The sequence below is a fragment of the Streptomyces albiflavescens genome (genome assembly GCF_014645835.1).
In the GTDB taxonomy this organism is placed as follows: domain Bacteria; phylum Actinomycetota; class Actinomycetes; order Streptomycetales; family Streptomycetaceae; genus Streptomyces; species Streptomyces albiflavescens.
Genome location: NZ_BMMM01000011.1, coordinates 229,279 through 344,621, shown reverse-complemented (window position 1 = coordinate 344,621; position 115,343 = coordinate 229,279). Strand labels below are relative to the sequence as shown.

The window sequence follows — 115,343 nt, the reverse complement described above, 5'->3', positions numbered from 1 at the left end:
CGCCCGCGGCGCCCAGCTTCTGTGACACGTCGAGCGCCAGCTCGGTCTGCAGGGCCTTGCCGGCGGCGACCACATGGACGTCGGCGGGGGCGATCTCCTTGGGCCAGCACAGGCCCTGCTCGTCCGCCGACTGCTCGGCCAGCGCCGCCACCGCGCGGGAGACGCCGATGCCGTACGAGCCCATGGTCACGCGGACCGGCTTGCCCTGCTGGCCGAGGACGTCGAGCTGGAAGGTGTCGGCGTACTTGCGGCCGAGCTGGAAGATGTGGCCGATCTCGATGGCGCGGTCCAGCTTGAGGCCGGTGCCGCACTGGGGGCAGGGGTCGCCCTCCTCCACCACGACGACGTCCAGGTAGTCGTCGACCTCGAAGTCGCGGCCGGCGACGACGTTCTTCGCGTGCGTGTTGATCTTGTTGGCGCCGGTGATCCAGGACGTGCCGGGGGCCACCCGCGGGTCGGCGATGTAGCGGACCTTCTCCAGGCCCTGCGGCCCCACATAGCCGCGTACGAGGTCGCCGCGGCCCTCGAAGTCCTCGGCGGTGACGAGTTCGACGACGGCCGGGGCGAGGTGCTCGCCCAGCTTGCCGAGGTCGACCTCGCGGTCACCCGGGACGCCGACGGCGACGATCTCGCCGTCGACCTTGACCAGGAGGTTCTTGAGGGTGGCGGAGGCCGGGACGCCGAGGTGCTCGGCGAGGGTCTCGATGGTCGGGGTGTCGGGGGTGTCGAGCTCCTCGACGGGGCCGTGCTCCGCTTCCACGGGCGTCAGCTTGAAGGTGACGGCCTCCGTGTTGGCCGCGTAGTCGCAGGCCGGGCAGTCCACGAAGGTGTCCTCACCGGCGGCGGCGGGGGCGAGGAACTCCTCGGACGCCGAGCCGCCCATCGCGCCGGAGACCGCCGACACGATGCGGTAGTCCAGCCCCAGGCGCGCGAAGATCTTCTGGTAGGCCTCGCGGTGCAGGCGGTAGGACTCGGCGAGCCCCTCGTCCGTGGTGTCGAAGGAGTACGAGTCCTTCATCTGGAACTCGCGGCCGCGCAGCACGCCGGAGCGCGGACGGGCCTCGTCGCGGTACTTGGTCTGGATCTGGTAGAGCATGACCGGCAGGTCCTTGTAGGACGCGACCTGGTCCTTCACGACGAGGGTGAAGATCTCCTCGTGGGTCGGGCCGAGCAGGTACTCGCCGCCCTTGCGGTCCTTGAGACGGAAGAGGAGGTCGCCGTACTCCTCCCAGCGGGCCGACGCCTCGTACGGCTCCTTGGGCAGCAGGGCCGGGAGCAGGACTTCCTGCGCCCCGATGGCGTCCATCTCCTCGCGCACGACCCGGGAGATGTTGTCGAGGACCTTCTTGCCCAGCGGCAGCCACGTCCAGATGCCCGCGGAGTTCCGGCGCACGTAGCCGGCACGGACGAGCAGCTTGTGGCTGAGCGTCTCGGCGTCTGCCGGGTCGTCACGCAGTGTCTTGACCATCAAACGGGACATGCGCTGGACCTGGGCCATGATTCTTGACTCCTGCTGCGTAAGGGTGATGGAAGCGAGGTTAGCCGGGCGGTCCATCCCGGTGGAAATCGGTTAACGCCTGCGGAGCGGCAGAGGGGCGCCCATCACGGCGTACGGCTTGGGTGCGCTGGGGAAGAGGACCTGCCGCGCGAGGTCCTCGTAGCCCAGGGAGTGATACAGGCCGCGGGCCGGGCTGTCGGTGTCGATCGCGGAGAGGATCGAGCGGGGCTCGGCGGCGCTGTCCGTGATGCCGGTGATCAGGCGGCGGCCGATGCCGCGGTTCTGATAGCGCGGGTGGACGTGCAGCTCGGTGATCACGAAGGCGTTGTCGAGCCAGTCGTCGTAGCCCTGGCCGCGCAGATACGGCTCGACGACGGTGGACCACCAGTGCGTACGGTCGTTGGGCATGCCGTAGACGAACCCGACGAGCCGTCCGTCGGGCGTCGTCGCGCCGAGCGCGCGCGCTCCCGGGTACGTGAGGTGACGCAGCACGATCTGACGTCGTACGGCGATCTCCTCGGCGCCCAGCCCGAAGGCCAGGGCCTGTACGGCGAGCGCCTCGTCGACGCGCGCGGCGAGATCCAGCGGGCCGATGACCACGTCGTCGGGGTTGCGGTGGCCCTGACCGGGAAAGCGCAGCATGCCCGGAGACTACAGGTCGGGTACAAGCGTCAGAACGGCACTTCGGAGGGGGCTAGGGGGCTTCTGATGGATCTCCGCGGCGTCGCGACGCCCGGCACGCACTCTCGCCGCACCGGGCGAAAGCCCCTAGTAGCTCCGCTACGAGGACTTCCGCCCGGCACGCCGCGAGCACGCACCGAACGCCGCTCCTTCTTCCACGGAGATCCATCAGAAACCCCCTAGAACAGCACGCTCATGAACGCGCCGACCTCCTGGAAGCCCACGCGGCGGTACGTGGCGCGGGCGGCCGTGTTGAAGTCGTTGACGTACAGGCTGACGACCGGGGCGACATCGGTGAGGGCGTACCGCATGACGGCGGCCATGCCGGGGGCGGCCAGGCCCTGCCCGCGGTATTCGGGCGCGATCCAGACCCCCTGGATCTGGCAGGCCTGCGCGGTCGCGGCGCCGATCTCCGCCTTGAAGACGACCTTGCCGTTCTGGTCTATGCGGGCGAACGACCGTCCGGAGCCGACGAGTTCGGCGACGCGTGCCTGGTAGAGCAGCCCGCCGTCACCGGCGAGCGGCGAGACGCCGACCTCCTCGGTGAACATCGCCACGCACGCCGGCATGATCGTCTCCATCTCGTCCTTGCGGATGCGGCGGACGTACGGATCCGGGGCGATGTCGGTGGGGAGCCGGTCGGTGACCATCAGGGGCTGGTGGGCGCGGACCTCGCGGGCGGGGCCCCAGCTCGGTTCGAGCAGCCGCCACAACTGGGCGGTGGGCTCGGCGGGGCCGACGATCGAGGAGCAGCGGCGGCCGGCCCTTCTCGCGCGGTCGGCGAAGCCGCGCACGGCTCGTGAGGTGGCGCCGATCGGTACCAGGTTGGCGCCCGCGTAGCACAGGGACTGCAGCATGCCGTCCTCGTACCAGCCCCACATCTCTCCGCCGAGTCGCCATGGGTCGAGCCCTGCGACCTGCACGCGGGAGGCGACGAACGCGTTCGCGACCGGCTCGCGGTCGAGGACGGCGAGCGCGGCGTCCAGGTCACTCGGTTCGAGGATCCTGGTGGTCGTCTGGGTCAACAACGGGGCGGCTCCATCACTCCTTGCGGGCAACGACAGCCCATCGAACACCCTGCTAGCGTCGGCGTGTGCTCGTTCGCGAGCACCGGTCGGGGCTTGACCGTCGCGTCACTGCGAGAAGCCCCTCGGGGTGGAGTCACACGGTCTGCTGATCTCCGTACTCTAACCGGAGATACCGAGCGGCACCGCACGCAGAGGACTCGGGCGCCACCTCCGGAGGGGCACCCGGGTCCCCCGCGCCACAAGGCAGGTCAGTCGGCCACCGACACCGAAGGCTCGCCGGAGGCGATACCGGCGGCCTCCATCTCCTCCGCGATCTTCATCGCTTCCTCGATGAGGGTCTCCACGATCTTCGACTCGGGCACGGTCTTGATGACCTCGCCCTTGACGAAGATCTGCCCCTTCCCGTTGCCGGAGGCGACACCGAGGTCAGCCTCGCGGGCCTCGCCGGGCCCGTTCACCACGCACCCCATGACGGCCACGCGCAGCGGCACCTCCATGCCGGTCAGACCGGCGGTGACTTCCTCGGCCAGCTTGTAGACGTCGACCTGGGCGCGCCCGCAGGACGGGCAGGACACGATCTCCAGACCACGCTGCTTGAGGTTGAGGGACTCCAGGATCTGGAGGCCGACCTTGACCTCCTCGACGGGGGGCGCGGACAGGGAGACCCGGATCGTGTCGCCGATGCCCTCGGAGAGCAGCGCGCCGAAGGCGACGGCCGACTTGATGGTGCCCTGGAACGCGGGACCGGCCTCGGTCACACCGAGGTGCAGGGGGTAGTCGCACGCGGCGGCGAGCTGCCGGTAGGCGTTGACCATGACCACCGGGTCGTTGTGCTTCACGGAGATCTTGATGTCGCGGAAGTCGTGCTCCTCGAAGAGGGACGCCTCCCACAGCGCGGATTCGACGAGAGCCTCGGGCGTCGCCTTGCCGTACTTCTGGAGCAGCCGCTTGTCGAGGGAGCCCGCGTTGACGCCGATCCGGATCGGGGTGCCCGTGTCCTTCGCGGCCCGCGCGATCTCCTTGACCTGGTCGTCGAACTGCTTGATGTTGCCGGGGTTGACGCGGACGGCCGCGCAGCCGGCGTTGATCGCCGCGAAGACGTACTTCGGCTGGAAGTGGATGTCCGCGATGACGGGGATCTGGGACTTGCGGGCGATGGTCGCGAGGGCATCGGCGTCGTCCTGCGTGGGGCACGCGACCCGCACGATCTGGCAGCCGGACGCGGTCAACTCGGCGATCTGCTGGAGCGTGGCGCCGATGTCCGACGTACGCGTCGTCGTCATCGACTGCACCGACACCGGTGCGTCTCCACCCACGGCGACGGTTCCGACCTGGATCTGGCGGCTCTTGCGGCGCTCGGCCAGCTTGGTCGGAACGGACGGCATGCCGAGAGAAATCGCAGTCATCTGCTGTGCAACCCCAAGTTGTGGATCAAGGTCCCGGAATCGTGGGCTCCAGGCTTCGAGATTACGGCACGGGCACACGCCCGAGCACATCACGCCCCTAAACCCACCCATTGGAGGGCGGCCGGACACCTATGGTGTCCGGCCGCCACAAACAGCGTCTTACTAGGAGATTTTCACCGGGTTAACCACGTCCGCGATGAGCACCAGAATCGTGAAGCAGACGAAGATTCCGGCCACCACGTACGCGACGGGCATCAGCTTCGCCACGTCGAACGGGCCCGGGTCGGGCCGCTTCAGGACCTTCGCCGTGTTGCGCCGCAGCGACTCCCACACCGCACCCGCGATGTGCCCGCCGTCGAGCGGGAGCAGCGGGAGCATGTTGAAGAGGAAGAGGGAGAGGTTGAAGCCGGCGACGAGCAGCAGCATCATCGCGACCTGCTGGGACGGCGGGATGTCGAGGGTGAAGACCTCGCCGCCGACCCGGGCCGCGCCGACCACGCCCATCGGGGAGTCGGCCTTGCGCGGGCCGTCACCGAAGGCCGCGTTCCACAGGTCGGGGATCTTGCCGGGCAGCGCGACCAGCGACTCGACGCCGTTCTGCATCATGTCGCCCATGCGGTCCACGGACTGTCCGAAGGACTGCTGGACGATGCCGGAGGCGGGCGTGAAGCCGAGGAAGCCGGCGTACACGTACTTGCCCTCGACATAGCCGCCGTTGCCATCGGTCTTGCTGACCTGGTTCTTGATCAGGTGGGCGGACAGGTCGACCTGCTGACCCTTGCGCACCACCGTGATCGTGACGTCCTTGCCGGGGTTGGCGCGGATGTCGGACTGGAGAGTGGACCAGTCGTCGACCGCCTTGCCGTTGAAGGAGACGATCTTGTCGCCGCCCTTGAGCCCGGCGGCCTTGGCGGGTGCGTCCTGGTCGCCGCTCTCGCACTTGGTCCGGTTCTCGCTCTGCTGGATGACGCAGTCCGAGACCTTGCCGACCGTGGTGGTCTGGGTCTGCACGCCGAACGTCATCATCACGCCGAGGAAGATCACCACGGCCAGGATGAGGTTCATGAAGGGGCCCGCGAACATCACGATCACGCGCTTCCACGGCTTGCGCGTGTAGAAGAGACGGGTCTCGTCACCGGGCTTGAGCTCCTCGAAGGCGGCCGACCTGGCGTCCTCGATCATGCCGCGGAAGGGCGAGGTGGAGCGGGCCTCGATCTTGCCGTCGGGGCCGGGCGGGAACATCCCGATCATGCGGATGTAGCCGCCGAGCGGGACCGCCTTCACCCCGTACTCGGTCTCGCCCTTCTTCCGCGACCAGATCGTCGGGCCGAAGCCGACCATGTACTGCGGCACGCGGATGCCGAAGAGCTTGGCCGTCGACAGATGTCCCAGCTCGTGCCAGGCGATCGAGATGAGCAGGCCGACCGCGAAGACGACTATGCCGAGGATCATCATCAGGGTCGTCATGCACGAGCCTCCGCGGTTGTCGTCTGTGCTGTCAGTTCACGGGCCCGGGCGCGCGCCCAGGTCTCCGCTTCGAGGACGTCCGCGACGGTCAGGGAAGTTCCCGTATCCGGTGTGCCGTGTTCCTCGACCACCCGTGTGACAGTCTCCATGATCCCGTTGAACGGCAGTGTGCCCTTCAGGAACGCGTCCACGCACTCTTCGTTGGCCGCATTGAACACCGCCGGGGCCGTACCCGCGAGCTGCCCGACATGCCGGGCGAGTCCGACCGACGGGAACGCGTCGGTGTCGAGCGGGAAGAACTCCCAGCTCGACGCCTTGGTCCAGTCGAAAGCGGGCGCGGCGTCCGGCACCCGCTCGGGCCAGCCGAGCCCGATGGCGATCGGCCCGCGCATGTCGGGGGGCGTCGCCTGGGCGATCGTCGATCCGTCCGTGAATTCCACCATCGAGTGGACATACGACTGAGGGTGCACCACCACCTCAATGCGATCGAAGGGAATGTCGTAGAGGAGGTGCGCCTCGATGACTTCGAGTCCCTTGTTGACCAGGGTCGCGGAGTTGATGGTGATGACCGGGCCCATGGCCCAGGTGGGGTGGGCCAGGGCGTCCTCGGGGGTGACGTCCGCCAGTTCGGCCTTCGTGCGACCCCGGAAGGGGCCTCCGGAAGCGGTCACGACGAGTTTGCGGACGTCGGCGCGGGTGCCCGAGGCGAGGGCCTGGAAAAGCGCCGCGTGCTCGGAGTCGACCGGGATGATCTGGCCCGGCTTGGCCAGTGCCTTCACCAGCGGGCCGCCGACGATGAGCGACTCCTTGTTGGCGAGCGCGAGCGTGCGGCCCGCCTCCAGGGCGGCGAGGGTCGGGGCGAGGCCGATGGAGCCGGTGATGCCGTTGAGCACGGTGTGGCAGTCGGATGCGGCGAGTTGGGTGGCGGCGTCCGCGCCCGCGAGGATCTCGGGGAGCGGCTCCCCCGCTCCGTACTGCGCCGTCAGCGCCTCGCGCAGCGCCGGTACGACGTCCTCGCGTGCCACGGCGACCGTCCGCACGCGCAGCCGGTGGGCCTGCTCGGCGAGCAGTCCGACCCTCCCGCCGGCGGCGGAGAGCCCGGTGACCCGGAACCGGTCGGGGTTGCGCAGCACGAGGTCGATGGCCTGGGTGCCGATCGAGCCGGTGGAGCCGAGGATCACGACATCCCGGACTCCGTCCACGGGGTCGAAGACAAGATGCGGATCAGCGAGGGGGGCTGGACTGTCGCTCATCCCTCCATTGTGGCCGCAACGCGTCCCCGGCAGGACAGGGTGCCCCTTTTTTCGCCCCCTCCGCCCCTACCCTCCCCCATCGTCCCTGGGGGCTCCGCCCCCCGGACCGCCGGTAACGCGCTGACGCGCTCGTCCTCAAACGCCGGACGGGCTGACATCAGCCCCTCCGGCCGCCTGTCACCGCTTGCGGCGGCGGCGTGCCTTGGTCCTGGCGGGGCGCGTGCCGCCAGGCCGTTCGGTTTCGGGCACGGTGTCGGTGGGGCGGTCCTGCGGTGGTTCCGCCGAAGGGAAGTGGCCCTCGACCACGCCCTCCGCGGTGTCCAGCGTGGGCGCGGTGAAGTGCAGGCCGTCGGTGGGCCCGCGCCCCGTCCCGGCGCCCGGAGCCGCGGCGTCGAGATTGAAGACGTAGCCGACGGACTCCTCCTTGATGGCGTCGGTCATCGCGCCGTACATGTCGAAGCCCTCGCGCTCGTACTCGACGATCGGCTCCCGGCCGAGGGTCCAGCGCAGGCCTATGCCGTCGCGGAGGTAGTCCATCTCGTAGAGGTGCTCGCGCCATTTGCGGTCGAGGACGGAGAGGACGACGAGGCGTTCCAGGTCGCGCAGCGCCTCGGCGCCGAGCTCGGCCTCGCGCTCCTCGTACCGGGCGTGGATGTCGCCCGTCACCGCGTCGATCAGGTCGCCCGCGGTGAGGTTCGCGCGGTCACCGGCCTCCTCCTCCAACTCCTCGATCGTGATCCCCATGGGGTACAGCTGCTTGAGCGCGCCCCACAGCCGCTCCAGGTCCCACTCCTCGGCGAAACCCTCACTGGTCTCCTGCTCGATGTACGCGCGGACGGTGTCGTCCATGAAGTGCAGGATCTGTTCGCGCAGATCCTCGCCCGCGAGGACCCGGCGGCGCTCGGCGTAGATGAGGGTGCGCTGCCTGTTGAGGACCTCGTCGAACTTCAGGACGTCCTTGCGGGACTCGAAGTGCTGCTGCTCCAGCTGGGCCTGGGCGGAGGCGATGGCGCGGGTGACCATCTTGTTCTCGATGGGTACGTCGTCGGGGACGTTCGCCATGGACATCACCCGGTCCACGACGTTGGCGCGGAACAGTCGCATCAGGTCGTCCTGGAGCGAGAGGTAGAAGCGGGAGGCGCCGGGGTCGCCCTGACGGCCCGAGCGGCCGCGCAGCTGGTTGTCGATGCGGCGTGACTCGTGGCGCTCGGTGCCGAGGACGTAGAGGCCGCCGAGCTCCTTGACCTCGTCGTGCTCGGCCGCGACTCCGGCGGTGATCCGGTCGAGCACCTTCTGGCGCTCCTGCGGATCCGCGTCCTCCGCGGTTTCGGCGAGCGCCATCGCCTCCGGGTTTCCGCCGAGCATGATGTCGGTGCCGCGGCCCGCCATGTTCGTGGCCACGGTGACCGCGCCCCTGCGTCCGGCCTGGGCGACGATCTGAGCCTCGCGCTGGTGGTTCTTGGCGTTGAGGACCTCGTGCCGGATGCCCTGCTTCCTGAGCCGCGCGGACAGCACCTCGGACTTCTCGACGGAGGTGGTTCCCACCAGGATCGGCTGGCCCTGCTCGTGCTTCTCGGCGATGTCGGCGAGGATCGCCGCGTACTTCGCCTCCTCGGTGCGGTAGATCTGATCGGGGTCGTCGCGGCGGACCATCGGCCGGTTCGTGGGGATCGGGACGACGTGCAGCTTGTAGATCTGGTGGAACTCGGCGGCCTCGGTCATGGCGGTGCCGGTCATGCCGGCGAGCTTCTCGTAGAGACGGAAGAAGTTCTGCAGGGTGATCGTGGCGAGCGTCTGGTTCTCGTCCTTGATCGTCACGCCTTCCTTCGCCTCGATGGCCTGGTGCAGCCCTTCGTTGTAGCGGCGCCCCGCGAGGATGCGGCCGGTGTGCTCGTCGACGATGAGCACCTCACCGTCCACGACGACGTAGTCCTTGTCCCGCTTGAAGTGCTCCTTGGCCTTGAGCGCGTTGTTCAGGTGTCCGATGAGCGGGGTGTGGTCGGACTCGTAGAGGCTGTCGATGCCCAGCTGGTCCTGGAGGAAATCCACTCCGGAGTCCAGGATCGCCACCGTGCGCTTCTTCGGGTCGTACTCGTAGTCGTACTGGGTCCGCAGCTCGGCGAGACGGTCCTTGTCCACCTGGGTGGTGAACTGCTCCTCCTGCACGAGAACGCCCTTCATCCGCAGCGCGAACGCGGCGAAGGACTCGTACCAGTGCGTGGGCTGATCGGCCGGACCGGAGATGATCAGCGGGGTGCGCGCCTCGTCGATGAGGATCGAGTCGGCCTCGTCGACGATCGCGAAGTGGTGGCCTCGCTGCACCAGTTCGTCCTGGGACCACGCCATGTTGTCGCGCAGATAGTCGAAGCCGAACTCTGTGTTGGTGCCGTAGGTGATGTCACAGGCGTACTGAGCGCGCCGCTCGGCCGGGGTCGACTGCGTCTTGATCACACCGACGGTCAGCCCCATGAACCGGTAGGCGCGCCCCATCCACTCGGCGTCCCGCTCGGCCAGGTAGTCGTTGACCGTGACGAGGTGAACTCCCTTGCCGGTCAGGGCGTTCAGATACACCGGAAGCGTGCCGACCAGGGTCTTTCCCTCGCCGGTCTGCATCTCGGCGATGTTGCCGGAGTGCAGCGCCGCGCCGCCCATGATCTGTACGTCGAAGTGGCGCATGCCGAGAGTGCGCCGGGCCGCCTCGCGCATCGCGGCGAAGGCCTCCGGCAGCAGGTCGTCCAGGCTCTCGCCGCCCGCGTACCGCTCCTTGAACTCCGGGGTGAGCGCCTGGAGCTCTTCGTCGGTCAGTGAGGTGAACTCCTCCTCGAGGGAGCCCACCTGTTCGGCGATGCGCTCGAGGCGGCGGAGCAGCCTGCCCTCGCCGGCGCGCATGATCCTGCCGGTGATGGCGTCCAGACCTTTACCTGCCATGGGAAATTCCCCCAGAACTGAGCACAACTAAACGGCGTCCACGAGCATCCGTATCCAGCGATTGGCCCGCTGGAGAATGAGGACGCCCTGTTGATTCGCTTTGATCACTTCGCGCAGTACGGGGTCCTCGACCAGGTCGAGCGCGGCGCGGAAGAGCTGCTGAATGACGGGCCGTTCGCCGGGCCGTCCGGAATCCAGCAGGCCGTCGATGTCGCGGAGGTCGATTCTCCGGATACGCAGGGCGTCGAAGGAGGCCACGGGCGGCCGCGGCACCTCGTCGACCACGGACAACGCGCAGTCGTTGAGGAGGACCGCGAGCGCGTCACGGTGCCCGTCGAAGGTCTCCGGCGCAGCTTCGCGCAGCTTCTGCGCGAGCGGCTGCACCTCATTGCGCACGGTGCGCAGCGCCCGTACGAGATCCATCTCGTTCAGCTGCCGCCACGCCTCCCCGCGAGCACGCGTCAGCTGTACGGAAATACCGTGACTGTATTCTTCCCCGATTCCTTGGCGCATCTGCCGTCCCCGTTCGCCATTCCTTTCATTGTTGACGCACAACTTCGGTGCGGCAAGCAGCGGAATGGCGAACGGGGCTGGTGTGCATTCCTGTGGAAAAGGTTGCCGAATGGGGTGGCGAGCTCAGCGAATGGGGCGGTGGACGTTCTCCTTCTTCGACGGCCCCGGTGTCGCGTCCGCGATCCAGGGACCTTCACCGGAGGGGTCGACGATGCCCTGCTCCAGCCATTCGTACGTGCCCGACAGGACACCCTTGACCACCTTGCGGTCGAGGTCGTCGGTGTTGGTCCACAGGCGGGCGAAGAGTTCCTCGACGCGGATGCGGGACTGGCGGCAGAAGGCGTCCGCGAGCTGGTAGGCCTCGCGGCCGTGCTCCCCGGTGGTGCGCAGGAGCTCGGCACGGACGCAGGCCGCGCTCATCGCGAAGAGCTCGGCGCCGATGTCGACGATCCGGCTCAGGAAGCCCTGCTTGGTCTCCATGCGGCCCTGCCAGCGGGACATGGCGTAGAAGGTGGAGCGGGCGAGCTTGCGCGCGCTGCGTTCCACGTACCGCAGGTGCGGAGACAGATCCACCTGCTGGTTGAACTCGTGGTACGAGCGTGGGAGCTGCCCGGGCCCCGCCACCAGCTTCGGCAGCCACTTGGCGTAGAAGACACCCGCGTTGGCGCCCGCCTTCGCCTTGTCCGAGAGGGACTTGTCGGGGTCGATGAGGTCGCCCGCGACGGACAGGTGGGCGTCGACGGCCTCGCGGGCGATCAGCAGATGCATGATCTCCGTGGAGCCCTCGAAGATGCGGTTGATGCGCAGGTCGCGCAGGATCTGCTCGGCGGGAACCGCCCGCTCCCCGCGCGCGGCGAGCGACTCCGCGGTCTCGAAGCCGCGGCCACCGCGGATCTGAACCAGCTCGTCGGCCATCAGGCAGGCCATCTCGGAGCCGTAGAGCTTGGCGAGGGCGGCCTCTATGCGGATGTCGTTGCGGTCCTCGTCGGCCATCTGCGAGGACAGGTCGAGGACGGCCTCCAGCGCGAACGTCGTCGCCGCGATGAACGAGATCTTCGCGCCGACCGCCTCGTGGAAGGCCACCGGTTTGCCCCACTGCTCGCGCGCCGCCGACCACTCGCGGGCGATCTTCAGACACCACTTGCCCGCGCCCACGCACATGGCGGGCAGGGAGAGACGGCCGGTGTTGAGGGTGGTCAGGGCGATCTTGAGGCCCGCACCCTCCGGGCCGATCCGGTTCGCGGCCGGGACGCGGACCTGGTGGAAGCGCGTGACGCCGTTCTCCAGGCCGCGCAGGCCCATGAAGGCGTTGCGGTTCTCGACGGTGACGCCCTCGGAGCCGGCCTCCACCACGAACGCCGTGATGCCGCCCTTGTGGCCCTCGGACTTCGGTACGCGTGCCATGACGACCAGGAGATCCGCGACGACGCCGTTGGTCGTCCAGAGTTTCACTCCATCGAGGATGTAGTCCTCGCCGTCCGGTACGGCGGCCGTCGCGAGCCGGGCCGGGTCGGAGCCGACGTCCGGCTCGGTCAGCAGGAAGGCCGTGATGTCGGTGCGGGCGCAGCGCGGCAGGAAGGTTTCCTTCTGCTCCTGGGTGCCGAAAAGTTTCAGCGGCTGCGGTACTCCGATCGACTGATGCGCGGAGAGCAGGGCGCCGATCGCGGGGCTCGAGGAGCCGACCAGGGCGAGCGCCTTGTTGTAGTACACCTGGGTGAGGCCGAGGCCGCCGTACTTGGTGTCGATCTTCATGCCGAGGGCGCCGAGCTCCTTGAGGCCGTCGATGACGGCGTCGGGGATCTGCGCCTCGCGCTCGATGCGGGCCGAGTCGATCTTCGTCTCGCAGAAGTCGCGCAGCTTGGCCAGGAACTCCTCTCCGCGCTGCGCGTCCTCGTCGGCGGGCATGGGGTGCGGGTGGATCAGGTCGAGCCGGAAGCGGCCGAGGAACAGCTCCTTGGCGAAGCTGGGTTTGCGCCAGTCCTGTTCGCGCGCGGCCTCGGCGACTTGCCGGGCCTCACGTTCGGTGACTGTGGGCTTGTGGGGTGTAGCGGACATGAGGCTCACCTCGCCGCGAATAGGGATCTTGGGCTCGTACACCGTTCTTCATAGCGATCGTTACTGACCGGTGCTACTCGATCGTATGTACCCGATTCGGGGTGCCCCCACCAGTCCTGGCGCAGCGTTCGACCCGATGTGCGCCCCCGGGTGTCAGCCGATGTCCACCGAGTACGACCTCGTATCAAGCCGCCCGGAACCGCGAAAGACCTCGCTGCCCGACTCGATGCCGGAGAGGTATTTGTCCTTGCTCATCAGTTTGCGCCGAACGAGTGACTGAGTGAAGGTGCCGTCGCCCTGTCCCCAGAGGTTGTTGTTGACGTAGTACTTGCCCATCGTGACGGTGTCGAAGGCGCCGCACTTCTTGCCGTCCTCGCCCGCCTGGGCGACAGTGATGCCGGCGGCCGCAGCGAGCGCCACCGAGCTCGCGAGGAGCGTCTTCGCCTTCTTGGACAGGTGCGGTCGACGGTGTTGCATCGGGGGGTCCTTCCGGGGGACGGTCTGTGTACGCCCCTCAGTGGCCACCGCACGGTCAAAGGGTTGCCATGGCGTAAGCGATGGCCATGACGCACTCAAGAATTTAGTTGTCGAAGCGCTTCGACAACCTATGGACACGTCTTCTTCACCGGGCTACTGTCAAGCCACCCTCACTCGCCCTATCCGCAATACGCGCACTGTCGAAGCGCTTCACAAAGCTTGGAGAGCTGGATGGTCACCCTCGCCGAGGTCGCCCAGCACGCCGGAGTCTCGGCGAGCACGGTGAGCTATGTCCTCAGCGGCAAGCGGTCCATCTCCGCGGGCACCCGGCAGCGGGTCGAGCGGAGCATCCAGGAGCTCGGCTACCACCCGAACGCGGGCGCCCGGGCCCTGGCGAGCAGCCGGTCCAACATCATCGCGCTGATGATTCCGCTCCGCACCGACATGTACGTACCCGTGATGATGGAGATCGCCATCGCGGTGGCGACCAACGCCCGCATCCATGGGTACGACGTGCTGCTGCTCACCGGCGAGGAGGGGCCCGACGCGGTACGCCGGGTCACCGGCAGCGGGCTCGCCGACGCGATGATCCTGATGGACGTCGAACTGGACGACGAACGGCTGCCGTTGCTGCGCGAGACGGATCAGCCGTCCGTGCTCATCGGGCTGCCCGCCGACACCTCCGGACTGACCTGCGTGGACCTCGACTTCGGCGCGACGGGCGCACTGTGTGCCGAGCATCTGGCGATCCTCGGCCATCGTGACATCGCTGTCATCGGCGAGGCGCCCGCGGTCTACGAACGGCACACCGGCTTCGCCGAGCGCACGCTCGACGGACTCCGGTCCCGTTCGCGGGAGTTGGGCCTGCGCGTGCTGCACCGCCCCTGCGAGGGCGGGTACGACGCGATGGCCGTGACCCTCGCCCGGATTCTCGACGAGCGCCCGGGCACCACGGGCTTCGTCGTGCAGAACGAGTCCGCGGTCGAGCCGCTGCTCGCGCTGCTGCGCCAGCAGGGCCGCGCCGTGCCCGAGGACGTGTCGGTGATCGCGATCTGCCCGGACCAGGTCGCCACGCAGGCCTCGGTGCGGCTGACCTCGGTCGCCATCCCCGCGCAGGAGATGGGCCGGTACGCCGTGGAGCATCTGATCGCCAAGCTCGAAGGGCGCGGCAAGGACGAAGTCGTGCTGATCGCACCCGAGTTGACGGTACGGGCGAGCACGGGCCCGGCGCCGACCGCCTGACCCTGGGCCTCCTGCCGGGGCCCTGCCGCGGTGCCGGCCGTGGGGCACCGCACGCCACACCGCGCACCGAGCCGTACGCCCCGCCGTGAGGCGCCGTACACCGAGCCGTACGCCCTCCCGGGGGTCCGGCGCGGACGAGTCATGCCCTCGCGTGAGGGCACCACCCCGTCCCGGCCCGCCAGAGCCGCGCCGGGTCACCTCGCCACTCCTTCTCCCAGGAGCACCCCACGTGAATCAGCCTGCCGAAAACCAGCCCGCTCAGGGCACAGTCAGCCTCGCGCAGTCCTCCCCGACCGTCGGCACGTTCCGCGAGCGGGACGGCGCGCTGGAGTGGAGCGGCCGCACGGAGACCGTACGGATCGAGCCGTGGGGTCCGGACGCGGTCCGTGTCCGGGCGCGGCTCGGCGGTCCGGTTCTGGAGAACCTCCCGGGCGCGCTCCTTGACGAGCCGCCGGCCACCGAGAGCACCGTCAAGATCGAGGGCGGAGAAGGCCGGCTGACGGTCGGCGCGCTGACCGTTGTGGTGACCGCCGAGGGCCTCGTCCGCTTCGTCCGCACCGCCGACGGCGGCGAACTCCTCGCCGAGGAGCGCGCCCACTTCTGGTGGCCGGGCCCGCGCCTGTACACCCCGACCGGCAACGGGCACCACCGCCTGGAGCAGCGGTTCGCCGCGTACGAGGGCGAGAAGCTGTACGGCCTCGGGCAGCACCAGCACGGGCTGCTCGACCAGAAGGGCGCGGTCCTGGACCTGATCCAGCGCAACGCCGAGGTGACCGTCCCGGTGCTCGTCTCCAGCCGGGGCTACACCCTCCTGTGGAACAACCCGGCCATCGGCCGCGTGGAGCTCGCGGGCAACGGCACCCGCTGGGTCGCCGACTCGGCCCGCCAGATCGACTACTGGATCACGGCGGGCGCCCCCGCCGACGCCCAGCGCCGGTACAGCGCCGCCACCGGCCGTACGCCGATGCTGCCCGAGTGGGCGGCCGGCTTCTGGCAGTGCAAGCTGCGCTACCGCACCCAGGACGAACTCCTCGAGGTGGCGAGGGAGTACAAGCGACGGGGCCTGCCCCTGTCCGCCATCGTCTGCGACTTCTTCCACTGGACGCATCTGGGCGACTGGAAGTTCGACCCGGCGGAGTGGCCGGACCCGGCGGCGATGCAGCGGGAGCTCACGGAACTCGGCGTCAAGCTGGTCGTGTCCGTCTGGCCGTCGGTCTCACCCCTCTCCGAGAACCACCAGCTCATGGAGCAGCGCGGCTACTTCATCGGCACGGAGTACGGGCCGATGGCGCACGCCGACTGGCCCGACAAGGAGGTCGCGTCCACGGTCCAGGTAGCGTTCTACGACGCGACGAACCCCGAGGCACGCGACTTCCTCTGGTCACGTGTGAAGGACAACTACCTGGACCCGTACGGCATCTCGACCTTCTGGCTGGACGCGTGCGAGCCGGAGCTGAAGCCGGGCTTCTCGGAGAACCTGCGCTACTACGCGGGCCCGGGCCTGGAGGTCGGCAATCTCTACCCCCGCGAGAACGCCCGCACCTTCTACGAGGGCATGCTCGCGGCCGGTGAGACCGAGGTCGTCACCCTCAACCGCTCGGCGTGGGCGGGCAGTCAGCGTTACGGCGCCGCCCTGTGGTCCGGCGACATCGGCACGGACTTCGCGACCCTGCGTCGTCAGATCGCCGCCGGACTCAACACCGCGCTCTCCGGCATCCCTTGGTGGAACACCGACATCGGCGGCTTCCACGGCGGCGACCCGGACGACCCGGCGTACCGCGAGGTCATGGTCCGTTGGTTCCAGTTCGGGGCGCTCTCTCCGCTGATGCGCCTGCACGGCTTCCGCGACCCTGGCATGCCGCTCGGCCCCGACATGACCGGCGGCCCGAACGAGGTCTGGTCGTACGGCGAGGAGGCCGGCGCCGTCCTGGAGAAGTATCTGCGGCTGCGCGAGCGCCTGAAGCCGTACGTGCTCGGGGTGATGCGGGAGGCCCACGAGGAGGGTCTGCCGGTGATGCGCCCGCTCTTCCTGGAGTTCCCGGACGACCAGGCGACCTGGTCCGTGGACGACTCGTATCTCTTCGGCCCCGACCTGCTGGTCGCACCGGTGCTCACGGCGGGCGCGACGGCCCGTACGGCGTACCTCCCGGCGGGCGCGTACTGGACGGACGCGTGGACGGGTGAGACCTACGAAGGGGGCGTGGCCGTGACCGTCGACGCCCCGCTGGACCGCATCCCGCTGTTCCTGCGGGACGGGGCGCGACTGCCCGTGGCCGAATAACGGAGTGCGGCCGGTCCCCCGAGGGGAACCGGCCGCACGGGCTCATCTCTCGGTCAGCTGCTGATGACTGTCGGGCTGCTGCCGAGGAGCCGGATCAACTGCTGCTGACGGTCAGATTGTTGGTGACGAATTCGAGGCCGCCCGAGGACGAGGTGATCTCGAAGCCGAACTGCACATCACCGATGGTCTCGTTGCCGAACCAGCCCTTGGTGTCCTTGATCCACTTCAGGATCGGCAGCACGTTCACCGTGCCGGAGCTGGAATTCGAGGTGCGCACGAACGAGAAGACGTCGTTGGCGCCGTTGTTGCCCTTGTAGACGGTCCAGGTGTGACCGCCCAGCGTCACGTTGCCCTGCGAGGTGCCGAGGGGTCCGACGGCCCCGGTCTTGTTGACCCAGAGCATGATCTCGTAGTCGTAGTCGGTGTCCCAGATGTCGTACGACGTGTTGTACGCGCCGGACGACGGGACCGTGACGTTGTAGCTGCTGGAGAGCGAGCCGAGCGAGGTGATCGACTTGTTGATCACCTTCTTGGAGTTGGGGTAGGACTTGATGCCGCCGGTGTTGGGGTGGTCCGCCCACACTCCCCAGTTGGTACCGGAGTTGGCCCAGATGCACTGGCTGCCGGCGCCGGAGCCCCAGATGTTGTTGTAGAGCGTGTAGCCGTTCAGGGTGGTGTTGCCCCACTGGTCGCAGGAGTTCCAGACGGCGGCCTGGGCGGGGGCGGAGGCGAGGCCGATGGTGGCGCCCAGCGCGAGGGCGGGGGCCAGCATCGCCTTGGTGATCCTGCTCAGCGTGCGTGTTGCCATGGTGTCCCTTCCATGGGTGGGGGGAGTTGCGGGGGTTACCACGCCCCCAGGCTGAGGACGTGGTCTTCTCCGGCGACGAGGTCGAGCGGTTCGGCGCCGAGGGAAGTCCGGACTTCGACGCGGTGGGTACGGGTCGGGCGTATGACCGCGGTGGTCTCTCGCGGGCTCCAGGTGAGGTCGAGCTCCGCCCCGAACCGCGTGCGGATGCCCCGTAGTCGCCCCGTCGGGTACGCCGCCGGAAGCGCGGGCAGCAGGACCAGCCGGTCGGGAGTCGACTGGACGAGCATCTCGATCAGCACGGCGGGCAGGGTGTGGGCGGCGTCCGCGTTGTAGACGTGCCGGTTCGGGTAGTGCCCGCTCATCAGGGAGACGTGGAAGAAGTTCCCGGCCAGGACGTTGTCCAGGGCCGCCGCCACCCGTTCCCCGTCCCTCAGCCGGGCCGCCACCAGGGCGTGGTGGAGGTGGCCGTGCGCGGAGTCGTTCTCGGCGCCGCGCAGTTCGAGCGCGCGACGGGCCGCCGCGGCGAGATCCGGGGTGTCGTAGGGGTTGATCTCGTCGAGCGGCCAGACGCCGTAGAGGTGGCTGAGATGGCGGTGGTCGTAGGTGTCGTCGAGACCGGGCCAGGCCCACTCGGCCAGCGCCCCCTCGGCGTTGACCCGGTGCGGCGGCAGCCGGTCGGCGAGCGCGCGCCAGCGTTCGGCGTCGGGTCCTGGGTGGTAGTCGGCCGCCGTGCGCAGGGCGTGGCGGGCCGCGGAGAGGTCCATCGCGGCGTTCAGGGTGACCCAGCTCGCGTTCGCGGGCCGGTTCTCCGGGGAGTAGGACGGCACGATCACTAGGTGGCCGTCGTCATCGGTTCGGGTGAGGAAGTCCTCGTAGAAGCAGGCCACTTCGGCGAGGGCTTCACCGAGGCGCGCGTCGTGCTCGCCACGCGTCTCGTCGTGGTCCACGAGCGGCTTCAGGAGCCAGTCGGCGCCCGCGGTCCACACGTGCAGGGGGTACTCGCGACTGAGGTGGTAGATGTGCCCGGACTCGCCGTCGGTGTGCGCCGGGGCCACGACACCCCGTGTGCCGAAGATCGCCCGGGCGTTGTCGCGCCAGTGGGGCAACTGGCCGTGGACCAGGGCGGCATGGGCCTGAGTGACCTCCGGAAGCGAGGCCGCGGCGGCCGACGCCGTCTGGAGGTTGAGGTTGGCGTCCGTCGTGAACGCCCCGGACCAGGCAGTGTCCCAGTCGCCCGTCCACAGTCCGGTGAGCCGTGGTGGCAGCGTCCCCGCGGACGACAGCAGGTGGTAGCGCCCTGCCGCGAAGAGCCGCTCCAGGAGGGCGGGGCTCTTGGGGCGGTGGACCAAGTCCGAGCCCGGCAGCGCACGTTCGGCGGCGTCGGCGTCCAGGTCGAGAGCGGTGCGGAGGTAGGCGGGGCGGTGGAGTGCGGTGTGGCGGGCCAGCAGGTGGGTGTACGCGGCATCGTCGGAGGCGGAGGCGGAGGCGAAGTCGGAGCCGAAGTCGCTGTCGGAGCCGAAGTCGGCGGCGGTGCCGGCTTCGGCGTCGACTCGACCGGTGGCCTGGCCGGCGCCCCGGCCGACGGCCTGGCGCAGCAGGGCGCGCAGCTCGCGGGCCTCGGTCAAGGCGTCCAGTTCGCCCGTGTGCCGCCGCACCCGGGTGAGCAGAAGCAGCGAGCGCGCGCCCTCCACCCGTACGCCGGGAAGCGCGGTCCGAGTCCGGCCGCCCGTGACCACGACGAGCGTCACCCCCGTGTACGCCAGGTCGCTGCCCGGATAGCGGGCGCGCAGCGTGAGGAGGGCGCCCTCGGGAGTGAGGACGGCACTGTGCCCCACCGTCAAGTCGGCTGGGGCGCCCGGCAGTCGGTGGTCGAGGGTCACGTCGACGGTGAGATCGGACTCGGTCACGTACTGGACGACGACGTCGTCGGCCCGGGAGACGAAGACCTCGCTGCGCCAGCTGCCGCACTCGGCGCCGACGACACCGGTGGTGAAGTCGACCTCGCGCCGGTACGAGCGCCATTCCGCCGCCGGTCGGCGCAGCCGCACCTGGAACGCGGGGTGGAAGGGCTGTACCCAGAGCAGCGGCCGCCCGTCGGTGAAGGCCTCCCCCGCCGTGACGTCCCCGGCCAGCAACCGGTCCTGTACGTCGGCGAGCTGGTCGGCGAGAGCGGGCGGACGCGCACGCTCGCTGCCGTTCGGCCGGACCAGGCTGTGGTGGTTGACGATGACCCGGTCGCCGTTCGGATCTCCGAACACCATGGCGCCATGCGTACCGTTCCCGCTCAGGAAGGCGTCCTCCCAGCGGGCTGCGGGCAGCGGTTCCCAGGTGCTGTGGACGGGCGCGCTCATGGGGCCGGCTCCAGCACGACGACGCCGTACCGGCCCAGCTCCACGGCCTCCGTCACATCGGCACCGGTGAGCAGGTCACGATGGCGTCCGGGCACCGAGACGGCGACCCGGTCCGGCCCGTGATGGAGGAGGAACAGCAGCCCGCCACGACGTACGGCCTCCACCCCGGCGGGAAGGCCGTCGAGCGGCGGCCGCGCACCAGCGTCCTCCGCGATCCCGGCCAGCAGGACCCGCAGCACCTCGGGCTCGGGCAGTGTGGAGAGGTACCAGGCGCCGCCCTTACGGAGCACGGCCGGCAGCCCGTCCAACTCGCCGCCCCGGTACACGGCCTCCGCGACGGCGTCCTCGGCCGCCTCGATCTCCTCGGACCACAGGGTGCCCCGGAAGCCGTCGCACTCGGCGGTCTCCCCCGCATCCAGCGGCCACCACTCGTGCAGCGTGCGGATGCCGAACAGTTCGCGCAGACGAGCGTCCATGCCGCCGGGGCGTACCCGGTCGTCCTCGTCGGCGACGCCACTGAGGAAGCCGCAGACGAGGGTCCCCCCTCCTCGTACGTACGCGAGGAGGTTGTCGATCGCCGCGTCCGTGAGCAGGTAGAGCTGCGGTACGACGACGAGCCGGTACGCGGACAGGTCGTGCTCGGGGTGCGCGAAGGCGGTGGTGAGGTGGGCCTCCCACAGGGCACGGTGCCAGGCACGCATGACCTCGGGGTAGTCGACCTCGCGGGAGAGGCGGCCGTCCTGCGCGCCGGCCCACCAGGAGTTCCAGTCGTGCAGGATCGCGATGTCGGAGGTGAGCCGAGTGCCCGCGACTTCGCCGCCGACGAGGGCGAGTTCGGCACCGAGTTGCTTGATCTCCTGGAAGGTGCGACCCCGCTCCCCCGCGTGGCTGACCATCCCCGAGTGGAACTTCTCCGCGCCCTGCCGGGACTGCCGCCACTGGAAGTAGCAGACGGCATCGGCGCCGCGCGCCACGGCCTGGAGGGACCAGAGGCGGTTGAGGCCGCGCGGCTTGGGGTGGTTCACCCCGCGCCAGTTGACGGGTCCGGCCGCCTGCTCCATGAGCATCCAGGGGCCGCCGGCCGCCTGGGAGCGGGTCATGTCCTGGATGAGCGCGCCGTTCTGGGCGCCGAAGGGGTCACGCGGATCCGGGTAGATGTCGACGGAGACGACGTCCTCCTCGGCGGCCCACTTCCAGGCGTCCTGCCCCACCCACATCGGCATGAAGTTGCTGGTGACAGGGATGTCCGGGGTGTGCCGGCGGACGATGTCCCGCTCGGCGCGGTAGCACTCCAGGAGCATGTCGCAGGTGAAGCGCCTGAAGTCGAGCACCTGCGTCGGGTTCTTCATGTAGTGCGCGTGGCGTGGCGGGAGCACCTCGTGCCAGCCGTCGTAACCCTGACTCCAGAAGGCCGTGCCCCAGGCCTCGTTGAGAGTCTCGATCGTGCGGTACTTGTCCTGGAGCCAGCGGCGGAAGGTGGCGGCCGCCTCGTCTCCGTGGTCGAAGGTGCAGTACTCGTTGTTGATGTGCCACAGGGTGAGGGCCGGGTGGCTGCCGTAGCGGGCCGCCAGATCCTCGGTGATGGCGGCGGCGTAGCGACGGTAGACGGCACTGGAGTGCGAGAAGTGCTGGCGGGAGCCCCACCATTCGGTGCGCCCTTCCTCGTCCCGGGGCAGTGTCTCGGGGTGCAGGCGGCCCATCCAGGGCGGGGGCGAGGAGGTGGGCGTGGCGAGGACGACACCGATGCCGTTCGCGTGCATCAGATCCATCAGTCGGTCGAGCCAGCCGAACTCCCGTGCACCCGGGCGCGGTTCGAGCCTCGCCCAGGAGAAGACACCGACGGTGACGGAGTTGACGTCGGCCTCCTTCATGAGGCGTACGTCCTCGTGCCAGGTCTCCTCGGGCCACTGCTCGGGGTTGTAGTCGCCGCCGAAGAGGATGCGGCCACGGGTGGCGTCACTGAGCCCCGGCATCAGACGGGCTCCCCGTACTGGATGCCTCGCCCGTTCGTGCCGAGGTAGACCCGGCCGTACACGCGCGGGTCGCCCGTGAAGACCTCGCCGATCCAGCCCCACTGGTGGGCGTCGTCGTTGATACGGACCCATGTGCCGGCCGCGTCGTCGGAGCGGTAGACGGCGGTCATGGTCTCCGTCGAACCGACCTGGTAGATCGCCGGGTAGTCCGCGCCGTCGGCGGCCCTGCCGAAGCCGAGCGTGTACGAGGCCCAGCAGCTGGTGACCTTGTCGAAGCCTGCGCCACCGTCGGTGGACCGGTAGAGGCCATTCCACTTCGTGCTCAGCCACAGGTCGGCGGAGCGCCCCGGCGCCGCGACGAGTGGGAACTGGCTGTCGCCCGAGGGCAGTCCGGTCGCACGGGCCGTGAAGGAGCGGCCACTGTCAGTGCTGGCGAACAGTGTTCCTGTGTCGGTGTCGTACGCGTAGAAGAGCGTCGGGTCGGCCGGGTCGGCGACCGGCGTGGCGCCCTTCGGGAAGGAGGAGACCTCGGACCAGGTCGCACCGTTGTCCGTCGAGCGGTGCGCTGCGTACGTCGTGCCGTCCCAGTGCACGAAGGACCACAGCAGGGTGCTGCCGTCGGCGTTGGTGGCGATCGGCCCCGGTGCGCTCTTGGCGATGTCGGGCTGGGCCGCGAAGGGCGCCCAGGTCTGCCCGCCGTCGTGCGAGTAAGCACCGTTGCCGTTGTCGCCCCAGCCCGCGCGGACGACATACGACGGCTTGGCCGCGGCCTGCGCGAGTCCCGTCGCCGACCCGAACACGGGGTTCGCCGCCATGCCGCGCGACGGAGACGCCGTGAGCCGCTCGTGGTACATCACGCCGATGTCCCCGAGTCCGCTGATCAGATGCGCCTCCCCGGTCGGGGGCGAGATCAGCCGGCGCACGGCCGTCTCCTCCAGACCGCGGATCTGCGGCGCCCAGCGCCTGAGGTCGCGGGTGCCGTAGAGGGTCGCCCCGGTCCCGTACACGATGTGCTTCGAGTCGTACGGGTCCACGGCGACGGCCTGGATCCACCAGCCGAACTTGGGCTGGTCGCCACCCCAGTTGAGGAAGGGAGTCTCGGACACGTCGAACACGGCGACGTCCTTGAGGGACCTCCAGGTACGGCCACCGTCGGTGGTCCGGAACACCGTGTCGCCCTCCGCCCAGCGGTTGTTGGTGGACACCACGAGGGCGCCCGCGCGGCAGGCGTCGACGGCGACACCGCCGTAGGCGAAGGTGTCCGCGGAGCCACCCCCACCACTCGACGTGTGGGCGGGGTCCTCGGACGTGGTCCCGCCCGGCTTCACCGGGGTCACGTCGGTCCACGTCCCCGTGGCGGTGCGCAGCTTGTGCACACTGCCGTCGGACTGACCGTTGGGCCCGGGCGCGTTGCCGTACGTCACGTACAGCTCGCGGGTGTGCGTGTCGTACGCGGCGCGGAGCGGGACCTTGGCGGAGGTGCCGGACGGCTGCCCGGGTACGGCCTCCCAGGTCGTGCCGTCGGCTGTGCGGTACAGGTTCGCCGTGCCCGCGGTGCCGTCGCCGTCGCCCCAGCCGGCGTAGACGGCGCGTCCGGCCGCGACGAGGAAGGTGATGCCCTGCCCGGAGGAGCTCGCGGTCGCCGGAAAAGCGCTGACGGCCGCCCAAGTGGCTCCCCGGTCCGTGGACTTCAGCACCCCGTCGTGCCGGGTGCCCAGCCACAGCGTGTCGCTGTCGCGCGGATCGACGAGGAGCCGCTCCCCGGCTCCCCGCCCGTCCTCGTTGGCACCGAGCTTCACGGACAGATCGGTACGGGTCCAGGTGGCACCGCGGTCCTCGGAGCGCAGGACCGCGCCGTTGCCCGCCCACGACTGGGCGTAGGTGCCGAGGGCGATGTACAGCCGGTCGGGGTGCGCGGGGTCGACGGCGAGCGCCTCGACGCCGAGAAGGTTCCAGTCGTCCCAGCCGAGGTGATCGGTGAGCGGCGTCCAGTGGGCGACCCGGTCGTCCCAGCGGTAGGCACCGCCGATGTCCGTGCGGGCGTAGGCGAGACCGCGTACGGCGGGGTGGAAGAGAACGCCGGTGACGAAGCCGGTGCCGCCGATGACGGCGTTGCGCCAGCGGTACGGCGGAGTGGCGGTGGTCTCGGCGGCGTGCGCCTGGGACCCCAGAGCGGGGACGGTGGTGAGCGCGGCCGTGGCGGCGGTCCCGGCGAGAACGGCTCGTCTGCTCAGACGGGGTGTGCGCATGACATGCCTCGTTCTGGGAGAGGGGGTGGGGAGAAGCGAGGGGGCGCCCTGTGACAGGGGTGGACGGCAGGACCCGTCAGGCGCGCGGGGAACTGCGCGACCAGCCACGACGGATCCGTGGCTCACGGACGGCGGGCAGTTCACGGACCCGGTTTTCCGGTCGACCCCATGGAGTGGAACGTCGGGCCCACGGGGCGGATCGCTGGGCCCGCCACGGCCGACCGCCGATCAGGAGCGGGTCGGCCGCGGCGGAGTAGAGGGGCCGGGGAGAGAGGGCCGACGCACGTCAGCCCTTGACCGCGCCCGTGAGCATGCCCTTCTTGAAGTGCCGCTGGACGAACGGCGAGAGGATCGCGACCGGCAGCAGGGCCATGACCATCACGGCCATCTGGATGGCGAGCGGCGACAGCTGACCGGTGTTGATCTGGGTCGCGAGGCCAACGGGACGTTCCTGCTTCTGCACCAGCTGGATCATGACGTTCTGCAGCGGCATCATGTCCTGGTCGGTGAGATAGATGGAGGCGTTGAACCAGGCGCTCCAGTACCCGACCGCGTAGAAGAGCGAGATCACCGCGAGCACGGCCCGGGAGAGCGGCATCACGATCGTCCACAGGATCCGCCAGTCGCCCGCACCGTCGATGCGGGCGCTGTCGATGAGTTCGGGCGAGATCCCCATGAAGAACGAGCGCAGCACCAGGATGTTGAAGACGCTCACCGCACTGGGCAGGATCAGCGCGAGGTAGGTGTCGGTGAGGCCGAGGGCCTGCACCAGCAGATAGGTCGGGATCAGGCCCGCGCCGAAGAACATCGTGGCGAGCAGCAGCATCAGCAGCCAGCGGTGCCCGAGCGATCCGATGCGCGAGAGGCCGTACGCGCACAGGACCGAGACGGCCATGCTGAACAGGGTGCCGACGAGCGTCACGCCCAGGCTGACCATGGGGGCGCGCTGGACCTGGCCGCCGGTGAGCAGTTCCTTGTAGGCGACGAAGGTGATGCCCCTGGGGATCACCACCAGGCCGCCGGCCGCGTCGATGGTCTTCCTCGACTGGAGGCTGGTGACGATGACGATCCAGAGCGGGAAGAGGATCGCGAGAGCGGCCAGGGTGAGGGCGAGGCCCTTGCCCGCGAGGCCCGCCCTGCTCGGCTCCTCCTCCCAGGCCGGCCGGGGCGGCGCGGCCCACCGGCTCGGCTTGCCGGAGAAGTCGGCGGCGGGCTTGTCGATGACGGCGGTCATTTCTTGTACACCCCCTGCTCACCCATGAGGTGGGCGACCTTGTTGGCGGTCAGGACGAGGCCCAGGCCGACGATGCCCTTGATGAGTCCGGCAGCGGCGGCGTAACCGAAGTCCTGGTTGCGGATGCCGTTCCACCAGACGTAGGTGTCGAGGACCTCGGAGGCTCCCGGCCCCACGGAGTCGCGCTGGAGCAGCAGTTGCTCGAAGCCGACGGTGAGGGCGTCGCCGACGCGGAGCACCAGGAGCAGGGCGATCACCGGACGCAGCGCGGGCAGCGTGACGTGCCACATCCGCCGCCAGCGCCCGGCGCCGTCCATCGCGGCGGCCTCGTACAGGTCGTTCGAGACGGAGGACAGGGCCGCGAGGAAGACGATGATGCCCCAGCCCGCGTCCTTCCAGACGCCCTCGGCCGTCACCAGGAACTTGAAGATCCCCGGGTCGGTCATCAGGTCGATGCCCTTGTGCCCGTGTTGCCGCAGGGTCTGCGCGATGATGCCCGCGCCGCCGAAGATCTGCTGGAAGACGGTGACGACGAGGACCCACGAGAAGAAGTGCGGGAGGTACATGATCGCCTGGGCGACCGCCCTGACCCGGGGCCTGACCACGCTGTTGATCAGCAGCGCGAGCAGGATCGGGATCGGGAAGTACAGCACCAGCTGGAGGAAGAACAGCACGAAGGTGTTCTGCACCGCGTGCCAGAAGGCCGAGTCCTCGAAGATCCGCTGGAAGTTCTCGAAGCCGACCCAGGGACTCTCGAACATGGCGACGAAGCCGTTGTCGCTCAGGTACGGGTCGTAGTCCTGGAAGGCGACCACGTTGCCGAGGACCGGTATGTAGGTGAAGACGAGGATCAGCGCGATCGCCGGCAGCGTCATCAGGATCAGGGTGCGGTCGCGTCTGAACCGGAGCCGGAAGCTGATCTTCCCCGTACGCCTTCCCGAGGCCGCGCGCTTCTTGGCGGGCCCCGGGGCCGTCTGCTGATCGGTCGTCTTCGCCTCGGCCCTGCTCCGAGGCACCGTGCTGTGGGACACGGCCTTCTCCTTGCCTCAGCCCTGGGTCACTTGGCCGTGGAGCCGTTGTCGTCAAGCAGCTTCTTGTACCAGGCGCGCAGGTCGTCGCCGCCCTTCTTCTTCCAGTCGGAGACGGCCTGCTGCATGTCGCTGATCTTCTTGCGACCGCGCACGATGTCGTCTTCGAGCTGCTCGAAGTCGTTGGCGAGGTTGGTCCAGCGGTTGGGTTCGGTGATGGTGAGCCCGTAGAAGGAGGACTTCTTGGTGAAGGCCCCCATGCGCTGCTGCCACTCGACCTGGAGCTTGGCGATCTCGGGCAGGTCGGGGTGGGCGAGGTACGCGGCCGGGTCCCCGGTGTAGTCGTAGGCGCCGTTGACCTCGTTGGTGCCCTTGGTGGTCTTGGTGGGCAGGCCGTTCTTCAGCGTGTAGTCGGTGCCCTCGACGCCGTAGACCGTGAGCATGTACTCCTTGGTGCCGTACGGCGCGGCGCAGTAGTCGGCGAGCGCGAGGAAGTCCTTGATCTGCTGCTTGGACGCCTTCTTGCTGACGAAGGTGAAGATGCCGGCGGGCTGGGTCGCCCAGAGCGTGGGGTCACCGCCGTCGGGGCCGAAGATGTCGAACGCGCCCATCTCGAAGTCGGCCTTCTGAGTGCGCTGTTCGGCCGTCGAGCCGTACCAGTAGGACAAGTCGCCGTTGAAGACGAGGGACTGGCCGGCGGTGAAGCGGTTGGACGCGTCGCCCTTGACGGCCTTGGCGTCGGGGTGGACGACGCCGGCCGCGTACAGCTTGCGCGTCCACTCCAGGGCTTCGAGGTACTCGTCGGTCTCGATCCGGTTGACCAGTTTGCCGTCCCGCAGGTCCCACCACAGCGCCTTGTCACTGCCGTTGAGGACACCGCAGATATTGAAGGCCGTCCACTTGAGGTCGTCACAGGCCCACACCTTCGCCTTGGCGTCGGTGGCCTCCTTCGCCCACGCCAGGAACTCGTCGGGCGTCTTGGGCAGGGTGTAGCCCTTCTTGGCGAAGATGTCCTTGCGGTAGAAGGGGGCGATGTTCGTGACGTACGAGGCCGGCATCGGGATCGCGCGCAGTTGGCCGCCGAAGATGGAGCGCTGCCAGGCGTCGGTCGGTACGGCCGCCAGGTTCGGGTAGTCCTTGACCTTGTCGCCGGACAGGTACGGGCCGAGGTCCGCGAACTTGGCGTTGATGGCGCTGGGTATCTTTCCGTTCAGATTCCAGCCCGGGACGACCACCACGTCCGGGATGTCACTGGAGGCGAGGATCGCGCCCAGCTTCTCGTCATAGGTGTTGCCGTCCTGGTTCTGCCAGGTCACCTTGACGCCGATGGCCTCGTTCATGGCGGTGTAGTACGCGTTGTCGTTGGCCGGCGGGCTGCCCCAGAACGGCGACATGATCTTGAGGTCGCTGCCGCTGCCCAGCTTCTTCGGCACGGACGTCTTCAGCGCGTCGAGGTCGATCGCCTGGGTGAACCCCGCCGCCGATCCGTTCTTCGACGCAATGTCGGGCGTGACGACGCTCGACGCCACGAAGGTCGGAAGGATCTTCTGCGCGTCCTTCCCGGAGGTGGTGCCGTCCTTGCTGCCGTCGTTCCCGCCGCCGCAGGCGGCGAGCAGCGGCATCCCTCCGGCGACCGCGGCGGCGACCGCCGTGGAGGCGAGGAAGCTTCTCCGGCTGGGAGCGGAGGTGGCGGAGTTCGGCGTCATTGCGTCAACCCTTCATGGCGCACAGCAGGACACCCGGCGGGGGGAGCCGTCGGCTGCGGTGTCTTGAGTGGAACTGGCTGAGCTGAAGCGGTCCTCGGGGGATTGCGCCCTCGGAGAGGGCAGTCCGTCAGTCGAAGCGCTTCGATGTTGCTGCGAGGTTAAGTGAACACATGGGGGTGCACAAGAGTCGATTCCAAGATTCCTCGGAGGTGTCGCGTAACAGAGCTGCTCCGTCTGGCACTTGAAATTACGGTGAGGAAGCCGACTTGTTGCTCCGGGATGTCTTGACACCCACCCCTCGGTCGAATGAGCATCGAAGCGCTTCGAAGGCGCCCCGTCGCTCCATCGCAAAGGGATCACCACGTGACCGCACAAACGCTGCCTACGCCGCCTTTCCGCGATCCGCGACTGCCGTTCGCGAAGCGCATCGACGACCTGCTGGCACGGCTCACACTCGACGAACGGATCGCGTTCCTGCACCAGTTCGCGCCCGCCGTCGAGCGGCTCGGCGTCGGGGCCTTCCGCACCGGGCAGGAGGCGTTGCACGGTGTGGCCTGGATGGGCCCGGCGACTGTGTTCCCGCAGGCCGTGGGCCTGGGCGCGACCTGGAACGACGACCTGGTACGCCGGATCGGCGAAGCGGTGTCGGCCGAGACCCGCGCCATGCGCTCCCGCGACGACCGCGTCGGCCTCAACGTCTGGTCGCCCACGGTCAATCTCCTCCGCCACCCCCTCTGGGGGCGCAACGAGGAGGGCTACTCGGAGGACCCGAAGCTCACCTCCGCCATCGCCACCGCGTACACGCGGGGTCTGCGCGGCGACCACCCGGACTACTGGCGCACCGCGCCCGTCCTCAAGCACTGGCTCGCGCACAACAACGAGACGGACCGCGACACCACGTCCTCCTCGGTCCGGCCGCGCGTCCTGCACGAGTACGACCTGCGCGCCTTCCGCGAGACGGTCGAGGCGGGCGCGGTGGCCGGTGTGATGCCGGCGTACAACCTGGTCAACGGCCGGCCCAACCACGTCTCGCCGTATCTGCGCGAGCACCTGCGCGCCTGGACGGACCAGGACCTCCTCGTCTGCTCGGACGCCGGCGCGCCCTCCAACCTGGTCGACTCCGAGCACTACTTCGACACCCACGAGAAGGCGACCGCGGCCGCGGTCCTCGCCGGGGTCGACAGCTTCACCGACCACGGCACGGACAGTTCGAAGATCGTCGAACGGGTCCAGGGGGCGCTGGTCCAGGGCCTGTTGAGCGAGGCCGACATCGAGGCGGCGGTCCGCCGCCAGCTGGCGATCCGCTTCCGACTGGGCGAGTTCGACCCGCAGTCCGACCCGCACGCCGACACCCTGGACTTCGACACCCCGGCCCACCGCGCCCTCGCCCAGGAGGCGGCCGAGCAGGCGATCGTGCTCCTCAAGAACGACGGGCTGCTGCCGCTGGGCCCCGACGTCCGCGTCGCCGTCGTCGGCCTCCTCGCCGACGAGTGCAAGCTCGACTGGTACAGCGGCACGCTCATCCACCGCTCGACGCCCCTGGAGGGCCTGTACGAGCGCTTCGGCGCCGAGCGCGTGGACTTCGCCGAGGGCGTGGACCGGGTCCGCCTCAGGACCTCCCGCGGTACGTATCTGTCGGTGCCCGCCGTCGACGACGCGGCCGACGAGGTGCGCGGCGCCGAGGGCGCGCTGGACCCGGCGCTCCTCGCGGGCCGCACCGACCTGCCCCCGCTGACCGCCGACGCCACCGGCACCGAGCTCGCCCTGATCGACTGGGGCCAGGGCGTGCTGACGCTGCGCGCCCCCGACGGCCGCTACCTCTCGGTCGCCGAGGACGGCTGTCTTCGCGCCTCCGCCGATCAGCCCGGCGGCTGGGTCGTCCAGGAGACATTCCGCATCGAGGAGGTCTCCGGCACCCACGAGAACGGTCACCTCCTGAAGCATCTGGGGACGGGTGGTTACGTCTCCGTCGCCGCCGACGGCGTGAAGGTTGCCGCCGAGAACCCCGAAATCTTCGAGCTGGAGTTCACCGAGCGCGGCGAGGACGCGGTGGCCCGCGTGGCGGCGGCCGCCGACGTCGTCCTCGTCGTCGCGGGCAACGACCCGCACATCAACGGCCGCGAGACGGAGGACCGTACGACGCTGCGCCTGCCCGGGCACCAGGAGCGCCTGCTGCGCGCCGCCCGCGCCGCGAACCCGAACACGGCGCTCGCCCTTGTTTCCGCGTACCCCTACGCGGTGGACCCGGCCGGCCTCCGGGCCGTCCTCTGGACGGCTCACGGCGGCCAGGCGGCGGGCACCGCCCTGGCCCGCGTGCTCGCCGGCGACGTCTCCCCCGCGGGCCGGCTCCCGCAGACCTGGTACGCCTCGGACGACGACCTGCCCGGTCTTCTCGACTACGACGTCATCGGTGGCCGCCAGACGTATCTGTACTTCGAGGGCACGCCCCTGTTCCCGTTCGGACACGGGCTGTCGTACGCGCCGTTCGTCTACACGGATCTTCAAGTCCGGCAGCGCGTGGGAGGGTTGGCCGTCTCCTTCACCGTCACCAACACCGGCGACGTGGCCGCCGACGAAGTCGCCCAGCTCTACACGCGCGCCGTCGCCCCGTCCGTGCCGCGCCCCCGGCGCGAACTGGCGGCGCACCGCCGCGTCCATCTCGCCCCCGGCGCGTCGACGGACCTCAGCTTCGAAGTCCCGCTCTCCGCCTTCGAGTTCTGGGATGTGGCGCTCGGCCGCCCGCGCCTGGAGCCGGGCGCGTACGAGATGCTCGTCGGGGCATCCAGCGAGGACGTCCGGCTGCGTACGACGGTCGAACTCGACGGCGAGCCCGGCGCACCTCGCCCCGTCCGCGAACGCGACCTGGGGGCCGCCGACTTCGACGAGCACCGGAACATCGCCATCGTCGACCGTACGAAGGTGACGGGCGACGCGGTGACACCGGTGGACGGCGGGGCGGGCGAACTCGTCTTCCGGCACTGCGACTTCGGCGACGGCGGCGTCACGTCGGTCACCGTCGACGCGGCGGGCGAGGGCAGCGTGGAACTCTCCCTGGACGGGGGCCCGTCGAACGCCGTACTGACCCTGGGCGCGACCAAGGGACCGTACGACTACACCACCCTCGGCGCCGAGATCGCCGCCGCCGGTGTGCACGACGTACACATCAGGCTGCGCGGCCCGTTGCGGCTCGCGCGCGTCGGCTTCTCCGGTTGAGGGTCCGGAGGGGCTGACACAGGGGCCCGGCACCGGAAGGCATCGGTGCCGGGCCCCTTCATCCGGAGAGTTCATGAAAATGATTGTCGTTAGCTAGGTCTGTCGTCGATTCCTCACAAGCCGACGGCCGGAGCCCCCGCACAGCGGGCTCCGGCCGTCGGCTCGTCGTGGGGTCCGGTCAGAGGGCGAGGCCCGTCAGCACCAGCACCCGCTCGTAGGTGTAGTCGTCCATCGCGAACTTCACGCCCTCGCGGCCGACGCCGGACTGCTTCACACCGCCGTAGGGCATCTGGTCGGCGCGGTAGGACGGCACGTCACCGACCACGACGCCGCCGACCTCCAGCGCACGGTGGGCGCGGAAGGCGGTCTGCAGGTCGTGCGTGAACACACCGGCCTGGAGCCCGTACTTGGAGTCGTTGGCGGCGGCGAAGGCGGCGGCCTCCCCCTCCACCTTCTGCACGGTGAGCACGGGTCCGAAGACCTCCTCGCAGGAGATGGTCACGTCGGCGGGCACGTCGGCGAGGACGGTCGGCGCGTAGGAGGCGCCGTCGCGCTTGCCACCGGCGAGGAGCGTGGCACCGGCCCCGACGGCCTCGTCGACCCAGGTCTCCACGCGCTTGGCGGCGTCCTCGCTGACCAGCGGGCCGACGTCCGTCCTGTCGTCGGACGGGTCACCGGTGACCTGGGCCTCGACGGCGGCGACGATACGGGGCAGCAGCCGCTCGTACACGGACGCGTCGGCGATCACGCGCTGCACGGAGATGCAGGACTGGCCGCCCTGGTAGTTGGAGAAGGTCGCGATGCGGGTGGCGGCCCAGTCCAGGTCCTCGTCGCTCGCCCAGTCGGCGAGCACGACGGCCGCGCCGTTGCCGCCCAGCTCCAGGGTGCAGTGCTTGCGCGGCACCGAGTCCATGATCGCGTAACCGACCTTCTCGGACCCGGTGAAGGAGATGACGGGCAGCCGCTCGTCCTGGACCAGGGCGGGCATCTGCTCGTTGGAGACGGGCAGGATGCTCCACGAACCGGCGGGCAGCTCCGTCTCGGCGAGCAGGTCGCCGATGATGAGGCCGGACAGCGGGGTCGCGGGCGCGGGCTTCAGGATGATCGGCGCGCCGGCGGCGATGGCCGGGGCGATCTTGTGGGCGCACAGGTTCAGCGGGAAGTTGAACGGCGCGATGCCCAGCACGACACCCTTGGGGAACCGGCGGGTCAGCGCGAGCCGCCCCTGACCACCCAGGTCGGTGTCCAGGCGCTGCGCCTCGCCCCCGTTGAAGCGGCGGGCTTCCTCGGCGGCGAACCGGAACACGGACACCGCACGGCCGACCTCGCCGCGGGCCCACTTGATCGGCTTGCCGTTCTCGGCGGAGATGAGCTGCGCGATCTCCTCGGTGCGCTCGACGAGGCGGCGCGACACGTGGTCGAGGGCGGCGGCCCGTACGTGGGCCGGGGTGGCGGCAAACTCGTCCTGCACCGCGTACGCGGCGGCCACGGCCTCCTCGACCTGCGCCTCGGTCGGCACACTGACCTTGCCGACGACCCGGCCGTCCCACGGGGAGGTGACGTCGAAGGTGGTCTCACCGGTGGCCTGGCGGCCGGCGAGCCAGAAAGCGTGGGTGGAAGTCATGTGCGAGTCCCGGCCCTTCCGCGTTGGGGGTGTTGTTCTGGGTTTTCGTGTTCCACGGTAGGGCCGGGGCGGCGAAGGGTCGTTTGTCCGAGTCGTAGCAGTCGGGGCGGGGGGTACGCCGCTTTGGCACGGTACCCCGACGCCCCCTCGTGGCTCCCGGCCCCGTCAGGGGCGCGGGGAACTGCGCGACAAGCCCCCACGCACCCGCACTCAAGAGACAACCCTGGGGGGTCTGGGGCGCAGCCCCAGGTACGGGACGGGCAGGGGCGGAGGGGGCGAAAAACCCGCCTACTCCCCCGTCCCCGCCGTGGCCTTCAACGCCAGCCAAAGCTCCATCCGCACATCCGGATCATCCAGCGACCGTCCAAGGATCTCCTCGACCCGCCGCATGCGGTACCGCAACGTGTGCCGGTGGACACCCAGATCCGCAGCCGCCGCATCCCACTGCCCATGCCGCGACAACCACGCCCGCAGCGAGGCCACCAGATCCCCCCGCCCGGTCGCGTCGTGCTCGTGCAACGCCCGCAGCAACCCGTCCGCGAACGCCCGGACCGCGTCATCCGCCAGCAACGGCAGCACAGACCCGGCGGCCAGCTCCTCGTGCTCCACGAGGAACCGCCCGCGCCGCCGCGCCACGGACAACGCCTGCTCGGCCTGCTTGTAGGCGGCGCCCGCCGCGATCGGCCCGGCGGGCGCCGACAGCCCGACGACCAGTTCGGCCTCGTCCCCGGCGGGCTGTTCCCGCACGGCGGCCCGTGCGGCCTCCAGCGCGGCCGCGTACTCCCCGCACGCGGCGACCGCCGCACCCCCGTCCACCGCGAGCACGACGAGCCGCTCCCCGTCGGGCACGACGAGCACGGACTCACCGGAGCGGGCGGCCGCGGACTCCACGACCTCGGCCAGCCCGCCGAGCGGGTCGCCGTTGGTCTCGGGCACGGCGACGGTGGCGGCCGAGGGCGCCGTCGCGGTCACGCGCGCGTGACCGTCCGCATGGGCCCGCGCGGCCGACGCGGACGCCGACTCGGCGAGGATCAGCCGGAAGGGCGCGTCGAGCAGCGCGCCGTACAGGTCCCCGGCGACGGCCCGGGCGTGGTCGGGCTGGCCCGCGAGCAGCATGCGCAGCACGGCCGCTCCGATCCGCTGCTCGGCCGCGTGCAGCGACCGCGACCGTTCCGTGGTGAGCGTCAGCAGGGCGATCGCCGAGTGCACGGCGTACCGCTCGGCGGTCCCGAGCGCGGCCGCCGTCCCCACGGCGAGCGCGGCCCGCGGCCGCCGCCCGGCGCCGAGGGAGTGCAGTTCCACTCGGTCCTCCCGGCCTTCGCCACCGACGACGGAGCTGGCCGGCGCGGGCCGCTCCCGCAGCCGCTCCACGTCGGGCGTGAGCCGCGCGGCCCGGCGCCCCGCCCACTCGGGCGCGGAGGCGACGACCTCACCGGACGCGTCGTACAGCGCCGCCCATCCGTCGACCTGCCCGGCGAGCGCGGCGAGCAGCCCCTCGGGTCCGTCGTTCAGCGCCCGCTTGGTCAGCTCGCGCTGCGCGGCGAACCCGGCGGTGACCGCCCGGTACTGATCCGCCGCGATGGCGGCGGACACCGCCTTGCTGATGGCGAGGAAGGGCGTACGCCGGGGGACTTCGAGGAGCGGCAGCCCCTCCTCCTCCGCCGCGTCGACGAGCGCCTTGGGGATCTCCTCGTAGTTGACTCCGACCGCGAAGCCGAGCCCGACCACCCCGGCTCCCACCAGGCGCTTCACATAACGCCGCATGACCTCGGGGTCCTCGGCGTCCAGCTGGAGCGCGGTGATCAGCAGCAGCTCCCCGCCCTCCATGTACGGCACGGGGTCGGCGAGCTCACTGGCGTGCGCCCAGCGGACGGGCACGTCCAGGCGGTCCTCGCCCGCGCGCACCGTGAGCTTGAGCGCGGAGTGGTGGACGAGCGAGGCGAGCGTGGGGGGCATGAGGCCTTCAGGTCTGTGTGATCTTTGTGATCTTTTGGCCGCTTCGTATGAACGACCTGTGTCGATTCTGCCTCACCGTACGGTCACCATGTGCCCTGATGTCCATATGTCCAGCTCAGCCGGTCAGATCCACACCTCACCCTCAGCTCCGCAGATCCACCAGCAACGGCGGTGCGTGCTCCCCCTTCACATTGGTCAGCGACAGCACCGCGTGCCCCGGGGGCACCCCGTGTGCCAGTTCGGACGCGGACCAGCGCTCCCGCTCGACCTGTCGGACGGTGACGGCCCGCGCGGTCGGCGCGTGGCCGGTGATCACCCGCCGCAGCATGTGCACCGCCTTGCCGGCCGGGGTCTCGGCGATGATCTGCCGGTCGGTGACGTCCCGCGCCTCGGTCCACTCCTTGCCCCAGACCTCGGCGAAGTCCTGTCCGTCCCAGGGAGTGAGCCCGGACAGCGCCATCCGGCACCCGATCGCGCCCAGCAGCGGGCTGCGCAGCGGCCGTGGCACGTCGTCGAGCGTGCGCAGCGTCAGCACGGCCCCCGCGTTGCCGGACCGCAGTCGCTGAATCCCCCGTACGGCGTCGGGTGTGACGACCCCCGTCGCGTCGTCGAGCACCAGAGAGGCGAACAGCGACCGGTCCTCGCGCACCGCGACACTCGCCGTGAACTGCGCGAGCACCAGCCGCGCCAGGATCCGCGAGGCGTCGGCGTGCCCCCGAGCGGGCAGATCGATCCGTACGCGCACGGGGTGGTCGAGCGCGCGCAGCGAGAAGGGCCGCGACTGCCCGGACGTGTCGAAGAACCCCGCGAACGCGGGCCGGTCGAGCAGGGCGACCCGGTCGGCGAGCACACCCCCGACATCACCGGGGTGACCCAACTGCCGCTCGCGCGCGTCCAGTTCTCGCAGCAACGACGCCTGCCCGGTGTCCTCCAGGGCCTTGCGCAGCGCGCCGAGCGGTCCGGGGGCGCCGTCGAGGAGCCGGCGCAGCTCGGGCACGGACGGGAACCGTCCGTGGACGGCCTGGAAGGGCCCCAGCAGTTGGGCGAGCACGGTGGTCGAGCGGCGGCTGTCGCCCCCGGGATGCGGATCGGCGAGATCCCCGACGAGCGCCTCGGCGAGCACGGCCGCGGCCTCGTCGGGGTCGGTGGTCCCGCCGTACAGGTCGAGGTCGTACACGGACTCGGGATTCCCGATCCGTACGACGACGTCGTACGCGTCGGCGGGCCCGAGCCCGGCGCCCGCGGCACCCACCACGACGACCGCGGCCCGCCCGGCGAGCGCGTGCAGGCACAGCGACTCGGCGAGCGGCCAGACGACACCGCCGGTCTTGCCGGACCCGGCGGGGCCGACGGCGAGCAGCGACGTACCCAGCAGATCGGGTCCGAGGGCGAGTCCGGTGCCGCGATAGGCGTACGGATTGCGCGGATCATCGGCGGTCGTCCCGAGCCGTACCTGCCCGGACACGAGGTCGTGCCGGGCGAGCCGACCCGGCAGATCGCGGTCGCCGGAGGGATGCAGACAGGCGGCGGCCCCGTCCTTCAGCACCGCCCCCGTGAACGTGGCGAGACTGTGCCGCCCGCTGCGTACACCCTGCCAGGCACGGGCGATCCGGGCGTGGTCGACGTCCCGCATCAGCCCGGCGCGGGCCTCGGCGGCGAGCCGTTCGGCGGCGTCACCGGCTCCGGCGGCGCGGAGCTGGTTCCACTGGGCGGGGTCCTCCTCGGGCTCGGGCAGCCGCTCGCTCGCGGGAGCCGCCCGCTGCCAGGCGGGCAGCCCGTAGCGCCGCCACACCTCACCCCATCGGCCGAGCCGGCCCACGCCGATCATGATGACAAGGGCGATCAGCGTGTAGTAGCCGTACCAGAGGAACGCGTTTCCGATGCGATCGCCACTGTGCCGCCAGGAGTCGGGGGTGAACAGCTCCAGGGGCAGGACCCACCAGCCGCCCAGATACCCGTTCCAGAGCAGCGACCAGATAAGCCACCCCACCAGGAAGGCGATCACGGCCCCGCTCAGCAGCTGCCGCGCCGGAATCTGCTCCGGCTCCTCCTGGGGGCGTGGCCGATGCCCGAACCGCCACACCCCGGGCGCCGCCTCCGGCCTGGGCGCCCGCACCCACGCGAGGAAGGCGGACCCGTCCGGCAAGGGCGGCACCCCCGGGGCCCGCGCGGGCCGTGGCGGCGCGGCAGGTACCTCCGGCGGCGTCACCGGCACATCGGGCGGCCCCGCCGGACGCGGCACAGAATCGGCATGCGTGCCCCGTGCGTCCTGGGTCCCGTCGCTGTCCATCGCCCTTGCCCCCTGACCAGCCGCTCCGTGCGTCGTCCGCGAGTCAATCTAGTGCCCCTGCGGGGCGAGTTCACTGTTTACCCGGCCGGGCCCCGGGCGTTCGTACGGCCCGACGTGCGGCGGACCGGGACGAACCGAGACGGCGGACCGGGACGAACCGAGACGACCGCATCTCCGCCGTTCTATGTCCACCACGGACAAGCGAATCCCTCGACAACGCCCACATGGAGCATGCCCACCCCCCATCCCCGGCCCTAGCCTGCGAAGAAAGAAGAAAGCGTCCGAAAAACACCCCGCCCGGAACCCCCGGCCTGCCGGAACAACCGGCTCGCCGGAACCCTCCGGTTCGCAAGATCATCAGGGAGCCCCTCATGACCGCACTTCCGCAGGAGCGCCGCGTCGTCACCGCCATCCCCGGCCCGAAGTCGCAGGAGCTGCAGGCCCGCCGTACCGCCGCGGTCGCGGCCGGTGTGGGCTCGGTGCTCCCTGTCTTCACCGCGCGCGCCGGCGGCGGCATCATCGAGGACGTCGACGGGAACCGGCTGATCGACTTCGGCTCCGGCATCGCCGTGACCAGCGTCGGCGCGAGCGCCGAGGCCGTCGTACGCCGCGCCTCCGCCCAGCTCCAGGACTTCACCCACACCTGTTTCATGGTCACGCCGTACGAGGGCTACGTGGCCGTCGCCGAGGCGCTGGCCGAGCTCACGCCGGGTGACCACGCCAAGAAGTCCGCGCTCTTCAACTCCGGCGCCGAGGCCGTCGAGAACGCCGTCAAGATCGCGCGTGCGTACACCAAGCGCCAGGCCGTCGTCGTCTTCGACCACGGCTACCACGGCCGTACGAACCTGACGATGGCGCTGACCTCCAAGAACATGCCGTACAAGAACGGCTTCGGCCCGTTCGCGCCCGAGGTCTACCGCGTGCCGGTGGCGTACGGCTACCGCTGGCTGACCGGCCCGGAGAACGCCGGCGCCGAGGCGTCCGCCCAGGCCATCGACATGATCAACAAGCAGATCGGCGCCGACAACGTCGCGGCGATCATCATCGAGCCGGTGCTCGGCGAGGGCGGCTTCATCGAGCCCGCCAAGGGCTTCCTTCCGGCCATCAGCAAGTTCGCCAAGGACAACGGCATCGTCTTCGTCGCGGACGAGATCCAGTCCGGCTTCTGCCGCACCGGCCAGTGGTTCGCCTGCGAGGACGAGGGCATCGTCCCGGACCTGATCACCACGGCCAAGGGCATCGCGGGCGGTCTGCCGCTCGCCGCCGTCACCGGCCGCGCCGAGATCATGGACGCCGCGCACGCGGGCGGCCTGGGCGGCACCTACGGCGGCAACCCGGTGGCCTGTGCGGGCGCGCTCGGCGCGATCGAGACCATGAAGGAGCTCGACCTCAACGCCAAGGCGAAGCACATCGAGGCGATCATGAAGGCCCGACTGGGCTCGATGGCCGAGAAGTTCGACATCATCGGTGACGTGCGTGGCCGTGGCGCCATGATCGCCATCGAGCTGGTCAAGGACCGCGCCACCAAGGAGCCGAACCCCGAGGCGACCGCCGCGCTGGCCAAGGCCTGCCACCAGGAGGGCCTGATGGTCCTGACCTGTGGCACCTACGGCAACGTCCTCCGCTTCCTGCCCCCGCTGGTCATCGGCGAGGACCTCCTGAACGAGGGTCTCGACATCATCGAGCAGGCCTTCACTCGCATCTGACGCCCCACCCGCCCCAGTACCGCGATCCGGCCGACCGCCCACGGCGATTCCGCTTGATTCCGGTGCCGGGGCGACCGACGTCAGAGCGTGTGAAGAACGTGTGCGAGGTGCATGACGGGACGCGATTCCGTCTGTCGGAGCCGCACCCCCTGCCGTAGGTTCTTACCCAGATGAGAGATACACCCCGCCCACAGGGGACTGTGGGTGACACCGGGTCGAGGCCTCCCCAGCTTCGCCCTGGTCGTGCCCTCGCGCACACACCCGGAGCTTCCGGCTCCGGTTCTCCTCACCGATCGGACAGTCGCCCGCCCCAAACCCCCCGGGGCGCGCGGCATTCCGATCAGGACGGCCGCCTCGGAACTACCCCCCCTGTTCCGGGGCGGCCGACCTTCCTCCTCGGCCTCCCGGCCCTCCTCCTCGCGCTGATCACCTGGCAGGTCGCGGCCCACGGCCCCCTCGCCCGCGCGGACGAACACCTCAGCGGCTCCCTGGTGCACCCGGACCGCCTCTCGGAACTCCTGGCCGACCTCGGCAACATCACGGTCGCCGTCCCGATCCTCGCCGTCGTCCTCGTGTACACGGCCGTCCGCGCCCGCCGGGCCGGTACGGACCGCTGGTGGTTGCCGTCCACCGCGGCGGCGGTGCTGATGGCCGCCGTACCGGCGGTGATCGTGCCCCTGAAGGAGGCCGTGGCCCGCCCCGGCCCGCCGGTGATGGGCCCTGGCACGGGCTTCTACCCCTCGGGCCACACCGCCACCGCCGTCATCGCGTACGGCGCCGGGGCCCTGCTCCTCCTCCCCTGGCTGCGCACCCCCTCGGCCCGCCGCGGGCTGGTCGTCACCTGCCTCACCCTCAACGCCCTCGTCGCCTTCGGCCTGATCCGCCGCGGCTACCACTGGCCGCTGGATGTGGCGGCCAGTTGGTGCCTGTCCCTGATCCTGCTTCAGCTGATGCTGCTGGTCGTCGCGCGCCACCGTCGAGGAGCGGCGGAGGGTTGACCGTTCGCGGACCGGCGAGCGGGGCGCGGGAGGCGCGATGACGGACGAGCAGCAGCTCGCCGTACGCCGGTGGGACAGCGCCACGTCGGCTCGGGTGCGGTCGGTGTCGCTGGATCTGCCGTCGATGCCCGGCGCTCCAGGGAGCGCCGAGCGGACGGTGACGCTCGCGCAGGTGCTCGGGGCAGTGCTGGGCTGACGCCTCAGGGGCAGTGCTGGGCTGACGCCTCAGCCGAAGTACCCGTCGAAGTTCTTCGAGAACTCCCAGCTCCCGTACCGGTCCCAGTTGATCGACCACGTCATCAGGCCGCGCAGGGCCGGCCAGGTGCCGTGGGTGGCGTACGAGCCGCAGTTGGTCTTCTTGGTGAGGCAGTCGAGGGTCTTGTTCACCTCCGTCGGTGATACGTAGCCGTTGCCGGCGTTCGTCGAGGCCGGCATGCCGATGGCGATCTGGTCGGGGCGCAGGGGCGGGAAGACGTTGTTCGCGTCGCCGGCGACCGGGAAGCCGGTCAGGAGCATGTCGGTCATGGCGATGTGGAAGTCCGCGCCGCCCATGGAGTGGTACTGGTTGTCGAGGCCCGTGATCGAACCGGAGTTGTAGTCCTGGACATGCAGGAGGGTCAGGTCGTCGCGGAGGGCGTGGATGACGGGGAGGTAGGCGCCGGCGCGCGGGTCCTGGCCGCCCCATTTGCCCGTGCCGTAGTACTGGTAGCCGAGTTGGACGAAGAAGGTCTCCGGGGCCATGCTCAGGACGAACTTCGAGCCGTACTTGGCCTTCAGGGTCTTCAGCGCCGAGATGAGGTTGACGATCACCGGCGTGGTCGGGCTCTTGAAGTTGGTGTCGCTCGCGTCCAGCGAGAGCGAGTGGCCCTCGAAGTCGATGTCCAGGCCGTCCAGCCCGTAGGTGTCGATGATCTTCGAGACGGACGACACGAAGGCGTCCCTCGCCGCCGTCGTCGTCAGCTGGACCTGCCCGTTCTGACCGCCGATCGAGATCAGGACCTTCTTGCCCGCCGCCTGCTTCGCCTTGATCGCCGCCTTGAAGTCGGCGTCGCTCTCGGCCGTGGGGCACTCGGTGACCGGGCAGCGGGTGAAGCGGATGTCGCCGGAGGTGGTGGAGGTCGGTTCACCGAAGGCCAGGTCGATGACGTCCCAACTGTCGGGGACGTCGGCCATCCGGGTGTAACCGGCGCCGTTCGCGAAGCTCGCGTGGAGGTAGCCGACGAGGGCATGGGTGGGGAGGTCCGAGGAGCCTCCGCCCGAGCCCGCCGACGTCGTCGCGGTCACCGTCGCCGACTTCGCCGACTCGCCCGCGTCGTTGGTGGCGGCGACCTGGAAGGAGTACGCCGTCGAGGGGGACAGTCCGCTCACGGTCGTCGAAGGGCCGTCGGCCGTCTGGACTTTGACGCCGTCGCGGTAGACGGAGTAACCCGTGGCGCCGGTCACCGCGGACCAGGACAGGGCGACGGTCGAGGACGTGACGGTGCCGACCGTCAGCCCGGTGGGCGCGGCCGGCGGCTGACCCGCGTCGACGCCGGGGCCGACCAGGGAGAGGTCGTCGGCGTAGTAGGTGCCGGTGCCGTACCAGCCGTGCGTGTAGATCGTGACCTTGGTGGTCGACGCGCCCGTGCGGAAGGTGGTGGTGAGCTGCTGCCAGTCGGTCGCCGACTGGGTCCAGGTGGAGACGTCGGTGGTGCCGGTGCCGCTCGCGCCGAGGTAGACGTAGCTGCCCCGGACATAACCGGAGAGGGTGTACTGGGAGTCGGGTTTGACGGTCACCGTCTGGGAGCACTGCGCGTAGTCGTTGCCGGCCGGGGTCGCGCGCAACGCCGAACTACCGGTCCGTACCGGGGAATTGACGGTGCTGCCCGCCGTACAGGTCCAGTTGTCCAGGCCCGACTCGAACCCGCCGTTCTTCGCGAGGTCCGCGTCGGCCGCACGGGCGGCCGACGACAGCGCGGTGATGCCGGGCACGGCCAGCGCCGCGGCCGTGAGCACGGAAAGTAGCCTGCGTCGACGAGAGAGCGGTCTGTGGCGGTCCACAAGTGCCTCCGGGCATGGGGGAATTGGAGGGTGGAGCGCGCCCAACTTGGTCCAGACCAATTCGCTTGTCAAGACCTCTGGCACATCACGGGGCCGTCATGTGTCCCCCTCGTTCGCGAGACCCGCCGCCGCCTCGTGCATGGCCAGTTCCAGCAGCGCCGGATCGGTGAGCGCGCCGGAGCCGTCCGGCGGGATCAGCCGGCGTACCCCGCCCGTCGACCGTCCCGGGTACGGCACCACGATCCAGGTGCCGCGGAGCTACGGATGCCGGCCGCTCGACCGCCGCCTTGGCCCCTGTCATGACGGAACCTCCCTTTCTCGTGTCGACGCTGGTCGCGTCACAGGGGAGAGGGAGGTCCGGGCCGGGCATTACGCGGGTTCTGGCTACTTGTTGGCAGTGAATCGGGTCATGGTGATCACGCAGGGCGTACGCCGACCGGGGCGAGGCGCGCGCCGCGTGATCACGAACGCTTCGACACGCCCCTACCAGGCCCGACAGCCGAAGCACCAAGGCCTAGCTGTCGAAGCCGAGTCCCAGCTTGTCCATCGTCTTCAGCCACAGATTGCGCCGGCCCCCGTGCGAGTCCGCCCGCGCCAGCGACCACTTGGTGAGCGCGATGCCGGTCCAGGCGAGGGGCTCGGGCGGAAACGGCAGCGGCTTCTTGCGGGCCATCTCCAGCTCGGTGCGCTCCGTGCGCTCCCCCGCCAGCAGGTCGAGCATCACGTCCGCGCCGAACCGGGTGGCGCCGACCCCGAGGCCCGTATAGCCCGCCGCGTACGCGACCTTGCCCTGGTGGGCCGTGCCGAAGAAGGCCGAGAACCGCGAGCAGGTGTCGATCGCGCCGCCCCAGGCGTGGGTGAAGCGGAGCCCCTCCAGCTGCGGGAAGCAGGTGAAGAAGTGCCCGGCGAGCTTGGCGTACGTCTCCGGGCGGTCGTCGTACTCGGCGCGCACCCGGCCGCCGTACGAGTAGATCGCGTCGTAGCCGCCCCACAGGATCCGGTTGTCCGCGGAGAGCCGGAAGTAGTGGAACTGGTTCGCCGAATCCCCGAGGCCCTGGCGGTTCTTCCAGCCGATGGACGCCAGCTGGTCGGCGGTGAGCGGCTCGGTCATCAGCGCGTAGTCGTAGACCGGCACGGTGTACGAGCGGACCCGCTTGACCAGGTTCGGGAAGATGTTCGTGCCGAGCGCGACCCGGCGAGCCCGGATCGAGCCGTACGGAGTGCGTACGGCCATGCCGGCGCCGTACGGCTTCAACCGCAGCGCGGGCGTGTGCTCGTACACCCGCACCCCGAGCTCCAGACAGGCCCGCTTCAGGCCCCAGGCGAGCTTGGCGGGGTGCAGCATGGCGACGCCGCGGCGGTCGTGCAGCCCGGCGAGGAATGTCGGTGAGTCGACTTGTTCCCGTACCGCTTCGGTGTCCAGGAACTCGACGCCGTCCGCGAGACCCTCGCGCTCCAGCTCCTCGTGCCATGCGCGCAGTTCGGCCGCCTGGTGCGGCTCGGTGGCCACGTCGATCTCGCCGCTGCGCTCGAAGTCGCAGTCGAGGGAGTAGCGGGCGACGGCCGCCTCGATCTCGTCGAGGTTGCGGGCGCCCAGCTCCTCCAGCTTCCTGATCTCGTCCGGCCATCGGGTGAGACCGTTGGCCAGACCGTGGGTGAGGGAGGCGGCGCAGAAGCCGCCGTTGCGGCCGGAGGCGGCCCAGCCCACCTCACGTCCTTCGACCAGGACCACGTCGCGCCCCGGGTCGCGCTCCTTGGCGATCAGCGCGGTCCACAGTCCGCTGTAGCCGCCGCCGACGACCAGCAGATCGCAGGTCTCGGCACCGGTGAGCGCGGGCTCGGGGTGAGGCTTGCCGGGGTCGTCCAGCCAGTACGAGACCGGCTGGACGTCGGAAAGAGACTTCGTCCAATGATTCCCACGTGTCATGGCGCTTGGGGCCATGATTTCAACTCCCTACAGGGTGACGAGCGTTATGCCTTTTGCTTGTTCCGGCGATTGCCGATGACCATTCCGGCCAGGACGAACAGTACGGCGACGAGGAACATGGCCGTACCGATGACATTGATCTGAACGGGTGTTCCGCGCTGCGCCGATCCCCAGACGAACATGGGGAAGGTGACGGTCGAGCCCGCGTTGAAATTGGTGATGATGAAATCGTCGAAGGAGAGCGCGAAGGCGAGCAGCGCACCCGCGGCGATTCCGGGGGCCGCGATGGGCAGGGTGACGCGCAGGAAGGTCTGCGCGGGTCCCGCGTACAGGTCCTGCGCCGCCTGTTCCAGCCGCGGGTCCATCGACATGACACGGGCCTTGACGGCCGTCACGACGAAGCTGAGGCAGAACATGATGTGGGCGATCAGGATCGTCCAGAAGCCCAGCTGGGCACCCATGTTGAGGAACAGCGTGAGCAGTGAGGCGGCCATGACGACCTCGGGCATCGCCATCGGCAGGAAGATCAGCGAGTTCACGGCGCCGCGCGCGCGGAAGCGGTAGCGGACCAGCGCGAAGGCGATCATCGTGCCGAGGACGGTGGCCCCGATGGTCGCCCAGACGGCGATCTGCAGGCTGATCGAGAGCGAACCGCACATGTCGGCGACGCCGCACGGGTCGCGCCAGGCATCGGTCGAGAACTGCTGCCATTCATAGTTGAAGCGCCCCTTCGGCTTGTTGAAGGAGAACACCGTGACGATGACATTGGGCAGCAGCAGATATCCAAGCGTCAGCAGTCCCGCGATGACGACGAGATGGCGCTTGAGCCAGCGTACGAAGGCCATTTAAACCAGATCCTCCGTCCCGGACTTGCGGATGTAGAGCGTGACCATGATGAGGATCGCGGCCATGAGAATGAACGAAAGGGCCGCGGCCGTCGGATAGTCGAGAATCCGCAGGAATTGGGTCTGGATGACGTTGCCGACCATCCGGGTGTCCGTGGAGCCGAGCAGATCGGCGTTCACGTAGTCACCACTGGCCGGGATGAAGGTGAGCAGCGTGCCGGAGACGACTCCGGGCATCGACAGCGGGAAGGTGACCTTGCGGAAGGTCGTGAAGGGCGCCGCGTACAGGTCACCCGCCGCCTCGTGCAGCCGTCCGTCGATCCGCTCCAGCGAGGTGTAGAGCGGCAGGATCATGAACGGCAGGAAGTTGTACGTGAGTCCGCAGACCACCGCGAGCGGCGTGGCCAGGACGCGGTCGCCGGACGTGAAGCCCAGCCAGTTGGTGACGTCCAGGACGTGCAACGAGTTCAGAGCGCCGACGACCGGGCCGCCGTCCGCGAGGATCGTCTTCCAGGCGAGCGTACGGATCAGGAAGCTGGTGAAGAACGGCGCGATCACCAGGATCATGATCAGGTTGCGCCAGCGCCCCGCGCGGAAGGCGATGAGATACGCGAGCGGGTAGCCGAGCACGAGGCACAGGATCGTCGCGGCACCGGCATAGAGCACCGAGCGCAGGAACTGCGGCCAGTAGTCGGCGAGCGCGTCCCAGTACGTCTGGAAGTGCCAGGTGACCTTGAAGCCCTGCTCCAGGGAGCCCGTCTGCACGGACGTGGAGGCCTGGTAGATCATCGGCAGCGCGAAGAAGACGATCAGCCAGAGAATGCCGGGCAGGAGAAGCCAGTACGGGACGAGGCGGCCACGCTTGCGGGGCGGCTTCTCGGCGGGCTGCGGCGCGAGCGGTGGCGCCTCGGTGACGGCGGCCATCAGGCGGCCACCCCCTCTTCTGGCTCCACCGTCTCGACCCCGGCGTCGATGTCCTGGGCGGCGTCCAGGCCGAAGGTGTGCGCCGGGCTCCAGTGCAGGACGACGTCGGCGCCGGGGGTGAGCCGGGCGTCGCGGTCGATGTTCTGCGAGTAGACCTCGAACTCGGGGCAGACGGCGCTGTCGATCACGTACTGCGTGGAGACGCCGATGAAGCTGGAGTCGGCGATCTTGCCGGTGATCCGGTTGCGGCCCTCCGGGATCTCACCCGCGTCGTCGGCGTGGGTGAGCGAGATCTTCTCGGGGCGTATGCCGACCAGGACCTTGCCGCCGGTCGCCGTGGGTGCCGAACAGCGCGCCTGGGGCAGCACGAGCTTGCCGCCGCCCGCCTGCAGGACGATGTCGTCGCCGCTCTTGGAGTCGACCGCGGCCTCGATGAGGTTCGAGGTGCCGAGGAAGTTGGCGACGAAGGTGGTGTTCGGGTTCTCGTAGAGGTCGGCGGGCGAGCCGAGCTGCTCGACACGGCCCGCGTTCATCACGGCGACCGTGTCGGCCATGGTCATGGCCTCCTCCTGGTCGTGCGTGACGTGGATGAAGGTGATGCCGACCTCGGTCTGGATGCGCTTGAGCTCCAACTGCATCTGGCGACGCAGCTTGAGGTCGAGGGCGCCGAGGGGCTCGTCCAGGAGCAGCACCTTGGGGTGGTTGATCAGCGCGCGGGCCACGGCGACGCGCTGCTGCTGACCGCCGGAGAGCTGGTGCGGCTTCTTGCGGGCCTGCTCGCCGAGCTGTACGAGCTCGAGCATGTCCTCGACCTGCTTCTTCACCGACTTGATGCCGCGTCGGCGCAGGCCGAAGGCGACGTTCTCGAAGATGTCGAGGTGCGGGAAGAGTGCGTACGACTGGAAGACGGTGTTCACGGGCCGCTTGTAGGGCGGCAGGTTCGTCACCTCCTGGTCGCCCAGGAAGACGGTGCCGGAGGAAGGTTCCTCCAGGCCCGCGATCATCCGCAGAGTGGTCGTCTTGCCGCAGCCCGACGCCCCGAGGAGGGCGAAGAACGACCCCTGGGGCACGGTCAGGTCGAGCGGGTGTACGGCGGTGAAGGCGCCGTACGTCTTGCTGATCCCGGAGAGGCGGACGTCGCCGCTGCTGTCGTTGGTCATCGTGGTCACGCCCCTGTGAGCTTCGCGAACTTCTCTTCGTAGGCCGTCTCTTCCTTCTGCGTCAGCGAGCGGAAGGCGTGCGACTTCGCGGCCATGGCCTTGTCAGGAATGATCAGCGGGTTGTTCGCCGCGTCCTTGTCGATCTTCGCCAGGTAGGGCTTCACCCCGTCGACCGGACAGACGTAATTGATGTAGGCGGCGAGCTCCGCGGCCGGCTCGGGCTCGTAGTAGTAGTCCATGAGCCGCTCGGCGTTCGTCTTGTGACGTGCCTTGTTGGGGATCAGCATGTTGTCCGTGGACGTCAGATAGCCGCTGTCCGGGATGATGAAGTCGACGTCCGGGCTGTCCGCCTTGAGCTGGACGACGTCACCGGCCCAGGCGACACAGGCCGCGAGGTCGCCCTTGGTGAGGTCGGACGTGTAGTCGTTGCCGGTGAAGCGGCGGATCTGGCCCTTGTCGACGGCCTTCTGAAGCCGGGCGATCGCCGCGTCGAAGTCGTCGTCGGTGAACTTCGCCGGGTCCTTGCCCATGTCGAGCAGCGTCATGCCGATGCTGTCGCGCATCTCCGAGAGGAAGCCGACGCGCCCCTTGAGCTTGGGGTTGTCGAGCAGGTCGGAGACGGACTTGACCTCGACCCCGTCCAGCGCCTTCTTGTTGTAGGCGATGACGGTCGAAATGCCCTGCCAGGGGTACGAGTAGGCGCGGCCGGGGTCCCAATCGGTGTCGCGGAACTGCTGCGACAGGTTCGTGTAGGCGTGCGGCAGGTTGGACGCGTCCAGTTTCTGGACCCATCCGAAGCGGATCAGCCGCGCCGCCAGCCAGTCGGTGACGACGATGATGTCGCGGCCGGTGTCCTGGCCGGCCGCGAGCTGCGGCTTGATCTTGCCGAAGAACTCGACGTTGTCGTTGATGTCCTCGGTGTACTTGACCTTGATGCCGGTCCGTTTGGTGAACGCGTCGAGCGTGGGGTGGTGCTTCTCGCTGTCGTCGACGTCCATGTACTCGGTCCAGTTGGAGAAGTTGATCGTCTTCTCCTTGGCCGAGTGGTCCTCGGCGGAGACGCCGCCCTGGGTCTTGCCGGCCGCGGGGATCCCGCAGGCGCTCAGCGCCCCGAGACCGCCGACGGCGAGCGCGCCGCCCGCGGAGGCGCGCAACAGCGAACGACGGCTGAGGGAGGCCCTGCCGTTCCTGAAACTGCGCCGCATGGCGGCCACTTGGGCCGGGGTCAGGCGCTCGGGCTCGTACTGCTCCATGCTCGTGGTGCCCTTTCGGGAGGGTCGCGGCCGTGGTCGCGGCCTGGTCTGTCACTCGGCCTCAGCCGACAGTCGGCTAGGGGCGGTCCCCGAAGATCGTGCGGTGCCAGTCCTTCCTGGCCACCGCGGTGTTGTCGAACATGACGTGCTTGATCTGCGTGTACTCCTCGAAGGAGTAGGCAGACATGTCCTTGCCGAAGCCGGACGCCTTGTAGCCGCCGTGCGGCATCTCGCTGATGATCGGGATGTGATCGTTGACCCAGACGCAGCCCGCCTTGATCTCGCGGGTCGCGCGGCCTGCCCGGTAGACATCGCGGCTCCAGGCGGAGGCCGCGAGTCCGTACGGGGTGTCGTTGGCGAGCGCGATGCCCTCGTCGTCGGTGTCGAAGGGCAGCACGACGAGCACCGGGCCGAAGATCTCGGCCTGCACGATCTCGCTGTCCTGGGCGGCGTCCGCGACGAGCGTGGGCGCGTAGAACGCACCACTCTTGAGTTCGCCCTGTGGGGCGGTTCCGCCGGTGACCACGCGCGCGTAGTCGCGGGCCCGGTCGACGAATCCGGCGACGCGGTCGCGCTGGGCGTGCGAGATCAGCGGGCCGAGGTCGGTGTCGGACGCGAACGGGTCGCCCACGCGGACGCTCGCCATCAGGGCGGCGGTCTTCGCCACGAACTCTTCGTAGAGCGGCCTTTGCACATACGCGCGCGTGGCGGCCGTGCAGTCCTGCCCGGTGTTGATGAGCGAACCGGCCACCGCGCCGTTCACGGCGGCGTCCAGATCCGCGTCGTCGAAGACGACGAAGGGCGCCTTGCCGCCCAGCTCCAGGTGGAGCCGCTTGACGGTCGAGGTGGCGATCTCGGCGACCCGCTTGCCGACGGCGGTGGACCCGGTGAAGGAGGTCATGGCGACGTCCGGGTGGCCGACGAGGTGCTCACCGACTTCCTTGCCCAGGCCCGTGACGATGTTGATGACACCGTCGGGGATCCCCGCCTCGGTGGCCGCCTCGGCGAACAGCAGCGAGGTGAGCGGAGTCAGCTCGGCCGGCTTCAGGACGATCGTGTTGCCGGCGGCGACGGCCGGGAGGATCTTCCAAGCGGCCATCTGGAGGGGGTAGTTCCAGGGCGCGATGGAGCCGACGACGCCGATGGGTTCACGGCGTACGTACGAGGTGTGGTCACCGGAGTACTCGCCCGCGGACTGGCCCTGCAGATGCCGGGCCGCGCCCGCGAAGAAGGCGGTGTTGTCGATGGTGCCCGGAACGTCGAACTCGCGCGTCAGCTTGAGGGGCTTTCCGCACTGGAGCGACTCGGCCTGGGCGAACTCCTCGGCGCGCTCGGCGAGTACGGCGGCGAAGCGGTGCAGCGCGTCGGAGCGCTCGCCCGGGGTGGCGCTCGACCAGCCGGGAAACGCCTCGTGGGCGGCGGCGACGGCCGCGTCGACGTCGGCGGTGCTCGCCAGCTCGTATGTGTACACCTCTTCGCCGGTGGCGGGGTTCACGACCGCGTGCGTGCGGCCGGAGGTGCCCTTGGTGAATCGGCCCGCAATGTACTGCGCGCCGTCCGCCAAGCGGTCCTGCGCCTGGAAGCGATGGCCCGGATTGTGCATGTCGCTCTCCTCCGCCGTTCTCCCCGTCGTCGCGGGGGTCGGCGTAGCTCCAGCTCGATTTGAGTGCCGATCCTGACAGAGCAAAGGGACTCCAACAAGTGATTCCGTTGTTGCCTTTTGGTTACGCGACGGAATCCTTCGACCAGGTGTCGAGTCCCGCTGGAAAAGGCGGGACGGAATGTCAGTGGTGCGTGCCAGAGTGGCGTGCATGGGGAAGATCGATTCTTGGGAAGCGCTGGTCAGCGCGGTCCACTCGGGAGCGAGGGTCAAGTACCTGCACTTCTGGGGGCACCGCCCGCGACCCGACGGCCGGGTGAGCGCGAGCTGTCTGAGCCAGTGGTGGCCATCGCCCTTCGTGGTCGACGATGTCGAGTACGCGACGGCGGAGCACTGGATGATGGCGTCGAAGGCACGGCTCTTCGGGGACGAGGAGGCGGAGCGAGCGGTCCTCGCGGCTTCGAACCCCGCGCTCGCCAAGAAGGCGGGGCGGTTGGTGCGCGGCTTCGACGAGGCCATATGGGAGCGCGAGCGGTTCGGGATCGTGGTCGAGGGCAGCGTCCACAAATTCGCCGCGCACACCGACCTGCGTGAGTTTCTGCTGGGCACGGGCGAGCGAAGCGAGATGGGGGTCCCCCCGGCCGAAAGCTGGGGGAGGGTGCTGGTCGAGGCCAGTCCGATGGACCGGGTGTGGGGCATCGGGCTGGCGGCGGACGACGAGCGGGCCTCGGATCCCGAGCGCTGGCGGGGGCCGAATCTGTTGGGGTTCGCGTTGATGGAGGCGCGGGAGAGGCTGGCCTAGCGGTTCGTGGGCCGCGCCACTCCTCTACGGGATTACGGCTGCTCTACGGGATTACGGCTGCTCCATGACAAGGGACGTGGAGAAGCCGTCGTCGCCGCCCGAGTCGCCGTCGCCGCTGTCGTCCGGGACCACGATGAGGAAGACGAGCATCGCGATCCCCAGGGCGATACCGACCGCTCCGCAGATGATTCCGGCCAGCGCCTGGCCCGGGTTCGTCGCCTCGCCGCGACGCGCCTTGCGGCGGCCGATCACGCCGAAGATCACGCCGAGGATGCCCAGCACGATGGCGAGCGGCCACAGACAGAACACGAGCGCCGCGAGAATGCCGAGCACGAGGCCGGCGGTCCCCATGCCGTTGCTCGGCGCGAGCGGCAGCACCGGGGGCCAGCCGTAGCCGGGGACACCTTGGTGGGCGGCGTGCGGCGGGGCGGGAGCGTACTGGGGGAAGCCGTATCCGTACGGCAGCCGGCCGGGGCCGTCGGGCGCGATGGGGGGCGGGGGGACGGGTTCTCCAGGAGCGGGCTGAGGGTAGGGGGAGGGGGCCGCGGGGGCCGCGAAGGGGTTCCCGGAGACGCCCGAGGGCGTGGGACCGGCGGTGGGCGGGAGGTCGCCCGGGGGTGCGAAGGGGTTCTCCCAGGGCTGGGGGCCGGGGGCGCCCGCCCCGGGGAGGGAGGTGTAGGTCGGCTGGTCGTGCACCGGGAGAGGCAGGGGCGCGGCGCTTCCGCCGTACGGAGCGGTCTCCATGGGCGGAGCCCAGGGGTTCGGCCCGGGGCGGGGGTCGGCGCCGGGCTTGTCCAAGGGCACCTTGGGACCGGGGGCGGCTTGCTCGGGGCGGGCGTCCGGGTCATGCCCCGCTGCGGGCGAGTTGCCCCAGGCGCGCGCACCCGGCGCGTGGCCCCGCACGTGAAAGGCGTCATCCAGCTGGGCACCCTGGGCACCCACAGCGTCCTCGGGCTCGACACCCTCCACGCGAGCAGCGTCCTCGGGCTCGACACCCTCCACGCGAGCAGCGTCCTCGGGCTCGACACCCTCCACGCGAGCAGCGTCCTCGGGCTCGACACCCTCCACGCGAGCAGCGTCCTCGGGCTCGGAACCCGGAGCACGGCCCTCTCCGGGCACCACATCCTCCGGTTCCGGACCCGGCGCACCGCCCACCGCAGGCATCGCGGGGTTCGATTCCGTACCCGGCGCGCGGCCGCCCTCCGCAGGCGCCGCATCGGTCGGTTCCGTACCCGACGTGCCGCCCTCCCCAGGTGCCGCATCGCTCGGAGAGGTCGGACTCGCCTGGCCCGGTGGAGCCCACGCGTCAGCGTCACGTGGCGCTTCCGGCGTCTGGGCGTCGTCGGACATGCGCGGGGCCCCCTCTTCTGTCGTACGTTCCGTCATGCTACGGCCCGGGCCCGGAGCGGCGTGGGCCCCCGCCTACGATGATCCCTGAGTCACCGATCAGCCGATCACCCGCGTCCCGCCGACCACTGTCCGGGACGCCGTTCCGGGGAGGAACCTTGACCGACCACCGCACCCCAGGCGATGACACCCGCGATCTGCACGCCTTCATCGCCGGACTGCCCAAGGCCGAACTGCACGTGCACCACGTCGGCTCCGCCTCCCCGCGGATCGTGTCCGCCCTCGCCGCACGGCACCCCGACTCCAAGGTGCCGACCGACCCCGAGGCCCTCGCGGACTACTTCACGTTCACGGACTTCGCCCACTTCATCCAGGTGTATCTGTCGGTCGTCGACCTCATCCGCACCCCGGAGGACGTACGGCTGCTGACGTACGAGGTCGCGCGCGACATGGCCCGCCAGCAGGTCCGTTACGCCGAGCTGACCATCACCCCGTGGTCCTCCACCCGCCGCGGTATCGACGAACTCGCCTTCATGGACGCGATCGAGGACGCCCGCAAGGCGGCCGAGGCCGAGTTCGGTGTCGTACTGCGGTGGTGCTTCGACATTCCGGGAGAGGCGGGGCTCGAGGCCGCCGAGGAGACGGTGCGGCTCGCCACCGACGACCGGCTGCGGCCGGAGGGGCTGGTCTCCTTCGGGCTCGGCGGCCCCGAAATCGGCGTACCGCGCCCGCAGTTCAAGCCGTACTTCGACCGGGCGATCGCGGCCGGACTGCGGTCGGTGCCGCACGCCGGTGAGACGACGGGGCCGGAGACGGTCTGGGACGCGCTGAACGACCTGCGGGCCGAGCGCATCGGGCACGGCACCAGTTCCGCGCGGGACCCGAAGCTCCTCGCCCACCTCGCCGAGCACCGGATCGCCCTGGAGGTCTGCCCCACCTCCAACATCGCCACCCGCGCGGTCCGCACCCTCGACGAGCACCCCATCAAGGAGTTCGCGCGGGCCGGGGTGCCCGTCACGATCAACTCCGACGACCCGCCGATGTTCGGCACCGACCTGAACAACGAGTACGCGGTCGCCGCCCGTCTCCTCGACCTCGACGAGCTGGGCCTCGCCGCGCTCGCCAAGAACGCGGTCGAGGCGTCGTTCCTCGACGAGGCCGGCAGGACGAGGCTCACCGCGGAGATCGACACCTACGCCTCGACGTGGCTCGCGCCCTGACACACCGCACCACCACAATGGGGCCCATGCGCACCGTGACCGCCGTCGCCCACCGCGGCGCCCCCTACCGTGTCCGCGAGAACACGATCGACTCGCTGCGTTCCGCGCTCCAACTGGGCGCGGACGCCGTCGAGATCGACGTACGACTGACCCGTGACGGCGTACCCGTCCTGCTGCACGACGAGACGCTGAAACGTCTGTGGGAGCAGGACCGGCCGCTTCGCTCGCTCTCCTCGGACGAGGTGGGCGGGCTCACGGCGGGCGGCGTGCCCACGCTGGTCGAGGCCCTCAAGGAGACCGAGGACAGCCGGATCATGGTGGACCTGCCGGGCGAACCCGATGGCAGGGCCGTACGCCGGATCATCGACGTCATCCGCGAGTGCGGGGCGGAAGAGCGGGTGTACTACTGCGCGGGCGCCCCGGCCATGCTGGCGGTACGCGCCGCCGACCCCGCCGCGGAGATCGCGCTGACCTGGACGAGCGTCGCGCCACCGCGGCCGACGCTGCTCGACGCCGTACGACCGCGGTGGCTCAACTACCGCTTCGGGCTGGTCGACCGGGAGCTCGCCGCCCGTGTCCACCGCGACGGTTACCTGCTGTCCGTATGGACCCCGGACACCCGCCGCTCCATGCGGCGCCTCCTGGACATGGGCGTCGACTCGATCACGACGAATCGCATCGACGCGCTGTGCGCCCTGCGCAAGGGCTGACTCGGGCGTCGGTACGGCGTACTCGCGTCACCTGGACCGCAGGACCATGGGCGGGCCCCGGCAACGCCGCGAGGAGTGGGCCCGGCGGCGCCGGGCGCCGGCGCTCGCCCGCGAACTCCCGCGGCGGGGCGATCGCCTGGGCAGCACCGGCTGCCGGGCCCGGCCTGCTTTCGATCCGCTCGCCAACACCTGGAACCGTGTGGTGCTGTGGGCCCTGCGGCACGGCCCGGTGCGCCACGGCGAGCTGCGCGAGCGCATCGGCGGCATCAGCCAGAAGGTGCTGACCGAGACGCTTCGGCGGCTGGAGTTCAACGGGCTCGTCCTGCGGCGGGCGTACGGCGGTTCACCGCCGCGGTCGAGTACGAACTCAGCGGGCTCGGACGGTCGTTGCCCGACTCCATCGGCGCCTTCGGTGCCTGGGCCTTCGAGCGCGGCGACGAGGTCATGGCCACCCAGGAGCGCTACACGCGGGAGCGCTGAGCGACCGTCGCCGGGTCGGTGGGGGTGGCGCGGGTCAGATACTGCGGTACCGGGGCCGTGTCCTCGCCGTTGTCGCGGACCAGGCCGTAGCGGATCGCTCCCTGGGCCGGACCGGTCGTGACATCCTTGTTCGCCGCGTCCCAGCTCGACGGAAAGACGATCAGGCCGTAGTCGGCGCCCCGTTCGTTCACGGTGAGGGTGACACTGCCGTCGAGGTAGAAGTACTCGTTCTGCCACATCTGCTGGGTGCCGGACGGCAGCACGGTGTATCCGATGCTCGGCCCGCCCATGCCGGTGGCGTAGCCGTCGGGGGCCCCGGGGAGGGCGTCATCCATGCGGCGGCCGCCGCCCGACGCCACGTGGAACAGCTTCCCCTCGAGGCCGGTCCAGGCCGGCATGACCAGCGCCCCGGGCCGGGACTTCGGCGAGATCTGCCAGCGCACCAGGACGTATCCCTTGCCGCTGAGGGTCACGCTGTCTCCGCGGTGTTGCATCACGGCCTTCGCGCCGCCCGTGCTGGTGACCCCGGACTCGGGCCGGTGCGCCAGGGTGCCGGGCCGCGCGTTCGGATCCGGAGCCCGGTCGACGGCATCGACGACCGTCCCGTACACGTCGGTCTTCGTCGGCGACGGCGAGGGCGAGGCGGACGGCGTGGCGGACGGGGTGTGCGACGGAGGGCGGGCCGTGCTCGCCGCCGTGGGCGCGACGGCGGCCCGCGGGGGCGGTTTGTCCGGGGCCTGCGTCACGACGTACGCGCCGCCGGCCACGATCGTCGCGCCGGCCGTCAACGCCACGGCGGGCTTGGTGAGCGCGCTGATCACCTTGGCCGACCATCCGACCCCTGTCGCGGCCGCCGCCGTCTTGCCGCCCAGGGCCAGTGACAGCGTGAAGCCGACCGGCACTGGGACGAGCGCGATCCCGACGAGGAGCCGTTCGGCCGGTACGACGCCCTCGCGCGCGCCCGAGCAGTACGCGCAGCCCCGGATGTGCCGGGCCAGCCGCTTGCGCCACACCGAGTCGGGCCGTCCGTCCCAGCGAGCGGTCACCTCGGGCAGCTCGGGGCAGGACGAGTCGAGTGCCCGGACGATGCCGCGCGCGGTCTCCAGGCGCTCCTTCATACGCTGGACGCGGACGGCGGCGTGCTGTCGGCTGATGCCCACGGCCGCCGCCAGTTCCCGCCGGGTGAGTTCGCCCGCGACCTCCAGCCACCACAGCGACAGCAGCTGGCGGTCCTCGTCGTCGAGCCAGCGCACCGCCTCCGCGACCTCGCGCCGCTGCCCCTCCAGCTGGAGCCGCAGGACGGTCAGTTCGGCGAAGTCGGTGGCCTGGTCGCCCGCGCCGTCGTCCAGCGTCTCGGAAGTCCGGCGGCGCGCCCGGTCCCGTATCTGGCGCATCGCGATGGCCACCAGCCAGGACCGGAAACTGTCCGGATCGCGCAGCGTGCCGAGGTTGTCGACGGCACGCAGCATGGTCTCCTGCACGACGTCGTCGACGTCCGCGTGGCCATTGAGCGCGCGGCCGACGATGTTGTAGACGAGGGGCAGCCAGCCCGCGACCAGTTCGTCGAGCGCGCGCCGGTCACCGGCCTGCGCGGCCGCGATGATGGAGCGCCACTCCCGCCCGTCCACGTCCGCCCCTCCCCTGGTCTCTTCGCCGTCGGAACGTACCTTCTCGGCCATGGCCGCGGCGTGCTGGGCCATGGCCACGACGTTTCCCCTTGGGAGACGGAGGGGGACGCTCCGCGATAACAGTTTTTTTGCGAGGTCGAGAGGGGCGAGACTTTCGCCCCCGCGAGGACGCCTTCCAGGCCCCCTGCTCCGGTGGCCGGCCCCCGTGCCGGGCTCCCGGACGCGGACGCGACCGTCGCGCTCGTCCGGGTCGGGGGCACCGACGGACGCTGGCGCGGCAGCGATGGGCGGCGGGCGACATGATCTCCACGACGGCGGATCTGGAGCGGCTGATCACCCACCTCTTCCGGGGCGACCTGGTCCCGGAGCCGCAGTTGGAGGAGGTGTTCACGGTCCCCTCGGGCATCGAGGGCGCCGACATGAGCGCGGGACTCCAGCGTTTCGAGTACGGGGGCAGGGTCTACTGGCTCAAGTCGGGCGCCCGGTACGGCTACAGTGCGGTCGTCGGCGCCACCCGGGACCTGTCCCGCACCCTCGTCCACTCGGTCAACGCGACCGACGCGAAGGGCGAGTCGATGAACCCGGTGGCCCAGCGGATCGCACTGGCGGCGCTCACGTAGCCAGAGCCGGTGCGGCCCGGCCGGGTTGCGCGGTGAGCGCCTCGAGCCGCTTGATCTTCTTGCGTACGACATACAGCGGGATCACCCCGATGACGCCGAAGGACATGTCGATGACGGTCCACCAGAAGGGGATTCCGCGGATCGGCCCGCAGATCAGCGCGAGCGGGACGATGCCGGCGCAGGCGATCATGCCGAACTCGACGACCCAGATGTTGCGGACCGGATCGCGGTACGGCCCGTAGAAGGCGACCGCGATCACGAGATGCGCGAACGCCAGCCAGTCCGTTCCGTACAGCACGAAGGGGTACTTGGCGTCGGTGGCGTCCAGCCCCCGGCGCACGTGCTCGATCCAGTCCATCAGCACGGGCAGATGTTCGGGCACCGACAGCGACCGCAACAGATCCTCGGTCCAGTGGAGTTCGTGCACCAGGGGGAATGCCGTGGCGCCACTGAGCACCAGGCAGACGACAAAGATGACCAGCCATGCGCGGATGCCCTTGAGGAGGGCGGCTCTGTCACTCATGGCAGGAGCGTACGCCCCGAGTTGAACATGTTCAAAACTACCTCGGCGCAGGGGTCGGCGTCGCCGACGGCGCGCGGGTGGGGACGGTCGTGCGGGTCGGGGCGCCGGGGCTGTCCGTACGAGTCCTCGCGGTGGGTCGGCGGGGGGTGCTCTGCGTGCCGCTGCTGCTGGGGCGGGGGCTGACGGGCTCGGGCGACGCCGACGGAGTGGGTGCGAGGGAAGGACCGCTCGCGGGCGCCGGGGCGAGAGGGACCGTCGGGGACCCGGGCGCCTCGGACGTCGCCGCCAGGTGGAACGGCAGCGCGACGAGGGCGGCGACGGCGCACGACAGGCCGACCCCGACCGCGGTGCGGAGCAGCCTGCGGCGGGCCGCGGCGCGGCGGATCGTCTCGTAGCGGCCGGCGGGTGGGCCGAGGTAGTCGGAGGAGGGCCGCAGGATCACGGCGAGGGGGTCGTCCGGTTCGAAGTCCGGGCCGTCGTCAGAGTGTGTGATCAAGGCTTCTCCTCAGGTGGGCGCGGAGCAGTTCGCGGGCCGCGTGGAGGTCGGCCTTGATGGTTCCTTCCTTGCGCCCGGTCAGCACGGACACCTCCCGGATCGGCATGTCAGCGTAGTAGTGCAGCAGGATCGGGACGCGCAGTCGTTCCGGCAGCGCCTGCACGAGCAGGCGCACCGACGGATCGGCCTGTTCGGTCTGCGGACGGACGGCGGCTTCGACGGTGGCACGGCGCATCGCTCTGCGTTCGCGTTCGAGCCTGCGCCAGTGGTCCCGGACGAGGTTGGCGGCGGTGATGTAGAGGAAGCCGCGGGGCTCCGCCACGGAGGTCCAGCGGGCCCAGAGCCGGGTGAACGCCTCCGAGGCGATCTCGTGGGCCGTCTCGTCGTCGTCGACCAGCCGGCGGCACCAGCCAGCAAGACGCGGATAGAGGGCGGCGAACAGCTCGGACGCTGCCTTCTCGCGGGACCGTTTCAACGCTCTCCATGGTCGTGGGGGCACTCGCGGAGACTCGTGCGGCACTCGTAGGGAAAGAGCCCGGGCCGTCGGCGTACGTTCCGTCGGCCCGGGATCCGGGGGCAGGTCAGGGAGTCGCGGAACTCAGCGCCGCGAAGACGATCACGTTGTCGAGGTATCCGTCACCGGTACGGGAGCCGCCGCACGTGATGAGCCGCAGCTCGGGACGGTCCACATCCCCGTAGACCGCGTCCGCCGGGAACTCCGCCTTGGCGACCGTCCGCACGGAGGTGACGGCGAACTCCGCTGTCGTGCCGTTCTCCAGGCGCACCACGATCCGGTCGCCCCGGCGCAGCCGCGCGAGGTGACGGAAGACCCCGTCCCCGTAGGTGCCGACCGTGACATGGCCGAGGATCACCGACGGGCCGATCCGACCCGGCGTCGGCGAATGCCGATACCAGCCGGCCCGGTCGTGCGCCGCGATCGGAGGCACCTGCACGCTGCCGTCCGAGGCCAACCCCAGCTGGATGACCGGGGTGTCGACCCCGATGGCGGGGATCCGCAACGTGACCGGCACCGAACGCCCGAGGGCATGCACGGCCTTGTCGGGGGACGGTGAAGGGGGCGGCGTGCTCCTGCGGTGTGCGGTCGTGGCCCGGTCGGCCCCGTGTCCGCCGCAGCCCACGAGCAACGCCGCCATCGCCGCTGTGGCGAAGGCCCGCCTGGAGGGCAGGGTCATGCCCCGGTCGCCCGCCGACGCCGTACGACGAACACCGCGGCGCCTCCCACGACGAAGACCGCGGCAGCGCCCCCGCCGATCAGCCCGCCCCCGGCTCCGGACTGCTTCGACACCGGCACCACACCGGTGTTCGGCGCACCGCTCGGTACGACGGAGACCTGGCGCGAGGCCGGCGCCCGCGTCGGCACGGCGCTCGGCTCCGAGGATGCGGTGGTCGGCGCGGGGGTGGCGCTCGGGGCCCGGGTCGGCGCGGTGGTCGCCGGGGCGGGTGCAGCGGTGGCGCTCCGGCGGGCCGTGGGGGTGGGGCTCGCCCCGTCGGCGAACGCGGGCACCGTGCTCGCCAGCACGGCGGTGCTCGCGAGTGCCATGGCGCTGAGGACAGTTCGGCGCATGAATCGCTCTCTTTCGTCGGTCCGCCCATCCGGTGACGCGGCGGGCTGGGTTACGGATCGAGCGAAGAGACGAGGCAGCGGCGGAGCGGGTTGTAAAGAGACGGCAAAGTCGCCGGGAGCCGCCACGTGGCGCGCTACGGCAACGCGGCAGGGACACGGTCGTGTTCGGAAGCCGCCGCGTCGCACGCACCAGGAACGCGGCGGTTACGCGGGCATGTCCGGAAGCCGCGGCGTCGCACGCACCAGGAACGCGGCGGCCACGCGGGTGGTTCGGTGGGGTCAGGCGTCCGCAACCGTCGCGGTGACGGGCGTGCCGATCTCGACCGTGCGGCTGACCGTGCAGAGCCGGTCGTGGGACGTCTTGACCGCCCTGGGGAGGATCGCGCGGGCACGGTCGCCGAGTTCGCCGTCCGGGAAAGCGACGGAGAAGGTGACCGCGAGATCGGTCATCCGGTTGCCGAGCTCGTCACTGATCTTGTCGCCGGTCACGGTGACGGTGAACCCGGTGGGCTCCGAGTGGCGGCCGGTGGCGACATCGACATCGGCCGCGGTGCAGCCCCCGATCGCGGCGAGCAACAGCTCGACCGGCGTGAAGTCGGCGCCGCCGTCGGGATCGGAACTGGTGCCGAAGCGGATCTCGCCACCGCGCGCGTTCGTCGCGGTGAAGTGGCCGGCGCCGGTCCGCTCGATGGTCACGGAGCGCAGAGTTTTGTCGGTCATGCGGACGACACTAGTGGGGCGCGGCGCGGACCGCCGTGGATGTCGGCCCGGTCGGGCGGGACCGTGTGCGCGGCCGGCGCACACGGCGAGACGCCACGCGAGACGGCGCTCCGGTCGTCACCGCGCAGTGCCTGGTGCGCCTGCCGCGACACCTTGTCCTGCCTGCTGTGCAACGCGAAGTCCGCCCGGACCACCGCACCGGGCCGCAGCAGCTTCTGATGGACCATCGGGTTCCGGCCGGCGGACGAGTCGAGGACGCGGTCATCGCGCCGGTGGCGGCACGCACCGGCCTGCCGGGGAGCGACCTGTACGTCCGCACCACCGCGGCGGTCGCCTTCGCCGCCCAGCAGGCAGCCGTTACCTGCCGGCATTCCGACTCCGGCGACGACGCGGTCACCGTGCTCAACAGGGCATTCGACCTGGTCCGAGGCGGGCTCCCCTGAGAGCCACCGACCCGCTGATTGCGTGTTGCCCGGATGCGGTACGGGTTCGGGTAGGCGGCTCGGGCGGCGTCAGTCGCGCAGCGCGAGCGCCTCTGCGAGTTGTCGCCAGGCCGGGCGGGGCAGACGGTGGGACGTGTCGTCCGTGACCACCTGGAGGGCCAAGTGGTCGGCGCCCGCTGCCAAGAAGTCCGCCGCTCGCCGGACGACGGCATCGGAATCGCCCAGTGCGAACACCGCGTCCACCAGCCGGTCACTCCCTCCTCCGCCCAAGTCGTCCTCCGTGAAACCCAGCCGCAGCAGGTTGTTGGCGTAGTTCGGCATGGGCAGGTAGAAGGCGAGGTGGCCGCGCGCCGTCGCACGCGCCCTGTCGAGGTCGGTGTCGAGCACGACTTTCAGCTCGGGAGCGAGCAGCGGGTCCGGCCCCAGGATCTCGCGGGCCTTCGCCGTGTGCTCCGCCGTCACCAGATACGGGTGCGCGCCGGCGGCCCGGTCACGGGCCAGCCCCAGCATCTTCGGCCCGAGCGCGGCCAGCACCCGGGCCTCGGCCGGCACGGGCTCGGGCGCCGTGTCCAGGACGTCGAGGTACGTCCGCATCGAGGAGTAGGGCTGTGCGTACCGCTTGGTGAGGTGGCCGTGGCTCACCCCCAGCCCGAGCAGGAACCGTCCCGGGTGGGCCTTCTCCAGTCCGGCGCGCTGGACGGCCACGTCGGCCGCTTCGTGCTCCCAGATACTGAGGATCCCGGTGGCGACCGTGAGGCGGGAGGTTGCGGCCAGGACCCTGTCCGCCCACACGACCGACGGGCTCCCGCCCATCCACAGCGTGCCGAACCCCAGCTCGTCGAGTTCGGCGGCAGCCTCGTCGAACTCGGCGGTGTAGGGCTGGGCCCCGCGCTGTGCGTCGCTCCAGGCCCCGCTCCAGATGCCGAACGTTCCCAACCGGCTGTGCTGCGGCATGGCGGTCACTCCTTGAGGAAGTCGTCGAAGCGGCCGACGAGCGGGGCCTTCGACGCCGTACCGCGGTGTTCCGACTGCGGGTCGGCGGACAAGACCCGTTCGGCGAAGTACCGGCGACCGTCGGTCTTCCGGTAGCGGTCACGGTAGACGCTGGTCAGCGGGACACCGGCGCCGACACGGCGCCCGGCCGCGAGACCGTCAAGAGGCACCGGACGGAAGGCCCGCAGGGGGTCCCGGGGCGGGGCGCTGCGCGATCCTGGTCTCGCCGCACCTCCGTGCGACCTCGTGGTGCGGCAGGGAACGCACGGCCGGCACCACGCACAGCGTCGCCGGCGGGAGTCCGGCGCCGAAGGCCATGGCCGGGCGGTGGCGAGTTCGGTTCCCGGCAGGGAACTTGTGGCCTGCCGCGCCGTAGAAGGCAAGGCGGAAGTCGGGGGCAGGGTCACCGAGTCGGGGTCCGGAGGTCGGGACACACGATCGGGATCGGCGCACGGGAAAGGGTCTGCCGCGGCAGGACGAAGCCGTCGACCGGAGACCGAGCTGTGCGGAACCTCGCGGTCCAAGCGTGTAAACCCGAGGCAGCAGACCGGGAATTCGCCGAAGGCCCGCCGAAAGTCCGCCGAAGGCCCGCCGAGTCCACGCCGAGAGCTGTCTGCGCGGGCGGCCGATCGACGCGCCTACTCCTCGTCACACCCATGTGACCAGGATCGATAGTTGGCATCAGGCAGCGTTCGGGACCTGCGCTGATGCCAAGTAGGTTCAGCGACTGGAAGTACGGAATCAGAGAGATAGTTGGCACTTTGGTACACCGCAGGTCATGGGGGTGTTTCGCCGGGAGCAGGGGGCCATCTGCCCTCCGGGCGGAAGGCTCCCTCGTGCGCGGCCGACGGACTTCAGGTCCCGATGCAGCTTCTCTGTCGATGATCCGTACGGTGATACATCCAGAGCACCACGTCGCAGACACGCAGCGCACTGACGGTCGCGGGGAGGTCGGCGGATTGCCGTAGGGCCATCAGTTCGCGGTGCAGCGCATGGTTGTCGGCACGCAACGCGCCATGCAGGTCGAGCCAGAATGCGCCACCGAGGTCTACCGGAGCACCGACTCGTGCACGCAACCCGAAACGCACCCTCGACCAGCCGCTCCATCAGATCCGCGTCACCTCACAAGACCCAGGTTGATGAGGCGGAATCCCATTGCCGAGTCACTGACATCGAAGATGCCGGCCAGCGCACTGGTGCAGCGTTCCGGACCATGACGAACGACAGCAGGCAGACGTGACAGTTCCGATCGGAGTAGGTCGGCAGGCATCAACAGGCTCGCTGCGAAGGCATTCGCCTCGATCTCCTCGCGGTCGGTCGGGTTGCGTCCTGAGAAGTGGTGTACGGACTCCCACCTGATCCGGGCGTTTGCCCCGGCGTCGGAGTGAGTGTCCGGATACAAGAACGGCCACCGGCTGATCTTCGAGATGTCGAAGCTCGAAGGAGATCAGCACGATGACCGCACCCGACAGTGTGTCCCTGCACCACCCGACCGACGCGCCGCCGGCTGTGGACATCGCGACCCGAGCGCCAGGGTGAGTGGTACCCCGGTACCAATCACCGCCCGAAGATTCCCCCGCGGTCCCAGAGATCGGGCCTGCCTCGCTCCTAACTTCGAATGCAGACACCGCGGTGCATCCGCGGCCGAGTTCGAGGCAGGAAAGGCCCACTCCCATGATCGAAGCGCGCGAGCTGACGAAGCGGTACGGCGACAAGACGGTCGTCGACAACCTGAGCTTCACCGTGAAGGCCGGTGAGGTGACCGGTTTCCTCGGCCCCAACGGCGCGGGCAAGTCCACGACCATGCGCATGGTCGTCGGGCTGGACTCCCCCACCAAGGGGTCGGTCACCGTGGGCGGCCGGTCCTATGCCAAGCACGCCGCACCGTTGCACGAGATCGGCACCCTGCTGGAGGCCAAGTCCGTCCACCCCGGGCGTAGCGCCTTCAACCACCTGATGGCGCTCGCCTACACCCACGGCATTTCGCGCCGCCGGGTGGACGAGGTCATCGAGCTGGCCGGGCTGACCAGCGTGGCCGGCAAGCGGGTGGGCGCCTTCTCGCTCGGCATGGGCCAGCGGCTCGGCATCGCCTCGGCGCTCCTGGCCGACCCGGCGATCGTCATGCTCGACGAACCGGTCAACGGCCTCGACCCCGAGGGCGTGCTGTGGGTGCGCAACCTGCTGCGCGGGCTCGCCGACGAGGGCCGGGCCGTGATGCTCTCCTCGCACCTGATGAGCGAGACCGCCCTGATCGCCGACCACCTGGTGATCATCGGCCGGGGCCGGCTGCTCGCCGACACCACCGTCGACGACTTCACCCGGGAGGCCAGCGGCGGAGGCGTGCGGGTCGCCACCACCGAGGCCAGGAAGCTGCGCTCGCTGCTGGCCGGCCCGGACATCACGATCAGCTCCTCCTCCGCCGAGGAGCTGCTGGTCACCGGACGCGACGCCCGGGAGATCGGAGCGATCGCCGCCCAGCACGGGGTGGCCCTGTACGAACTCACCCCGCAGGCCGTCTCCCTGGAAGCGGCGTTCATGGACCTCACCCGCGATGTCGTCGAGTACCAGAGTGCTCCGGCCGACACCGAACGAAAGGCCGCCTGATGCCCGCCACCGCATTGCGCCGCAACCGGCGCCCCGGCAAGCACCAGAACCTGTCCGCGGCACCCGATCCAAAGACGCCTACCACCCCCACGACGAAGTACAAGGTGACCGGCATCCGCGTTCTGCGCTCGGAGTGGTCCAAGTTCTGGACGCTGCGCTCGACCTTGATCACCCTGGGTGTCGCGGTGTTCCTGCTGGTCCTTTTCGGGGCGATCGCGTCCTACACCTACAGTCCCGACGCCGTCGCGACCAGCGGGCCGCCCGGACCGGGGAGCTCCAGCGGCGACAGCAACGCGGTCAGTCTGGCCGTGACCGGCGTGTCCTTCGCTCAGCTGGCCATCGGCGTCCTCGGGGTGCTGCTGGCCGCGGGCGAGTACAGCACCGGCATGATCCGCTCCACGCTCGCCGCGGTGCCGCGCCGACTGCCCGTCCTGTGGTCCAAGGCCGCCGTGATCGGCCCGATCGCGCTGGTCCTCACCACCCTAGGCGCACTGGCCGCGTTCCAGCTGGGCACGCCTGGCCTGGACGGCGAGAAGATCGCACTGTCCCTGGGGGACGACGGCGTCCTGCGGAGCCTGGCCGGCGCCGGCCTCTACCTCGGGCTGGTCGCCGTCTTCGGTGTGGCTCTGGGCGTGCTGCTGCGCAACTCCGCCGGAGCCATCGCCGCCCTGGTCGGTGTCCTGCTGATCCTGCCCGGCCTGGCCTCGCTGCTGCCCGACTCCTGGTACGACACCCTCAGCCCCTACTTCCCCAGCAACGCGGGCTCGGCCGTCTACGCCCTGCACCAGTCCTCCGACGCACTCTCGCCCGGGGCGGGACTCGCGGTGTTCGCCGGCTGGGTGGCACTGACCCTCGCCGGGGCCGCCTACCGGCTCGTCAAGACCGACGTCTGACCAGAGCACAAGGACAATGAGGACAATGGTGTCCATGAGTGCGCACCGTCCGGCAGCCGCCGCGGACACCGCCCAGGGGGCGGCGGCCCTGCCGTCCCCCGGCTTCGACGCCGCCTGGGCGCACCCGCTACTGGGGCGCCTGCTGCGCGACCAGAGCCGCCGGCAGCGGCTGGACCGTCGCCACCCGTGGCTGCTCGACACCGCCGTGGTGCTGATCGTCGTGGCGGTGAGTCTGCCCGACCTGCTCTGGGGCAACGGCGCCTCGCCCTTCGGGGACACGGACGCCCGCGACCAGCTGCCCGCCGCCGTCCCGTTCGCCCTGGCCGCCGCACTCGCCGTCCCGCTGTGGTGGCGCCGCAGGGCCCCCGCCATCACCTACTTCGTGATCGCGTCGGTTTCTCTTGTCCAGTGGTCACTGGGCCTCTGGCTGCCGGCGGGCATCGGGGCGCTCATCGCCCTGTACACCCTGGCCCGCAACGGTTCCCTGCGAGTACTGGGCTGGGCCGCCGCACTGACCGTCGCCGAACTGCTGCTGGCCGTCTTCCTCCTGGTGCCGATCGAACATCCGCTGCTCGGCAGCTTCTTCCTGCTCGGCACGGCGACCGCAGCCATCGCCATCGGCCTGACCCTCCGCATCCGCCAGATGTACCTGGGGGCCCTGGAGGACCGCGCCAAACGCCTGGAGATCGAGCAGGACCAACGCCTCCGGCTCACCGCCGCCGCCGAACGCTCCCGGGTCGCCCGCGAGATGCACGACATCGTCGGCCACAACCTCTCCGTCATGGTCAGCCTCGCCGACGGCGCCGCGACCCTCGCCGCCAACCGGGGCGAGCAGTCCACCGACGCCCTGCGCATCCTCGGCGACACCGGCCGCCAGGCCATGAGCGAACTGCGCCGCGTACTGGGCGTCCTGCGCGAGGAGCGGGACGGCGAACAGTTGCTCAGCCCGCAGCCGGCCATCGGGGACCTCGACCCGCTGCTGACGCGGGTACGCGCGGCAGGACTGGCGGTCACCTACCGGACCGTGGGCAACCTCGACTCTCTGAGCAGCGGCGTCCAACTCACCGTTTACCGCGTCGTCCAGGAATCGCTGACCAATACGATCAAGCACGCGGGAATCGGATCATCCGCCGATGTCACCATCGCCGTTGAGGCGGGAGAGGTGCGGATCCGGGTCGCCGACACCGGTGTACCGCCAGGGGCGCCTCCGCGAGCCAAGCCGAAGACTCAGAACAACGACCCCGGGCACGGTCTCGTCGGCATCCGCCAGCGGGCCGCCATGTACGGCGGCACCGTCATCGTCGGGCCGCGCGAGACCAGCCACGGCTGGACGGTGGACGTCGTGCTCGACGTACCCTCCGCACCCACCCCGCCGGCACCAGGAGTGCAACCGTCATGACCACCGTGCTGATCGCGGACGACCAGCCCCTCCAGCGCATGGGCGTCCGCATGCTCCTCGAAGGGACCCCCGGCCTGGAACCGGTCGGCGAGGCCGAGCACGGCGCCGAGGCGGTCCGCCTGGCCGCACAACTGCGCCCCGACGTCATCCTCATGGACATCCGCATGCCCGGCATGGACGGCCTCGAGGCCACCCGCCGCATCATCGCCGCAGGCGGCCGCACCCGCGTCCTCATCGTCACCACCTTCGACCTCGACGAGTACGCCTACGAAGGCCTGCGCGCAGGCGCAAGCGGCTTCCTGCTCAAGGACGCCCGCCCCGAGGAACTCGTCGCCGGCATCCACGCCGTGGCCACCGGCGACGCGGTCGTGGCCCCCCGCCTGACCCGCCGCCTGCTGGACGCCTACGCCCACCAGGTCCTCGCGCCCGCCGACGCCCCCGCAGCCGACGACCCCCGGCTGCGGACCCTCAGCGACCGCGAACGCGAGGTCCTGATCGCCATCGGCCAGGGCTGGACCAACACCGAGATCGCCGAACGCCTCGTCCTCACCGAGTCCACCGTCAAGAAACACGTCGGCCGCGTCCTCGCCAAGATCGGCGCCCGCGACCGCATCCAGGCCGTGATCACGGCCTACGACGCCGGGCTGGTCAAGGCGAAGTCGTAGCCCGGGTGCGTCCGGCACACGCCTGACATACCCCATCGTGCCTTCCTGCTCCGTTCCACAGGAGCATTCCGAGTTTAAGTGAACGAAACAGTTTCGTTCACTACCCTGCTTTCCTCGCATGCACGACGCAGTCATCCCCCTCATCTCATGGAGAAGACAGGCATTGGTCTCCGTACTCGTCGTCAACGACCAATCTCTCCAGCGCCACGCCCTACGCCTGCTCCTGACAGCGGAGCCCGACCTGACCGTCATCGGGGAAGCCACGGGTGGGAACGAGGCGGTCCTCGCCAGCACAGCCCTCCGCCCCGATGTGGTCCTCCTGGACAGACAGTCATCTGTCCAGGGGGGCGGACAGTCTTGAGACCATCCGGCGCATCGCACGACCTTCACGCCTCCCCGGCGCCCCTGAACCCGCCCAGGCCGAACATCGCACCCCTCGCGTATTGGTTGTGACCGCAGTCGGCCAGGAGGGATACGCCTACGCTGCCCTGCGCGCCGGAGCCGGCGGATTTCTCGTCAACGACGCGGAACCAGAGGAACTGACCGCAGCCATCCGCATCGTGGCCGCCGGTGACGCCGTCATCACCCCAGGCCTGACCCGCGCGCTCATAGACGCCGTCCGGCAGCAGCGCACCACCCACCCACTCCATCAAGCTTCCGGGCTCGACACGCTCACCGGTCGGGAACACGATGTGCTCATCGCCGCCGCCTCCGGCTGGTCCAACGCCGAGATCGCCGAGCGGCTGTCCATTGCCCCGACGACCGTCAAAACCCACGTCAGCAACATCCTCGCCAAGATCGGCGCCCGAGCCCGCGTCCAGGCGGTGGCCTTCGCCTACGAGTCCGGCCTCATACGGCCCGCGGCCTGATGCACGGTGTCCACAGAGCCGGCCGAAGCCAGCACCCGTGTGCACCGGTCATCCCTTGAGCGTCGCTGGTTCAAGCGGGCTGGTCGGCGTCGGTTGGTCGGCGAGTCTTGGGAGCAGGATCCGGAACGTGGCGCCCTGACCGGGGGTCGAGTCGACCACGACGTGTCCCGCGTGGGCGGTGACCAAGGATTGGACGATGGACAGGCCTAGGCCCGCCCCGCCGGTGGCGCGGTCGCGTGAGGTGTCGGCACGGTAGAAGCGCTCGAAAATACGGTCGCTCTGCTCCGGCATGAGCCCCGGGCCCTCGTCGGCCACCTCCAGGACGGCGTGGCCGCCGACCGTCCCGACGCCGATCCGCAGAGGCGTGCCGGACGGGGTGTGGGCGACGGCGTTCCCGACCAGGTTGGTGACAACCTGACGCAGCCGGGCCTCGTCGGCGAGGGCCGGCGCGAGGGCGGGTGGGCCCTCGCCGCCCGGACCGGTGAGCGTGACGGCGCGGGACGGGTCCAGAGCGCGTACGTCGTGGAGGGCGTCGGCGGCCAGGGTGCGCAGGTCGGCGGGGGCGAGGTCGAGATCCGGCGGGCCCCCGGGCACGCGGGAACCGGAAGACTTGCCCGTGGTCTTCAGCGCGTGTTCGTCGAGGCGGGCCAGCAGGAGCATGTCCTCAATGAGCCGGGTGAGACGTTCGGACTCGCGGGCGATGCGGTCCATCGTGGCGTCGACATCCTCCCGCTCGGGCAGGGCGCCCATGCGGTGCAGATCGGTCAGGCCCTTGATGCCTGCGAGCGGGGTGCGCAGCTCGTGGCTGGCGTCGGCGACGAACCGGCTCATCCGCGCCTCGGACTCGGCGCGGGCGGCGAAGGCGGACTCAAGCTGCCCGAGCATGCCGTTCAGCGCCGCCGCCAGACGCCCCAACTCCGTCTTCGAACCGGCCAGTTCGGGCACACGACGAGAGAGGTCGCCGCCGGCGATCTCGGCTGCTGTCTCTTCGATACGGGACAGCGGACGCAGCCCGGATCGGACCGCGAACCAGCCGGCCACGGCCAGGACCGCGAGCAGGCCAAGTCCCGTGCTCTGGTAGATCCGCCACATGCGGTTCACCGTGCTGTCCACCTGGGTCATCGTCGTCGCCACGAGGACGCTGCCGGACTTGGAAGGGTTCGTCGTTGCGGCGCCCGGCAGACGGGCACCGGTGATCCTGGGCACGGCGATCACCCGCCAGCGGGTGTCGCCCTTCGTGCCGGCGACGGTGAAGGGGCGGCCGTCGCGGGCGATGACCGCGGCGGTGTTCATCCGGGGCAGTACAGGGCCTCGTGCCTGGTCGGTCCGGCTGGTCCCGGCGAGGGAGTCGACACTGGTCTCGACCGTGCCGTCCTTCGTGACGTAGGTGATGACGGGGTTGCCGAGGACGTCCGTGCTGAAGTCACCGAGGCCGGATGGCGGCTTTCGTACGGCGCCGTTCGCCGCCGCTGTGGGCGGAACCAGGGCGAACACCTGGGCGGCGGCGCGCAGTTGCGCGTCGACGCGGTCCGCCATGTAACCACGCAGGGCGTTGCCGGTGACCAGGCTGAACGCCGTGAAGCCGAGCGTCAGGAGCGCGACAGCAAGCAGCAGCACCCGGCTGCGCAGCGACGCCCTCGTCCACACCCCAGGCATACGGGAGCTGGTCACGACTTCGGCCCCCGCAGCACGTACCCGACGCCGTGCACGGTGTGGATGAGCTTGGGACCGCCGTTGTCGATCTTGCGGCGCAGATAGCTGATGTAGGTGTCGACGATGCCGGTGTCGCCGTTGAAGTCGTAGTCCCACACGCGCTGGAGGATCTGCGTCTTGGAGACCGTGCGTCCGGCGTTGGTCATCAGGTAGTGCAGCAGCCGGAACTCGGTGGGCGACAGCCGCAGCGGCTCTCCCGAGCGGGCCGCCTGCATTCCCTCGGGGTCGAGTTCCAGGTCGGCGGCTCGCAGCAGTGCGGTGGGGTCGCCGCTGGTGCGGCGCAGCACCGCGTGGATCCGCGCGATCAGCTCCTCCAGGTCGAAGGGTTTGGTCACGTAGTCGTCGCCGCCCAGGACCAGCCCCTCGATCTTGTCCCGGGTGCCGTCGCGGGCGGTGAGGAACACGACGGAGACGTGTCCGGTCTGGGGCCCCGAGGCAGGGCGGTGCTGCCCGCGCAGCCGCCGGATCACCTCGAAGCCGTCCAGGTCGGGCAGCATGACATCGAGCAGCACCAGATCCGGTGTGACCTCCCGCGCCCGGTCCAGCGCCTCCTGACCCGTCCCAGCCGCGGCGACGGTGAAGCCTGCGTGCCTCAAGGCCGCACACAGCAGCTCCCGGACGGTGGATTCGTCGTCCACCACCAACAGATTCACATCTCTGGCATGCGTCAGGTTGAAGTCGCTTCCAGCACCGGTGCCAGGCCGGGCAGCACGCTCAATTGCAATCAAAGGGGGCCTCCAGGCAACCGGGAACATGCTCCCGGCCCCGCCACAGATAGGGGGCACGGCGGAAAACGCGCAGCGCACGGCAGCCGGGATCCTGCACGGCAGGATACGGAACCGTCCTGTCTTCGCCGCATAAAGTCCGCTGTCACCGTGCCCCGAACGCACCGCGCGCAGCGGCCAACAGACTCCCGCCGAACCCGGCCAGCCCTCCGACGAGCAGCCCGAAGGCGAGCGTCCGCAGCACGCTGCCGCTCAGTTCGACGCTCATTCCTCCCATCTCGCTGCCGAACATGCTGACGCCGAAGTTGCCGGATGCCCCCACCAGCCAGGCCGCCGCACCCATCACGACCGCTGTGACGACACCGAACCGCTGGGCCATGCCGAGGTGCCCGGCCAGCGGTCCTCGGTAGGGGTGCAGCGGAACGAGGTGGGCCGGGTTCGTGGCTCGGGCCGCCCGGTAGGCACAGCAGACCAGGATGAGTGCGGTCACCGTGAGGGCCGCGAGCCACAGGGGCCAGCCGCCAAGCACCAGGGACCTCAGGTGTTCGGTACGGTCGGTCTGCTGGCCGCCGCCCACGGCCCCAGTGCTCCCGCCCATGCCGCCCATCAGAGCGGCGAGCGGGTTGCTGCTGTCGCTCTGCACCGGATGCATCTCGGCCGTCCACGAGGAACCGACGCCCAGGGTCAGGAACACCGCAAGGGCGTTCGGGGCGAGCAACAGGGCGGCACCCGCCGCCGAGCCCGCCTTGCCGGCGACCACAGACCCGACGACGGCCAAGGCCACCAGCGGCACGGCCGCCAGGATGAGGACCGTACGTACGACAGCCGACAGACTCCGGCCCCAGCCGCTGCGCAGTCGGTCCAGCGCGCCGCCCAACGGCAGCCGCACGCGTCGGCTGATCAGGCATCCCACACCGAGCACGACGGCCACCCACAGCACCGCACCGAAGCCTGCCGACCCGGCGCTCACGTGGTACGTCACGGCCATCTGGGTCCCCGAACCACCGCCCATGAGACCGCCCAGACCACCGCTGCCACCGCCCATGAGCTCACCAAGGCCGCCGCTCCCTCCGAAACCCTCGGCAGCCTGGCCGCCGCCGGCGCCCCCCATGCCGGTCATCGCCGACGCGGGCATGGTGGCCGATCCCTTCGCAAGAGCAGCCACCATCATGAGCGTGAAAAGCGCCGCACTCGCCGCTCCAGCCGCCCGGACGGCCAGTTCACCGGCGGTAAACCGCCGCTGCTGCCCATAGCCCAACCGCCGGGAGAAGGCGATCCACAGCACGACGGCGCCGACGAGTGTGACGCTGAGCGGTACGACATCGGCCGCACCGCTCAGCGACGGGCTCATGCCACCGCCACCACCGCCGAACAGGGAGGCCAGGCCGCCCATCGACCCGCTGTCCCCGGACACATCAGAACCGGCACTGGCCGAACCGCCGACGGCCATAGCCGTCAGAGCCATGGTCAGCGACCAGACCGAGCCGCCAGATCCCGGGTCGAGCAACATCAGCGCGAGCGCGGACACGGCCGCCATGGCGACCACCGCGCACAGCGCCGCCGCCGCCCCTTCCACGAAGTTCTCCCACGGCCCGACGAACTGCACCGGCACGGTACGGCGTGGCGGCCGGGGGGTCGTACCGGACCGCGGACTGGTTCCGGCACCAGGCCGCGGACTGGAGCCTGGCTTGGTCTGGAGACGGGGCGTGGTGGCGGCCATGCAGAACAACTCCGCTTCGTTCACGAGGAGACACGCGGCGCCGGACGGGGGAGAGTGCGGCGCCGCGTGCCCATGGGGACCCGCACACAGTGGCGGTTGCGGATACGACGTTCCCGAGAGGTTCTGGGAGATTCCTGAGAGCCGACGGAGAACGACGCAGGTCACAGCACACCGACGGCCGAAGTCCCGGCCCGCTTCTCAGAAAGTTCCCAGAACTGCACTGACAGCCGTGGCAAGGCATCGCCGCTCACTCCGAGAAGACCGCCACCAGCTGCCTGCCCGGACTCCACATCGCAGGCTCGTCCTCTGGTCCGCCCGCTGATCCAAACGAAAGCCCCTACGCTACGTGCCGGCCGGACGACCGGAGCAGTGCCGGAAGACTGCAATATCGCGTGTCATCGATACGACGAGACTGCCGTCGTGCGCCACTGCAAACGTGCTGCAGGCTCGGCACGAAAAAGCACTGTCGCGTGCGTAGATCCCAGACACCCGGGGTCGCGCTGCTGATGACGGCGATCGGGCGCCCGTCCAGGACAGTGCATGCCACCGCCGTCACCGGAGTATCCAATGCGGTCAGGGGCTCTCCAAGATCGCGTGGCCGGTGGCCACATCCCGCACAAACACTTGGCCGCTGGTGTCGTCACGGTCGCGGCCCGAGCCACGTGCATCGAGGTGATGCGCCGGCACCTCTGAGCTCTGACAGTGATCTTGGTGCCAACTACCCCTCTTTTTGTGCCAACTAAAAATCCTCGTCACACCAGGTGACGTCCCCGTCAGAGCCCCGCGATCGCGTTCCAGCGCTTGGCGAACTCCGTGCGTTCGGTCGACGTGATGTCACGGGCGATGGCGAGGCGGCGCCGCATGGTGGCGTCGGGGAAGATCAGCGGGTCCTCGGCGAGGGCGGCGGTGTCCTCGTCCTTGGAGGAGGCGAGGACGTCCTGGGCCGCGGGGACCGGGCAGACGTAGTTGACCCAGGCGGCCAGCTCGGCGGCGACCTCCGGCTCGTAGTAGTAGTCGATGAGCTTCTCCGCGTTGGCCTTGTGACGGGCCAGGTTGGGGATCATCAGCGATTCGGCCCACAGCTCGGCGCCCTCCTCGGGGACGACGAAGCGGATGTCGGGGTCGTCGGCCTGAAGCTGGATCACGTCACCGGAGTACGCCTGGCAAGCCAGGACATCGCCGCTGGAGAGGTCCTTGATGTAGTCGTTGCCGGTGAAGCGCCGGATCTGGCCGCTGTGGACGTGCTTCTCGACCTGGTCGCAGACCCGGTGGAAGTCGTCCGCCGTCCACTGGGTGATGTCGACGCCGTTGCCCTGCATCAGCAGCGCGAACGCCTCGTCCAGGCCGGAGAGAAGGGTGACCCTGCCCTTGAGGTCGTCGGCCCAGAGGTCGGAGACGTGCTTGATCTCGCGGCCGACCTTGCGGTGGTTGTACGCGATGCCGGTGATACCCGACTGCCACGGCACGGAGGACTTGCGTCCCGGGTCGAAGGCGGGCGAACGCAGCAGCGGGTCAAGGTACTTGGTGACGTTCGGCTGCTTGGCCCGGTCCATCTCCTGGACCCAGCCGAGGCGGACGAAACGCGCGCACATCCAGTCGCTGATGACGATCAGATCGCGGCCCGTCCCCTGGTGGTTCATCAGGGACGGGCTGATCTTGCCGAAGAACTCGTCGTTGTCGTTGATCTCCTCGATGTAGTCGACGGAGATCCCGGTGCGCTTCTCGAAGGCCTCCAGCGTGGGCCGCTTCGTGGTGTCGTTGTCGTCGGTGTCGATGTACAACGGCCAGTTCGCCCACGTCAGCCGCTTGTCGCGGGCGGAGAGATCGGCCCCGGCCCGGTCGCCGGGTGACACATAGGCGGCGGGCACCCCGCATCCGGCCAGGGCGCCGAGCGCGGCACCACCGCCCAGGGCGCGCAGCAGGGACCGGCGGGACAGGGGCGAGGTCTTCCGAATCACGGACACGCGGGCAGCATGCCGCCCCCGCCCATGGCCGGACAATGGACGCTGCGTCGACCGGTCGTCCCGCGACCCGACACCCTGTCGATCGGTTGGCAGCGGTCTGATCAGGTCGTACGGCGTCCCATGGCGACCGGCGGCGCACGAGTCGGTGCGTACCTCGGGAGCGTGACCTGCACGCTCAGGCCCGCCCTCCGCGCGTGGCCACGCCTCGACCCTGCCGCAGTGTGCGACGGTGACGGCCGCGACGATGGCCAGGCCCAGGCCCAGGCCGTCGCGCCCGTGGACCCGTTCGGCGCCGAGGCGGCGGGAGGGCTGGAAGAGCCCGGTCACCTGGTCGGGCGGGATCACCGGACCGGTGTCGGCGATCCGGAGCACGGGCTGCCCGCCTTCCACCCCGGTCCACAGGCGGACCCAACTCTCCACACCTTCGGGAGGGTTGTGGCGTACGGCGTTGTCGGTGAGGTCGACCGGGCACGTCACTGCACATCCAGCCCGGAAAGCCCGCCGGGCAGTCGGACCTCCCGTCCCTCACCGGCGTCGGCGAACTCGCCTGACCACCGCGGAGGGGGAACACCGCGGCCCCGGACGGGATCAACTCCCGTCCGGGGCCGCGCGGTTCACGCCGTACGGACTACGCGTCCAGCGACGTCATCACGTGCTTGATGCGCGTGTAGTCGTCGAAGCCGTACCCCGACAGGTCCTTGCCGTAGCCGGACTTCTTGAAGCCGCCGTGCGGCATCTCGGCGACCAGCGGGATGTGCGTGTTGATCCACACGCAGCCGAAGTCGAGCGACTTCGACAGACGCATCGCGCGCCCGTGGTCCTTGGTCCACACCGAGGAGGCGAGGGCGTAGTCGACGCCGTTGGCCCACTCGATGGCCTGGGCCTCGTCCGAGAAGGACTGGACGGTGATGACCGGGCCGAAGACCTCGTTCTGGATGATCTCGTCGTCCTGCTTGAGGCCGGAGACGACGGTCGGGGCGTAGAAGTAGCCCTTCTCGCCGACCTGCTTGCCGCCCGCCTCGACCTTGGCGTGCGCGGGGAGGCGCTCGATGAACCCGGCGACCTGCTTGAGCTGGTTGGGGTTGTTGAGCGGGCCGTACAGCACGTCCTCGTCGTCCGGCTGACCGGTCTTCGTGTCGGCGGCGGCCTTGGCGAGCGCGGCGACGAACTCGTCGTGGATGGACTCCTGGACCAGGACGCGGGTGGCGGCCGTACAGTCCTGGCCCGCGTTGAAGAAGCCCGCGACCGAGATGTCCTCGACGGCCTTGGCGATGTCGGTGTCCTCGAAGACGACGACCGGGGCCTTGCCGCCCAGCTCCAGGTGGACGCGCTTGAGGTCCTTGGACGCCGACTCGGCGACCGACATACCGGCGCGCACGGAGCCGGTGATGGACGCCATCGCCGGGGTCGGGTGCTCGACCATCGCGCGGCCGGTGTCGCGGTCGCCGCAGATGACGTTGAAGACGCCCTTGGGGAGGATGCCGCCGATGATGTCGGCGATCAGGACGGTGGAGGCCGGGGTGGTGTCCGACGGCTTCAGGACGACCGTGTTGCCCGCGGCGAGCGCCGGGGCGAACTTCCATACGGCCATCATCATCGGGTAGTTCCACGGCGCGACCTGGGCGCAGACGCCGATCGGCTCACGGCGGATGATCGAGGTCATGCCCTCCATGTACTCGCCGGCCGAGCGGCCCTCGAGCATGCGGGCGGCGCCGGCGAAGAAGCGGATCTGGTCCACCATCGGCGGGATTTCCTCGGAGCGGGTGAGCCCGATCGGCTTGCCGGTGTTCTCCACCTCGGCCGCGATGAGCTCCTCGGCCCGCTCCTCGAACGCGTCCGCGATCTTCAGGAGGGCCTTCTGGCGCTCGGCCGGGGTCTGGTCGCGCCAGGCCGGGAAGGCCGCCGCGGCAGCGGCCATCGCGGCGTCGACGTCCGCCTGGCCGGAGAGCGGCGCGGTCGCGTACGCCTCGCCGGTCGCGGGGTTGACCACCTCCGTGGTCCGTCCATCGGCGGCATCGCGGAACTCTCCGTCGATGTAATTGCGCAGACGACGCAGCTCGGTGCTCACTGCCCGGCCCTCCTGTCGGATGTCCAACGACTCAGGTGTCCACTACCTGAGATGCCTGAGACCCCACCCTAATCCGTGCCTCCACGTTTTCAACACCCCCGATCGCCCCAGAACTGCGAAATCCGCAAGACACGTCCTCGTAAACAACGAATTTCATCGCTGCGGCCTTGCGGAACTGTCGAGACGTCGTGCACAGTGAGGTCGTGGCCAGTCGAAGCGCAGACCCCAGGGACTCCCGCGAGTCCAGGAACGGCAGTCCCCAGCTGGACGCCGTCTCCCTCGCCATCATCGAGCAGCTGCAGCAGGACGGACGCCGCCCGTACGCCGCGATCGGCAAGGCCGTCGGCCTCTCCGAGGCGGCCGTGCGCCAGCGCGTCCAGAAGCTGCTCGACCAGGGCGTGATGCAGATCGTCGCCGTCACGGACCCGCTCACCGTGGGATTCCGCCGGCAGGCGATGGTGGGCATCACTGTCGAGGGGGACCTCGAGCCTGTGGCCGACGCTCTCACCGCCATGCCGGAAGTCGAGTACGTGGTGATGACCGCGGGCTCGTTCGACCTCCTCGTAGAAGTCGTCTGCGAGGACGACGACCACCTGCTGGACGTCATCAACAAACGCATCCGGGCGCTGCCCGGAGTGCGCTCCACCGAGAGTTTCGTCTACCTGAAGCTCAAGAAGCAGACCTACATGTGGGGAACCCGATAGCCGTGAGCACCAAGGATCTCAGCAGGACCGCGTACGACCACCTGTGGATGCACTTCACCCGCATGTCCTCGTACGAGAACGCGCCCGTTCCCACCATCGTCCGTGGTGAGGGCACCTACATCTACGACGACAAGGGCAAGCGCTACCTCGACGGTCTTGCGGGTCTGTTCGTGGTCCAGGCGGGCCACGGCCGCACCGAGCTGGCCGAGACCGCCTTCAAGCAGGCGCAGGAGCTGGCCTTCTTCCCGGTGTGGTCCTACGCCCACCCGAAGGCCGTCGAGCTGGCGGAGCGACTCGCGCACCACGCCCCCGGCGACCTGAACAAGGTCTTCTTCACCACCGGTGGCGGCGAGGCCGTCGAGACCGCGTGGAAGCTGGCCAAGCAGTACCACAAGCTCAACGGCAACCACACGAAGTACAAGGTCATCTCGCGTGCGGTGGCCTACCACGGCACCCCGCAGGGCGCCCTGTCCATCACGGGCCTGCCGGCCCTGAAGGCCCCCTTCGAGCCGCTCGTCCCGGGCGCGCACAAGGTGCCGAACACGAACATCTACCGCGCCCCGATCCACGGCGACGACCCCGAGGCCTTCGGCCGCTGGGCCGCCGACCAGATCGAGCAGGAGATCCTCTTCGAGGGCCCGGAGACCGTCGCCGCCGTCTTCCTGGAGCCGGTGCAGAACGCCGGTGGCTGCTTCCCGCCGCCGCCCGGCTACTTCCAGCGCGTGCGCGAGATCTGCGACCAGTACGACGTGCTGCTCGTCTCCGACGAGGTCATCTGCGCCTTCGGCCGCCTCGGCACGATGTTCGCCTGTGACAAGTTCGGCTACATCCCGGACATCATCACCTGCGCCAAGGGCATGACCTCGGGCTACTCCCCGATCGGTGCCGCCATCGTCTCGGACCGGATCGCCGAGCCGTTCTACAAGGGCGACAACACCTTCCTGCACGGCTACACCTTCGGCGGCCACCCGGTCTCTGCGGCCGTGGCGCTCACCAACCTCGACATCTTCGAGCGCGAGGGCCTCAACCAGCACGTGCTCGACAACGAGGCCAACTTCCTGCAGACGCTGCAGAAGCTGCACGACCTGCCGATCGTCGGCGACGTCCGCGGCAACGGCTTCTTCTACGGCATCGAGCTGGTGAAGGACAAGGCCACCAAGGAGACCTTCACGGACGAGGAGTCGGAGCGCGTGCTCTACGGCTTCGTCTCCAAGAAGCTCTTCGAGTACGGCCTCTACTGCCGCGCCGACGACCGCGGTGACCCGGTCATCCAGCTGTCGCCGCCGCTGATCTCCGACCAGTCGACCTTCGACGAGATCGAGGGGATCATCCGTCAGGTGCTGACGGAGGCGTGGACGAAGCTGTAGTCCGCTCCAGGAAGCTCCGGCCTTCCGGCTGACTGATCAACACCGGCCCCGGTGCCGCCCGTTCGAGTGAGAATGGGCGGCCCGGGGCCGCGTGCTGTCCGGCCTCCCGGCCCCGACTCCCTAGCGTGCGCAGTGACCGATCGGCCCTGCCTTCGTTCCCCCGACCGGGGGACTGAGCGACCTTCCCCAGGCCGCTCGGGCAGCGCAAATCCGATCTGAACCGAGGTGTACGCGATGGTGGCCCCGCCGGACAACGACGTGCTCTGGGCACGCGCCCTGCACGTCAAGCACAACGGCTCGCCCGCGCTCAGCGGTGTCTCGCTCGGAGTCCGCGAGGGCGAGATCCTGGCCGTCGGCGGCCCGCGCGGCAGCGGCAAGACAACCCTGCTCCAGTGCCTGTCGGGCCAGCTGCTGCCGCAGCAGGGCGAGGTCTGGTTCAACAGCGTGCCCGTGCACACCATGGGCCCGCTCAGCCGCGAACGTCTGCGCCGCGACCGCTTCGGCTGGATCGACCCGGCCCCCGTCCTGATCCCCGAGCTGAACGCCTGGGAGAACGCCGCGCTGCCGCTGATGCTGCGCGGCACCGGACGCCGGGCCGCCAAGAAGACCGCCCTGGAATGGCTGGAGCGGCTCGACATCGGGGACTGCGCCCGCAAGCGCCCGCACACCCTGCTCCAGGCCGAGCGCCAGCGCGTCGCCATCGCGCGGGCACTCGTCCCCGCCCCCACTGTGCTGTTCGCCGACGAGCCGACGGCCCCGCTGCACCGCGCCGACCGCGCCCATGTGCTGCGCACCCTCACCACGGCCGCCCGTTCCCACGGCATCACGGTCGTCCTCGCCACGCACGACGCGGACACCGCCGCGCTCGCCGACCGCACGGTGTCACTGCTCGACGGACGGCGTGTGAACACGGTCCACCTGCCCCCGGTCACCGAGACGGAAGGCCGAGCCGCGTGCTCGCTCTCCGTCTAGCCCGCGGGGCCCAGCCCCTCGTCCAGCTCCGCCGGCTCCTGGTCGCCACCGCATCCGGGGGCACCGGCTTCCTGCTGCTGTGCACGCTGGGGTACGCGATGACACATCCGGACGCCTCGGCCGCCAGCTCCCTGCGCCTGGCCTGGTGCGTCGCCCCGCTCGCCGCCACGGTGTACTTCGCCGTCGCGGTCGCCCGCACCGACCCCGGCACCCGCCCACGGCCCGGCCTCTCGGCCATCGGCCTCGGCCCGAGCCGCCTGATGGCCGTCTCCGCCGCCACCACGGCCCTCTCCACCACCCTGGGCTCGATGCTGGCGCTGCTCGTCTTCCTGCACCTGCGCGGCGATCTGACGGGCATGCCGTTCGACGGCGCGGCCGCGGAGTTCCTCGCCGCCGACGCGTCCCTGCCGCTGCCCGCGGCCCTCACCCTGCTCAGCCTGGTCCCGATCGCGGCCTCCGTGACGGTGGCCCTGGTCCTGCGGCCGCACGGCGGGAAGCCGGAGGGCGCCATGCGGTCGTACGGCCGCACCTGGCTCACGGCACGGCAGAACGCGACCCGCCAGGCGACCGGCCGCGGGGCCCGGCAGGGCGGGCGCCGAGCGGGGGGCGAGCGCGGCGCGTCCGCTCCCGCCGACGTGGCCACCGTCGCCGACGGCCCCGAGCACGCGGGTGCGCACGACGGCACGGACGCCCTCGTGGCCCCGGGCACGCGCTCCGGCGCCCACGGACGCGAGGGCTCCGGTGTCCACGAGGACGCGGCAGCGTACGCCGGTGGCGACGCCCACCGAGGCCCGGGCACCGACACCCACGACCTCTCCGGCACCGATCACGACACGGCCGCCGCCCTCGAAGGCTCCGACTTCCACTGGACCGCGGAGGCGTACGCCGACGGGGACGCCCACCAGGACGACTCCGGCCTCCGCTCCTCCGACCTCCGCCCGGCCGCACTCGCGCACCGGCACGCGGCCGCCGACGACCGGGCCGGCGACCCGACCCCGTACGGCGCATCCGACGCGTCCGACGCGTCCGTCAGATCCGACCCTGCGGGCAGATCCGACCCTGCGGGCCGTGCCACAGCCCCCGCGTCGGCCCCCCGTCGGCTTCCGCCCCTGGAGTCCACCCCGAGCGGCCTCCCCTGGGGCGCGGCCGCGCTCGCGGCGGGCCTCGCCGTGGAGACGTACGCGAGCCCTTCGGGCCGCCCAGCGCCCGGGCTCGCGCTGCCCGGCGGTTTCGTGGGCGGGCCGGGCGGGGTGCTGGTCGGCTGGGTGCTGACCGCGGTCGGCCTGGCGCTGGCGGGGCCGGCCATCACGTACCTGTGCGGACGGCTGCTGCAGGCGGTGCGGCCCGGCGCGCTGCGGCTGCTCGCCGGGCGGGTGCTGCAGGCGGAGTCGCGGCGCATCGGGCAGCCGCTCGGCGTGGTGTGTGCGGTGGCGTCGGGCGGATTCGCGATGGCGACGCTCTACAGGGGCGCGCGCCCGGACTTCGGGCCGCTGACCACGCTCGGCGCCCTGCTGGTCGCCGGGTGCACGCTGCTGACCCTGGCGACGGCGGCGGTCGAGGCGAAGCAGGCGCGCGCGGACACCACGGCGGCGCTGCTGCGGCTCGGGGCGCCCACCGCGATGCTCCGCGGCGCCGTGGCCCTGCGCATGGGCGCGCTGCTCGCCGTGTTCGGCCCACTGACCTGGGTGGTCGCCGAGCTGGCCGCGCTCCCCCTGGTCCGCTGAACCTCGTACGGAATGAGTCCGCCGAACCTCGTGCGAAAAAGCTCGCGCCGAGCGATGAGTTTCGCGCGGACCTCCGGTCTACCCCTGCGAGCAGCACATCACCGACGGGAGACCTCAGATGTACCAGCAGATGATCTTCGTGAACCTGCCCGTGGCCGACGTGGACACCTCGAAGAAGTTCTTCACGGAGCTCGGCTACACGATCAACCCGCAGTTCACGACGGACGACTGCGCCTGCGTGGTGATCAGCGACACGATCATCGCGATGATGCTGAGCAAGCAGCGCTATGCGGACTTCACGAAGAAGCAGATCGCGGACTCGACGAAGACCAGCGAGGTGCTGCTGTGTCTGAGCGCCGAGAGCCGCGAGAAGGTCGACGAACTGGTCGACGGCGCGATCGCGGCGGGCGGCACGGCCACCGGCGAGACGCAGGACCACGGCTTCATGTACGGCCGCGCCTTCGACGACCCGGACGGCCACACCTGGGAGGTCATGTGGATGGACCCGACGGCGGTCCAGGGCTGATCCCCGGCCGGCACGGTACGCGGCGCACGTGCGGGGCGGGCCGGGCACGCGGTACGGGGGTCCGCGCGTCCGCGTCGGACGCCGCGCCCAGGGCCTGTCGTCACATTCCCGTCGTCGCCCGAAGGGCGGCCCCGCGGCGTCTGGTGCGTGCTCTCGGCGTGCCGGGCGGAAGTCCTCGTACTGGACGTACTTGGGCTTTCGTCCGGTGCGGCGAGTGGGGGCACCTCCCACGCCGTTAAGGCAGTGGGGGAGCGTGCCAGGCGTCGCGGGGCAGACGGGAATGTGACGACAGGCCCTAGCATGGGCGCGTGCAGCCGACACCTCTCCACGCATCCCGCGACCGTGAGATCGAGTCCCTCGCCGAGTTCGACGAGGTCGTCTCGGCGGGCGGCTCGCTCGCCCAATTCCGTGTTCAGGCAATCGACCTGACGGACCGTTCGGCAGAGCTGCTCGCCGTCGACACCGCGGGCGCCGTCTTCCTCGGCTGCCCGATGGACCCCGAGACGGCGGCAAAGGTCAGGGCCGCGGGCGCGTTGGTCTTCCCGCCCGTGCCCGGCCTGCCCTTCGACCCGTACCGGGGCCTGCTCTACTCCCCCGACGAGCTCTTCGGATCCCTCGACGCGGGCTACGAGGCGACGCCGGACGCCCGCGCGTACGCCTGGTTCCAGCGCACCAAGGCCGACGGAGACATATTCGCGTCGATGCTGCGGGCGATCCATGACGACTCCGTCTCGGACGCGCTCGACGAACTCCTCGTCGGCGCCCGGGTGGTCGGCGTGATGGGCGGCCACGCGATGGCGCGCGGCACACAGGAGTACGAGGGTGCCGCGCGCCTCGGCCGTGAGCTGGCGCGCGCCGGTTACACGGTCGCCACCGGAGGCGGCCCGGGCGCGATGGAGGCGGCGAACCTCGGCGCGTACGCGGCGCCCTTCGAGAACTCGATGCTCACCGAGTCTCTCCAACTCCTCGCCAAGGCACCGTCGTTCGCCCCTTCGGTGACCGACTGGGCGCGCGCCGCCTTCGACATACGGGAGCGCTGGCCCTCGGGCGGTCCCTCGGTCGGCATCCCCACCTGGTTCTACGGCCACGAGCCGCCGAACGCCTTCGCCGAGCACATCGCCAAGTATTTCGCCAACGCGACCCGTGAGGACGGACTGCTGGCCCGCTCGAACGCGGGTGTCGTCTTCCTGCCGGGCGCCGCCGGGACCGTACAGGAGATCTTCGACAACGCGACTCCGAACTACTACGAGTCCCGTGGCGAACCCACCCCCATGGTCCTGGTGAACCGGGCGCATTGGACCGAAAGACACCCCACATGGCCGCTCCTCCAGTCGCTGGCCCGGGAGCGCCCGATGGAGTCGCGCATCGCCTTGGTCGACCGGATCGAGCACGCTCCGGAAGCGCTCAAACGCCTCGGTGGTTAATGACAAGGCAAAGCCAACCGCCGGGCAGGGCATATGCATTGACAGCCCTTAGGCGGCGCTTATAAACCTGTGAGACTCCTGGGGGCGCTGTTGTCGCAGAACCCCCACCCACCCCCCGCAGTTGCGCATTCTGTGAAGGGCAATCGTGTCCATATCTCGCCGTACCGCACGTTCCGTGCGAATCCTCGGTGTTGCCTCCGCCTCGGCCGCGCTCGCGCTCGGCGTCGCGGGCAACGCACTTGCTTGCAACATCCGTGACTTCTCGGCCGTCGCCTCCTGCGACGACAACGGGAAGGGCATCATCACCGTGACCGACACGGACGCCTCGGGCAAGGAGGCCACCGTCTCGGTCTTCCTTGAGTCCAACGGCGCCGACGCGAAGAAGATCGGCGAGCAGACGGTCACCGGCACCCGCGAGGGCGCGACCGTCACGTTCTCGGAGGACTGGGCGCCCAACGCCCAGTACCGCGTGCACATCAAGGCCGGGAACATCGTCGACGCGGACATCTCGCCGGCTCTGACCGCGCCGTCCGAGGCGTGCAAGTCCACCGAGACGCCGAAGCCTTCGGAGACCCCGAAGCCGTCGGAGACTCCCAAGCCGTCGGAGACCCCCTCGGACACGCCGACCCCGTCGGCCTCCGAGAGCACCACTGCCCCCGCGACGACGGGCGACAACTCCCCGTCTCCCGCGGCCGGTGACTCCAACCTCGCCGAGACCGGTGCGAACTCCAACACCCCGATGATCGCCGGCATCGCCGGTGCGTTCGTCGTGGTGGGCGGCGGAGCGGTGTTCTTCGGTATGCGCCGCCGTGGCGCGTCGAAGGCCAACTGACCCGCACACACCGCACGCACGCGTGGCCCGTCCCCCCGGGGGGCGGGCCATTCGCGTACGGCTATCCGAACGTCGCCCGCTGCAGCCAGAAGTCCAGCAGCTCCCGCTCCCCCAGTACCTCCAACCGCCCGCCGTCCAGCGGCAGTCGGCGATAGAAGCCGAGCAGTACGTCGGTGAGCGGGCCGCGCAGCGCGACGGTCGCCTTCTCATGGCCCCGGCGCCATCGGACACCGTTCTCGGTGAGCTCCACGACCCACTCCGCGTTCAGCTCGGGGGTGGTGTCGGTGGCGTGCAGGTGGATGCTGCGGCCCGGACCGCGCAGCTCGGCCGCCGCCTCGTGCGGCTGCGTCCGCTGCACGAACTCGACGATCGCGAGCCACTCGTCGATCGCGTCCACGGCCACGTCGGCGTCGACCACGTACGGCAGCCCGGCGGCCAGCGACGCATCGGCCCGGTGGATCGCCAGCTCATGCGTCATCCGGCGCGCCCAGAAGCCGGAGTTGAGGACCCCGGCCCACGCCCACACCCGTGTGTCGGGCCCCGCCTCCCGCAGCGTGCCGACGAGCATCTCGCCGGTCTCCGCGAGCCAGGTGTCCAGAGCCGCGGAGTCGCCCTCGGCCGCCGGACCGCCGACGAGCGGAATCCTGTCCTCGGGGACGTTCTCCTGCGCCCGCGTGCGGACGATGAATTCGACCCAGCGCAGCGCACCGCCCGTGTGCCGCACGAGCTGCTCCAGCGACCATTCGGGGCAGGTCGGCACGGTGGCGGACAGGTCGGCGCCGTCCGAGGCCACCGCGTCCCTCAGCTGACGTACCTGCAGCTCGATCGCGTCGCAGTAGCGGTCATGTCCGAGTAGCGTCATGATCCGCACCTTATGCGGCGGGAGGCTCCCCGAGCACGACCGTTTCGGCTGCGTCGAACTCCACGCCGACCTCGTCGCCGGGCTCCGGCGCATCCCGCAGCGCGCACGCCGCTTCGAGCCGGGGCGCGTCCTCCGGCTGCAGATGCACGGCTACGTGGGTGCCCCGGAAAGTGCGCGCGGCAACCGTGCAGCGCAGTCCGTCGGCCGCGGCCACGAGCCGTACGCCGGCGGGCCGTACGAGGAGGGTGCCGGGCCCCTGGCGGGCGCCCTCCGGCACCGGAACCTTCCCCCAGGGGGTGTCCGCGGCCTCCCCGCTCACCGTCGCCTCGACCACGTTGTCGAAGCCGAGGAAGCGGGCCACGAACTCGTCCGCGGGGCGCTGCCAGACCTCGAGCGGCGTACCGGACTGGGCGATCCGCCCCTCCCGCATCACCACGACCCGGTCCGCGAGCGCGAAGGCCTCGCCCTGGTCGTGCGTGACGGCGAGCACGGTCGTGCCCAACTCGCCGAACAGCTCCCGGAGTTCCACGACGAGCCGCTCGCGCAGCGAGCGGTCCAGCTGGCCGAGCGGCTCATCGAGCATCAGCAGACTCGGGCGGGGCGCGAGCGCGCGGGCCAGCGCGACCCGCTGCTGCTCGCCGCCGGAGAGTTCCGCGACAGCCCGCCGTTCTGCACCCGGCAGCCCGACGAGCTCCAGCAACTCTCCTACTTCCAGGGCCTGTCGGCCCTTCGGCGCTCCGTGCATCCGCAGCCCGAAGGCGACATTGCCGCCCACGTCCCGCTGCGGGAAGAGCTGATGGTCCTGGAACATCAGGCCGACGCCCCGTTTGTGCGCCGCCACCCCCGCCTGGTCGCGCCCGCCCAGTACCACACGGCCCGCGTCCAGCGACTGCAATCCGGCCACCGCCCGCAGCAACGTGGACTTGCCGCTGCCGCTCGGCCCGAGCACACAGACGATCTCGTGCTCGGCGACATCGAGGTCGACGGCGTCGAGCACCGGCCGCCCACCGAAGCGTATGGTCGCGCCTTCGAGGCTCAGCAGCATCTAGAACTCCCCGGTCCGGTCGGTCCGTACGCGCTCCAACAACAGCAGCGCCACCGCGCACACCACCATCAAGATCGTCGAAAGGGCCATCGCCTGGCCGTAGTTGAGGTCGCCGGCCCGCCCGAGCAGCCGGGCCACGGCGACCGGCAGCGTCGGGTTGTCGGGCCGCGCGATGAAGACGGTCGCCCCGAACTCGCCGAGCGACACCGCGAAGGCGAACCCGGCCGCGATCAGCAGCGCCCGCCGCACCATCGGCAGATCGACCTCGCGCCACACCCGCCACGGCGACGCCCCGAGCACGGCCGCCGCCTCCCGCAGCCGCCCGTCCACCGCTCGCAGCACGGGCAGCATCGTCCGTACCACGAAGGGGACGCCCACCAGCGCCTGCGCGAGCGGCACCAGGATCCAGGACGCCCGCAGATCCAGCGGGGGCTTGTCCAGCGCGATCAGGAACCCGAAGCCGACGGTCACGGCGGAGACGCCGAGCGGCAGCATCAGCAGCGCGTCGAAGCCTCTGACGAGACGGCCGGTGTTACGGCGGGTCAGGGCCGCGGCCGCCAGCCCCCCGATCGCCACGGCGATGGCGGTGGCGGCGAGCGCGTACTCCAGCGAGTTGCCGATGGCCTCGATCGGCGCGACGAGGAAGATGCCGCCGTCGGCGGAGGCCAGCGCCCTGTAGTACGCGAACCCGTAGCCGCCGGGGGCGTCGAGGGACCGCTGGACCAGCACACCGAGCGGAAGCACGAGGAGGACGACGATGCTCGCCAGCACCCCCGCCAGCAGCGCCCATGGCCCGGCCCCGCGCGGCCGGCGCGCGGTCGTCTCCGGGGCCACCAGGCGCAGGGCGGTCTCCCGGCGGCGTACGGTCCGGGCGTGCACCACGAGGATCGCGCCCACCGCCACGAACTGAATCATCGTCAGCACCGCCGCCGTCGCCAGGTCGAAGATCTCCGAGGTCTGCCGGTAGATCTCGACTTCGAGCGTCGAGAAGGTGGGTCCGCCGAGGATCTGCACCACGCCGAAGGAGGTGAAGGTGAAGAGGAAGACCATGAGCGCCGCGGCGGCCACGGCCGGACTCAGGGCCGGCAACGTCACCTTGCGCCAGGCCGCGAACCGGGAGGCGCCGAGCATCCGCGCGGCCTCCTCCTGGCGCGGGTCGAGCTGCGACCACAGCCCACCGACCGTCCGTACGACGACCGCGTAGTTGAAGAAGACATGCGCGAGCAGGATCGCCCAGACGGTGGTGTCGAGCCGTACGCCCCACAGCTGATCCAGGAGCCCGCCGCGGCCGACGAGGGCCAGGAAGGCCGTACCGACAACGACGGTGGGCAGCACGAAGGGCACGGTCACAACCGCCCGCAGGACCTGCTTGCCCCTGAAGTCGAAGCGCGCGAACACATACGCGCCGGGGAGCGCGATCAGCAGCGTGAGCACCGTCGAGACGAGCGCCTGCCATGTGGTGAACCACAGCACGTGCCGGATGTCCGACTGCGCGAGCACATCACCGATCCGCCCGAACTGCCAGGCCCCGTCGGCCTTGAGACCGCGGGCCACGATCGCGGCGACGGGGTAGGCGAAGAAGACGGCGAAGAACGCGACGGGCAGGGCCATGAGCCCGAGCCGCGCCGCGCTCCCCTTACGGGCCTTCGCCGGCGCTACTTCAGTACGAGCGAGGTCCACGACTTGACCCACTGGTCACGGTTGTCGGCGATCTTGGTGGGCGCCATGGTCTCGGGATCCTTGGCCTGCCGGCCGTACTTCACGAACTCCTGCGGCACCTGCGCGGCCTCCCGCACCGGGTAGACGAACATGTTGAGCGGCATGTCGTCCTGGAACTCCTTGGTGAGCAGGAAGTCGAGGAGCGCCTTGCCGCCCTTGGTGTTCTTCGCGTTGCTCAGCAGCCCGGCGTACTCGACCTGCCGGAAGCAGGTGCCGTCCGCGACACCGGTGGGCGCGGTGGTCGGCTTGGGGTCGGCGTAGATGACCTCGGCGGGCGGGGAGGAGGCGTACGAGACGACCAGCGGCCGGTCGGCCTTGGCCTTCTTGCCGCCGGCGGACCCGGAGAACTCGTCGTTGTAGGCCTGCTCCCAGCCGTCGACGACCTTGACGCCGTTGGCCTTGAGCTTCTTCCAGTAGTCCTGCCAGCCTCCATCGCCGTACTTCGCGGCGGTCCCGAGCAGGAAGCCGAGGCCGGGCGAGGACGTGGAGGCGTTCTCGGTGACGAGGAGGTTCTTGTACTCGGGCTTGATCAGGTCGTCGAAGGACTGCGGCGGCGTCAGCTTGTGCTCGCTGAAGTACGCCTTGTCGTAGTTGACGCAGATGTCGCCGGAGTCGATGGGCGTGACCCGGTGCTTGTCCTGGTCGACCCGGTACTCCGGGAGGATCAGGTCCGAGCCCTTGGCCTCGTACGACTGGAAGAGCCCGTTGTCGAGCGCGCGGGACAGCAGAGTGTTGTCGACGCCGAAGAAGACGTCGCCCTGGGGGTTGTCCTTGGTCAGGATCGCCTTGTTGACGGCCTGCCCGGCGTCGCCGTCCTTCAGGACCTTGACCGTGTAACCGGACTGCTTCTCGAAGTCCTTGAGCACGCTCTTGGACACGGCCCACGAGTCGTGGCTGACGAGCGTCACGGTCTTGGAGTCCGCGGAGCCGCCGCTGTCGGTGGACCCGCACGCGGTCAATACCGGCAGTGTGACCAGACCGAGGCCGACGGCCACGGACGCGAACTTCTTGGTGTTGCTCACTGATTTCCTCCTGGATGACCAGGAAGAGACGCGGCCCTGCCCGGAACCTCTGACAGTTCCCGGGCAGGGCGCAACAGCTTGAGTGGTGACCGAACTTCCTACCCAGAATGACCTGGGCAAGGTTCAGAGGGTCTGCGGTCTCTCCCGCACTCTCAGCGCTGTGGCGCTCCCCTGTCGGAATATGAAGATGTACGGACGCAGGACAGATTACCGCTCGGTGGCGGCGAGCTGACCGCACGCCCCGTCGATCTCCTGACCCCGGGTGTCCCGGATGGTCACCGGCACCCCGTGGGCCGCGATCGCCTCGACGAACGCCTTCTCGTCCTCGGGCCGCGAGGCGGTCCACTTCGAACCCGGAGTCGGGTTCAACGGGATGAGGTTGACGTGCACCGGCTTGCCCTTGAGCAGCCGCCCGAGCCGGTCACCGCGCCACGCCTGGTCGTTGATGTCCCGGATCAGGGCGTACTCGATGGACAGCCGACGCCCAGACCTGGCCGCGTACTCCCAGCCCGCGTCGAGAACTTCCCGCACCTTCCACCGCGTATTGACCGGTACGAGAGTGTCGCGCAGCTCGTCGTCCGGCGCGTGCAGCGAGATGGCGAGGCGGCACTTGAAGCCCTCGTCGGAGAACCGGTGGATCGCGGGAACCAGCCCCACGGTGGACACGGTGATTCCGCGCTGTGACAACCCCAGCCCGTCGGGCTCGGGGTCGGTGAGAGCCCGGATCGCCCCGACCACTCGCTTGTAGTTGGCGAGCGGCTCGCCCATGCCCATGAAGACGATGTTGCTCAGCCGCGCCGGACCACCCGGGATCTCGCCGTCCCTGAGGGCGCGCATCCCGTCCACGATCTGGTGCACGATCTCACCGGTCGACAGGTTCCGGTCGAGACCGGCCTGTCCGGTGGCGCAGAACGGACAGTTCATCCCGCAGCCGGCCTGCGAGCTGATGCACATGGTCACCCGGTCCGGGTAGCGCATCAGCACCGACTCGACGAGCGTGCCGTCGAAGAGCCGCCACAGGGTCTTGCGGGTGGTGTCCTGATCGGTGGACAGATGCCGCACGACGGTCATCAGCTCAGGGAGCAGCGCCTCCTGGAGCTTGCCGCGCGAAGCGGCCGGGATGTCCGTCCACTCCACGGGGTCGTGCGCGTACCGCGCGAAGTAGTGCTGCGAGAGCTGCTTGGCACGAAACGGCTTCTCGCCGATCGCGGCAACCGCCTCTTTACGCTCGGCAGGCGTGAGATCGGCAAGGTGCCGCGGCGGCTTCTTGGCTCCGCGCGGGGCGACGAAAGTGAGTTCTCCGGGCTTAGGCATGGCTGTACCAGTGTCGCAGATCAACTCCACCAGCCCAGGCCAGAGCGGGGTGGGGGCGGTCACCCGTGGGTGCCGGCTGTCAGCCTTGGTCGGCCTCGCACGGCCCAGGGACGGCCCAGCGCGGCACTCGGGCGGACCTCCTGGCGATGTCAGTGCCGGTGGCTATGGTGCAACGACCATCGAGCGCGACTCATCCGGGAGGGGCCATGGGAGCCAAAACGGGACTGCTCATGACGCCGACCCAAGTTGCTTCGGGACGAAGAGGTCGTGGGCTACACGTGTCTGTCACCTGCGCGGATGGTCCGCAGCCGTCCGCGCTCGTCCGCTGTTGTTCGCTGGCGTTGTCACGCAGTTAGACACTCACCCCGTACCGCTGACTCACTCCAGCAGCACCGAGGCGCATATGGTCTAACGCGCTCGGTCGTCGGTTCGCAGGGAGCCCCAGATCCTCCGGGGCCACCAAGCCGGTGAATCGGTAGACAGAAGGCACTAATGGTTATCGCGCTCGTTCTATGGCTACTGGTGCCCGTCGCCTGGGCCGCGCTGCCCTGGCTGCCTCCGAACCGGACGCTCGGCCGCTGCGTGGCAGCCGTGCAGCTGATGGTGTCCGTAGCGGTCCTCGCCGTCGGGATGCCGGCGGAGAATCTGCCGGCATGGTTCCTCATACCAGGGCTGGTCTCCTCTGTGGCGCGACTGGCGTCTGTGCCCTTGATTTACCGGCGATGAGCGACGCCGTCCGGCGGCGATCTCGACCGGAGGAGACTGCGAACTGCGACCCCCGCTTTAGGAGCGAGGTGGGGCGATCACAGGCGTGACCTGCGGATTCCCTAGCTGTGGCCCTAGCCATTCCGGTGTACATACTGGTGGCTGTCCTCCTCTTTGGGATGCCAACCCCGTAACCCACCACACGACCTGTAGTCGACGACGGCGAGAGGTTGGCTCCGAGACTTTGGGCTGGAGCTGCCATGGGGCGAGTGATCACGGCCCCGTAAGCTTCCGGCGAGTCGGGCCCCGCGCTGGGCACAGGATTTGAACCTGTGGCCTCATCCATATCAGGTCGACCACGGGGGGTCGGCGACGCCAGCCAAACCGCCGGTCTCCTCGGCTGATCGTCCGTTGCCATTCGGCGTTGGTCGGCTCCGTCCGCACTTGTTGGTGTCAGGCGTTGATGTCAGCCGACCGAATCGACGTTGTCGGTTGCCTCGGCCAGAATGCGCGGCATGAGCATCGAGATGCAGCTGCGGGCCATGCCGGAGTCCGACATCCGAGAAGACTGGGCTTGGCTGGAGGAGCTCATGGGGGCCGCCAGGGACTTCGACCGCTTCCAGGCCGAACGCCGGGCCGGAATCGCCAAACTCGTGGAACGAAACTTTCAAGAACTCCATGAGGTTTACGAGGCGGCGTACACCCTGCAAGGTTCTCGTGCCTGGGAGCTCCCGGTCTTCGGGGGCAGCCCTGTGTACCACGCCACCTACGCCCAACCGCCGTTTCTGATACTCCGCCCCGCCCAAGTGCGCGAGGTAGCAGACTTCCTGGCTGCGGTCTCCTTCGGCGATCTTTGGGAAGCGGCCCGGCGGAAGGTCCTGCCTCCCTTCTCTGACTTCGACGAAGCCGAGGTCAAGGGCTGGTTCCTCAGGCACCACACCGACCTGCAGGCCTTCTACACCCGGACTGTCCCCACGGGGCACGCCGTCGTCAAGGCCTTCTGGTACTGAACCGCAGTCTTCCCGCGCTCGCTGCTCCCTCAGCCCACCACTTACCCCAGCTCTCATCCCGTCTGCCGTCGACCCACACACCGTGGAGCGGGCGTGGTCCGTGGCGTCCAGGTGGAGCGCGCCACTGTACGAACGACCTGGACGCCCTGGGCCGCGACTGCTCGGCTCTGCCTGGGTCGATGGCAGACGGGATGGGAGCACCCCGCGCACGCCACACTCGGCCGGCACTCGCGAACGGCGCCCCCTCCATCTCGGAGCCTGAGCGCCCCCGCCGAAGGCACGTCCTGACCAGGTGACTCCGCGTCCAGGTCTGTACTCATGGGCCGTCGCTTGCTGCGGCCCCAGGGGTCGGCCCCGGCGCCGAAGGCGCAGAGGGGTCGGGCCCCAGGGGCCAGCCCGCGCTCGCGCGGGCACTTGATCGGGGCACCCGGGGAGGACGGTAAGTACGAGTCCGCTCGTGAGCACGGCATGCACGCCCTGAGGCACTTCTACGCCTCGGTGCTGCTGGACGCCGGCGAGAGCATCAAGGCCGTGAGTGAGTACCTGGGGCACTCCGACCCTGGGTTGACGCTGCGGGTGTACGCGCACCTGATGCCGTCGAGCCAGGAGCGTACGAGGAAGGCCGTGGATCGGGTGCTTCTGCCCGCTCCGCGCGAGCCTGACGGCCCAGAGACGGCCCAGTGGCCCACTCCAGGCCCCCTATCCGCGCCAAACGCGCTGGTAGGGGACTTATCGCTGCCCTGACACTGCCAGTTCTCCGGGCTCAGGCATGGCCCTACCAGTGACGCAGATATACGGAGGGGGCCCGCCGCCCAGTGGACAACGAGCCCCCAACCGCCAAAACCGCAGGTCAGTGGCGTACCGTCCGCGATCGCGAACGCGGGTCAGCCGGATCTCACGAAGATCAGCCGGAACCTACGAAGATCACCAGCAGCAGCCACACCACCGGAGCCGTCGGAAGCAACGAGTCCAGCCGGTCCATGATCCCGCCGTGCCCCGGCAGCAAGGTGCCCATGTCCTTGATGCCCAGGTCCCGCTTGATCATGGACTCACCGAGGTCGCCGAGTGTGGCGCTGGCCGCGACCGCGAGGCCCAGGAGCAGGCCCTGCCACCAGGTGCCGTCTTCGATCAGGAACTGCATACACAGCGCACCCGCCGCCATCGCGAAGCTCACCGCTCCGAACAGGCCTTCGCGGGTCTTGCCGGGGCTGATGCGTGGCGCCAGCTTGTGCCTGCCGAACCGCCAGCCGATCGCATAGGCGCCGGTGTCGCTGACGACAGTCAGGAGCAGGAAGGTCAGGACGCGGCGCGGGCCGTCGTCGGCCGTCAGCATCATCGCCACGAACGTCGCCAGGAACGGCACATAGAAGGCCGCGAAGACCCCCGCCGTGACGTCCTTGAGATAGCCCTCGGGCGGTTCCGTCATGCGCCAGACCAGGACGGCCAGCGCGGTGAGCGCCATCGCCACCCACGCGCCCTCGGCGCCCCGGACGTAACCGGCGACGATCATCGCGGCACCACCGAGCGCCAGCGGAACGAGGGGCGCCTTGATGCCCTTGCGCTCCTCCAGCCGTGAGGTGAGCTCCCAGAGGCCCACCACCACGGCGACCGCTATCACTCCGACGAAGACGGCCTTGACGACGAACAACGACGCGACGATCACCGCACCGAGCCCGACGCCGACTCCTATGGCCGAGCCCAGGTCGCGTCCCGCACTCTTCTTCTGCGGTGCGGGGGCGGGCTGTGGGGCGCTGGGCATGGGCTCCTGCGGCTTCTGTGACGGATCCCCGTAGGACGCCGCCGGCGGTTCGCGGAACAGGGGGCCGCCCAGCCGAGCGGCCCCCCGATCGCCATCCTGGTCTCCGCCATGTGCGGGTACGTCGGGCACGATGGGCATGGGCCGAGTCTGCTGCGCGTCATGCGCATCGTACGCGGGACCCGCCGGGGCTGCCCCCTGGACAGGCCCCTGCTCGGACGGCCCCCAGTACCCGGCTTGTGGCGGCGCCCCCCAGGAAGATTCGTTCATCAGACCTCGAGCAGCTCCGCTTCCTTGTGCTTCAGGAGCTCGTCCACCTGAGCAACGTACTTTGCCGTGGTGTCGTCGAGCTCCTTCTCCGCACGACGGCCCTCGTCCTCACCGACCTCGCCGTCCTTGATCAGCTTGTCGATGGCGTCCTTCGCCTTGCGGCGAACGGAGCGGATCGAGACCTTGGCGTCCTCGCCCTTGGTCTTGGCGACTTTGATGTAGTCCTTGCGGCGCTCCTCGGTCAGCTCCGGGAACACCACTCGGATGATGTTGCCGTCGTTGCTCGGGTTGACGCCCAGGTCGGAATCCCGGATCGCCTGCTCGATGTTGCGCAGCGCGCTCTTGTCGAACGGGGTCACCACGGCCATGCGCGGCTCCGGCACCGAGAACGAGGCCAGCTGGTTGATCGGCGTCAGTGCGCCGTAGTAGTCGGCCACGATCTTGTTGAACATCGCCGGGTGCGCACGACCGGTGCGGATCGCGGCGAAGTCCTCCTTGGCGACCACGACGGCCTTCTCCATCTTCTCCTCGGCCTCGAGGAGGGTCTCTTCGATCACCACTTGCTCCTGCGTGTCTTGAGTAGGCCCGGCAGCTGTTTCCTCGTCGGGGTCGGCGGCCGGCTGCGTCGCGTCTTATTCCTGCACGGTTCCGGACCGGCAGGACATTGTCCATCCCCCGGTCAGGGTCCGTCCTCGGTCGGGGTTAGTCCCCCGTCCGGGATGGTCCCCGTCAGGACCGGCCGCTCTGGTCGCCCACGAGTGTGCCGATCTTCTCACCCTTGACCGCCCGTGCGATATTGCCCTCCGCCAGGAGCTCGAAGACCAGGATGGGCAGCTTGTTGTCCCGGCACAGCGTGATGGCGGTCATGTCGGCGACCTTGAGGTCCCGGGTGATGACCTCGCCGTAGCTGAGCGAGTCGAACTTGACGGCCTCGGGGTTGGTCTTCGGGTCGGAGTCGTAGACCCCGTCCACGCCGTTCTTGCCCATCAGCAGGGCCTCGGCGTCGATCTCCAGGGCGCGCTGGGCGGCCGTGGTGTCGGTGGAGAAGTACGGCATCCCCATACCGGCGCCGAAGATGACCACACGGCCCTTCTCCAGATGGCGCACGGCGCGCAGCGGGATGTAGGGCTCGGCGACCTGACCCATGGTGATGGCGGTCTGGACGCGGCTGTCGATGCCCTCCTTCTCCAGGAAGTCCTGGAGAGCGAGGCAGTTCATGACCGTGCCCAGCATGCCCATGTAGTCGGAGCGGGCCCGGTCCATGCCGCGCTGCTGGAGTTCGGCGCCGCGGAAGAAGTTGCCGCCGCCGATGACGACCGCGATCTGGGCGCCGCCGCGCACCACGGCCGCGATCTCGCGGGCGATCTTGTGCACCACGTCGGGATCGACGCCCAGTCCGCCGCCACCGGCGAACGCCTCGCCGGAAAGCTTCAGCAGAAAGCGTCCCGCGCCTTTGCCGTCGTCGGTCTTCTCGCCCTTGTCGGCCTGGGTGGTGGTCATGGAGATCTCCTCATGGTGCACATACGAAGAAGGCCATTGCCGCTGGGGTGTCGTTCGCATCCCATGCTCGGCAATGGCCTCCTCGTCAGATCTGCTGTCGTCCGGCACACGCGCGTGGGTGCCGGCGTACACGGACGACTGCTGTCGACCCTATAGGGGTCGCGCGTCGATCGCGGTACGGACTCAGATGCCGACCTTGATGCGCGTGAAGCGCTTCAGGGTGACACCGGCCTCGTCCAGAACCTTCTGGACGGACTTCTTGTTGTCGAGCGCGTACGGCTGACCGAGGAGGGTGGCCTCCTTGAAGAAGCCGTTGACGCGACCCTCGACGATCTTCGGGAGGGCGGCCTCGGGCTTGCCCTCGGCGCGGGTGGTCTCCTCGGCGACGCGGCGCTCGGACTCGACGACCTCGGCCGGGACGTCCTCGCGGGAGAGGTACTTCGGCGCGAAGGCGGCGATGTGCTGGGCAATGCCCTTGGCGAGGTCGGCGTCGGCCTTGTCCAGCTCGACCAGAACACCGATCTGCGGGGGCAGGTCGGGCATGGTGCGGTGCATGTACGCGGTGACGTAGGCGCCGGAGAACTGGGCGAAGCGGTCCAGGACGATCTTCTCGCCCAGGTTGGCGTTGGCCTCGTCGACGAACGCCTGAACCGTCTTGCCGGACTCGATCTCGGAGCCGAGGAGCGCGTCGAGGTCGGCCGGGGAGGTCGCGGCGACGTGCTGCGCGATCTGGTTGGCGACGGCCTGGAACTTCTCGCCCTTGGCGACGAAGTCCGTCTCGCACTTCAGCTCGACCAGGACACCGGAGGTGTTGTCGTCAGCGATGATGGAAACCACAGCGCCGTTCTCGGCGGAGCGGCCCTCGCGCTTGGCGACGCCCTTCTGGCCCTTGATGCGCAGCGCCTCGACGGCCTTGTCGACGTTGCCGTCGGCCTCGTCCAGGGCCTTCTTGCAGTCCATCATGCCGGCGCCGGTGAGCTCACGGAGCTTCTTGACGTCAGCGGCGGTGTAGTTCGCCATGATTCCTGGAATCTCTCTCGGAGTCTGAAGATCTACGGGCCGAACGGCGGGGGCTTTGGGGCCCCCGCCGTTCGCAACCCGAAGGGGTGAGGGGTCAGGCCTGCTCGGCGTCCGCGGCCGGAGCCTCAGCGGCCGGAGCCTCAGCGGCCGGAGTCTCAGCGGCCGGAGCCTCGGCGGCCGGAGCCTCGGCCTGCTCGGCGTCGGCGACCTTCTCCGTCTCGGCGGAGGTCTGGACCTCGGCCTCGTCGGCCTTCTTCTCGCCCTCGAGCAGGTCGCGCTCCCACGCGGCGAGCGGCTCGCCCGCGGCCTTGTCACCCTCGGCCTTGCCGGCGCCGGAGCGGGCGATGAGGCCCTCGGCGACGGCGTCGGCGATCACGCGGGTGAGCAGGGTGACGGAGCGGATCGCGTCGTCGTTGCCCGGGATCTTGTAGTCGACCTCGTCGGGGTCACAGTTGGTGTCGAGGATGGCGACGACCGGGATGTTGAGCTTCCGGGCCTCGCCGACCGCGATGTGCTCCTTCTTGGTGTCCACGATCCAGACGGCGCTGGGCACCTTCTGCATCTCGCGGATACCACCGAGGGTCTTCTCCAGCTTGGCCTTCTCGCGCGAGAGCACGAGAAGCTCCTTCTTGGTCAGACCGGAAGCGGCGACGTCCTCGAAGTCGATCTGCTCGAGCTCCTTGAGGCGCTGCAGACGCTTGTAGACGGTGGAGAAGTTGGTGAGCATGCCGCCCAGCCAGCGCTGGTTGACGTAGGGCATGCCGACGCGGGTGGCCTGCTCGGCGATGGCCTCCTGCGCCTGCTTCTTCGTGCCGACGAACATGACCGTGCCGCCGTGGGCGACGGTCTCCTTGACGAACTCGTAGGCGCGGTCGATGTACGACAGCGACTGGAGCAGGTCGATGATGTAGATGCCGTTGCGCTCGGTGAAGATGAAGCGCTTCATCTTCGGGTTCCAGCGACGGGTCTGGTGACCGAAGTGGACGCCGCTTTCCAGCAGCTCCCGCATCGTGACGACGGCCATGGCCGTTCTCCTTGGTGTTCTCGGTTGTGCCGCGTGTGCCGGACGGCACTCGCGCCTGACGCCCGCGATGCGCCTTGCCACGAGGGACCGAGAGGCGCTGACACCGGTTTTTGATGACCAGGTGTCGGGGCGTGCGAAGTCGACCCGGTGACCCGGATCGCCATCAGAAGTGTACGGGACCCGAGAGGCACCGGGTGACGTCGCTGTCCACAACCGACCGGTACTCCACAGATCCCGGCCATGATCCGCCCGATGCGGGACGGTTCTCGCATGCGAGCAAAACGATGTGTGCGGACGTGGCTGGGGTTGCTGCTGGGTATGACGGTGACCGTCCTGGGTGCGCTGAGCCCGTCGGCACTGGCCCGGACGACCGCGGCGGCGGCTACGGCCCCGCCGGGTACCCCGGGACCACCGGGCCCCGATCCGACGGTCCCGACGGTCGCCCGTACGTGGCCGGTGGGTTTACGCCCATTGGTCGTACGAGGCTGGGGACCCCCGGCAACGCCCTACGGCCGAGGCCACCGCGGCGTGGACTTGGCGGCGGCCCCCGGGACGGACGTTCGGGCGGTCGCACCCGGGCGCGTGTCCTTCGCCGGCAGGGTCGCGGGCCGCGGTGTCGTCTCGGTGGAACTGTCGGGCACGGGAACACCGCCCCTGCGGACGACATACGGACCGGTACGGGCCTCGGTGAAGAAGGGCGACGAGGTCACGACGGGCGAGGTCCTGGGCACGGTGGAGCCGGGCGGCTCCCACTGCCCGACGTCCTGCCTGCACTGGGGCCTGCTGAGAGGGAAGACCTACCTGGACCCTCTGTCCCTGCTCCCACCATGGCTGCTGCACAGGGGCCCGTCGCGCTTGCTGCCGGTGGTCGGGAAACCGTCCTGGTGGTGGGCACGCGTACCGCGCAGGACGGCAACCCATGTAGCTGTCGGCACGCGTGTCGCCGGGACGAGCACCCCTGTAGCCGTCGGCCCGCATGTCGCCAGGACGGCAACCCACGGAGCCGTGGGCACACGCACCGCCGAGAACGGCAACCCACGGAGCTGCGCCTACGCGCCACCAGGGCGGCACCCGCCCCGGAGAGAGCGGCACCCTTTACAGCGCCGCGCCGCGCGACCCAACCGGAGCTCAGCCCCGACCCTGAGTGCCGAACAAGGACGGACTCAGCCCCGAACGCCCCGCAGAGCCATCCCGACGGCCGCTTCGGTGATCACCGAAGGGTCCTCCGCCGCCCCCAGCTCAATCCGCCGCACGGCCGCATCCACTACGCCCTGAAGCAGCATCGCGGCCAACCGCGGCTCCCCGTGCCCCATCTCCCCCAGCGCCTCGACGATCATCGCCACGAGCCCACCGTGAGCCGCACGGATCTTCTCCCGCGCCCCGGCGTCGAGCTCGCTCGCCGAGATGGCGACCACGGCCCGGTGCCGCCGGTCCCCGACCAGCGCCAGCTGCCGGCGGACATAGGCCTCGACCTTGTCCTCCGGAGAGGAGGCCCGCTCCATCGCGGCCGAAACCTCCGCCGCCCAGAGGGGAAAGTCGACCTGGCACAGCTCCTCGACGACGGCCGCCCGCGACCGGAAGTACTCGTACACGGAGGACCGCGCGAGCCCCGTGCGCTCAGCGAGGGCCGGGAAGGTCAGCGCCTCCGTCCCGCCCTCGGACAACAGGGAGCGCGCCGCATCCAGCAGGGCGGCTCGCTGCATCGACCGGTGCTCGGCCACGGAGGCCGCTCGAATCCTTGGCACGTCAACCACTCTACGGACGGACCGCCCCGGACGGGAGCCACTCCGCCCACCCGACCGGCGGAGGGGAAGCCCGGACACCTGCTGGGCAGGGACGATTCAGCAGCATGCCACCGCCGAGCTCAGCGGCCGAAACTCGCCAGCTTGGCGCGCAGCTGGAGCACCGACTTGGTGTGGATCTGGCTCACCCGGCTCTCGGTCACTCCCAGCACGTTGCCGATCTCGGCGAGCGTGAGCCCCTCGTAGTAGTAGAGCGTGACGACGGTCTTCTCCCGGTCGGGGAGCGTATTGATCGCCCGCGCCAGAAACCTCCGCAGCTCCCGGTCCTCGGCCACCTCGACGGGATTGTCGGCCGCGGTGTCCTCCAGCGTGTCCATCAGGCTCAGCCGGTCACCGCCCTCGCCGCCGACGTGCAGCAGCTCCTCCAGAGCCACCACATTCGCCAGCGACAACTGGCTGAACACCGCGTGGAGTTCCTCCACCCCGATGCCCATCTCGGAGGCCACCTCGCACTCCGACGGGGTGCGCCGCAGCCGTGCCTCCAGCGTCGCGTACGCCCGCTCCACATTGCGCGCCTTCTGCCGCACGGACCGTGGGATCCAGTCCAGTGCCCGCAGCTCGTCGATCATCGCGCCCCGGATCCGCGTGATCGCGTACGTCTCGAACTTGATCTCCCGCTCGATGTCGAACTTCTCGATCGCGTCGATCAGCCCGAACACGCCCGACGAGACGAAGTCGGCCTGCTCCACATTGGCCGGCAGGCCCACACTCACCCGCCCCGCGACATACTTCACCAAAGGCGAGTAGTGCAGGATCAACTGTTCCCGCAGCCGCTCGTCACCCGTCGCCTTGTACGACCGCCACAGCTCATCGAGCGTCGAGGGAGCGGGCGGGCGAACGCTGCCGTCGTCGCGGGCGGCTGACGGGATCGCCGCCCGGTCGGACCCGGAGGTGTGCTGGGGCATTCGTCGCCTTGTGCCGTTCTGCCGTGAACTGGGAGTACCTGGGTGTCCTGTCGGCCTGATGCCGAGATTGTCGGTCTGAGTCGGAATCCTCGTGAGCGTAGCGTGACTGGGGTGTCGCAGTGCGCGAAGAACTGCGGATCACCCGCACACAGAGGCATTCCACTGAGCGTCTCCCGGTGTGACGACGATCGCGCTGCGTAACCGACGAGAGACGCCAACTGCGGGAATTCCCAAGGGTGTCGGCGTTCGCCCGGACGGCCGAACACGCTGGGTCAGCACCGTCCCCGATCGCCGCGGACGGAGATCATCGCCTGGCGTGTCAACTTCCAGCCATCGCCGTGTCGTTCGACGAAACCAAGTGCTCGGAGTTCGTACAGCCTCCCGACCGCGTCGTCCGGGGTGGTCGCCGCGCCCCGGGCGATCTCCTCCGCCCCCGCCAGACCGCGCGCCGGCAGCGCGGCCAGTACGCGTCCGGCGCCCGGGTCCAGCAGGTCGCGCGGCAGCACGGGCCCACGGCGGTCGGGGGCCAGCTCACCCATGTCACCCACCAGTTCGGAGACTTCCGCGGCGTCGGAGACCAGCACCGCCTCGCCCCGGAGCAGTTCGTGCACCCCCGCCGACAGGCCGCTCGTGGCAGGGCCCGGCACCCCCATCGTGAACCGCCCGAGCCGCTGCGCCGCACGGGCTGTGACCAGCGCACCACTGCGATAGGCCGCCTCGACGACCACGGTCCCCCGGGTGAGCGCCGCGATCACCCTGTTTCTCAGAATGAATCTGCTCGGCGTCGGGTGCTCGCCGGGCGGCAACTCGCCCACCACCAGTCCCTGTTCCGCGATTCTGTTGATCAACTCGGTGTGTCCGCGCGGGTAGGGCCGGTCGACGCCGCAGGCCAGCACGGCGACGGTGGCGCCGCCCGCCCCGAGGGCGCCCCGGTGCGCGGCACCGTCCACTCCGTAGGCACCACCGGACACGACCACCCATCCGCGCTCCGCGAGACCCGCGCCGAGGGTGGCCGCCATGTGGGCGCCGTACTCGGTACAGGCCCGGGCTCCGACGACGGCGACGGAGCGCAGCGCCCATATCCGCAGACTCGGGCGCCCCCGTACCCACAGTCCGATGGGCCGGGCGTCCCCCAGATCGTCGAGTTGCGCGGGCCACTCGGGCTCACCGGGACAGATGAACCGCACTCCGGCGAGCCGTGCCTGAGCCAGATCCCGGTCCGGCCGCACCCGGCCGGACCGCCCCCGCAGCCCCTCCCATCGCTTCTCGCTCACCCCCGGCAGCGGCTCGCCTCCCTGCACCAGCCGCCGCGCCACCTCGACGGCCCCGAACTCCCGCAACCATCGCCCACCGGCCTCGTCCCCTGGTTCGACGACTTGGGCGAGCGCGACGCGGGCCATGCGCTCGTCGTCGGTCATTTCGGCGAGCCGATCATCATCGGCACCCCTCGCGGCACGCCGGTGCGCAGCTGCAGTGCCAAGGCCACATCCCCGGCGTCGGGTCGGTCGTGTCCCGACAGGTCGGCGACCGTCCAGGCGACGCGGAGCACCCGGTCCAGGCCGCGTGCGGTCAGCACACCGCGCTCCAGTCCGCGCTCCGCCTCGTCCATCGCTCCCGGCAGTGCCTGCCAGCGGCTGCGCAGTTCGCGTCCCGGCACCTCACTGTTGGTATGCCATGGAGTGTCGGTCAGCCGCGCGGCGGCACGCTCGCGTGCGGCGCTCACCCGGTCGGCCACCGTCCGCGTCGACTCACCCCGGGCGCCGCGCGCCGTCAGTTCGGAACGGGTGACCGGCTCGACCTCCACCCGCAGATCGACCCGGTCGAGCAGCGGCCCGGAAAGTCTGGCCTGGTAGCGACGTACGGAGGAGGGCGGGCACTCGCAGAAGTCGGTCGCCACGCTGAAGCGCCCGCACGGACAGGGGTTGGCGGCGAGCACCATCAAGAACTTCGCCGGGAACCGCACGACACCGGCGCTGCGCGCGATCACGACGTGACCCGCCTCCAGGGGCTGCCGCAGGGCATCGAGTGCGAAGCCGCTGAACTCCGGGGCCTCGTCCAAAAAGAGCACACCGCGGTGTGACAACGACACCGCGCCCGGCCGCGCCAGCCCCTTGCCGCCACCGACGAGGGACTGCATCGTCGCCGAGTGGTGGGGTGCGCAGTACGGCGGGACGTCCACCATCGGCTTGCCCGGCGGCAGCAGGCCCGCGACCGAGTGGATCGCCGTCACCTCGAGGGATTCCTGCCGGGTGAGGCGCGGCATGAGCGACGGCATCCGCTCGGCGAGCATCGTCTTGCCCGCGCCGGGTGGACCTTGCAGAAAGACATGGTGCCCACCGGCTGCCGCGACCTCCATCGCGGTGCGCGCCGACATCTGGCCGACCACATCGGCGAGGTCGTCGTGCCCCTGGTCGTGTTCCGACACGGCCATGCCGCACAGACCGGTCGCCTCCCCCGTGCCGGGCACGCGCAGGCCCGCCAGCAGCGGATCCGGCCGCCCCTGCTCGTCCGGCTCCTCCTCGGGCACCGGCTCATCCGCGAGCACCGCGATCAGCTGGCGCAGACTGCGCACCCCGAGCACCGAGACCCCGGGCACCAGCGAGGCCTCGGCCGCCGCGCACTCCGGCACCACCACCTGCTCGTATCCGGCGTCCGCCGCGGCCAGCACCGCCGGCAGCACACCCCGCACCGGCCGTACCCGTCCGTCCAGGCCGAGCTCCCCGATCATCACGATGTCGGAGAGCACCCGTGGATCGATCCGCTCGGAAGCACCCAGGACCGCGCAGGCCACAGCGAGATCGAACCCGCTGCCGCCCTTGGGCACCGACGCAGGACTCAGCCCCACCGTGAGCTTCTTCTGAGGCCATGACGCGCCGGAATTCACCACCGCCGCCCGAACCCGGTCCTTGCTCTCCGTCAGACTCTTGTCGGGGAGGCCGACCAGGGTGAAGGCCGCGACGCCTGGCTCCAGGTCGGCCTGGACCTCGACCACGACGCCCTCGACGCCGACGAGCGCCACTGAACACGTACGCGCGAATCCCATCAGGCCACCCCCCGCGCGTGCTCGACCACGGGCGCACCGCGGTCGGGGAGGACGACGCCGATCAGATCGATGCGGACGCCGCCGGGTGGTGCCCCGCCGTGTTCCTGGAGCCAGCGCTCGGCCAGGCCACGCAGTCGCTGGGCCTTGGCCGGGGTGACGGCCGCCATCGGGTGCTCAAATGCGCCCGCCTTGCGGGTCTTGACCTCGCAGACGACGAGCGCGTCGCCGTCACGTGCCACGATGTCGATTTCGCCGGTCCTGCCGCACCGCCAGTTGCGCGCCAGGACCGTCATCCCGGTCTCCGTCAGCCGCCGCGCGGCCAGATCCTCGCCGTACTCTCCGAGTGCCCTGTGTGCCTTGGGTGTGTTCATGTCGGCACCACCTCCGGCGCCAACATTGAGGCCACTTCGAGCCGGTATTGGATCTTGGTGGACGAGCGGATGATTGTGGATAACTCCGTCACCCGCGCGAGCGCTCACCGCACGTCGCGGCGGCGCGCCACAGCCGCCCGCCGCACCGCCCGTCATCAGCCGCCGGGCAGCTCCAGGTCGCTCTTGTTCAGCTCCTCGATATTCACGTCCTTGAATGTGAGCACGCGTACCTGCTTCACGAAGCGAGCGGGTCGGTACATGTCCCACACCCAGGCGTCCGCCATGGACACCTCGAAAAACACCTCGCCCTGGACCGAGTGCACCTGCATCTCGTAGTCATTGGTGAGGTAGAAGCGCCGTTCGGTCTCGATCACATATTTGAACAGACCGACGACATCGCGGTACTCCCGATAGAGCTTCAGCTCCATCTCGGTCTCGTACTTCTCGAGGTCCTCGGCGCTCATGGCATGTTCCCCTTCAGCCGTGCGTCCCCCTATTGTGCGCCAGCCCCGCGAGCCCCTAGACGATTTCCGTGTCGAGGACCTCGGGCGTGGCCGGGGGACCCTCGTCGAGCACCCTGCGCAGCAGCTCGGCGAGTCTGGTCGGATACACCGTCTCATGTGCCTCGGTCAGTTCCTGGCACGTCCACCAGCGTGCTCCGGCGACACTGCGCCGCTCCAGGTCCGTCAGCCCCGCGGCCTCCGTGGCCGTCTGGGTCGTACGGGCCAGGTAGTACCACTCGTCCTGGTCCCAGCGGCGCCCCGCGAACGGGAAGGAGCACAACCGCCGCCACAGCACCGGGCCCAGCTCGACCTCGGTGATTCCGGTCTCCTCCACGAGCTCGCGCAGCGCGGCCTGCTCGCGGGTCTCGGCGCCCTCCAGGCCGCCGCCGGGCGTGAACCACCAGTCGTCGGCGGGATCGTCCGGCTCGTGCCCGTGCAGCAGCAGAATGCGCTCCTCGGGGTCGAGCAGCACCACGCGGGCGACCTTCCGCGGGCCGCCCCGGTACTCGTCCGGCGTCCCCGTTCCGCCGTCGTGCGGAGGTTCGTCGTAGGACACCTCAGCGGGCACCGGCGAGTTCCGTCCGGGCCTTGGCACGTCGGCCCGCACGGCCGGCGATCGGACCGTACGCCGCGCCGCCCAGGACGAGCACCGCACCGGCGATCACCGCGCCGACCATCAGGCGCAGCGGTCCCGGCTGGGAAAGGCTGCCGAGGGTCTCGAAGCCGGTCGGCCGCTTCAGCATGCCGTTCATGGGCCAGGCGACGGCGTCGACCCTGGCGGTCACGGCATTGCGCGACACCGTGCCGCTGGCCGCGTCCGTGAGGTGGGCGCTGGAGTCCAGGGAGCCCTGACGTTCGTCGCCGAGCAGGAACAGGCGCCCCTCGGGCACCTTCACGGTCGGGATCTTCGTGATCTCGGCCAGGCTGCCCTTGGGCAGATACGGTTCGTCGATCTGCTTGCCGTTGACGGTCAGCTTGCCGTTGGTGCAGCAGGAGACCGTGTCGCCGCCGACGGCGACCACGCGCTTGACCACGGCCGCGTTGGTGACCCAGGTCTTGTCGCGGAAGACGACGACGTCACCGCGGCGTACCTCGCTGCCGTCGATGCGCTGTGCCAATACCCGGTCACCGGCGTCGATCGTCGGCGCCATCGAACTGGTGGGCACGGTGTACGGCCGGTAGACCACCGCCCCCCAGGCGAATCCTCCGAGGAACAGCACCAGGCCCAGCGCGACAGCCAGTCCGGACAGCCTCTGTCCGACCCGGCCGCCCGCCTGGGCCTTGCTTGCGCCACCGCTGTGCGGGGCCGTACGTGTCGCGCTCTCGCCACCCATGGGTCCGCACCTTACCCGGGGGTACGGTGCGCGGTCAGCCCATGGTCTGATCACACCTGCCGGTTCCGGAACGCGCCCGGCCCGCCGGCGCCCCTACGTGCTGCCGAGCGCCCGATACGACCGAGGGGCCGGTGGCCCGGACGAATCCGAGCCGACCGGCCCCAAGGGGGCGCTTCAGCGCGTTACTTGGACGACTTCCGCTTCCGTCGTACCAGCACCAGCGGTACCGCGCCCACCAGCGCCACGGCAGCCGGCGAGGTGACCGCGGCCGCCGCCTGGTCGCTCAGGCCGGTCTGGCCGAAGGTGTCCGGGACCGGGAGGGTGCCCCAGCGGTTGATGGGCCAGGCCTTCACAATGGCGCGGCCGACGACCTTGTCCACGGGGACCATGCCGTGGTGCTTGTCCATCTGGTTGTAGCGCGAGTCCCGCGAGTTCTGGCGGTGGTCACCCATCACCCAGATCATGCCCTTGGGCACCTTGACCTTGAACTGGCCGCCGTCCTCGTCGACGCTGCACGGGGTGTTGCCCGGGTACACGTACGGCTCGTTCAGCGCCTTGCCGTTGACGGTCAGCGGGCCGGTGCCCTTGCACTGGATGGTGTCGCCGCCGACGCCGATGACCCGCTTGATGAGGTCCTTCTCCTCGGCGGACGGCATCAGGCCGATCCAGCTGAGGACCGTCTGCAGGGCGTTCGGGTTGGCCGTGGGCTCGCCCGCCAGCCAGTTGTCGGGGTCGTGGAAGACGACGACCTCGCCGCGCTCCGGCTCGGAGCCGAACCACGGGGTCAGCTTGTCGACCAGGACACGGTCGCCCTGCTGGAGGGTGTTCTGCATCGAGTCCGAGGGGATCGAGAACGCCTGCACCAGGAACGTCTTGATCAGCAGCGCGAGAACCAGGGCGATGCCGATCAGGATCGGCAGCTCCTTCCAGAAGGAGCGCTGCTTCTTCGACTTCGCGTCCTGCTCGGCGCGCTCGGTCGCAGCGCTGCCGTCCTCGGACTCACTCGCGGAGCCGGATGCGCCCTCTACGGCTGGGGAACCCGAATCGTCGGGCCGCTCCGGCTGCCCTTCGGGACCTTCGTGTCCGGACCGTGCGCCGACCGCCACATCCCCCACATCCACTCCTCACTCCGTGCCGCCGCCCGCGTCGTCGAATTCGGCGCAGGCCCACCACTCCCATAACGAGCGGGAGTTCCGCAGGGCTCGGGAGGGGGATCAATCCGTCTGGATCCGCAGGGGCCACCCTATGCGACTGGGCGAGAGCGGACGTCGACCCTCCAGGCGCGTCGGCGACCGTCGCGAACGTGCTCGGTTCCTTCAGGCGGGTCCAGTGACCGACGGGCCAGCCGATGATCATGGCCCGGCCGACGATCGACTTCTCGGAGACCGTACCGCTGAACTTGTCGGTGCGGTGGTAGCGCGAGTCGGCGGAGTTGCCTCGGTGGTCTCCCAGAACGAACAGGCGGCCCTGGGGCACCTTCACCTCGAAGGCGAAATCCGACGGCTTGTCGCCGGCGTAGATGTAGGGCTCGGTCAGCGGCGTGCCGTTGACGGTCACCCGGCCTTGCGCGTCACAGCACTTGACCGTGTCCCCGCCGACGCCCACGACCCGCTTGATGAGGTCCTTCTCGTTGTCGGACGGCAGCAGGCCGATGAAGGTCAACCCTTCCTTGACCTGCTTGACGACAACGGGGTCGTCCTTCTTCTTGGTCTCCTCGGCTGTGAGCCAGCCTCCGGGGTCCTTGAAGACGACGACGTCACCGCGCTGGGGCTTGGAGCCGAACCAGGGGGTGAGCTTGTCGACCAGGACGCGGTCGCCGATCTGGATCGTGTTCTCCATGGAGCCCGACGGGATCACGAACGCCTGGACGAGGAAGGTCTTGAGAACCAGCGCTATCAGCACCGCCACACCGACGAGGAGAGGTATCTCCTTGATCGCCGAGCGCCGCCTGCGCCGCTTGATCTTGCGAGCGAGCTTGCGCCGTTCCACACGGCTGGGCCGGACCGCGCCCCCGGAGGCACGCCGGGTGCCGGTGGGCAGCAGGTTGTCCGCGGCGCTGGTGGAGACCCCGCGCGGTTTGCCACGGTTACCCATGGGCACCGTCCGCGGCGGACACGCGCGCGTAGGCGTCGGGACGCGTCAGCCGGGTCCAGTGGTCGGCGGGCCAGGCGATCCAGTCGGCCCTGCCGATGACGTCGGAGACGGGGATCATGCCGCCGCCGGGCGAGCCCAGGTGGTCGCGGGAGTCGCTGGAGTCGCTGCGGTGGTCGCCGAGGAGGAAGAGGGACCCGTCGGGCACGACGACGTCGAAGCCCACGTCGGACGGACTGTCCCCGGAATGCAGAAACGTCGACTCGTCGACCGACCTGCCGTTCACTTCGAGCCTCCCTTCCTTGTCGCAGCAGACCACATGGTCTCCTCCTACACCGACGACGCGCTTGATGTAGTCGGCGTTCCCGAAATACCCAGTGCCGTCGAACACAACGACGTCGCCCCGGTGCGGCTCAGCACCGAAACGGTACGCCAACTTATTTACGAGAACGCGGTCCCCGATCCTCAATCCCGGCTCCATGGAGCCGCTGGGAATGTGGAACGGCTGCATCACGAACCGGCTGACGAGCAGCAGAAAGACCAGGCAGACCAGCACGGTCAGGGTGATCCGCCCGCCCGGGAGCCAGTCCGCGACCCGGTCCAGCAACGCGAAACGCGACCGACCCTCCGGCCTGTCCGTGTCCGAGGCGTTCTCGGAGTCGGAAGGGCGGGAGGAGCGGTCGCGCTCCAGGGGCTGTGCTTCGGTGTCCATCGGGGCCAGATGTTATCCGGCCCCGCTTTGAACCCCGGTGTGAGCTCAGCTCTCGCGCTTCTCCTTGATCTTCGCGGCCTTGCCGCGGAGGTCACGCAGGTAGTACAGCTTCGCGCGACGCACGTCACCACGGGTGACGAGCTCGATCTTCTCGACGATCGGGGTGTGCACCGGGAAGGTGCGCTCGACGCCGACCGAGAAGGAGACCTTGCGGACCGTGAAGGTCTCGCGGACACCGGCGCCCTGGCGGCGGATGACTACGCCCTTGAACTGCTGCACACGGGAGCGGTTGCCCTCGATGACGCGGACGTGGACGTTGACGGTGTCACCCGGGCGGAAGGCCGGGATGTCGCTGCGCAGCGACGCGCTGTCGACGGAGTCGAGCAGGTGAGACATTTCGTCTGCTTTCTTCGTTGATGCCACAGGTCATCAACGGGAGATAGTTTTCCAAGAGGGTGCTGCCGCGTCGGGGCGGGCGTCGTGTCCCCCTGTGGCAGGGGCGCACGCCGGACGACGTACAGCAGCGGTCTATTCTTCCACGGCCTCTGGGCTGCGCCAAAATCGGCCGTCGGGACCTGGCTGCCAGCCCAGGATCGAGAGCATTTCGCGGTCCTTCTTGTCGAAGACGGAAGGGTCGCAGCGCTCGATGAGGTCGGGCCGGTTCGCCGTCGTACGGCGCAGGGCCTCGTCGCGGCGCCAGCGGGCGATCTTCCCGTGGTGGCCGCTGACCAGTACCTCCGGAATCTCGCGGCCGCGCCACGCCGGGGGCTTGGTGTAGACCGGCCCCTCCAGGAGGTTGGCCATGGCCCCGGGGGCGAAGGAGTCGTCCCTGTGGGACTCGACGTTGCCGAGGACGCCGGGCAGCAGCCGCGCCACGGCCTCCGTGACGACCAGGACGGCCGCCTCGCCGCCGGCGAGCACATAGTCGCCGATGGACACCTCGTAGACGGGCATCCGGGTGGCGTACTCGTCGATGACGCGGCGGTCGATGCCCTCGTAGCGTGCGGGCGTGAAGACCAGCCAGGGGCGCTCGGAGAGCTCGACGGCGAGCTCCTGGGTGAAGGGGCGCCCGCTGGGCGTGGGGACCACCAGTGCGGGCCCGTGGGAGCCCGTCTCGTAGCCGTCCGCCAGCACGGAGTCCAGGGCGTCGCCCCAGGGCTCGGTCTTCATGACCATGCCGGGGCCGCCGCCGTACGGGGTGTCGTCGACCGTGTGGTGACGGTCGTACGTCCACTCCCGAAGATCATGCACGTGCACATTCAGCTGTCCACGCGCGCGTGCCTTGCCGACGAGCGAGACGTCCAGGGGGTCGAGGTACTCGGGGAAGATCGTGACGACGTCGAGCCGCATTACGCCTCGTCCTCGTCGCGGGAGGAGACGATCTCGGCCCGGTCGTCGATCAGGCCCGGCGGCGGGTCGATGACGGCCCGCTGCTCCTCCAGGTCGATCTCGACGACGATCTCCTCGACGAACGGGATCAGGACTTCGGTCCCGTCCGCGCGCTCGACCACGAACAGGTCCTGCGAAGGCAGATGCGAGATCTCCGTGATCCGCCCGACCTCCACACCGTCCTTGGTGACCACGTCCAGGTCCATCAGCTGGTGGTCGTAGTACTCGTCCGGGTCCTCGGGCCTCTCGTCCGGGTCGATCTCGGCGATCAGCAGGGTGTTGCGGAGCGCCTCGGCGGCGTTCCGGTCCCGCACGCCCTCGAAGCGCAGCAGCAGACGGCCGCTGTGCACCCGGCCCGTCTCGATGGTCAGCGGTCCGGCGGAGGCCGGGTCGGTGAGCAGGACGGCGCCGGGCCCGAGCCTGAGTTCCGGCTCGTCCGTACGGACCTCCACGGTGACCTCGCCCTTGATCCCGTGGGCGCGGCCGACGCGAGCGACTACCAGCTGCACTGTGCTTGATCTCCTGTCGGTACGACTACGGGCCGGGGACAGCTCGGCCACGCGGCGATAGCCGCACATCCGATACTGCTCCCCGGCCCGAGCCGGTGCTGCCTGTTACGTCAGCGGACGTGATCCACGTCGACCAGGTCGACGCGGACACCGCGTCCGCCGATGGCGCCCACGACGGTGCGCAGAGCGCGCGCGGTGCGGCCGTTGCGGCCGATCACCTTGCCGAGGTCGTCGGGGTGCACCCGGACCTCGAGAACGCGTCCGCGGCGCAGGTTGCGCGAGGCGACCTGCACATCATCGGGGTTGTCGACGATGCCCTTCACGAGGTGCTCGAGAGCCTCCTCGAGCATGCTCAGGCCTCGGTCGACTCGGACTCGGCGGCAGCCTCGTCCTTCTTCTCAGCCTTCTTCTTCTGGGTGATGGCCTCACCCTTGCCCTCGTCGTCGCCACCAAGGGCGTCGAACAGCGGGCGCGCGGCCTTCGGCTCGGCCACGAGCAGCGGAGCCGGGGCGGGCAGGCCCTTGAACTTCTGCCAGTCGCCGGTCAGCTTCAGGATCGCGAGAACGGGCTCGGTCGGCTGCGCGCCGACACCCAGCCAGTACTGCGCGCGGTCCGAGTCGACCTCGATGCGCGAGGGGTTCTGTACCGGGTGGTACAGGCCGATCTCCTCGATGGCCCGGCCGTCACGGCGGGTACGGGAGTCGGCGACGACGATGCGGTAGTGAGGCGAACGGATCTTGCCCAGACGCTTCAGCTTGATCTTGACTGCCACGGAAGTGGTGTCTCCTGGTCTTGACGTGGTTGGGCACGGCGAGATGGCCGCGTGGGGTTGCGGTACCCGAGTGCCCGATGGACGCGTCAGCCGGAGGAGAGAGGGGTCCTGTGCGGCTGTCGAGTACAGCTAGCCATTGTGCCACATCCTGGCGGGGCGCCTTCACCGGACAGCCCGCCGCCGGAGCACGGCTGAGCGGCACTCGGCGCCGGGATGAGTCCGACGTCGGCCGCGCCTACCGGCATCCACGAGATGCCGCTACCGATCGCTGCCGACGACTGCGCAACCCGGCGCTTACCGGGTGCCGCCTCTCCTCGGGACGGGCGCCGTCCCAGCGGCACTCCCGCCCGGGGGCTACGAGGCGGCCGCGCCCACGACCTCCGGGATCCGGAACGGCTTTCCACATCCCCCGCACACGATCGGTGCCTGGGCCAGTACCGACGGGACGACCCGTACGTTGCGGCCGCAGTCGCACACCGCCTTGACGCGGACGCCTCCTCCGGAGGAGCCGTGGCGGGCGGCCGGGCCGCGGAACGAGCGGGCGGTGTCTGCGGCGGTCGCGGCCGTGTGGGCCTTGAGCGCGCGCTGCAGGCGCTCGATCGTCGGGCGGTAGCGCCGCTTGGCCTCGGGGTTGAGCGTGACCAGGGAGAAGCCGCTGCTGGGATGCGGCTCCTCGGGGTGGTCGAGGCCCAACTCCTCCGCGATCGCGAGGAATCTGCGGTTGTGATAGCGGCCGGCGCGCGAGGTGTCGCGGACTCCTCGGGCGGCGGCGATGCCGTGGACTGCCTCATGAAGCAGTCGCTCGAAGGAGAGTTCGTGCCCGCAGGCGGACGACGACTCTCCGATCAGGGACTCTGGCGCGGCAAGATCGGGCAGTTCGGGGTGGTGCCGCTGAATGTCGGCCCACGCCCCTGCCAGCTCTGCGGCGAGAACAGGTGGTGTCGTGCTCACGTAATGACAACGAGCCGGGGTGCCTCTGTGTTCCTATTCCGGGGCATCCCAAATAATTTGCACGTACCCGTCAGTTGCCGCTGATGCGTCCTGACGAGGGCGGGTGCGCTGATCTGCGGAGAAGCCTCACAGCTCGTACCAAGGCGGTACGTAGGCATACGTACGCCCCGGCGCGTAGACGGTGTCCGCGCGCCGGGGCACCTGAGGTCTGCAGATGCGCAAGAGGCGTTTCGGTCGCCCTCGGGGGCTACTTAGTAAGCGCGCGCGACGACGGCGACGTTACCCGGTGCGTCGTCGGCGTCGGGCACCGACCCGTCCTCGGCGACCAGACACCGTACGGTCACGGAGTGCTCGGCCAGCTTGGCCTCGCCCTCTTCGCCGAGGTCGGCCCAGGGAATGCGCGCCCAGCCGCCGGCGGTGGCCGCCTCGGCGGCCTCCTCGATCGTCGACACCTCCGACGTACGGGACTCGCGGCGCTCGCGCGACTGCTTCAGAAGCAACGCCTGGTCCTCTTCGAGCACCGTGGGGAGCAGGCCCACGAGCGCGTCGATCGCCACCGGCTCCTTGCCTCCGGGGATGCGGCGGGCCAGCATCGCGGTGCCGCTCTCCAGGTCACGGGGGCCGACCTCGATGCGTACGGGTACGCCCTTGAGCTCCCAGTCGACGGCGCGGCGCCCGAACGGGGTGTCCGTACGGTCGTCCACCTGGACGCGTACACCCGCCGCCTTCAGCCGGTCGCCGATTTCGCGGACCTTGGCCAGAACCGCATCGTCCCCCTTGATCGCGAGGACGACCGCCTGTACGGGGGCGAGCCGCGGCGGCACCCGCAACCCATTGTCATCGCCGTGCGACATGATCAGGCCACCCACCATGCGTGTCGACGACCCCCAGGAGGTCTGCCAGACGAGCTCCTGCTTGCCGTCCTTGGACAGGTACTGGGTGTGGAAGGCCTTGGCGAAGTTCTGCCCGAGCTCGTGGCTGGTGCCCATCTGGAGGGCCTTGCCGTCACCCATCATCGATTCGAGCGTGAGGGTGTTGATGGCACCCGCGAAGCGCTCGCTGGGTGTCTTGCGCCCGAGCACCACGTCGATCCCGAGGACGTTCACCATGAAGTCCGCGTAGACCTTCTCGTGGATGTACGCGGCGTAGTCGCGGGCGTCCTCGTACGTGGCGTGGGCGGTGTGGCCCTCCTGCCAGAGGAATTCCGTCGTACGGAGGAACACGCGCGGGCGCATCTCCCAACGGACCACGTTCGCCCACTGGTTGATCAGCAGCGGCAGGTCGCGATAGCTCTGCACCCACTTGGAGAAGTAGTCGTTGATGATCGTCTCGGAGGTGGGGCGGACGACGACCGGCTCCTCCAACTCCTTGCCGCCGCCGTGCGTGACGACCGCGAGCTCGGGGGCGAAGCCCTCGACGTGCTCGGCCTCCTTCGTCAGATACGACTGCGGGATGAAGAGGGGAAAGTACGCGTTCTGGGCGCCCGCCTCCTTGATGCGGGCGTCCATCTCCTGCTGCATCCGCTCCCACAGCCCGTACCCGTACGGTCGGATGACCATGGTGCCGCGCACCGGCCCGTTGTCGGCCAACTCGGCCTTGTTGATCAGGTCCTGGTACCAGCGCGGGAAATCGGCCGCCTGGGGCGTAAGAACGGGTGCCTTTGCCATGCGGCGATGGTACGGGGCCACGTTGCCGGAATGTGAATTCTCGCGGCGCGCACGGGGAGCGCACAAGCCGGGCGCCGCAACCCCTGGACGCCACGTCGAGCGCGGAGTTACCTGACATACGGGGGGAGTGCGGCGCACTGCACGGGGGCCATGGAAACGGGGCACAGCGGCAACTCTCGGTGGATTGGGGCGCTTTCGATGACACCTACGCTCGTGCGGCAGCATCTACCTCACGCGGGGGCGGTACCCCGGGTGAATCAGTCTGCACGCGCGCGTGACTGGGCCGAGATCCAGGAGCGGATGCTGGTGCCGCTCTACGAGGCCGTCTACGAGCGACTCGAAGTGGGCAGCGGGACGCGGCTGCTCGGCCTCGGCTGCGGGTCGGGGCTCGCCCTTCTGATGGCGGCCGGTCGGGGCGCCGCCGTCACGGGTGTCGACTCCTCGTCGCCCGAGCGGCTGGCCCTCGCGCGGGAGCGGTTGCTGCCGGAGGCATGGAGCACACGCGCGCGTGCGGACACTCGGCTCGTGGACGGGTCCCCCGCGGACGCGGCCGTCGCGGGGGCGCCGGCGTACAACCTCGTGACGGCGTTCGAGCCGATCGGGTGCGTGGCCGGGGACTCCGAAGTGCTGGGTTCGCTGCTCGGGTCGGCCACGCCGCTTGCCGAGCGGGGGGCGCCTGTGGTGCTGGTCGGGTGGGGGCCGCCCGAGCGGTGCACGACCTCCGCCGTGCTGCGGGTCGCCACCAAGTTGGCCGATCCCCTGCGGGGGGCGGGGAGTTGGCGGGCCGCCTGTCGGGACGACCTGGAGGAGGTCGCCCAGCGGGCCGGGTTGCGGCCGGACGGGTCCGGTCGGGTTGCTTGTCCGTTCGGGTATGCCGATGTGGACAGTGCGGTGCGGGGGCTGCTGTCGACGGGGTTGTTCGACGCGGCGGTCGACGCCACCGATCAGGTGCAGGTCGACAAGGAGCTGACCGAGGCGCTTCATCCGCATCAGCGGCGGGACGGGACGGTGTGGATGCCCAACGTGTTCCGGTATCTGATCGCTCGTACGGGCTGAGGTCACAGGCGTCTTTCGCCCCCTCCGCCCCTGCCCTTCCCCAAGCTCTCGGCTTCGCTCGAGCGGGGGACCCCCATCCTCCCGGGGGCTGCGCCCCAGACCCCGCAGGGTTGCTCTTCGACTGCCGGCGAGTGGGGGCTTGTCGCGCAGTTCCCCGCGCTCCTGACGGGGCGCGGGGATGAAAAAGACCCCTACTCCAGCCTCTTCACCCCCGCGATGCGATACGCCTCCGCCTCCTCCAGCGTTTCGTTCGCGAGGAGCGCTTCCGCGAGGGCGTCGAGTTGGTCACGGTGCTCGCGGAGTTTGTCGCAAGCCTCCTCGTAGCACTCGTCGACGATCCGGCGCATCTCGTGGTCGATGGAGTCGAGGGTCGCGGGCGCAGCCGCGAGTCCGTAGGCCTGTTGGGCGTCGTTCGGGAGGGCGGAGAGCCGGCCGACTCGTTGGCTCATGCCCCAGCGGGCGACCATGCCGCGGACGATGTTGGTGACCTGTTCGAGGTCGTTCTCCGAGCCCGTGGTGACGACTCCGTAGACGACGTGTTCGGCGGCCATGCCACCCAGGGCGCCGATGATGCGGCCGCGCAGGTACTCCTCCGTGTACGAGTACCTGTCCGCTTCCGGGGTCGACAACGTCACACCCAAGGCCCGGCCGCGCGGGACGATCGTGACCTTGCGGACCGGGTCCGCGCCCGGCTGCAGCATGCCGAGGAGGGCGTGGCCGCTCTCGTGGTAGGCCGTGCGGCGGCGCTCCGCCTCCGGCATGACCAGTGCGCGTTCCGCGCCCAGCTGTACCTTTTCCAGCGCCTCGGAGAGGTCCGTCGGCATGACCTGATCCTGCTTGCGCTTGACCGCCAGCAGAGCCGCCTCGTTGGCGAGATTCGCGAGATCCGCTCCGGTCATGCCCGGAGTCGTACGGGCCACCTGGGAGAGGTCCACATCGGGAGACAACGGAATGTCGCGGGTGTGGATCTCCAGGATCGCCTCGCGGCCGCCGCGGTCGGGGGGCGCGACGTTGACGATGCGGTCGAAGCGGCCGGGGCGGGTGAGCGCCGGGTCCAGGATGTCCGCGCGGTTCGTGGCGGCGATGACGACGACGCCCTCGGAGCCCGAGAAGCCGTCCATCTCGGTCAGGATCTGGTTCAGCGTCTGCTCGCGCTCGTCGTGGCCGCCCATGCCGGAGCCGCCCGCCCGCGCCCGGCCGATCGTGTCGATCTCGTCGATGAAGATGATGGAGGGGGCCACCTTGCGGGCCTCGGCGAACAGTTCGCGGACGCGGGACGCGCCGACGCCGACGATCATCTCGATGAACTCGGAGGCCGAGGCCGAGAAGAAGGGAACCCCCGCCTCCCCCGCCACGGCCCGCGCGAGCAGCGTCTTGCCCGTACCCGGCGGACCGGCGAGCAGTACGCCGCGCGGCATCTTCGCACCCATCCTGCGGTAGGCGTCCGGGTTCTTGAGGAAGTCCACGACGTCGTTCAGTTCACCCGCGACCTCGTCGATGCCGGCCACGTCGGCGAAGGTCGTACGCGGGGCGCCGGGCTG

96 protein-coding genes and 6 pseudogenes (2 of these 102 only partly in view) are annotated in these 115,343 nt (G+C 69.9%); 28 read left to right on the top strand and 74 right to left on the bottom strand.

Features of this window, described 5'->3' with window-relative positions; all coding sequences use genetic code 11:
* The 10 genes from IEY95_RS28815 to IEY95_RS28770 form a co-directional block, all read right to left on the bottom strand.
* Positions 1-1,498: the 5' portion of a proline--tRNA ligase gene (locus IEY95_RS28815; RefSeq protein ID WP_189189068.1), read on the bottom strand. 194 nt of this gene lie to the left of the window's left edge; only the first 1,498 of its 1,692 coding nucleotides appear in the window; the start codon lies at positions 1,496-1,498; its stop codon lies off the left edge, out of view.
* A gap of 72 nt (positions 1,499-1,570) precedes the next feature.
* On the bottom strand, positions 1,571-2,140 hold the full coding sequence (locus IEY95_RS28810) for a GNAT family N-acetyltransferase (RefSeq protein WP_189189067.1): 570 nt from the start codon (positions 2,138-2,140) through the stop codon (positions 1,571-1,573).
* A gap of 218 nt (positions 2,141-2,358) precedes the next feature.
* Positions 2,359-3,207, bottom strand: a complete 849-nt coding sequence (locus tag IEY95_RS28805) for a GNAT family N-acetyltransferase (protein WP_189189066.1) — start codon at positions 3,205-3,207, stop codon at positions 2,359-2,361.
* A gap of 248 nt (positions 3,208-3,455) precedes the next feature.
* Positions 3,456-4,613, bottom strand: a complete 1,158-nt coding sequence (gene ispG / locus IEY95_RS28800) for a flavodoxin-dependent (E)-4-hydroxy-3-methylbut-2-enyl-diphosphate synthase (RefSeq protein ID WP_189189065.1) — start codon at positions 4,611-4,613, stop codon at positions 3,456-3,458.
* A gap of 162 nt (positions 4,614-4,775) precedes the next feature.
* Positions 4,776-6,080: a M50 family metallopeptidase gene (locus tag IEY95_RS28795; protein ID WP_189189064.1), complete on the bottom strand. Its 1,305-nt coding sequence runs from the start codon at positions 6,078-6,080 to the stop codon at positions 4,776-4,778.
* A complete protein-coding gene (gene dxr, locus IEY95_RS28790; RefSeq protein WP_189189063.1) occupies positions 6,077-7,333 on the bottom strand; it encodes a 1-deoxy-D-xylulose-5-phosphate reductoisomerase in 1,257 nt (418 codons plus the stop codon). The genes IEY95_RS28795 and dxr overlap by 4 nt, the downstream gene beginning before the upstream one ends.
* 177 nt (positions 7,334-7,510) lie before the next feature.
* Positions 7,511-10,261, bottom strand: a complete 2,751-nt coding sequence (secA, locus tag IEY95_RS28785; RefSeq protein ID WP_189189062.1) for a preprotein translocase subunit SecA — start codon at positions 10,259-10,261, stop codon at positions 7,511-7,513.
* A 27-nt stretch (positions 10,262-10,288) separates the two neighbouring features.
* A complete protein-coding gene (locus IEY95_RS28780; protein WP_189189061.1) occupies positions 10,289-10,684 on the bottom strand; it encodes a hypothetical protein in 396 nt (131 codons plus the stop codon).
* A gap of 213 nt (positions 10,685-10,897) precedes the next feature.
* Complete coding sequence (locus IEY95_RS28775; RefSeq protein ID WP_189189060.1) at positions 10,898-12,829, bottom strand: acyl-CoA dehydrogenase family protein; 1,932 nt, start codon at positions 12,827-12,829, stop codon at positions 10,898-10,900.
* A 153-nt stretch (positions 12,830-12,982) separates the two neighbouring features.
* Positions 12,983-13,306 carry a hypothetical protein gene (locus tag IEY95_RS28770; protein WP_189189059.1) on the bottom strand — a complete coding sequence of 108 codons (324 nt, stop codon included), beginning with the start codon at positions 13,304-13,306 and terminating at the stop codon, positions 12,983-12,985.
* A gap of 231 nt (positions 13,307-13,537) precedes the next feature.
* On the opposite strand from IEY95_RS28770, the gene IEY95_RS28765 reads away from it, so the two are divergent.
* Positions 13,538-14,548: a LacI family DNA-binding transcriptional regulator gene (locus tag IEY95_RS28765; RefSeq protein WP_189189058.1), complete on the top strand. Its 1,011-nt coding sequence runs from the start codon at positions 13,538-13,540 to the stop codon at positions 14,546-14,548.
* A 229-nt stretch (positions 14,549-14,777) separates the two neighbouring features.
* The gene (locus tag IEY95_RS28760) at positions 14,778-16,829 is read left to right on the top strand and encodes a glycoside hydrolase family 31 protein (RefSeq protein WP_189189057.1); all 2,052 of its coding nucleotides are present in this window, start codon (positions 14,778-14,780) and stop codon (positions 16,827-16,829) included.
* 94 nt (positions 16,830-16,923) lie between these two features.
* Here IEY95_RS28760 and IEY95_RS28755 read toward each other — a convergent pair whose 3' ends face one another.
* The 7 genes from IEY95_RS28755 to IEY95_RS28725 form a co-directional block, all read right to left on the bottom strand.
* Positions 16,924-17,637, bottom strand: a complete 714-nt coding sequence (locus IEY95_RS28755) for a glycoside hydrolase family 12 protein (protein ID WP_189189056.1) — start codon at positions 17,635-17,637, stop codon at positions 16,924-16,926.
* Positions 17,638-17,672: 35 nt separating this feature from the next.
* Positions 17,673-19,988, bottom strand: a complete 2,316-nt coding sequence (locus tag IEY95_RS28750) for a glycosyl hydrolase family 95 catalytic domain-containing protein (protein ID WP_189189055.1) — start codon at positions 19,986-19,988, stop codon at positions 17,673-17,675.
* Positions 19,985-21,961: a beta-galactosidase gene (locus tag IEY95_RS28745; protein WP_189189054.1), complete on the bottom strand. Its 1,977-nt coding sequence runs from the start codon at positions 21,959-21,961 to the stop codon at positions 19,985-19,987. The genes IEY95_RS28750 and IEY95_RS28745 overlap by 4 nt, the downstream gene beginning before the upstream one ends.
* Complete coding sequence (locus tag IEY95_RS28740; RefSeq protein WP_189189053.1) at positions 21,961-24,210, bottom strand: sialidase family protein; 2,250 nt, start codon at positions 24,208-24,210, stop codon at positions 21,961-21,963. Before IEY95_RS28740 ends, IEY95_RS28745 begins: the two co-directional genes overlap by 1 nt.
* Before the next feature lie 286 nt (positions 24,211-24,496).
* Positions 24,497-25,444: a carbohydrate ABC transporter permease gene (locus tag IEY95_RS28735; RefSeq protein ID WP_189189052.1), complete on the bottom strand. Its 948-nt coding sequence runs from the start codon at positions 25,442-25,444 to the stop codon at positions 24,497-24,499.
* Entirely contained in the window at positions 25,441-26,475 is a 1,035-nt protein-coding gene (locus IEY95_RS28730) for an ABC transporter permease (RefSeq protein WP_189189051.1), read from the bottom strand. Before IEY95_RS28730 ends, IEY95_RS28735 begins: the two co-directional genes overlap by 4 nt.
* Positions 26,476-26,501: 26 nt before the next feature.
* Positions 26,502-28,178: an extracellular solute-binding protein gene (locus tag IEY95_RS28725; protein WP_189189050.1), complete on the bottom strand. Its 1,677-nt coding sequence runs from the start codon at positions 28,176-28,178 to the stop codon at positions 26,502-26,504.
* 363 nt (positions 28,179-28,541) lie between these two features.
* Here IEY95_RS28725 and IEY95_RS28720 point away from each other — a divergent pair, with 363 nt between their 5' ends.
* Positions 28,542-31,391 carry a glycoside hydrolase family 3 C-terminal domain-containing protein gene (locus IEY95_RS28720; RefSeq protein ID WP_189189049.1) on the top strand — a complete coding sequence of 950 codons (2,850 nt, stop codon included), beginning with the start codon at positions 28,542-28,544 and terminating at the stop codon, positions 31,389-31,391.
* Positions 31,392-31,569: 178 nt separating this feature from the next.
* Here IEY95_RS28720 and IEY95_RS28715 read toward each other — a convergent pair whose 3' ends face one another.
* The 3 genes from IEY95_RS28715 to IEY95_RS28705 form a co-directional block, all read right to left on the bottom strand.
* Complete coding sequence (locus tag IEY95_RS28715; RefSeq protein WP_189189048.1) at positions 31,570-33,015, bottom strand: aldehyde dehydrogenase family protein; 1,446 nt, start codon at positions 33,013-33,015, stop codon at positions 31,570-31,572.
* A 288-nt stretch (positions 33,016-33,303) separates the two neighbouring features.
* Positions 33,304-34,971 (bottom strand): PucR family transcriptional regulator, encoded by a 1,668-nt coding sequence (locus IEY95_RS28710; RefSeq protein ID WP_189189047.1) that lies wholly within the window; start codon positions 34,969-34,971, stop codon positions 33,304-33,306.
* A gap of 142 nt (positions 34,972-35,113) precedes the next feature.
* The gene (locus IEY95_RS28705) at positions 35,114-37,261 is read right to left on the bottom strand and encodes an ATP-binding protein (protein ID WP_189189046.1); all 2,148 of its coding nucleotides are present in this window, start codon (positions 37,259-37,261) and stop codon (positions 35,114-35,116) included.
* Positions 37,262-37,632: 371 nt separating this feature from the next.
* Between IEY95_RS28705 and gabT the strand changes: the two genes are divergently transcribed.
* The 3 genes from gabT (at position 37,633) to IEY95_RS28690 (ending at position 40,161) form a co-directional block, all read left to right on the top strand.
* Positions 37,633-38,967 (top strand): 4-aminobutyrate--2-oxoglutarate transaminase, encoded by a 1,335-nt coding sequence (gene gabT, locus IEY95_RS28700; protein WP_189189045.1) that lies wholly within the window; start codon positions 37,633-37,635, stop codon positions 38,965-38,967.
* 200 nt (positions 38,968-39,167) lie between these two features.
* Positions 39,168-39,965 carry a phosphatase PAP2 family protein gene (locus IEY95_RS28695; protein WP_373294562.1) on the top strand — a complete coding sequence of 266 codons (798 nt, stop codon included), beginning with the start codon at positions 39,168-39,170 and terminating at the stop codon, positions 39,963-39,965.
* Between the two features lie 37 nt (positions 39,966-40,002).
* The gene (locus tag IEY95_RS28690) at positions 40,003-40,161 is read left to right on the top strand and encodes a hypothetical protein (RefSeq protein WP_189189043.1); all 159 of its coding nucleotides are present in this window, start codon (positions 40,003-40,005) and stop codon (positions 40,159-40,161) included.
* A gap of 29 nt (positions 40,162-40,190) precedes the next feature.
* Here IEY95_RS28690 and IEY95_RS28685 read toward each other — a convergent pair whose 3' ends face one another.
* The 8 genes from IEY95_RS28685 to IEY95_RS28650 all read right to left on the bottom strand — a co-directional run bounded on the left by IEY95_RS28685 (position 40,191) and on the right by IEY95_RS28650 (position 49,717).
* Positions 40,191-42,005: a chitinase gene (locus IEY95_RS28685; RefSeq protein WP_189189042.1), complete on the bottom strand. Its 1,815-nt coding sequence runs from the start codon at positions 42,003-42,005 to the stop codon at positions 40,191-40,193.
* 96 nt (positions 42,006-42,101) lie between these two features.
* Positions 42,102-42,242 carry a hypothetical protein gene (locus IEY95_RS28680; protein ID WP_189189041.1) on the bottom strand — a complete coding sequence of 47 codons (141 nt, stop codon included), beginning with the start codon at positions 42,240-42,242 and terminating at the stop codon, positions 42,102-42,104.
* A 277-nt stretch (positions 42,243-42,519) separates the two neighbouring features.
* Positions 42,520-43,947 (bottom strand): NAD(P)/FAD-dependent oxidoreductase, encoded by a 1,428-nt coding sequence (locus IEY95_RS28675; RefSeq protein WP_189189040.1) that lies wholly within the window; start codon positions 43,945-43,947, stop codon positions 42,520-42,522.
* Between the two features lie 29 nt (positions 43,948-43,976).
* A complete protein-coding gene (locus IEY95_RS28670; RefSeq protein ID WP_189189039.1) occupies positions 43,977-44,777 on the bottom strand; it encodes an ABC transporter permease in 801 nt (266 codons plus the stop codon).
* Positions 44,778-45,701 (bottom strand): ABC transporter permease, encoded by a 924-nt coding sequence (locus IEY95_RS28665; RefSeq protein ID WP_189189038.1) that lies wholly within the window; start codon positions 45,699-45,701, stop codon positions 44,778-44,780. It abuts the gene before it with no gap.
* Positions 45,701-46,870 (bottom strand): ABC transporter ATP-binding protein, encoded by a 1,170-nt coding sequence (locus IEY95_RS28660; RefSeq protein WP_189189037.1) that lies wholly within the window; start codon positions 46,868-46,870, stop codon positions 45,701-45,703. Before IEY95_RS28660 ends, IEY95_RS28665 begins: the two co-directional genes overlap by 1 nt.
* Complete coding sequence (locus IEY95_RS28655; protein ID WP_189189036.1) at positions 46,867-48,114, bottom strand: polyamine ABC transporter substrate-binding protein; 1,248 nt, start codon at positions 48,112-48,114, stop codon at positions 46,867-46,869. The genes IEY95_RS28660 and IEY95_RS28655 overlap by 4 nt, the downstream gene beginning before the upstream one ends.
* Positions 48,115-48,190: 76 nt before the next feature.
* Positions 48,191-49,717: a gamma-aminobutyraldehyde dehydrogenase gene (locus IEY95_RS28650; protein WP_189189035.1), complete on the bottom strand. Its 1,527-nt coding sequence runs from the start codon at positions 49,715-49,717 to the stop codon at positions 48,191-48,193.
* A gap of 178 nt (positions 49,718-49,895) precedes the next feature.
* On the opposite strand from IEY95_RS28650, the gene ybiA reads away from it, so the two are divergent.
* Complete coding sequence (gene ybiA / locus IEY95_RS28645) at positions 49,896-50,516, top strand: riboflavin biosynthesis intermediates N-glycosidase (protein ID WP_189189034.1); 621 nt, start codon at positions 49,896-49,898, stop codon at positions 50,514-50,516.
* 51 nt (positions 50,517-50,567) lie between these two features.
* On the opposite strand, the gene IEY95_RS50215 is transcribed toward ybiA, so the two are convergent.
* The gene (locus tag IEY95_RS50215; protein WP_268240523.1) at positions 50,568-51,584 is read right to left on the bottom strand and encodes a DUF4190 domain-containing protein; all 1,017 of its coding nucleotides are present in this window, start codon (positions 51,582-51,584) and stop codon (positions 50,568-50,570) included.
* Positions 51,585-52,021: 437 nt separating this feature from the next.
* Between IEY95_RS50215 and IEY95_RS28635 the strand changes: the two genes are divergently transcribed.
* The 3 genes and pseudogenes from IEY95_RS28635 to IEY95_RS28625 all read left to right on the top strand — a co-directional run bounded on the left by IEY95_RS28635 (position 52,022) and on the right by IEY95_RS28625 (position 54,273).
* Positions 52,022-53,083 carry an adenosine deaminase gene (locus tag IEY95_RS28635; protein ID WP_189189033.1) on the top strand — a complete coding sequence of 354 codons (1,062 nt, stop codon included), beginning with the start codon at positions 52,022-52,024 and terminating at the stop codon, positions 53,081-53,083.
* Positions 53,084-53,109: 26 nt separating this feature from the next.
* Entirely contained in the window at positions 53,110-53,793 is a 684-nt protein-coding gene (locus tag IEY95_RS28630; RefSeq protein WP_189189032.1) for a glycerophosphodiester phosphodiesterase, read from the top strand.
* 136 nt (positions 53,794-53,929) lie between these two features.
* Positions 53,930-54,273: pseudogene (locus tag IEY95_RS28625) on the top strand (winged helix-turn-helix transcriptional regulator).
* Here IEY95_RS28625 and IEY95_RS28620 read toward each other — a convergent pair.
* Positions 54,255-55,952, bottom strand: coding sequence for an RNA polymerase sigma factor (locus IEY95_RS28620; RefSeq protein ID WP_189189106.1), 1,698 nt, complete (start codon positions 55,950-55,952; stop codon positions 54,255-54,257). The pseudogene IEY95_RS28625 and the gene IEY95_RS28620 sit on opposite strands and share 19 nt — an antisense overlap.
* 140 nt (positions 55,953-56,092) lie before the next feature.
* Here IEY95_RS28620 and IEY95_RS28615 point away from each other — a divergent pair.
* Positions 56,093-56,521: pseudogene (locus IEY95_RS28615) on the top strand (serine hydrolase); the annotation flags it as partial.
* On the opposite strand, the gene IEY95_RS28610 reads toward IEY95_RS28615, so the two are convergent.
* The 6 genes from IEY95_RS28610 to IEY95_RS28585 all read right to left on the bottom strand — a co-directional run bounded on the left by IEY95_RS28610 (position 56,514) and on the right by IEY95_RS28585 (position 59,845).
* On the bottom strand, positions 56,514-57,044 hold the full coding sequence (locus IEY95_RS28610) for a hypothetical protein (RefSeq protein ID WP_189189031.1): 531 nt from the start codon (positions 57,042-57,044) through the stop codon (positions 56,514-56,516). The pseudogene IEY95_RS28615 and the gene IEY95_RS28610 overlap by 8 nt on opposite strands.
* A gap of 37 nt (positions 57,045-57,081) precedes the next feature.
* Positions 57,082-57,540, bottom strand: a complete 459-nt coding sequence (locus IEY95_RS28605; RefSeq protein WP_189189030.1) for a hypothetical protein — start codon at positions 57,538-57,540, stop codon at positions 57,082-57,084.
* A complete protein-coding gene (locus IEY95_RS28600) occupies positions 57,524-58,015 on the bottom strand; it encodes an RNA polymerase sigma factor (protein ID WP_189189029.1) in 492 nt (163 codons plus the stop codon). The genes IEY95_RS28605 and IEY95_RS28600 overlap by 17 nt, the downstream gene beginning before the upstream one ends.
* Before the next feature lie 106 nt (positions 58,016-58,121).
* Positions 58,122-58,733, bottom strand: a complete 612-nt coding sequence (locus IEY95_RS28595) for a class F sortase (protein ID WP_189189028.1) — start codon at positions 58,731-58,733, stop codon at positions 58,122-58,124.
* Positions 58,730-59,125 (bottom strand): Tat pathway signal sequence domain protein, encoded by a 396-nt coding sequence (locus IEY95_RS28590; protein WP_189189027.1) that lies wholly within the window; start codon positions 59,123-59,125, stop codon positions 58,730-58,732. Before IEY95_RS28590 ends, IEY95_RS28595 begins: the two co-directional genes overlap by 4 nt.
* Positions 59,126-59,404: 279 nt before the next feature.
* Entirely contained in the window at positions 59,405-59,845 is a 441-nt protein-coding gene (locus tag IEY95_RS28585) for an OsmC family protein (protein WP_189189026.1), read from the bottom strand.
* 167 nt (positions 59,846-60,012) lie between these two features.
* On the opposite strand from IEY95_RS28585, the gene IEY95_RS28580 reads away from it, so the two are divergent.
* Positions 60,013-60,288, top strand: coding sequence for an acyl-CoA-like ligand-binding transcription factor (locus tag IEY95_RS28580; RefSeq protein WP_189189025.1), 276 nt, complete (start codon positions 60,013-60,015; stop codon positions 60,286-60,288).
* A gap of 69 nt (positions 60,289-60,357) precedes the next feature.
* Here IEY95_RS28580 and IEY95_RS28575 read toward each other — a convergent pair whose 3' ends face one another.
* The 3 genes from IEY95_RS28575 to IEY95_RS49285 all read right to left on the bottom strand — a co-directional run bounded on the left by IEY95_RS28575 (position 60,358) and on the right by IEY95_RS49285 (position 62,369).
* On the bottom strand, positions 60,358-61,242 hold the full coding sequence (locus tag IEY95_RS28575; protein ID WP_189189024.1) for an LLM class F420-dependent oxidoreductase: 885 nt from the start codon (positions 61,240-61,242) through the stop codon (positions 60,358-60,360).
* A 5-nt stretch (positions 61,243-61,247) separates the two neighbouring features.
* Complete coding sequence (locus tag IEY95_RS28570; protein ID WP_189189023.1) at positions 61,248-61,451, bottom strand: hypothetical protein; 204 nt, start codon at positions 61,449-61,451, stop codon at positions 61,248-61,250.
* 684 nt (positions 61,452-62,135) lie between these two features.
* The gene (locus IEY95_RS49285; RefSeq protein ID WP_229703437.1) at positions 62,136-62,369 is read right to left on the bottom strand and encodes a DUF6308 family protein; all 234 of its coding nucleotides are present in this window, start codon (positions 62,367-62,369) and stop codon (positions 62,136-62,138) included.
* Between the two features lie 586 nt (positions 62,370-62,955).
* Here IEY95_RS49285 and IEY95_RS28560 point away from each other — a divergent pair.
* The 5 genes and pseudogenes from IEY95_RS28560 (at position 62,956) to IEY95_RS28540 (ending at position 67,711) form a co-directional block, all read left to right on the top strand.
* Positions 62,956-63,885, top strand: a complete 930-nt coding sequence (locus IEY95_RS28560) for an ABC transporter ATP-binding protein (RefSeq protein WP_189189021.1) — start codon at positions 62,956-62,958, stop codon at positions 63,883-63,885.
* On the top strand, positions 63,885-64,778 hold the full coding sequence (locus IEY95_RS28555) for an ABC transporter permease (protein WP_189189020.1): 894 nt from the start codon (positions 63,885-63,887) through the stop codon (positions 64,776-64,778). Before IEY95_RS28560 ends, IEY95_RS28555 begins: the two co-directional genes overlap by 1 nt.
* A 34-nt stretch (positions 64,779-64,812) precedes the next feature.
* Positions 64,813-66,177: a sensor histidine kinase gene (locus IEY95_RS28550; RefSeq protein ID WP_189189019.1), complete on the top strand. Its 1,365-nt coding sequence runs from the start codon at positions 64,813-64,815 to the stop codon at positions 66,175-66,177.
* The gene (locus IEY95_RS28545) at positions 66,174-66,842 is read left to right on the top strand and encodes a response regulator (protein WP_189189018.1); all 669 of its coding nucleotides are present in this window, start codon (positions 66,174-66,176) and stop codon (positions 66,840-66,842) included. Before IEY95_RS28550 ends, IEY95_RS28545 begins: the two co-directional genes overlap by 4 nt.
* A gap of 163 nt (positions 66,843-67,005) precedes the next feature.
* A pseudogene (locus IEY95_RS28540) lies at positions 67,006-67,711 on the top strand (LuxR C-terminal-related transcriptional regulator).
* Between the two features lie 48 nt (positions 67,712-67,759).
* Here the strand turns inward: IEY95_RS28540 and IEY95_RS28535 are convergent.
* From IEY95_RS28535 to IEY95_RS28515, 6 genes and pseudogenes are all read right to left on the bottom strand, one after another.
* Positions 67,760-69,367 (bottom strand): sensor histidine kinase, encoded by a 1,608-nt coding sequence (locus tag IEY95_RS28535; protein WP_189189105.1) that lies wholly within the window; start codon positions 69,365-69,367, stop codon positions 67,760-67,762.
* A gap of 11 nt (positions 69,368-69,378) precedes the next feature.
* On the bottom strand, positions 69,379-70,062 hold the full coding sequence (locus tag IEY95_RS28530; RefSeq protein WP_373294561.1) for a response regulator transcription factor: 684 nt from the start codon (positions 70,060-70,062) through the stop codon (positions 69,379-69,381).
* A 232-nt stretch (positions 70,063-70,294) separates the two neighbouring features.
* Entirely contained in the window at positions 70,295-71,755 is a 1,461-nt protein-coding gene (locus IEY95_RS28525) for a streptophobe family protein (RefSeq protein WP_229703436.1), read from the bottom strand.
* Between the two features lie 887 nt (positions 71,756-72,642).
* A complete protein-coding gene (locus tag IEY95_RS28520) occupies positions 72,643-73,833 on the bottom strand; it encodes an ABC transporter substrate-binding protein (RefSeq protein WP_229703440.1) in 1,191 nt (396 codons plus the stop codon).
* 201 nt (positions 73,834-74,034) lie between these two features.
* Positions 74,035-74,310, bottom strand: a pseudogene (locus tag IEY95_RS50210) (sensor histidine kinase); the annotation flags it as partial.
* 151 nt (positions 74,311-74,461) lie between these two features.
* Complete coding sequence (locus tag IEY95_RS28515) at positions 74,462-75,901, bottom strand: gamma-aminobutyraldehyde dehydrogenase (protein ID WP_189189014.1); 1,440 nt, start codon at positions 75,899-75,901, stop codon at positions 74,462-74,464.
* A 188-nt stretch (positions 75,902-76,089) separates the two neighbouring features.
* Here IEY95_RS28515 and IEY95_RS28510 point away from each other — a divergent pair, with 188 nt between their 5' ends.
* The 7 genes from IEY95_RS28510 (at position 76,090) to IEY95_RS28475 (ending at position 83,450) form a co-directional block, all read left to right on the top strand.
* Entirely contained in the window at positions 76,090-76,605 is a 516-nt protein-coding gene (locus IEY95_RS28510) for an Lrp/AsnC family transcriptional regulator (RefSeq protein ID WP_189189013.1), read from the top strand.
* On the top strand, positions 76,590-77,972 hold the full coding sequence (locus tag IEY95_RS28505) for an aspartate aminotransferase family protein (protein ID WP_189189012.1): 1,383 nt from the start codon (positions 76,590-76,592) through the stop codon (positions 77,970-77,972). Before IEY95_RS28510 ends, IEY95_RS28505 begins: the two co-directional genes overlap by 16 nt.
* 234 nt (positions 77,973-78,206) lie before the next feature.
* A complete protein-coding gene (locus IEY95_RS28500) occupies positions 78,207-78,944 on the top strand; it encodes an ABC transporter ATP-binding protein (RefSeq protein WP_189189011.1) in 738 nt (245 codons plus the stop codon).
* Positions 78,926-80,668, top strand: coding sequence for a hypothetical protein (locus tag IEY95_RS49275; protein WP_229703435.1), 1,743 nt, complete (start codon positions 78,926-78,928; stop codon positions 80,666-80,668). Before IEY95_RS28500 ends, IEY95_RS49275 begins: the two co-directional genes overlap by 19 nt.
* 118 nt (positions 80,669-80,786) lie before the next feature.
* On the top strand, positions 80,787-81,194 hold the full coding sequence (locus tag IEY95_RS28485) for a VOC family protein (RefSeq protein WP_189189010.1): 408 nt from the start codon (positions 80,787-80,789) through the stop codon (positions 81,192-81,194).
* Positions 81,195-81,502: 308 nt separating this feature from the next.
* Entirely contained in the window at positions 81,503-82,618 is a 1,116-nt protein-coding gene (locus tag IEY95_RS28480; protein ID WP_189189009.1) for an LOG family protein, read from the top strand.
* A gap of 175 nt (positions 82,619-82,793) precedes the next feature.
* Complete coding sequence (locus IEY95_RS28475; RefSeq protein ID WP_229703434.1) at positions 82,794-83,450, top strand: LAETG motif-containing sortase-dependent surface protein; 657 nt, start codon at positions 82,794-82,796, stop codon at positions 83,448-83,450.
* A gap of 61 nt (positions 83,451-83,511) precedes the next feature.
* Here IEY95_RS28475 and IEY95_RS28470 read toward each other — a convergent pair whose 3' ends face one another.
* The 5 genes from IEY95_RS28470 to rlmN form a co-directional block, all read right to left on the bottom strand.
* Positions 83,512-84,312 carry a maleylpyruvate isomerase family mycothiol-dependent enzyme gene (locus IEY95_RS28470; protein ID WP_189189007.1) on the bottom strand — a complete coding sequence of 267 codons (801 nt, stop codon included), beginning with the start codon at positions 84,310-84,312 and terminating at the stop codon, positions 83,512-83,514.
* A 10-nt stretch (positions 84,313-84,322) separates the two neighbouring features.
* Entirely contained in the window at positions 84,323-85,357 is a 1,035-nt protein-coding gene (locus IEY95_RS28465; protein WP_189189006.1) for an ABC transporter ATP-binding protein, read from the bottom strand.
* Positions 85,358-87,037 (bottom strand): ABC transporter permease, encoded by a 1,680-nt coding sequence (locus tag IEY95_RS28460; RefSeq protein WP_189189005.1) that lies wholly within the window; start codon positions 87,035-87,037, stop codon positions 85,358-85,360. It abuts the gene before it with no gap.
* On the bottom strand, positions 87,013-88,098 hold the full coding sequence (locus IEY95_RS28455; RefSeq protein WP_189189004.1) for a thiamine ABC transporter substrate-binding protein: 1,086 nt from the start codon (positions 88,096-88,098) through the stop codon (positions 87,013-87,015). The genes IEY95_RS28460 and IEY95_RS28455 overlap by 25 nt, the downstream gene beginning before the upstream one ends.
* Before the next feature lie 207 nt (positions 88,099-88,305).
* The gene (gene rlmN, locus IEY95_RS28450; protein WP_189189003.1) at positions 88,306-89,412 is read right to left on the bottom strand and encodes a dual-specificity RNA methyltransferase RlmN; all 1,107 of its coding nucleotides are present in this window, start codon (positions 89,410-89,412) and stop codon (positions 88,306-88,308) included.
* Positions 89,413-90,632: 1,220 nt separating this feature from the next.
* Between rlmN and IEY95_RS28445 the strand changes: the two genes are divergently transcribed.
* Together IEY95_RS28445 and IEY95_RS28440 are read left to right on the top strand one after the other, a co-directional pair.
* A complete protein-coding gene (locus IEY95_RS28445; RefSeq protein ID WP_189189002.1) occupies positions 90,633-91,127 on the top strand; it encodes a DUF1877 family protein in 495 nt (164 codons plus the stop codon).
* Between the two features lie 435 nt (positions 91,128-91,562).
* Positions 91,563-91,871: pseudogene (locus tag IEY95_RS28440) on the top strand (tyrosine-type recombinase/integrase); the annotation flags it as partial.
* A 160-nt stretch (positions 91,872-92,031) separates the two neighbouring features.
* Here the strand turns inward: IEY95_RS28440 and IEY95_RS28435 are convergent.
* From IEY95_RS28435 to rpsB, 5 genes are all read right to left on the bottom strand, one after another.
* Positions 92,032-93,153 (bottom strand): phosphatidate cytidylyltransferase, encoded by a 1,122-nt coding sequence (locus IEY95_RS28435; protein ID WP_189189001.1) that lies wholly within the window; start codon positions 93,151-93,153, stop codon positions 92,032-92,034.
* Positions 93,153-93,710, bottom strand: coding sequence for a ribosome recycling factor (gene frr / locus IEY95_RS28430; RefSeq protein ID WP_010984060.1), 558 nt, complete (start codon positions 93,708-93,710; stop codon positions 93,153-93,155). Before frr ends, IEY95_RS28435 begins: the two co-directional genes overlap by 1 nt.
* Before the next feature lie 172 nt (positions 93,711-93,882).
* Complete coding sequence (pyrH, locus tag IEY95_RS28425) at positions 93,883-94,653, bottom strand: UMP kinase (RefSeq protein WP_189189000.1); 771 nt, start codon at positions 94,651-94,653, stop codon at positions 93,883-93,885.
* A 183-nt stretch (positions 94,654-94,836) separates the two neighbouring features.
* Complete coding sequence (tsf, locus tag IEY95_RS28420; RefSeq protein WP_189188999.1) at positions 94,837-95,673, bottom strand: translation elongation factor Ts; 837 nt, start codon at positions 95,671-95,673, stop codon at positions 94,837-94,839.
* Between the two features lie 94 nt (positions 95,674-95,767).
* Positions 95,768-96,697: a 30S ribosomal protein S2 gene (rpsB, locus tag IEY95_RS28415; RefSeq protein WP_189188998.1), complete on the bottom strand. Its 930-nt coding sequence runs from the start codon at positions 96,695-96,697 to the stop codon at positions 95,768-95,770.
* Positions 96,698-96,949: 252 nt separating this feature from the next.
* Here rpsB and IEY95_RS49270 point away from each other — a divergent pair.
* Positions 96,950-97,576, top strand: a pseudogene (locus IEY95_RS49270) (murein hydrolase activator EnvC family protein); the annotation flags it as partial.
* 284 nt (positions 97,577-97,860) lie between these two features.
* Here the strand turns inward: IEY95_RS49270 and IEY95_RS28405 are convergent.
* From IEY95_RS28405 to proS, 18 genes are all read right to left on the bottom strand, one after another.
* On the bottom strand, positions 97,861-98,418 hold the full coding sequence (locus tag IEY95_RS28405; RefSeq protein ID WP_189189104.1) for a TetR/AcrR family transcriptional regulator: 558 nt from the start codon (positions 98,416-98,418) through the stop codon (positions 97,861-97,863).
* Between the two features lie 143 nt (positions 98,419-98,561).
* Positions 98,562-99,404, bottom strand: coding sequence for an RNA polymerase sigma factor WhiG (gene whiG, locus IEY95_RS28400; protein ID WP_189188996.1), 843 nt, complete (start codon positions 99,402-99,404; stop codon positions 98,562-98,564).
* A gap of 272 nt (positions 99,405-99,676) precedes the next feature.
* Positions 99,677-100,822 (bottom strand): DNA-processing protein DprA, encoded by a 1,146-nt coding sequence (dprA, locus tag IEY95_RS28395; protein WP_189188995.1) that lies wholly within the window; start codon positions 100,820-100,822, stop codon positions 99,677-99,679.
* Positions 100,819-102,447 (bottom strand): YifB family Mg chelatase-like AAA ATPase, encoded by a 1,629-nt coding sequence (locus tag IEY95_RS28390; protein WP_189188994.1) that lies wholly within the window; start codon positions 102,445-102,447, stop codon positions 100,819-100,821. Before IEY95_RS28390 ends, dprA begins: the two co-directional genes overlap by 4 nt.
* Positions 102,447-102,818, bottom strand: coding sequence for a YraN family protein (locus IEY95_RS28385; RefSeq protein WP_229703433.1), 372 nt, complete (start codon positions 102,816-102,818; stop codon positions 102,447-102,449). Before IEY95_RS28385 ends, IEY95_RS28390 begins: the two co-directional genes overlap by 1 nt.
* Positions 102,819-102,973: 155 nt before the next feature.
* Positions 102,974-103,282, bottom strand: a complete 309-nt coding sequence (locus IEY95_RS28380) for a DUF2469 domain-containing protein (RefSeq protein WP_003965949.1) — start codon at positions 103,280-103,282, stop codon at positions 102,974-102,976.
* A 55-nt stretch (positions 103,283-103,337) separates the two neighbouring features.
* Positions 103,338-103,877 (bottom strand): NUDIX hydrolase, encoded by a 540-nt coding sequence (locus IEY95_RS28375; protein ID WP_189189103.1) that lies wholly within the window; start codon positions 103,875-103,877, stop codon positions 103,338-103,340.
* Position 103,878: 1 nt separating this feature from the next.
* Positions 103,879-104,655 carry a signal peptidase I gene (gene lepB, locus IEY95_RS28370; protein ID WP_189188992.1) on the bottom strand — a complete coding sequence of 259 codons (777 nt, stop codon included), beginning with the start codon at positions 104,653-104,655 and terminating at the stop codon, positions 103,879-103,881.
* A gap of 182 nt (positions 104,656-104,837) precedes the next feature.
* Positions 104,838-105,770 (bottom strand): signal peptidase I, encoded by a 933-nt coding sequence (lepB, locus tag IEY95_RS28365; protein WP_189188991.1) that lies wholly within the window; start codon positions 105,768-105,770, stop codon positions 104,838-104,840.
* Complete coding sequence (gene lepB / locus IEY95_RS28360; protein WP_189188990.1) at positions 105,655-106,749, bottom strand: signal peptidase I; 1,095 nt, start codon at positions 106,747-106,749, stop codon at positions 105,655-105,657. The genes lepB (IEY95_RS28365) and lepB (IEY95_RS28360) overlap by 116 nt, the downstream gene beginning before the upstream one ends.
* Positions 106,742-107,458 carry a signal peptidase I gene (gene lepB, locus IEY95_RS28355; protein ID WP_189188989.1) on the bottom strand — a complete coding sequence of 239 codons (717 nt, stop codon included), beginning with the start codon at positions 107,456-107,458 and terminating at the stop codon, positions 106,742-106,744. The genes lepB (IEY95_RS28360) and lepB (IEY95_RS28355) overlap by 8 nt, the downstream gene beginning before the upstream one ends.
* Before the next feature lie 45 nt (positions 107,459-107,503).
* Positions 107,504-107,854, bottom strand: a complete 351-nt coding sequence (gene rplS / locus IEY95_RS28350; protein WP_030675924.1) for a 50S ribosomal protein L19 — start codon at positions 107,852-107,854, stop codon at positions 107,504-107,506.
* A 132-nt stretch (positions 107,855-107,986) separates the two neighbouring features.
* Positions 107,987-108,808, bottom strand: coding sequence for a tRNA (guanosine(37)-N1)-methyltransferase TrmD (gene trmD, locus IEY95_RS28345; protein WP_189188988.1), 822 nt, complete (start codon positions 108,806-108,808; stop codon positions 107,987-107,989).
* A complete protein-coding gene (rimM, locus tag IEY95_RS28340) occupies positions 108,808-109,356 on the bottom strand; it encodes a ribosome maturation factor RimM (protein ID WP_189188987.1) in 549 nt (182 codons plus the stop codon). Before rimM ends, trmD begins: the two co-directional genes overlap by 1 nt.
* Before the next feature lie 110 nt (positions 109,357-109,466).
* The gene (locus IEY95_RS28335; protein WP_003973401.1) at positions 109,467-109,706 is read right to left on the bottom strand and encodes an RNA-binding protein; all 240 of its coding nucleotides are present in this window, start codon (positions 109,704-109,706) and stop codon (positions 109,467-109,469) included.
* Positions 109,707-109,708: 2 nt separating this feature from the next.
* On the bottom strand, positions 109,709-110,128 hold the full coding sequence (rpsP, locus tag IEY95_RS28330; RefSeq protein WP_189188986.1) for a 30S ribosomal protein S16: 420 nt from the start codon (positions 110,126-110,128) through the stop codon (positions 109,709-109,711).
* A gap of 354 nt (positions 110,129-110,482) precedes the next feature.
* On the bottom strand, positions 110,483-111,079 hold the full coding sequence (locus IEY95_RS28325; protein ID WP_054235363.1) for a hypothetical protein: 597 nt from the start codon (positions 111,077-111,079) through the stop codon (positions 110,483-110,485).
* 251 nt (positions 111,080-111,330) lie between these two features.
* Complete coding sequence (gene proS / locus IEY95_RS28320) at positions 111,331-112,746, bottom strand: proline--tRNA ligase (protein WP_189188985.1); 1,416 nt, start codon at positions 112,744-112,746, stop codon at positions 111,331-111,333.
* Between the two features lie 198 nt (positions 112,747-112,944).
* On the opposite strand from proS, the gene IEY95_RS28315 reads away from it, so the two are divergent.
* Positions 112,945-113,802 (top strand): SAM-dependent methyltransferase, encoded by an 858-nt coding sequence (locus IEY95_RS28315; RefSeq protein WP_189188984.1) that lies wholly within the window; start codon positions 112,945-112,947, stop codon positions 113,800-113,802.
* 191 nt (positions 113,803-113,993) lie between these two features.
* Here the strand turns inward: IEY95_RS28315 and ftsH are convergent, their stop codons facing one another.
* Positions 113,994-115,343, bottom strand: partial view of an ATP-dependent zinc metalloprotease FtsH gene (gene ftsH, locus IEY95_RS28310; RefSeq protein WP_189188983.1) — the 3' portion only. The gene runs 576 nt beyond the window's last position; only the last 1,350 of its 1,926 coding nucleotides appear in the window; its start codon lies off the right edge, out of view — the gene reads right to left on this strand; the stop codon is at positions 113,994-113,996.

Excerpts from the sequence above, each read along its gene's own strand:
- lepB (WP_189188992.1), bottom strand. The coding sequence starts at position 104,655 with ATGGGTGGCGAGAGCGCGACACGTACGGCCCCGCACAGCGGTGGCGCA.
- gabT (WP_189189045.1), top strand. The coding sequence starts at position 37,633 with ATGACCGCACTTCCGCAGGAGCGCCGCGTCGTCACCGCCATCCCCGGC.
- IEY95_RS28590 (WP_189189027.1), bottom strand. The coding sequence starts at position 59,125 with ATGCGCCGAACTGTCCTCAGCGCCATGGCACTCGCGAGCACCGCCGTG.
- ispG (WP_189189065.1), bottom strand. The coding sequence starts at position 4,613 with ATGACTGCGATTTCTCTCGGCATGCCGTCCGTTCCGACCAAGCTGGCC.
- IEY95_RS28545 (WP_189189018.1), top strand. The coding sequence starts at position 66,174 with ATGACCACCGTGCTGATCGCGGACGACCAGCCCCTCCAGCGCATGGGC.
- dxr (WP_189189063.1), bottom strand. The coding sequence starts at position 7,333 with ATGAGCGACAGTCCAGCCCCCCTCGCTGATCCGCATCTTGTCTTCGAC.
- IEY95_RS28335 (WP_003973401.1), bottom strand. The coding sequence starts at position 109,706 with ATGCTCGAGGAGGCTCTCGAGCACCTCGTGAAGGGCATCGTCGACAAC.
- IEY95_RS28550 (WP_189189019.1), top strand. The coding sequence starts at position 64,813 with ATGAGTGCGCACCGTCCGGCAGCCGCCGCGGACACCGCCCAGGGGGCG.
- IEY95_RS28650 (WP_189189035.1), bottom strand. The coding sequence starts at position 49,717 with ATGCACAATCCGGGCCATCGCTTCCAGGCGCAGGACCGCTTGGCGGAC.
- IEY95_RS28575 (WP_189189024.1), bottom strand. The coding sequence starts at position 61,242 with ATGCCGCAGCACAGCCGGTTGGGAACGTTCGGCATCTGGAGCGGGGCC.
- IEY95_RS28755 (WP_189189056.1), bottom strand. The coding sequence starts at position 17,637 with ATGGCAACACGCACGCTGAGCAGGATCACCAAGGCGATGCTGGCCCCC.
- IEY95_RS28470 (WP_189189007.1), bottom strand. The coding sequence starts at position 84,312 with ATGACGCTACTCGGACATGACCGCTACTGCGACGCGATCGAGCTGCAG.
- IEY95_RS28710 (WP_189189047.1), bottom strand. The coding sequence starts at position 34,971 with ATGCCCCCCACGCTCGCCTCGCTCGTCCACCACTCCGCGCTCAAGCTC.
- pyrH (WP_189189000.1), bottom strand. The coding sequence starts at position 94,653 with ATGACCACCACCCAGGCCGACAAGGGCGAGAAGACCGACGACGGCAAA.
- IEY95_RS28555 (WP_189189020.1), top strand. The coding sequence starts at position 63,885 with ATGCCCGCCACCGCATTGCGCCGCAACCGGCGCCCCGGCAAGCACCAG.
- rplS (WP_030675924.1), bottom strand. The coding sequence starts at position 107,854 with ATGTCTCACCTGCTCGACTCCGTCGACAGCGCGTCGCTGCGCAGCGAC.
- IEY95_RS28780 (WP_189189061.1), bottom strand. The coding sequence starts at position 10,684 with ATGGATCTCGTACGGGCGCTGCGCACCGTGCGCAATGAGGTGCAGCCG.
- IEY95_RS28385 (WP_229703433.1), bottom strand. The coding sequence starts at position 102,818 with ATGAACACACCCAAGGCACACAGGGCACTCGGAGAGTACGGCGAGGAT.
- IEY95_RS28535 (WP_189189105.1), bottom strand. The coding sequence starts at position 69,367 with ATGCCTGGGGTGTGGACGAGGGCGTCGCTGCGCAGCCGGGTGCTGCTG.
- IEY95_RS28750 (WP_189189055.1), bottom strand. The coding sequence starts at position 19,988 with ATGAGCGCGCCCGTCCACAGCACCTGGGAACCGCTGCCCGCAGCCCGC.
- IEY95_RS28795 (WP_189189064.1), bottom strand. The coding sequence starts at position 6,080 with ATGACGACCCTGATGATGATCCTCGGCATAGTCGTCTTCGCGGTCGGC.
- IEY95_RS28630 (WP_189189032.1), top strand. The coding sequence starts at position 53,110 with ATGCGCACCGTGACCGCCGTCGCCCACCGCGGCGCCCCCTACCGTGTC.
- IEY95_RS28705 (WP_189189046.1), bottom strand. The coding sequence starts at position 37,261 with ATGGACAGCGACGGGACCCAGGACGCACGGGGCACGCATGCCGATTCT.
- IEY95_RS28585 (WP_189189026.1), bottom strand. The coding sequence starts at position 59,845 with ATGACCGACAAAACTCTGCGCTCCGTGACCATCGAGCGGACCGGCGCC.
- IEY95_RS28690 (WP_189189043.1), top strand. The coding sequence starts at position 40,003 with ATGACGGACGAGCAGCAGCTCGCCGTACGCCGGTGGGACAGCGCCACG.
- secA (WP_189189062.1), bottom strand. The coding sequence starts at position 10,261 with ATGGCAGGTAAAGGTCTGGACGCCATCACCGGCAGGATCATGCGCGCC.
- IEY95_RS28610 (WP_189189031.1), bottom strand. The coding sequence starts at position 57,044 with ATGAGTGACAGAGCCGCCCTCCTCAAGGGCATCCGCGCATGGCTGGTC.
- IEY95_RS28810 (WP_189189067.1), bottom strand. The coding sequence starts at position 2,140 with ATGCTGCGCTTTCCCGGTCAGGGCCACCGCAACCCCGACGACGTGGTC.
- IEY95_RS28560 (WP_189189021.1), top strand. The coding sequence starts at position 62,956 with ATGATCGAAGCGCGCGAGCTGACGAAGCGGTACGGCGACAAGACGGTC.
- IEY95_RS28765 (WP_189189058.1), top strand. The coding sequence starts at position 13,538 with ATGGTCACCCTCGCCGAGGTCGCCCAGCACGCCGGAGTCTCGGCGAGC.
- IEY95_RS28595 (WP_189189028.1), bottom strand. The coding sequence starts at position 58,733 with ATGACCCTGCCCTCCAGGCGGGCCTTCGCCACAGCGGCGATGGCGGCG.
- IEY95_RS28770 (WP_189189059.1), bottom strand. The coding sequence starts at position 13,306 with ATGCAACACCGTCGACCGCACCTGTCCAAGAAGGCGAAGACGCTCCTC.
- IEY95_RS28390 (WP_189188994.1), bottom strand. The coding sequence starts at position 102,447 with ATGGGATTCGCGCGTACGTGTTCAGTGGCGCTCGTCGGCGTCGAGGGC.
- IEY95_RS28775 (WP_189189060.1), bottom strand. The coding sequence starts at position 12,829 with ATGTCCGCTACACCCCACAAGCCCACAGTCACCGAACGTGAGGCCCGG.
- ybiA (WP_189189034.1), top strand. The coding sequence starts at position 49,896 with ATGTCAGTGGTGCGTGCCAGAGTGGCGTGCATGGGGAAGATCGATTCT.
- lepB (WP_189188990.1), bottom strand. The coding sequence starts at position 106,749 with ATGGGTAACCGTGGCAAACCGCGCGGGGTCTCCACCAGCGCCGCGGAC.
- rlmN (WP_189189003.1), bottom strand. The coding sequence starts at position 89,412 with ATGCCTAAGCCCGGAGAACTCACTTTCGTCGCCCCGCGCGGAGCCAAG.
- trmD (WP_189188988.1), bottom strand. The coding sequence starts at position 108,808 with ATGCGGCTCGACGTCGTCACGATCTTCCCCGAGTACCTCGACCCCCTG.
- rpsB (WP_189188998.1), bottom strand. The coding sequence starts at position 96,697 with ATGGCCGTCGTCACGATGCGGGAGCTGCTGGAAAGCGGCGTCCACTTC.
- IEY95_RS28675 (WP_189189040.1), bottom strand. The coding sequence starts at position 43,947 with ATGGCCCCAAGCGCCATGACACGTGGGAATCATTGGACGAAGTCTCTT.
- IEY95_RS28500 (WP_189189011.1), top strand. The coding sequence starts at position 78,207 with ATGGTGGCCCCGCCGGACAACGACGTGCTCTGGGCACGCGCCCTGCAC.
- IEY95_RS28670 (WP_189189039.1), bottom strand. The coding sequence starts at position 44,777 with ATGGCCTTCGTACGCTGGCTCAAGCGCCATCTCGTCGTCATCGCGGGA.
- proS (WP_189188985.1), bottom strand. The coding sequence starts at position 112,746 with ATGGCAAAGGCACCCGTTCTTACGCCCCAGGCGGCCGATTTCCCGCGC.
- whiG (WP_189188996.1), bottom strand. The coding sequence starts at position 99,404 with ATGCCCCAGCACACCTCCGGGTCCGACCGGGCGGCGATCCCGTCAGCC.
- IEY95_RS28315 (WP_189188984.1), top strand. The coding sequence starts at position 112,945 with ATGACACCTACGCTCGTGCGGCAGCATCTACCTCACGCGGGGGCGGTA.
- IEY95_RS28655 (WP_189189036.1), bottom strand. The coding sequence starts at position 48,114 with ATGGAGCAGTACGAGCCCGAGCGCCTGACCCCGGCCCAAGTGGCCGCC.
- IEY95_RS28620 (WP_189189106.1), bottom strand. The coding sequence starts at position 55,952 with ATGGCCGAGAAGGTACGTTCCGACGGCGAAGAGACCAGGGGAGGGGCG.
- IEY95_RS28465 (WP_189189006.1), bottom strand. The coding sequence starts at position 85,357 with ATGCTGCTGAGCCTCGAAGGCGCGACCATACGCTTCGGTGGGCGGCCG.
- IEY95_RS28445 (WP_189189002.1), top strand. The coding sequence starts at position 90,633 with ATGAGCATCGAGATGCAGCTGCGGGCCATGCCGGAGTCCGACATCCGA.
- IEY95_RS28485 (WP_189189010.1), top strand. The coding sequence starts at position 80,787 with ATGTACCAGCAGATGATCTTCGTGAACCTGCCCGTGGCCGACGTGGAC.
- IEY95_RS28745 (WP_189189054.1), bottom strand. The coding sequence starts at position 21,961 with ATGCCGGGGCTCAGTGACGCCACCCGTGGCCGCATCCTCTTCGGCGGC.
- lepB (WP_189188989.1), bottom strand. The coding sequence starts at position 107,458 with ATGGACACCGAAGCACAGCCCCTGGAGCGCGACCGCTCCTCCCGCCCT.
- IEY95_RS28725 (WP_189189050.1), bottom strand. The coding sequence starts at position 28,178 with ATGACGCCGAACTCCGCCACCTCCGCTCCCAGCCGGAGAAGCTTCCTC.
- IEY95_RS28735 (WP_189189052.1), bottom strand. The coding sequence starts at position 25,444 with ATGACCGCCGTCATCGACAAGCCCGCCGCCGACTTCTCCGGCAAGCCG.
- IEY95_RS28665 (WP_189189038.1), bottom strand. The coding sequence starts at position 45,701 with ATGGCCGCCGTCACCGAGGCGCCACCGCTCGCGCCGCAGCCCGCCGAG.
- IEY95_RS28715 (WP_189189048.1), bottom strand. The coding sequence starts at position 33,015 with ATGACTTCCACCCACGCTTTCTGGCTCGCCGGCCGCCAGGCCACCGGT.
- dprA (WP_189188995.1), bottom strand. The coding sequence starts at position 100,822 with ATGACCGACGACGAGCGCATGGCCCGCGTCGCGCTCGCCCAAGTCGTC.
- IEY95_RS28435 (WP_189189001.1), bottom strand. The coding sequence starts at position 93,153 with ATGAACGAATCTTCCTGGGGGGCGCCGCCACAAGCCGGGTACTGGGGG.
- IEY95_RS28740 (WP_189189053.1), bottom strand. The coding sequence starts at position 24,210 with ATGCGCACACCCCGTCTGAGCAGACGAGCCGTTCTCGCCGGGACCGCC.
- tsf (WP_189188999.1), bottom strand. The coding sequence starts at position 95,673 with ATGGCGAACTACACCGCCGCTGACGTCAAGAAGCTCCGTGAGCTCACC.
- IEY95_RS28380 (WP_003965949.1), bottom strand. The coding sequence starts at position 103,282 with ATGAGCGCCGAGGACCTCGAGAAGTACGAGACCGAGATGGAGCTGAAG.